This window comes from Actinomadura sp. K4S16 (assembly GCF_008327685.1).
Taxonomy (GTDB): domain Bacteria; phylum Actinomycetota; class Actinomycetes; order Streptosporangiales; family Streptosporangiaceae; genus Spirillospora.
Genome location: NZ_BDDE01000013.1, coordinates 284149 through 396948 on the forward strand (window position 1 = coordinate 284149; position 112800 = coordinate 396948).

The following is a 112800-nucleotide window of genomic DNA, read 5'->3' on the forward strand; positions in this document are numbered from 1 at the left end:
AGTGCGCCCGTCAGTAGTGCCCTTGCGCGGGCAGAGCCTGCACGCGTACGGATCAGCGATCGCCGTTCACCTGGGGGAGGTCCGGCGGTGCCCTCGCCTGGGTTGGGGTTGCGGGGCTGGGCGAGGTCGCAGGGGTGTGGGTCAGGGGGTGTTGTTCTCCTGCGGGAGGCCGGAGGGTGGGGCTCCGCCTGGGCCATTGCGTCGTTGGGGGGCTAGGGAGGCGCAGGTCTGCATGGCTTTTTGTTCTGCTGCGGATCTCGTGGGGCGTTGGGTTGGGGCGTTGGTGGGGCGGCCGGGTCCGGGGGCGCCTGGGTGGGTCGTTGGGGCGTCGGTGGGGTGGGTTGATGGGGCGTCGGTTGGGCGGGTGGGTGGGGCGGAGGGGGGTGTGCCGCCGGCGGCGGGGCCGCCGTTCGGGAGGGTGACGCCCTGCTTTTCAAGGCATGCTCGGAATGAGGCCATCGGATCGGCGGCGGCGGACTTGTCAGGGCCCGCGGTCGTCGTGTCGCCGTTTCCGCATGCCGTGCTCAGCAGGAGCACACCGCCGACGGCCAGGACGCCGAGGATTCGGCGTGAGCCTGTGCTGCCCATCGAGATCATCCTTCCCATGTGATTTGTCGGTCTGCTCGGGTGCGTCCATCCGCGGCGATCAACGGCCGGAGCCTTCGTTCACGGTGGTCGCGGTGAGGGAGCCGTCCTCACCCGTGGAGCCGCGGACGACGACGGTCGTGCCCGCGCCGAGGTCGCGCAGCGCGCCGTCCTCGACAATGCGGATCTTGGTCGTGCCGGTCGTCCTGACCTTGATGGTCTTGCCGGACGAGGTGCGCAGGTACAGGGTGTCGCCGACGACCTTGGTCACCGTCCCCACGGTTCCCGGCGTTCCGTTCGCGCCGCTCCCCGGTCCGTTCGCCGGCCCGTTGCCTGGTGCGCCGTATTGGCCGGGGCCGTCGCCGGAAGCGGGTGGGCCGCCGTAGCCCCCGGTCCGTGCGCGTCCGGCTTCCGGGCCCCCGGCCGCGCCGCCGGCGGACGGGCCGGTTGACCCGTCCGACGACCACTTGTGCGCTTGGACGCCGCAGAGGAAACCGGCCACCAGGATGACCCCGGCCGCGAGGTAGAGCGTCGGCCCTGGCAAAGACCTCTGCGACGGCCCTTCCGTCAACTCGGCGCCGAGATCGTCTTCGAACGGCGAACTCGCCAGGAGTTCCGCGTCCCCCATCGGCTCGTCAGGCATTTCCCGCCCCCCGGTCACAGCGCACCCGCGTGCGCTCGGGCGTGTTCTGAGGGGGCATGTGGCGTTCAGTGGTCCTGGGGCGCTTTCGGTGACTGCTGTGGGCGTGTTTCGGTGGGTGATGGCCTGGATGGCGCATAGGAGTCCTTCAGTCAGTCGTGGCGTAGGGCGTCTATGGGACGGAGCTTGGCGGCGCGGTTGGCCGGGTAGCTGCCGAAGAACAGGCCGATCGCCACGGAGACGGCCAGAGCCAGGACGATCGATGAGGGCACCAGGACGGGTTCCACACCCGCGATCGTGAAGAGGCTGCCGATGACGCCCGCGAGGACGCCGAGCAGGCCGCCGACGAGGCTGAGGACGGTGGCCTCCGCGACGAACTGGCCGAGGATCGCGCCGCGCGGAGCGCCGATGGCCTTGCGGATGCCGATCTCGCGGGTCCGTTCGGTGACGGTGACCAGCATGATGTTGGTGATGCCGATGCCGCCGACCAGGAGGCTGATCGCCGCGACGGCGCCGAGCAGGACGGTGAAGGTCCGGCTCGACTCGCTGACCGCCGACTGGACGCTCGCCTGGCTGGAGACCGTGAAGTCGGCGGTACCGGAGGAGCCCGTGCCGTGCCGCTGGCCGAGGATGCCGGTGACCTCGGCCTCGGCGGCGTCGACGGCGCCGGTGTCCTTGGCCTGGACGATGATCTGGTCGAGCGCGCCGTAGCCGGTGAGGGTCTCCTGGACGGCGGGAAGCGGCGCGACGGCGATGCCGTCCGGGTCGGAGAAGGTGGACGAGGAGGAGCCGGTCGCCTTGAGGACGCCCGTGACGGTGAAGCGGATCCCGCCCACGTCGATCTTCTTGCCGATCGGGTCCACGCGTCCGAACAGGTCGGTGGCCACCGTGCTGCCGAGCACGACCGTCTTGCTCGCGGCGGTGACGTCATCGGCGGTGAACGCCGCGCCGGACGCGAGGGTCTTGTTCGCGGCCGCGAAGTAGGACGGCGTCGTCCCGACGAACCGGTCGATGGTCGTGCTCGTGCCCGCGTACCCGGCGGTGACGGACTGGCCGGTCACGACGGGCGACGCGCTCCTGACCGACGGGGCCTGGCCGGCGGCGGTGAGCGCTTCGGCGTCCTGCACGGTGAGGTCCCGGGCCTGGGTGCGCGGGCCGGAGGCCTGGTCCTGCGTCCCGAAGCCGCCCGGGCCGCCGCGGCCCGTCGTGGACGGCGTGACGGTGAGGGAGGCGGCGCCGAGGCGCTGGATGCTCTTCTTGATCTGCTCCGAGGAGCCGTTGCCGACCGCGACGAGCAGGATGACCGCGCCGACGCCGATCATGATGCCCAGCGTGGTGAGGGAGCTGCGCAGCTTGTTGGCCGACAGCCCGCGCACGGCGAAGCGCAGGATCTCGAAGGCGCTCACCTTGCGACCTCCCGGCGGACGTCCGCCACGACGCGGCCGTCCACGAGCCGGACGGTCCGCTTGGCGTGTGCGGCGACGTCGTCCTCGTGAGTGATCACGACGATGGTGCGGCCGGTGCGGCTGAGCCGGTCGAAGACGCCGAGGACGTCGGCGGTGGAGGCGCTGTCCAGCGCGCCGGTCGGCTCGTCCGCGAGCAGCAGGGTCGGTGCGGTGACCAGGGCGCGGGCGACGGCGACGCGCTGCTGCTGGCCGCCCGACAGCTCGTTCGGCTCGTGCCGGGTGCGGTCGGCGAGGCCGACCTCGCGCAGGGCGGCGAGAGCGCGGCGCCGCCGTTCGGCCCCCTTGAGCCCGCCGTAGGCGAGGGGCAGTTCCACGTTGGCCTGCGCCGACATCCTCGGGATCAGGTTGAACGACTGGAAGACGAACCCGATGCGGCGGTTGCGCAGGATCGCGAGGTTCCGCTCGGCCAGGCCGGCGACGTCGATGCCGTCGAGGAGGCAGCGGCCGGCGCTCGGCACGTCCAGGCAGCCGATGATGTTCATCAGCGTCGACTTGCCCGAGCCCGACGCGCCCATGATCGCCACGTAGTCGCCGCGCTCCACGGTGAGCGAGACGCCGCGCAGGGCGTGGACGGCGGTGTCGCCCGTCCCGTACACCTTCGTCACGCCGCGCATGTCGAGCGCCGGCGGCGCCCCCGCAGCGGGCGGCCTCGGCGCGGTCATCGACGGCCTCCGCCGCCCGGCGCTCCACCCGGCGCTCCGCCGAGCCCGGGGCCGCCACCGCCGCCGGGGAAGCCGCGTTCGCTCGTGTTCCCGCTGCCGGACGTGGAGGTCACGGCGACCTGGTCGCCTTCGTTCAGGCCCGACTTGATCTCGGTTCCCTGGTCGCCCTTGACGCCGGTCTCGACCGTCGTCGGGATCTGCCTGCCGTTGCGGACGACCGTGACCGTGCTCTGCCCGCCGGCCGTCCTGACCGCCGCACTCGGCACATGGAGGACGTCCTCCGCCCGCGCCACGGTGATCTCCACCGTGGCGGTCTGGCCGAGCCGGACCCCGGACGGGACGTCCTCCAACGCGATCGTGGCGGGGAACTTCACGACGTTGTCGGTGGTCGTCGGCGCCGCGCCGATCGCGGTGATCTTGCCGGTGGCGGTCGTTCCGGTGAGCGCGTCGAAGGTGACCGCGGCGGCCTGACCCGCTTTCAGCTTGGTGGTGTCCGCCTCCGTGAACTCCCCCTCGACCTGGAGGTGCGCGGTGTCGGCGAGTTCGACGAAGCCCGAGCCCGACGAGGAGGAGGCGGATGACGAGGAGGGCGAGGACGACCCGGAGCCGGACCCGGAACCCGACCCCGAGGAGGACGAGGATGAACCACTGGAGCCGCCGCCCACCGTCCCGTTGACGGCGGTGACCGTCCCGGCGAACGGGGCCTTCAGGACGGTCCCCTGGTATGCGCGCAAGGCCGAGTTGTAGGAGTTCTTCGCCTGGACGTAACCGGCGTAGCCCTTCTCGGAAGAGGTGTCCCCGTCGGCGGCGACGGCCAGGTTCGCCTTGGCGGCGTTGACGTTCTCGATCGCCTCGGTCTGGTCGAGGCGGGCCAGGACGTCGCCCGTCTTCACCTTCTGCCCCGCCCTGACGTAGATCTTGGCGACCGTCCCGGAGGCGCCGAAGGACAGCGAACGGCTCCGGGCGCTCCCCACCGAGCCGGACGCCGACACCGACGAGATCACCGTCCCGCGCGAGACGCGGGAGAGGCGGGTGGACGCGGCGGCGCCGTCGTCTCCGTCGCCGAGTGCGAAGTACGCGGTTCCGGCCCCGGCGGCGAGCAGCACGCCCAACGCGCCGTTGACCAGGAGTCTCCGATTCATGCGGATGAGGCTCTTGACCGCTCCTGTGGCGTTCGTGAGGCACGGGTGAGAAATAGATGAAATAGCGGCCGGAGCAGCTGCGACACCTCGCGGAGGACCCGCTTCCGGATCGAGAGGAGCCGCAGCGCGCCAAGGCATACCTCAATGGCGGCTCGACACCGGCGGTGGACGGGGCGAAGCCGCCCAAGGAGCGGCCGAACGCCGCGTGCAGTGCTCTCCGGGCGGGCACGGGGCTTCTTGCTCGGCCGACAAATCGTGGATCGTCTTTTATCAGCGGGCATTACATCCGTGGATGGAACATCGATTGATGGTGTGATGCCTGTCGCTTTGGCCGCCGAAGCCTTGAATCTTCCCCGATTCCTACGCGACCGTAGGTTACGCGAACGTAAGTTAGCGCCCCCGGGGAGGAAACCTTGACCATCGCACCGCGACGTCCAGGCCGCTCCAGCGCGGGACGGCGGATCGCGGCGGCCGCCCGGCTTCTCACGACGCCGCTCCTGCCGGAGGATTACCTCGGCCTGGTCAACCCTCTGTGGTCCACGGCCGAGCTGCGCGGACGGATCGAGTCCGTCCGGCGCGAGGCCCCCTCCACCGCGACCCTGGTGATCAAACCGGGGCCTGCCTGGCGTGCCCATCGGCCCGGCCAGTGGGTCAAGATCGGCGTGGACGTCGGCGGCGTCCGGCACTGGCGGACGTTCTCGCTGTCGTCGCCGCCGCGCCGCGACGGCCGCATCACGATCACCGTCAAGGCGGCCCGCGACGGGTTCGTCTCCGCGCACCTGGTCAGCGGGATCAGGCCCGGAACGATCGTCCGCCTGTCGCAGCCGGAGGGCGAGTTCACCCTCCCCTCACCCGTGCCCGGCAAGCTGCTGTTCGTGACGGCCGGCAGCGGGATCACGCCGGTCATGGCCATGCTGCGGCATCTCGGCGGCGCGGCCGACGCGGTGCTCGTCCACTCGGACCGGACGGCCGGGGACGTCATCTTCGGCGACGAGATCCGCCGGATGCCCGGAGTGCGCCTGCACGAGCGCCACACGACCACCGAAGGCCGCCTCAAGCCGGCCGAACTGCCCGACGTCTGCCCCGACTGGGCGGAGCGCGAGGCGTGGGCGTGCGGTCCGGGAGACATGCTCGACGACCTCTCCGCGCACTGGCGGGCCGCCGGGATCGAGGAGAGGCTGCGCGTCGAGCGGTTCCAGGTCGTCCTGGACGGCGGCGGGGGCGAGGGCGGGCGCGTCACGTTCACCAGGAGCGGCGTCACGGCCGACGCGGACGGGGGCACGCCCCTCCTGGTGGCCGGCGAGGACGCCGGGGCGCTGCTGCCGAGCGGATGCCGGATGGGCATCTGCCGCGGCTGCGTCGGGCGGCTCGCGTCCGGCAAGGTCCGCGACCTGCGCACCGGCGAGGTGCACGGCGACGAGGGCGAGATCGTCCAGACCTGCGTCTCGGCGGCCGCCGGGCCCGTGGAGATCGAACTGTGAAGGGAGCAGCATGACCGAGCACCTGACGGCCGAGGACTACGAGACCATCGCCGCCGAACTGGACGCGCTGCGCGAGGAGATCATGTCCGATCTCGGCGAGCGCGACGCGTCCTACATCCGCCGGGTGATCCGCTGGCAGCGCGGCCTGGAGATCGGCGGCCGGGCGCTGCTGCTCGCCTCCTCGCTGCCGCCCGCCTGGATCGCCGGGACCGCGACGCTGGCCGTCGCGAAGATCCTGGAGAACATGGAGATCGGGCACAACGTCATGCACGGCCAGTGGGACTGGATGCGCGACCCGAAGATCCATTCCACGACCTGGGAGTGGGACAACGTCTCACCGGCCGAGCAGTGGAAGCACTCGCACAACTTCGTCCACCACACGTTCACGAACATCCTCGGCAAGGACAACGACGTCGGCTACGGCATCCTGCGCGTCGCGCCCGAGCAGCCGTGGTCCCCGGCGCACCTCGCGCAGCCGCTCTACAACCTGCTGCTGGCGATGTTCTTCGAGTACGGGGTGGCGCTGCACGACCTGGAGATCGACAAGATCCGGGCCGGGACGGCCGACGAGGCGGTGACCAGGGAGAAGCTGCGCGCCATCGGCCGCAAGATCCGCCGCCAGTGGGGCAAGGACTACCTGGCGTTCCCGCTGCTCAGCGGCCCGCAGTTCCTGTCCACGCTGACCGCGAACGCCACCGCGAACGTGCTCCGCAACGTCTGGGCCCACATGATCATCTTTTGCGGCCACTTCCCCGGCGACGTGGAGGTGTTCGAGGAGGAGCGGCTGGACGGCGAGACGCAGGGCGAGTGGTACGTCCGGCAGCTGTGCGGCTCGGCCAACATCACGGGCGGCGAGCTGTTCCACCTGATGACGGGCAACCTCAGCCACCAGATCGAGCACCACCTGTTCCCCGACATGCCGAGCAACCGGTACGCCGAGATCGCTCCGCGCATCCGCGCCCTGTGCGACAAGTACGACATCCCTTATCACACGGGCTCGCTGTCGAAGCAGGTCACGGGCACGTGGAAGAAGATCGTCCGCTATGCGCTGCCCGGCGGAAGCCCGTCCCCCGCGAAGGGATAGGTCCGCCGAGGCCCTGGATCACGGGAAAGCGCAGGTCAGCCGAGCGCTTGGGCCACGGGGAGGAAGAGGCGCGCCGGGTCGTTCGCGATGGGCGCGCCGTACTCCATGACCGTGGTGGTGAACGCCGGGCGCAGGCCGTGCCCCCGCGCCCATTCGACCAGCTCGGGATGCCGGTGGTCGATGTCCAGTCGGATCGGCCCGGCCGGGACGATCTCTTCGACGAGCGCGAGCGCGGTCTCGGCGTCCTGGGCGGTGACGGGGCCGACCACGGCCCGGTCGTCGTTCCACCACACGCCGCCGAACCCCTTGATGCCGGTCTCGTCCCGGACGACGCGGAAGGTCTCGCAGAACGACGGCAGTCCTTCGACCAGCCGTGAGCGGTCGGCGCCGAAGACCTCGATGTCCAGCGCATGGACGGCGGGCATGTCCGCCGCCTCCGCCGGCACGGATACGCCCCGCTTGTACGGCCCCTCCCCTGTGCCCTTGTACGTCGTGCAGAGCCCGACGGAGCGGAACCCCAGACGCTCATACAGCGGACGCCCGTATTCGGTGGCCGTCAGGCAGAAGCTCTTCGTGTCGGTGTTGTCCATCGCGTGCCGCATGATGCGACCGCCCAGGCCACGCCGCTCGTAGCGCTTGGCCACGAGCACCATGCTGATGGCCGCGACGTCCCCGCCGTATGGGGTCGACACCAATGCGGCGGCGAGTTCGCCGTTCCCGTCGTCGATCCCGTAGACGTCGCCGACCGAGAACAGGAACCGCCACTTGCGGTCTTCGCGGCCCCACTCGCGGTCTTCGGCGAGCCGCTGGCAGGCGGCCAGGTCGTCTTGCCCGAGCCGTCGTGCGGGCCTGTCCAAGTCCATGCGACGGACGCTAGGGCGGCCGCCCTGGCACCACAACCCAATTACGCGGCATTACCTCACGCGTCATCGCCTTCACGACCTCCCCGGCGAGATCGTCTAGGTGCGGACAACAACGACCTGAGGAGAACCATGTCGCACACGGCGACTCCAGTGGCGGGACGGCACCCGCGCGAGGCCGCGCCTCCGCCGGCCGCGTCCGTCGGCGCCCTGCTCGTCCTGCTCACCGGCATCTTCATCACCACCCTCGACTTCTTCATCGTGAACGTGGCGATCCCCGACATCCAGGCCGACCTCGGCGCCGGTGCGACGGCGATCCAGTGGGTCGTCGCCGGGTTCGGGCTGGCGCTCGGCAGCGGGCTGATCACCGGTGGCCGCCTCGGCGACCTGGCCGGACGCCGCCGGATGTACGCGCTCGGCCTCGCGGTGTTCACGGCCGCCTCGCTCGCGTGCGGGCTCGCCCCGTCCCCCGGCACGCTGATCGCCGCCAGGGTCGTGCAGGGGATCGCGGCCGCGCTGCTGATGCCGCAGGTCCTCGGGATCATCAACGGCGTGTACACCGGGGAGGCGCGCGCCAGGGCGTTCACCGCCTACGGCCTCGCGATGGGCCTGGGCGGCGTGTTCGGGCAGCTCATCGGGGGTGTGCTGATCCAGGCGGACCTGTTCGGCACCGGCTGGCGCAGCATCTTCCTGATCAACGTCCCGGTCGGGCTCGTCACGCTCGCGCTGATCCGCCGGACCGTCCCGTCCCAGCCGCGCTCCGCCGGGACCCGGCTGGACGTCCCGGGGACGATCCTGGTCACCCTCGGGCTCGTCGCGCTCGTCCTGCCCCTGATCGAGGGACGCCGCCTGGGCTGGCCCGCCTGGACGTGGGCGTCGCTCGCCGCTTCGGTCGTCCTGCTCGCCGCGTTCGCCCTGTCCCAGCGCCGCAGCAGCGCGCCCCTCGTGGCGCCCGCGCTGTTCCGCGAGCCCGCGTTCCGCGTCGGCAGCGGCCTGGCGCTCGTCTACACCCTGGCGATGGCGTCCTTCTTCCTCTACCTCGCTCTGTACCTCCAGCAGGGGCGCGGCCTCAGCGCCCTGGAGTCAGGACTGCTCTTCGTCGCCTTGGGCGCGGGCTACTTCGCCGCGTCCACCCGCGCCACGGCCGTCGCCGCCCGTCTGGGGCGGCAGGCCCTCGCGCTGGGCGCCGCGGTGCAGGCCGCCGGGTGCCTGCTCCTGCTCGCCGAGACCGGGCAGGCCATCGGCTGGCTCATCCCGGGCCTGGCCCTCGTCGGGGCGGGCATGGGCTTCGTCCTGGCGCCGCTGTCGGAGCTCGTCCTGTCCGGCGTGACCGACCGGCACGCCGCCTCGGCCGCGGGGGTCCTGTCCACCGCGCAGCAGGTCGGCAACGCCCTCGGCGTCGCGCTGGTCGGGATCGTCTTCTACGGCGCGCTGGGCGAGGTCGAGGACGCCTTCCAGGCATCCCTCTTCCCCGTCATGGCCTTCTGCGGCGTCACCGCGGCCCTCGCCCAGTTCCTCCCCAAGCGCTAGTACACGCTGACACCGAAGGCGCTGAGCACCGGAGAGATCGGCAGGAAGTAGGACGTTCCGCCGCTGGTGCAGTTGCCCGAGCCGCCGATCCCCAGCCCGACCGCTGTGCTGCCCGAGAAGTACGGAGCCCCGGGACCGTCCCCGGGCTCCGTGCATATGTTCGTCATCGCCACCCCGGTGACGGTCCCGTCGGGGAAGTTCACGGTCACGTTGACCGCCGTCACGCTGCCGCAGCGCAGGCCCGTGGTGGGCCCGCTGCGGCAGACGCGCTGCCCGACGACCGGCCTGCCCGCCGTCGTGATGTCCTGGGACCCGGGGTAGAGGTACACGCTCCCGGGCCTCTCCACGGAGGGCTCCACATACCGGACGAGCGCGACGCCGCCGGTCGTGGCCGAGACGACCGTCCCGAGCTGGACGGTCAGCCCCGGATCGGCGTAGACCGCCATGCCGACCTGTGCGCAACCGCCCGCGGTGAGGAAGTAGTACGTCCCGTTCTGCCGCACGTTGAACCCGAGGACGCAGCGCGTTCCCCCGGCGTAGACCGCCTGGCCCCCTTCCGCACCCGGCGCCGCGACGGGACGCACGTCCCGCCCGGCCCCCGGCGAGGCGGACGCCGCGGGACTGACGGCGGCCAGGACGGCGGCGATGCCCGCGAGCAAGGTCGCGACGCGCAGTCTCACGGAGTACCTCCTGCGGGAAATGGCGCCTTGCCCGGAATGGTGCGAAAACCAGAGAGCCGCGACAAGGGGAGGAAGGTGCCAAGGTTGCCCGCGACCGTATATCAACCCTTGAGGTTCGATGCGGCGAAGCCCCGTCCGGCCCGGCGTGTGCGGCACCAGGCGATGAGGTACCAGCGGCCGTTGGCGGTCAGCAGTCCGGCCGGTTCCACGACGCGCCCGCTCTCGCGTCGTCCGGCGTCGGTTCAACGGAAGGCTGTAGCACCACGACGGCACCGGCTGGCGACCCGCCCACGTCTGCTTGTCGGCGGTGGGACGTCGGTCAGGTGGGGTCGTCGGGGGTGGGGTTGTAGTGGGCGTCGTGTTGTTGGCGGGGGGAGCAGACCGAGGCGGAGGGGCAGGAGCAGCGGCGGGAGCCCACCTTCACCGTGACGCGGTCGCCGGGAACGTTGTAGCCGATGACCTGGCCCTCGCCCTCCGGTGTGCTGACGCGCGAGCCCAGGCGGGGCGCCTTCTCCTTGAACTCCATGTAGAGGGGGTGCTCGTACTTGAGGCAGCACATCAGGCGGCCGCAGGCGCCGGCTATGCGGAGCGGGTTGACCGGGAGGTCCTGGTCCTTCGCCATGCGGACGGAGACTGGTTCGAAGTCCTTGAGGAAGGTGGCGCAGCACAGGTCGCGGCCGCAGGGGCCGATGCCGCCCTGGAGGCGGGCCTCGTCGCGGGGGCCTACCTGGCGCAGTTCGACGCGGGCCTTGATGCCGCGGGCCAGGTCGCGGACGAGGGCGCGGAAGTCGACGCGGTGCGGGGCGGTGAAGTAGATCTTGAAGACGTTGTCGGCGTCGAGGTAGTCGACGCCGATGACCTTCATCGGAAGGTCGTGCTTGCGGATGAGGCGCTTGGCGATCGAGCGGCCCTCGGCGCGGCGGCGGCGGTTGGCCTCGTCGCGGGCCAGGTGCTCGTCGGTGGCGGGGCCCGCGCACTCGGGGAGGCCGTCGATGTCCTCGGAGACCCACTGGGGCGCCCACACGCACTCGGCGACCTCGGGGCCGGAGTCGGTGGGGACGAGGACCTTGTCGCCGACCCTGGGGCTGTGCGGGCCCGGGTCGAGGTAGAACAGCCGGCCGTAACGGGTGAAGCTGACTGCCATCACCATGCCCACGGTTTCGCTCCGTTCGCCCGGTTTTGCGACCCACTCTAGGTCTCACCAGGCCGCGTCGGCGAGATCCTCTCCCGGGACGGTCGGGACGCCCTGCGCGTAGAGGTCGCCCGCGGTCGCCATGACGCCGTGGCCGGTGTGGGCGATGTCGAGGGCGGTGGGCTCGGCCTTCACCTTCTGCGTCCACAGGGTCTTGGTGGGGGCTCCCTGCAGCGTGAATGTCTGGAGGGTCAGTTCGGAGTTCTTCGCCACGGCCGCGATGAGGGAGTTGCCGTCCCGGCTCAGGACGGCGTTGGAGCTGCCCTTGGGCAGGGGCATGACGGCCTTGCTGGTCTTGAGGTCTCCGGCGGCGCCGTTGGTGTCGATGCTGCGGACCTGGTGCTTCGCCGAGCCGACCGGGCTCCACACGAAGGACAGCGTGGTGCCGGACCAGGAGAGGCTTCCGACGCGGGCGCGCAGTTTGGTCGTCCACACCTTGTGGACACCGGTCTCCGGCGACACGACGTCCACGCGGGCGCGCGCTCCCTTGTAGATGACGTAGGCGATGCTCGCGCCGTCCGGGCTCACGGCGAGGTCCGACCAGGCGGTGGAGACGCCGGGGACGGTGGCCTTGGGGATGGGCTTGAGGTCCTTCGGGCGCCCGTCGTCCAGGCGGAGGCGCTGGAAGGTGACGTCACGGTCTCCCGGGGACGCGACGATGTACGAGCCGTCCTTCAGGGCGGCGACGCGGTGGAAGCGGCGGCCCTCTGGAGCAGCGACGGGGAGCCCCACGTTCGCCCCGGTCTGCACGTCTCGGACGAGGAGCGACGTGCCCTGCTTGGCCACGCCGACGACGACGGACGGTTCGGTCTTCTCGGCCTTGGCGGCGGGCTTCGCCTCGTGCTCCTTCTCGGCGGCGCGCTGGTGGCGGTGCACCGTGTCCACGCCGCCGCCGATCAGCAGCGCGGCGGCCGCGGCCACGCCGAGCGGGACGAGGCCCTTCCAAGAGCCGAGACGGGTACCCGGGTCCTCGCGCCTGCCGTCGTCCATGGGGTTGCCAACCTGCCCTTCCTGCCGGATCGCCCGTCGTTTCTACCGCATATGCAACGCGACAAAAACCCATGGAGGCGGAGTTACCAAGTCGTGAGCCGCGTCAGCCGAGGGACGCGCGGGCCGCCTCGACCAGAGACCCCCGGTACGACCCGCCGAACAGCGCCACATGGACGAGCAGCGGGTGCAGTTGGTGCAACGGGACGCGGGAGCGCCATCCGCCCGCCAGGGGCGCGGCCTCATCGTAGGCGCCGAGGACGGTGTCGAGGTGCGGTGTCCCGAAGAGCGCCATCATCGCGAGGTCGGTCTCGCGGTGCCCGCCATGCGCGGCCGGGTCGATGAGCAGCGCCCGCTCGCCGGTCCACAGGATGTTCCCCGACCACAGGTCGCCATGGATGCGGGACGGCGGCTCCGGCGGCCCCGCGAGCGTCTCGATGTCGGCCATGACGCGCTCGACGAGGCGGACGTCCTCGGGCGAGAGGTGCTGCGCGCCGAGGCGGAGGAACGGTTCGAGGCGGCGTTCGGCGTACCAGGCGGGCCAGGGGCGGTCGTCCGGCGTGTTGTCCAAGGGGAGGTCGGCGATGAAGCCGTCCCAGGGCGCGCCGTAGACGTCGGGCCGGTTCCCGGTATGGAGGGCGGCCAGTTCCCGTCCGAGGCGTTCGGCCGCCTCGCGGGACGGTGCCGACGTCGGGAGCCACGGCAGCACCAGCATGTGGTCGTCGGTCGCCACGACCTCGGGGACGGGAGTCCCGGGGCCCGCCTCCCCCAGCCAGCGCAGCCCGGCCGCCTCCGCCGCGAACACGCCGTCCTGGTCCTGGGCCGCCTTCACGAACACCTCGCGGCCGTCGGCCAGGGAGGCCCGGTGCAGCGTCCAGGAATGGCTGGAGCCGAGGTCGTGCACCTTCTCGACCCCGGTTCCGAGCAGCCGCTCCAGCCGCACTCCGGTCAGGCCTCCTTGAGCGCCGCGCGGATCTCCTCGAGCAGTCCGGGCATCGCCGCCTCCACCTGCTCCAGGACGAGGTCGAAGTCGGCGCGGCCCCCGTAGTAGGGGTCGGGGACGTCGAGATCGCCGGCCGCCCCGGGGTCGAACTCGCGCAGCAGCCGGATCTTGCCGTGCGCCTCCCCGTCCGGCGCCATCGAGCGCAGCGCCCGCAGGTGGCCCTCGTCCAGGGCGAGGATGAGGTCGTACCGGTCGAACCAGTGGTCCTCGAACTGCCGGGCGACGTGCGCCGACCGGTAGCCGGCCCGCGTCAGCGCCGCGACCGTCCGGTCGTCGGCCCCGTCGCCCACGTGCCAGCCGCCGGTGCCCGAACTGTCCACCTCGACGTCCAGGCCCTCCTCCTCGACGTGGTGGCGCAGGACCCATTCGGCCATCGGGGATCGGCAGATGTTGCCCGTGCAGACGAACGTGACTCGGTACGGCATCCCTCCATGATGCACGAGGCGCCGGAGGGCGGAAGACCAGGGAACGGCCGGGCGGCCCCGGAAAAGAACGCGACCCCCGACCGGAGCCGGGGGTCGCGTCCTGGGGTGGTCCAGGCGGGGGGTCAGCGCGAGACGGCGTGCAGCGCGTCCACGATGCCGTTGCCGAAGAACCCGTTCTGCTCCTTCGAACCCTCACAGGTCTGGGTCGAGGTGTGCTTCACCCACTGGCCGTTCGACTGGGTGTACCAGACGTACTCGACCGTCCGCGGGCTCGGGCATTCCTTGGGGGTCGCGGTGCCGCGCAGGACCTGCTCGACGAGGCGCGGGTCCATGGTCAGGCCGCCGGCGCGGTCCCTGTGCCCGTACTTGCTGATGATGAGCGCCGCGACGCCCACCGCGTGCGGCGAGGCCATCGAGGTGCCCTGCAGCGACTGGTAGTAGGCGCACTTGTCGCCCTTGCAGCTGCGGATGATGGACGCCAGCTTCGGCGTGCCGTCGTCGTTCAGCTCGCCGCGCTCCTTCGCGAGCCGCTCGGGGTAGGCCGCCCAGATGCCGCCGTTGTTGTCCGGACGCTGGTCGGCGTTGTCGACCTTGTCGCCGCCGGGCGCCGCGACAGCGACGTAGCCGTTGCCGAAGCTGCTGTAGTACGACTTGCGGCCGCTCGGGCCGGTGGCCGAGATCGGGATGACGTGCTCGCCCTCGGACGGCATCGACACGCAGCTCGCCGGGACGGTGCGCTCGCGCGGCTCCTCGCCCGGGGTGGACGGGAAGTCGGGGCTGCTGTCGTCGACGTTCGTCTTGGTGTAGTCGACGAAGTCGTTGCCGGCCGCGGAGATCAGGGTGACGCCGCGGTTGTGCGCGAAGTCCAGGGCGCGCTGCGCCGCCTTGATGATCGTCCGCTGCTCCAGCTGGTCCTCGGGGCTGTCGGCGGGGTTGTCGCCGCAGTTCCACAGCCACGGGTCGATGTAGTACGACATGTTGACCACGTCGATGCCGTTCTTGGCCGCGTAGGTCAGGCCGTCGACGGTCGGCTGGAGGAAGAAGTAGCCGGAGTCCTGGCCGACGCGCAGGTTGACGATCGACACGTTCGGCGCGACGCCCGCCATGCCGAGGCCGTTGCGGGGCGAGGCGATCGTGGACGCGACGTGCGTGCCGTGGTCGTTGTCGTCCCAGTCGTTGGGGTCGACGCACGACGTGAACTCGCAGGGCCCGTCGACCTCGTTGCCGTTGGCGTCGGTCGGGATGTCGTGGGTGAAGTTGCGGCTGAGCTTGCGGTTGAAGTTCGGCGCGATGTCCGGGTGGTCGCCGTCCACACCGGTGTCGAGGACGCCGACCAGCACGCGCCTGTCACCCGGCTCCTTCTTGTAGGAGCCGTCGGCGGTGGCGTGCATCTGCTTCATGTCCCACTGCAGGTCCGCCAGGGGCTCGGCGTCCTTGGACGGCTTGCCCGCGGGGCTGGTCCTGGTCGCGGCGCCGTGGCCCGTGCCGTTGAGCTTCTCGACCTTCTCGGCCTTCTTCTTGGTCTTCGGCGCCTCACCGATGACCCGGTTGTGCGCGACGCCCTCCAGCGCCCGCTGGTTCATCACGGCGTGGATGAACTCCGGGTTCTGGGACTTGACGGTCGCGACGCCCACGTCGCGGTTCTCGTGCACGACCTTGCCGCCCGCGGCCGAGACGGCCCGGTGGGCCTGGCCGAGGGAGACGCCCTCCTTGTAGAGGACGACGTACTCCGAGACCTCACCCTTGGTTTCGGTGGGGCCCGGAGCTGCTGACGCTGGGAACGCGAGAGCCGTCACGGTGGTGACGGCGCACGCGGCGGAAATCAAGGCTCGCCGCAAGGCAGACCTCCTGGCTTGGGGGTAATCAACCGGTTTTCGGTTGATCAGCCAGCGAACGTTACGTGTGCGCTAGTTGAGAGTTGCGTACGGAAATGTAACGAATGAGGGCAGCTCTTGTAAGCCCCCATCGACTTATCCGTGACGCAACGCCAAGGTCAGCGCCTCGAAAGCCAGCTGCGGATTGACGTTCGCGGCCAACCGCTCCCTGCAGTCCATGATCGCATCGAGCCGGCGGAGGGTGTCCTCAGGGCGGCCGTCCGCCGCGGCCGACCGCAGCTCGGGGCCGAGCTCGATGTTGACCAGCTCGCTGCCCGCCCCCAGCTGAAGGGTCAGCACGTCCCGGTAGTAGGACGCGAGGTCGAGCAGCGTCCGGTCGAGGGCGTCGCGCAGCAGCCGCGTCGCCCGCGACTTCTGCCGGTCCTCCAGCTCCTTGAGGGCGCCCGCCGTCCCGCGCGGCATCCGCCCCTTCTCGCTCTCGCCGAGCGCCTTGCGCAGGGCGGAGGTCTCGGTCTCGTTCAGCTCGGCCGTCTGCGCGTCGCGCTCGGCCTTCGCCGCGTTCACGAGGGTCTCCGCCGCCGCCACCGCCGCGCTCACCCCGGTCAGCCGGCGCGGAACCGCCACCACCTGATCGCGCACCTGCCGCATCCGCGGCTCGGCGGCGAGCCGGCGCGCCCGGCTGATGTGGCCCTGCGCCGCCCGCGCCGCGACCTCGGCGGTCTCGCGCGGGACGCCGTCGCGCTGGACGAGGAAGTCGGCGATCGCCGCGATCGGCGGGGTCTGCAGGGTCACCAGCCGGCAGCGCGACCTGATCGTGACGAGCAGGTCCTCCGGCGACGGCGTGCACAGCAGCCACACCGTGCGCGGCGGCGGCTCCTCGATCGCCTTCAGCAGCGCGTTGGCGGCGCCCTCGGTGGCCCGGTCGGCGTCCTCGAACAGCACGATCTGCCGGCCGCTCCCGCTCGGCGAGGACGAGGCCCGCAGCACCAGCGCGCGGGCGTCCCTGATGCCGAACGACAGGCCCTGCGGGCGGACGACCTCGACGTCCGCGTGCGTCCCCTGGAGGACCTGGTGGCAGGACGCGCAGTGCCCGCACCCGCGCGGCGTCTCCGTGCACTGCAGCGCGGCGGCGAACGCCCGCGCGGCGGTGACGCGCCCGGACCCGGGCGGCCCGGTGAACAGCCACGCGTGCGCCGGCCCGCCCTCCCGCTCCGCGGCCGCGGACAGCTGCGCGATCACGGGCTCCTGCCCCACCAGGTCGTCCCACACGCTCATGGAACAGAGGCTAGCGGGCTCAGAAGTCGGTGATGACCGGGAACGTGCTCGTGGCGTCCTCGGTGCCGAGCGGAACGGGGTCGGGCAGGATCTCCCGGATGCGGTACTGGATCTCCCGGCTCAGCTCGCCCTGGGGGCGGCTCGCGTCCAGGATGAGGTAGCGCTCGGGGTCGGCCTCGGCGAGCGCGTGGAAGCCCGCACGGACCCGCTCGTGGAACTCCTGCGACTCCGACTCCATGCGGTCGGCGGGGGCCGACAGCCGGCCGAGGCCCGCCTGCGGCGGGATCTCCAGCAGGACGGTCAGGTCCGGGACGAGGCCGCCGGTCGCCCACGCGTTGACGCGGGCGATGTCCTCGACCGGCAGCTGCCGCCCGAAGCCCTGGTAGGCCAGGGACGAGTCGACGTAGCGGTCGCTGACCACGATCGCGCCGCGCTCCACCGCCGGCCTGATCACGTTGGCGACGTGGTCGGCGCGGTCGGCCGCGTACAGCAGCGTCTCGGCGCGGTCGGACAGGCCGGTGGTGTCGCGGTCCAGCAGCATCGCGCGCAGCCGCATCCCGATCTTGGTGGCGCCGGGCTCGTGCGTGGTGACCACGTCGTAGCCGTGGTCGCGCAGCCAGATCGCGGCGAGCCGCGCCTGCGTCGTCTTGCCCGCGCCCTCGCCGCCCTCGAACGCGATGAACACGCCGCGGTTGCGGTGGACTGGCTGGGGCGCCGCCGCGGCCTGCTCCGGCGGTGTGTAGATCTCGCCGTGCAGGGCGGCGCGCAGGTCGGGGAAGAGCGGGATGCCGCGCCGGTCGTCCAGCCGCCGGTAGGCGACCAGCCCGGCCAGCAGGGCGACGACGGCCGCGGCCAGCATCGCGACCCCGGAGCCGTAGGCGTCGTAGACGCCGCCGCCGAGGTCGAGGCGGTGCGATCCGACCAGCGCCGCGATCAGCGGGACGGCGGCGAACGTGATCAGCACGGCGATGAGCGCGACCGACCGCAGGAAGGCCGCCGGGCGCGCGTCCTCCGGCGCGTCGGGGTCGCGCGCGGCGTCGGCCTCGCGCAGCGCGGCGGTCGCGGTCGACCAGGCCGCCCCGGCGAAGACCCCGAGGAACGCCGTCGTGAACACCACGACGACGAGGTTCTGGACGAGGGCGAGCACGACCAGCGCGAGCGCGGCGGCGATCACCGCGAGGCCGAGAAGCCGGCGGCGGCTGAACGGGACGAGCACGCGCGGCCCGAGGAACAGCCCGAACCCGAGCCCCACCGTGAGCGCGGTCAGGACGGAGCCGTACCCGGCGTCGCCGCCGCCGAGTTCGCCCGCGTGGACGCGGGCCACCGAGACGACCGCACCCGCCGTGACGGACGCGGCCGCGATCGCGAGGCCGAGGCCCCGCGCGGCGGCCGACCCCGGGCCCTGGAAGATCAGTTTCAGCGGCGACGGCGCCGCGACCGGCTCGGTCGCCGGGATCTCGCCGGCCGTCGCGACGACGGCGGCCGCGACCAGGAACAGGCCCGCCGTCACGTACAGGGCGAGGTCGGCGCGGGAACCGGCGCCGAGCGTCCCGCTCGCGACGAGGGCGAGGACGGCGAACAGCAGCGCGGCGGCCGGCGCGGGGCCGTAGAGGACGCGGGACGCGGCGCGGCGGGCGGCGGGCCGCGACTCCTCGTCCGGGACCAGGCCGGGCAGGGACGAGCGCGCCGCCGGGATCCACAGCAGGCTCAGGCACGAGACGAGGAACGCGGCGGCGAACGTCCACGGCAGCGCGTCCACGAGCGGGACCGTCACGACGACCACCAGACGCAGCACGTCCGCGATGATCAGCATCAGCCGGCGGTCGACGCGGGCGGCGAGCAGCCCGGCGACCGGCGGGAGCACCACCGCGGGCAGCAGCAGCAGCGCCAGCGTGCCCCCGATCGCCTGCGCCCGCGCGGCGGGATCGTCGCCGCGGGCCAGCACCGCGGCCATGGCGGTCAGCGCGGGGACGCCGAGCCACTGGGCGGCGCTGGACAGCGACAGCGCGATCCGGAGCCGGCGGAACGGCCCGATCGACGAAAGCGACGAAACGCCCGGCGGCGGTGGCGCTGCGGGGTGCGGCCGGGGTGCGCCCGTTCTGGTCATGTCGGTCAGGGTATCGGCGTAGATGTCCCTATGAACCGGACTTTGCGGAGGTTCGACGGCGCGTCGTCGTCTTCTTCTTCCCGCCGCCCGCGGCCACCTTCTCACGACGCTCCGCGAGCAGTTCCGCGGCGCGCTGGATGGTGATCGACTCGACCTCGTCGCCCTTGCGCAGGCTGGCGTTCGTCTCGCCGTCGGTGACGTACGGGCCGAACCGGCCCTCCTTCACCACGACCGGCTCCCCGCTAGCCGGGTCCTTGCCCAGCTCGCGCAGCGGCGCGGCCGCCGCGGCCCGGCGGCCGCGCTGCTTGGGCTGCGCGAGCAGCTCCTTCGCGCGCTCCAGCGTGACCGTGAACAGCTCCTCCTCCGAGCCGAGCGACCGGCTGTCGGAGCCCCTCTTGATGTAAGGGCCGAACCGCCCGTTCTGCGCGGTGACCGGCTCGCCGTCCAGCTCGCCCAGCGTGCGGGGCAGCGACAGCAGCTTCAGCGCGTCGTCCAGTGTGATCGTGTCGAGCGACATCGACTTGAACAGCGACGACGTGCGCGGCTTCGGGGTGTCGGCCTTCTTCGTCCGCTTCTTGCCGTCGGCGGGCGGCGGCTGCTGCTCGGGCAGGATCTCGGTGACGTAGGGGCCGAACCGCCCCGACTTGGCCACGATCGTGTGGCCGGTCTCGGGGTCGGTGCCGAGCTCCCGGTCGCCGGACGGCTGCGCGAACAGCTCCTCGGCCTTCTCGGCGGTCAGCTCGTCCGGCGCGATGTCCTCGGGGATGTTGACGCGCTCGCCGTCCCGGTCGAGGTACGGCCCGTACCGGCCGACCCGCACCATGATGTCGGTGCCCTTGATCGGGAACGAGCTGATCCCCTTGGCGTCGATGTCGCCGATGTCGCCGACCAGCTCCTTCAGGCCCTCCTCGCCATTGTCGCCGAAGTAGAACCGGGACAGCCAGCGGACGCGCTCGGCCTCGCCGCGGGCGATCTCGTCGAGACCGTCCTCCATGTGGGCGGTGAAGTCGTAGTCGACGAGGTTGCCGAAGTGCTGCTCCAGCAGGTTGACCACGGCGAACGCCAGGAACGACGGGACCAGCGCCGTGCCCTTCTTGAACACGTACTCGCGCGCCAGGATCGTCCCGATGATCGAGGCGTACGTCGACGGCCGCCCGATCTCGCGCTCCTCCAGCTCCTTCACCAGGCTGGCCTCGGTATAGCGGGCCGGCGGGCGGGTCGAGTGGCCCTCCGCGTCCACCGCGCTCGCGGTCAGCGGGTCGCCCTCGGCCAGGTTCGGCAGGCGCCGCTCCTGGTCGTCCCGGTCGGTGGACGGGTCGTCGGCGCTCTCCACGTAGGCCTTGAGGAACCCGTGGAACGTGATCGTCTTACCGGTCGCCCCGAACTCGGCCCGCTCGTTCCGCGTCGACACTCCGGTGACCCGGATCGACACCGACTGGCCCACGGCGTCCTTCATCTGGGACGCGATCGTCCGCTTCCAGATCAGCTCGTACAGCCGGAACTGGTCGCCGGACAGGCCCGTCTCCGCGGGCGTCCGGAACGTGTCGCCCGCCGGGCGGATCGCCTCGTGCGCCTCCTGCGCGTTCTTCACCTTGGAGGCGTAGACGCGCGGCTTGTCCGGGACGTACTCGCCGCCGAACAGCGACGCCGCCTGCCGCCGCGCCGCCGTGATCGCCGTCTCCGACAGCGTGATCGAGTCGGTTCGCATGTAGGTGATGAAGCCGTTCTCGTACAGCTTCTGGGCGACCGACATCGTGTACTTCGCGGAGAAGTTCAGCTTGCGGCTGGCCTCCTGCTGGAGGGTCGTCGTCCGGAACGGGGGGTACGGGCGGCGCGTGTACGGCTTGCGCTCGACCGACTTGACCTCGTACGGACGGCCGCGGAGCCGCTCGGCGAGGGCCGTCGCGGCGGCCTCGTCCAGGTGCAGCGCGTCCCGCGTCTTCAGGGTGCCGTCGGAGGCGAAGTCGCGGCCCTGCGCGACGCGCTTGCCGTCGACCGAGACGAGCCCGGCCTTGAACGCCGTCGGCTCCTCGTCCTTGCCGGTGTCGAACTGGGCCGCGATGTCCCAGTAGTGGGCGGGGACGAACGCGATCCGCTCCCGCTCCCGCTCGACGACCAGCCGTGTCGCCACCGACTGCACGCGGCCCGCCGACAGCTTCGGCATGACCTTCTTCCACAGGACGGGGCTGACCTCGTACCCGTAGAGGCGGTCCAGGATGCGGCGCGTCTCCTGCGCGTCCACCAGGCGCATGTTCAGCTGGCGCGGGTTCGCGGCGGCGCGCTGGATCGCGTCCTTGGTGATCTCGTTGAAGACCATCCGGTGCACGGGGACCTTGGGCTTGAGGACGTCCTGGAGGTGCCAGGCGATCGCCTCGCCCTCCCGGTCCTCGTCCGTCGCGAGGAAGAGCTCGTCGGCCTCGGCCAGCAGCTTCTTGAGCTTCTGCACCTGCTGGCGCTTGTCCGCGTTGACCACGTACAGCGGCTCGAACTCGCGCTCGACGTTCACGCCGAGCTTGGCCCACGGCTCGCCCTTGTACTTGGCCGGCACCTCCGAGGCGCTTCCGGGCAGGTCCCGGATATGGCCGATACTGGACTCCACGATGTAGCCGCGGCCCAGGTAGCCCGCGATCGTCTTCGCCTTCGCGGGCGATTCGACGATCACCAGGCGCGTCCCCACGCCGTTGCCGCGGCCACTGTTCGCGGTGCCGTTCTTGGCTGGCACAGTCGCTCCAACCTCGCTGTCTCGGTCCTCTGGTTCAGGCTCTTCCTACCGGCTTCGTACAACGTCGCGTGACGGCGTGTTTGTGCCCGCGCCCTCCGCCACCGTCTCGCGATCATCGCTGCCGCCCCCGCCGGGAGGCGGGATTCTCACCGCCGCGCGCCCCCGACAGGATTGCATGCCGCCGGACGGCGCGCGGACCGGGACGCCACGGTACGGTGCCGCACGGCCGGTAGACCAAGTAATAATGGTCGCAATGGCGGAGTACACCTACCTCGTCCTGTCACTGCCGCGCGGCACCACCCGTGACACCGCCCGGCAGATCATGACCGAGCACGCGGAGCACGGTGGCTGGGAACTCGATCGCTTGCGCCTGTACCCGGACGGCCGCCGTCGTATTCAACTGCGCCGCAAGGTCATCCGAGCCGTCCGTACGTTCTGACCGTTCCCAGCGGCCTGTCGGGAGCGTAGCACTGCGTACGGATTCCTTGACGTGACGTTACTGTGCCCACCCCCGCCACGCCCCCCACCCCAGCCACGAGCCCGCCACCCCCTGCGGACACGGGCTTCGCCCCGCCTCCAGCCACGAGCCCGCCTGCGCGAGGACCAGCACCGCCGCCTGCCGTCCCCGCTCACCCGCCTCGGACACAGAACGCCCAGCTCGGGTTCGGCCCCGCCTTTGGCGGCCGGGACCTGCCTGTGTGCGGACGCGGCTTCGCCCGCCCCGGTCCGCGCCTCCGGGACGGGCGAAGGTCTTCCGCTGCCGGCCGTGCGGCCGACTCACCCGCGTTCTGACGGATCTAGCGGCGACCCACCCGGATGCGCCGCGCCAGCACCGTGATCCCGGCCGCCGCGGCCAGCAGCCCGGAGACCGCCGTCAGCAGCGCCGCGCCGGTCTTGGACTCCGGCCTGATCGTCTCCGTGGCCGCGACGTGCCGGGCCGGGCCGATCTCGCCGGGCACGTCCGCCGCCTTGGGGGCGGGCACGCCGTGGACGTCGGCCGGGACGACCGGCTTCACGGGCACCGGGAGCGTGACCGGCGTCCCGCCGTCCTGCCGGACGCGCTGGGCGGCCCCGGTCTTCGGCAGCAGGGCCGTCGCGCCCGTCTGGGACACGGCGTTCAGCACCGGCGACAGGGGCGCCGGCGCGACGTCACCGCCGAGGGACGGGGCCGCGGTGCGCTGGTTCGGCGCGGCGACGGGGAGACTCGGGGCCCCGAGGCCGCCGACCAGCCCGCCGGCGAGGCCGCCGACCAGGGGCACGTCGATCGACGAACCGGGGCGCGGGGCGGTGCCCGCCATCCGTGAGGGGGAGGGCTCGTACCCGCCGTTGTCGCCGGGGTCGTCGCACTGGGGGGCGGGGGAGGCCAGGCCGATCACGGCGGCGCCGTTGCCGCACACGTCCACCGGGGCCTCGACCGGCACGTCCGCCTGGTTCCCGGAGCCGACGCCGCCGGTGCCGGACGTCGTGCCGCCGGAGCCGCTCGACCCCTTGACGGCCGCCTTGCCGGTGCATGCGCCCGTCGCCTGGCCGACGACCGCGACGGCGTTGCCGCACACGTTGACGGGGATGGAGATCGGGGCCAGCACCTGGTTCCCGCCCAGGACGCTGCCCTCACCGGAGGTGGTCTGCTGCGCGCCGCCGGTGCCGTTCTGCTTGACCGTCGCGCCACCCTCACAGGCGGCACCGGCCTCCCCGATGACCGCCGCGGCGTTGCCGCACACGTTGACCGGGATGGAGATCGGCACGTTGGCCTGGTTGCCGGACAGGACCCCGCCCGCGCCCGAGGTGGTCTGCTGCGCGCCGCCGGTGCCGCCGTTCTGCTTGACCGTCGCGCCGCCCTCGCAGGCCGCCACCGCGTTGCCGATCGCGTTGCCGCAGACGTTCACGGGCACGCTGATCGGGACGTCGGCCTGGTTCCCGGACAGGACGCCGCCCTTGCCGGACGTCTCCTGCCTCGATCCGGTGGATCCGGTGGTGCCGCCGTCCGTGACCTTGGCACCCCCCTCGCAGCCCGCGACCGCCTGGCCGATGACCGCGACGGCGTTGCCGCACACGTCGACGGGGGCGGAGATCGGGGCCTTCACCTGGTTGCCGGACAGGACGCCGCCCTTGCCGTCCGTGACCTGGCCGCCCGTGCCGGTGTCCTGGCCACCGGCGTTCTTGACCTTGGCGCCGCCCGTGCAGCCCGCCTGCGCGATGCCGAGGACGGCGACCCCGTTGCCGCAGGCGTTCACCGGGACGGAGATGGGGGCGTCGACCTGGTTCCCGGACCCGACGCCGCCGGTGCCCGAGGTGGTCTGCTGCGCGGCGCCGCCGCCGTTCTGCACGACCTTCGCGCCGCCCTTGGACGTCGCCTGGGCGATGCCGAGCACCGCGACGGCGTTGCCGCTCACGTTGACGGGGGCGGAGATCGGCGCCTTCACCTGGTTGCCGGACAGGACGCCGCCGTCGCCGTTGGTGACGTCGGCGAAGGCGTTGGCGGGGACGGCGCTGACACCGAGGGCGACGAAGCCCGCGGTGAGCATGGCACGTGATGTGCGTCGCATGATGCTCCTTAGGGGAGTTTGGTGGAGATGAGACACGTGTGTCTCGGGGGAAGGCCGTGCATGAGGGCACGGCAGGAGACCGGATCGGCGCGCCCGAGCCGCACGGGCACACGTCCGGAGAGTGGGATCAGGGACTAGTCGGGCGCGAAGGACGGCTCGTCCGCAGCGGTGCGGACGGCCGGCAGCACGGCGCCGAAGACCTGGCGCAGCGATGCCTGCCGGGGCGCGGGGACCCACGTCCCGGCCGCCGGGAACCCGACGGCGATGCCGGTCGCGATGAAGCCGCCAGTCACCGAATGCGTGCCGGGCCTTTCGGGGGCCGGCATCGGCTCGGGCCGGTGCTGGACGGCGACATGGCGGACCTCATGACCGGCGCTCGGGCGAAGCCGGGAAACGCTGCGGGACACGTGCGGCCGGCGGTGCGTCCCAGGCGCGGCCGCGACCTTGGTCACGTGCGGCCTGGGCTTGCGCTTGACCACGGGCTCGACCCGTACGTCCGCCTTGGGCGGCGACACGTCCCGCGGGGCGTTCTCTTCACGCGGCGGCGCCTGCGTCACCGCGCGCACGACCTCGACCAGCTCGGTGACGCCGCTCGCCTCCCGCACCGGTGGACGCTCCTGGACGGTCTGGACCGCGTCTCCCAGCACAGGCGTCTTCGCGACGACCCCCGTCACGAGCTCGGGCGGCTGTTCGTCGGCGTGCGCGGACTGCGCCGCGCACCCGAGGAGCCAACCGGCGATCAGCAGCCCGCCGAGGACCAGCAGGCGCCGGACGCAGGGGCCGACGGCGACGCGGCGCGGCAGGGCGGAAACCGCCCCTACCCGCGCCGCGCCACCTGCCACCGGACACCCTCCGTTGCGACTGCTCCGTCCTCAACGAATGGTGACGATAGCACCACGGAAAGCTCCGGGGATGGCAAATTCAAGAGCGATCAAGGAATTTGTCGAGAACCCTGACTCCGAAGCGCAGTCCGTCCACGGGAACGCGCTCGTCCACCCCATGGAACATTCCGGAAAAGTCCAACTCTGGAGGCAATTTAAGCGGCGCGAAACCGAAGCACCGCATGCCCAGCGTGGAGAACGCCTTGGCGTCCGTCCCGCCGCTCAGGCAGTACGGCACCGGCAGGGCGCCCTCGTCCTCCGAGGTCAGCGCCGCCTCCATCGCCGCGACGAGCGCGCCCTCGTAGTCCGTCTCGACCGCGCGGTCATGGTGGATGAAATCCCGCTGAACGTCCGGACCGAGAAGTTCGTCCACCACCGCGAAGAATTCCGACTCATGTCCGGGAAGGAATCGTCCGTCCACCTGAGCCGTGGCGGTCTGCGGAATGACATTCGCCTTATAACCGGCATCCAGCCGCGTCGGATTGAGCGTGTTCCGCAGCGTCGCCCCGATCATTCGCGCCAGCGGCCCGATCTCCTCAAGGCACTTTTCCGGACGTTCCGGGTCGAATTCGACGCCGTACGCCATGCACGCCCGCTCCAGGAACGCCCGCACCGACTTGGTCAGCCGCACCGGGAACTCGTGCGCCCCGAGCCGCGCGACCGCCGCCGCCAGGGCGGTGACGGCGTTGTCCGGATGCACCATCGACCCGTGCCCGGCCGTCCCCTTGGCGGTCAGGTTCATCCACGCGATGCCCTTCTCCGCCGTCTCGATGAGGTACATCCGCCGGTCCCCGGGCACCGTCAGGCTGAACCCGCCGACCTCCCCCACCGCCTCGGTGCACCCCTCGAACAGCTCCGGATGCTCCCGCACCAGCCAGTGGGCGCCCCACTTCCCTCCGGCCTCCTCATCGGCCAGGAAGGCGAGCACCACGTCCCGCGGCGGCCTGCGCCCCTCCCGCAGCCGCTGCCGCACCACCGCGAGGATCATCGCGTCCATGTCCTTCATGTCCACGGCCCCGCGCCCCCAGACGCACCCGTCGGCGATCTCCCCGCCGAACGGATCGCGCGTCCAGTCCTCCTTGCGCGCCGGCACCACGTCGAGATGCCCGTGCAGCAGGAGCGCGTCCCGGCCCGGATCCTCCCCCTCGATCCGCGCGACCAGGCTGGCCCGCCCCGGATGCGATTCGAAGATCCGCGTCTCGAGCCCGACCTCCTCGAGCTTCTCCGCGACGTACTCCGCGGCCGCCCGCTCCCCCGGCCCCGAGTGATCACCCGGGTTGCTGGTGTCGATCCGGATCAGCTCCTGGCAGAGCCGGACGACCTCGTCCTCGGCGGTCGGCTGGTCGACCACAATGATCACCTCGCGTCCTCGGGTACCGTCCCATGGTGCCCCGCCGATCGACTTCGCCGCGACTCGCCACCTTTGGTATGGTGAACTCCGCCGCCGCAGCCGCGCTGCGGCCTGCGACCGGTCCGGGTGGCGGAATAGGCAGACGCGCTAGCTTGAGGTGCTAGTGCCCTTTACGGGGCATGGGGGTTCAAGTCCCCCCTCGGACACATCGCAACAAAGTGGGACAGACAGCAGTCTGTCCCACTTTTGCTTTTGAGGTGAGGTGGGCCGACCGGATGCCGGCCCCTCACGGACCGCCTGGCCCGCGCGGGTCGGCGGCATCTGTTCCGAGCTGCCGGGGTGCTTCTCGTCCTGGTCGGTCTCGCGCGATGCGGTCGCGCAGGCTCGGTGGCTTCATGCCGAGCGGGCCGGGCTCCGGCGAAGCGATGGGGAGGCGTTCCGAACCCACCACACCCCTCCCGAAAGGCTTCCTGGGCAATGGCGGGTTCTGGTCCGGGCCCGACGCGGAGGGCGCGGTCCAGACGCCGGATGTGCGCCGGGACGGCCGAGTGGACCTGGTCCGCTCGTGACGGGGGAGGAACCAGATGGCCGCGAGATTCAACAGCAGACCGCCCGTCAGGCTTGCCACGGGCTCGGCTCGTGGCTCCCATCCGTGCCCGTACAGTGCCGTCGAAACGAGCAGCATTTGCGGGTTGGCCGTCATGATGACGAGGAATCCGACGATGAGCAGGCGGCAGTGCTGGAGGGCGATCTGTATCTGCCCCGCGGCCAGCGCGGTCGCGGCGATGAACAGGTAGGGGTCGAGAGAGGCGGCGAGGTCGTCGAGCGGGGCCTTGACCGTCGCCATGCCCGTGAGCGCGACCTCGCCCGCGCCGATCAGCATCCCGGCGCTGATCCCGTAGGTGATGCCGCTGAGCGGCCGCCCGTGCGCGCCCTTGCGCCTCAGGTCGCTGACCAGGAACAGGACGGCGGGGAGGGCGAGCGAGGGGGAGATCGCGGCCACCAGCACCGGATCCGCCGGCACCCGGTCGAAGGAGTCCGCGCCGTCGGCGGCGTCGGCGTAAAGGACGATGGCCGCGGCGGCGAACGCCATGCATACCGCTTCACGGAGGCCGAGCCGTTCGCCCAGCCCGATGCCCGCGATGAGGGGCAGGAGCGCCAGCCCGGCGAGCATCGCAGGCTGGACGGCGGACAGCGGGAGCGCCGTCAGTGCGGTGTACTGCAGCGCGAATCCCACGCCGACGACGGTGAAGCCGATCGCCCAGGTCCGGCTGGAGAGCATCGCGGCGGCGAGCGCGAAGGGCCGAGCGCCGTACAGCGAAGGCATCCGGTTTGTGGCGGTCTTGAGGAATGCCATGCCGACGAAACAGGCGCCGGTCGACAGGAACGCGACGATCGTCGCCCAGTGCCCCAGTTCCATGCTGCGCGTCCCCTCGCCATTGAGGTTCCGGGAGCGGGCACCGGGCCGGGGACCCGGTAACGGAGCCCCTGCCCTTGATCACGCCGCGGAGGCCGGTCGCGGCGTGACGCGGCGCGATCGCGGCAATGCTCGAGGATCGAACCTGGACGATCATCTAAGGGGATCCAGCCCTCACCGGTCGGTGGTGAAGATCAGGGCCGGCGGAGCGAGTGGTGGCGGTGGGCAGCGGCGCCTGCCTGCTCAGTTCGCAGGACGGGCCGGGACCTTGGGGCCGCCGCTTTCCCTAAGGCGATCAAGACGGGCCATCCGTTGCTCCCACTTCGGCGTGTACAGCCGTTGGGGATCAAGGTATTTGAACGGAGTCCTGCGATGGAGTTCAAGGGACGCGTCGATGACGGCCCAGCCGAACGCCTCCACCGTCGCACGATCCACGGCATACACGAACCGTCGATGCACTTGGGCTGTGACGAGCAATGAGAAGGCCGGGGATACGACGAGCGGTACGGGTTCGGCCCATCCCGAAAGCGAAGCCGACACCCCGCCCATGATCAATGCCATGAGCAGGAGAAGGAAGCCCGTCCAACCCATGTGCCGCCAGTAGCGAGGAGAGGTGGCGGCGCCGACCAAGGCACCGGCGATCGCCGCCTCCTTCTCGGCGGTCTCAAGCCCGTCGAACCTGGTGTCGACGATCAGGACCGGCCTTCTCCGGGACATTCGCGGACGCAGTCCCGTAGGCGCCCAGGATGAGAACCGCGCTTGTCTCACCGCAGGCTCGCCCACATTGAGCTTCGCGGCGTAATCACAGGCGAGGGCGCGGATGTGGTCGATCTCCACGGAACACATGATCGCAGAGTGCGGGCCCAGAATTCCGAGAACGACTGCCACGTCGACGCGCGCTCGCCGCCCGTTCGGTCGGGAGAACGGGCGGCGATGCGCGGGTGGTTCAGCTCCCCCACTCCTGGAATGCGGCCAGGTGCCGCTCCGAGGTGGCGATCAGCCGGTCGTAGAGCCGCTTGACGTCCGCCGCCTTGGCGTCCTGGGCGGCCTTCCGCATCGTCGGGAGCTGCGTCTTCTCGGCCGTCGCGCCGACCTGGAGGGCGGCCTGCTCGTTCGCCGACCCCTGGGCCAGCAGCCGGTCGTACTCGGCCTTGACGTCCGCCGAGGCGAACTGCCCGGAGCTCCTGCCCTCGGTGGGATCGCTGATCCCGTACCGGTCGAGCAGCGTGCGGACCGCGCTCAGGTGGTTACTCTCGGCCTTGGCGATCCGGTCGAAGACGCGCGCGTCGTAGCGGGCGGCGAACGCCGTGTACAGGTCGTGCGAGAGCTTCTCCTCCTCCGCCTGCGCGGCCAGAGCCGTCTTCTGCTCGGCGGTCACGGTACCGCTGGGCGCCGTCAGGCAGGTCCCGTCACCGGGGCCGCGCTCGGACCGCCCCATCCCGTCGCCGTGCTGGAACCGCCCCATCCCGTCGTCGGCTCCCCGCGGGCGGGGGTCGGCGGCCTGGCTCGCCGCGGGCGGTCCGCCGGGTCCGCCCGGCCCGGCCCCGGCCAGGACGGGCGCCGCGACGGCGATCCCGCCCAGCGCCAGCGCACCGCCGGTGGTGAGCGCGATGGCCGTCTTTCCGATGCGCTTCATGGCCTCTCTCTCCTGTCTTCAGTCGGTCCCTTTCGCCGTCGTCTTCAACCTGCTCCTGCGCTCTGCAGCCGGGATGTGGGACATGTGGAGACCGTATGGAGCTGCGGGAACACCCTCTGGTCCCTGGCAGGGAACGGGCGCCGCGGGGTATCCAGGAGGTGTGAGAGGCGTGCGGCGGAACGGCGGCGGGAGCCTGAGGCGGCGCCTGTTCGCGGCCTTTCTTCTGGTGGCGCTGACCTCACTCGCCGTCCTGACGGCGGCGGCTCTGATCGGCACCGACCGGGGGCTCGGCGCCGCCCGCCAGTCCGAGCGGGAGCGGACGGCCGAAAAGGCCGCCGCGGCGGCCGCCGCCTCCTACACGGCGGCGGGCGGCTGGGCGGGAGCCGACCTGCGGGAGGCGCGCGCCATCGCCGCGGGAGCCGGCGCCGGCCTTTTCGTCCGGGACGCCGAGGGAAACATCATCGCCTCGCCGGAGAATCCGGGTCCTGCCACGCGGCCTGGTGGACGACCGGGGGGTGGTCACGGCCCGGGCCTCGGCGCCGGCCAGGGCACGGTGGCGAAGCCCGTACGGACCGCCGGCAGGACGGTCGGCTCCGTGCGGCTGGCGTTCGGCGCCCCTGCGGCCTCGTCCGGGCGGGACGTCGCCTGGGCATGGATCCTGCCGGCCGCCGCCGCGGCGGTGGCGGCCGCGGCGGCGGCGAGCTGGTACGTGAGCCGCCGGCTCACCCGGCCGCTGGCGCGCCTGGCAACCGCGGCGCGGGCGCTCGCCGCGGGCGACCGCTCGGCCCGCGCCGGGGCGAGCGCGCCCGGTGAGCTGGGCGAACTGGTCACGGCCTTCGACCGCATGGCCGACGAGCTGAACCGGGCCGAGCTCGGCAGGCGGCGGCTGGCCGCCGACGTCGCCCACGAGCTGCGCACACCCCTGGCGGGCCTGCAGGCGGGGCTGGAGGAGCTGCGGGACGGGTTCACCGAACCGGATCCGGCGCGCCTGGCCGCCCTGCACGACCAGTCCCTGCGGCTCGGCCGGATCGTCGGCGACCTCGCCGAGCTGTCCGCGGCGGAGTCGGCCGCCCTGTCACTGCGGCCGGCGGACGTCGACATCGGCGCCGTGGCGCGCGAGGCGGTCGCCGCCCGCCGCGCCCAACTGGACGCGGCGGGTCTCACCGTGCACACCGGCATCGCCGACGGCGTCGTGATCCGCGCGGACGCCGACCGGATCCACCAGGCGCTCGGCAACCTGCTGTCCAACGCGGCCCGCTACTGCCGTCCCGGCGACTCGGTGACGGTGCGGGTCCGGGCGCAGGGAGACGAAGCCGTCATCGAGGTGGCCGACACCGGTCCCGGCATCCCCGCCGCCGAGCGCGCCCACGTCTTCGAACGGCTCTGGCGGGGGTCGTCCGGGCGCCGGGTCGCCGGCTCGGGCATCGGCCTGGCCGTGGTGCGCGAACTGGTCGCCGCGCACGGCGGCACGGTCACCGCCTCGTCACCGGACGCGGGCGGCGCGACCTTCACCATCCGCCTGCCCGTGCGCCGGTGAGCCGCCCACACGTTGAGCCCGTGCCGGGCCGTGCTACGTGTCGCGCTTGAGCCCGAGGCGGTAGCCGACACCGAGCACGGTCTCGACGACGCCGGCGCCGGCCGGACCGAGCTTGCGGCGCAGGTTCTTCACATGCGAGTCGATGGTCCGCTCGTAGCCGGCGAACTCGTATCCGCGGACACGGTTGACCAGCTCGTACCGCGAGTACGCCCGTCCCGGGACGGCCGCGAGCGCGGTGAGCAGGCTCCATTCGGTCGGAGTGAGGTCGAGCGCCGCACCGTCCAGGGCGGCCTCGTGCCGCTCCTCGTCCAGCAGCAGCCGCCCGTCGCCGTAGCTCGCCGCCTTCGGCGCGACGGTGCCCCGGGCCGCGCGGTTCAGCACCGCCTGGACCCGCAGCACCACCTCGGTCGGGCTGAACGGCTTGGTCACGTAGTCGTCGGCGCCCGACTCCAGGCCCCGGATGCGGTCCTCGACGGCGCTGCGGGCGGTCAGCACGACCACCGGGACCTCGCCGTCAGCGCGGGCCGCGCGCAGCACGTCCAGTCCGTTGACGTCGGGCAGCCCGAGGTCCAGCACCATCAGCCGGACGGAGCGCTCGGACACCAGCCGTATCGCCTCCGCACCCGATCCGGTCGTGACGACCGCGTATCCGGCACGTTCCAGATAGCGGCGCAGGAGCTCACGGATCTCCCTCTCGTCCTCCACGACGAGCACGCTGGCGGTCATGCCTCCTGACTAGCTCGGGCCGGGCGGTCCCGCGAGAGACGAAGGGCTCGCTCCGGACGGGACGTTCGCCTCCTGCGGGCCCGGCGCCCGCACAGCGAGCACAATGATGCCGGTCACTAGCGTGCTCCGGCCGTTTCCCGGCCATGGCTATGGCGCACGCCCCGGCGCGAGCCCGGCGAGACTCACGGCGCGTTCGCCGCGGCCCGCGAGGACCATGGCCACCGTGAGACGCACACTCCCCCGGTTGTTGCCGCTGGACCCCCAGGCGTCGTTGGCGAACGTGTAGAGGTAGCCGCCCTTGCGCACCCGGCACCGCGTCCCCGCGCCGATCGGTATGCGTTCATGGTCGGTGATCTCGCCCTTGACGCTCACCGCGTCGTTGGCGACGACTCCCACGAGCGACATCCACGGAAGGCTCACCTCGCGGCGTGCCCCGATCGAGTGGGCCGCCCGGTTCCCGGTCGCCGCACGGAAGAGCCGCTCGACCCCGCCGAGGAGGGTTCTCGCGAGGCGGAGGCGCTCGGTCAGCGGGTTGAAGCGGCGCAATCCGCCGGTGCCGGCGGGACTCGACACGATGCCGCCGTCCAGCCACGTGCCCTCGGCGGTGAAGTCGTACTCACCGGCCTCCAGATAGAGCCCGGTCTCGTTCCACGGCTCGCCGGCGAACACCTCGACGGTCTCCGGGCGCCCTGGGGTGAGAACCCTGGTGGGCCGGTAGGGCCCCGTCGTGATGTGCGGCGTCCGCTGCCGGTCGTACACCGACCGGTGGACGTCCGGGTCACGCGTGCTCGGGTCGATCTTGGGAACCGCGCGCGGCCGCGGCTGAAGCGCGATCTCGAGCAGCGGCCGGAGTCTGAGGTCGGCCAAGGGCTGGGCGACCGCGATCATGCCGCGGTCGTCGTCGTGCAGAAGGTCGAGGGGATCGGGCCGGATCTGGTCCAGCATCGTCCTGCGGAAGCCGAGCGGGAGCTCACCGCCGCGGACCTCGTCGATCATCCACTGGAGCGCACCGTCGCTCAGGCCCGTGCGAGGGTGGCCGCCGCCCACGTCCTTGTGGCTGCCCGGGAACCACACCTGCTTGACGTCCTGCCCGCTGGTGAACGGCTCGGCCCACAGTGTCGGGACGTAGGGGCCTCGGCGCTCGTCCATCGCCACCGCGTGCCGCGCGTGCTTGATGTACGGGTTGAGCTTCAGGTCGTGAAAGTCATGACCTCGGGACGGGTCGAGCAGGTTGAGCCAGCCGAGGTAGTCGGGGACGCCGAGCGAGCCGACGGTGTCCCACACTCCGACGAAGTGCACCGGGATCCGTTCCCGGTCGTCCGGGTCGTACTGGAAGGCCAGGCCCTGCCGCCATCGCCGGCCGGTACCGCGCCTCCGGTAGCCGTGATCGTAGATGTGCTGGATCCTCCCGCGGACTGCCGCCTCGTCCAGCGCGGTGGGGTCGATCAGCCCGCAGGCCGAGATCATGCCGGCGAGGCTGCGGGCCGTGTACGCGCCGCGGCTGAAGCCGAACAGCCAGATGCGGTCGTCCGGGCGGTATTCGCCGACCAGCCAGCGGTACGCCTCCAGCACGTTGTCCGACAGCCCCAGCCCGAACGCGCCTCCCAGCAGCCTGTTCCGCAACGTGCCCACACCCGGCTGATAGCAGGACAACTGCCGGTGACCATCCTCGTCCGTGCGGTCGAGGGCGTTGTACAGCCGTCGCACGTTGGTGACGGAATCCATCTCCGGCGTGTTCCATGTGCCGTCGCAGCACACGATGAGATGACGCATACCGTCCTCCGTAAATGGCATCATCGGTCGCGGAAGCGTTTCTCGAAGAGCTCGACCATTCCGGCGATCACGCCCTCGGGCGAAGGGCTGTAATGCGGAACGGCCCACCGGGTGATGGCGGCGTCGATGACCGTGGGGCGGCCCGAGGCCAGCGCCGCGCTGAACGCTTCCTCGAACTCCTCCAGCGTCTCCACGCGGTATCCGTCGGCGCCGCATGCCCGGGCGTACGCGGCGAAGTCCGGATTCTCGAATTCGACGAGCCCGGACTCGCCGTAGGTGGCGACCTGGAAGATCTTGATCAGCTTGAACTCCCGGTCGTCGAAGATGATCCAGATCACGGGGACGTCCTGTTCGACCGCGGTCATCAGCTCGAAGCCGGACAGCGAGTAGCAGCCGTCGCCGCAGCCGACGACGACGGTCCGGTCCGGCTGCGCCAGCTTCGCCCCGATGGCCCCGTTGACGTGCCCGGCCATCGGTCCGAACGAGCCGGCCTTGCGGAAGTTCTGGCCGTCCTCGAGCTCCACGTAGTAGCCGAGCCAGGCCAGGTGCGCGCCGGCGTCGGCGAGCAGGATCGCGCGCGGTGGCAGCATCCGGCCGATCGCCTGCGCGAGCTCCCCGGGATGGATCTTCCCGGTCAGGTGGACGATGTGCCGCGCCTCCCAGTCCCTGCCGTCGACTTCGGCGGCCGGCACCTCGCCCACCTTCTCCTCCAGGGCGTCGGTCAGGGCCGCCACCGCCGGCCGGGCGTCGGACAGGAGTTCGTGGTCGGGCCTGAACGCCTTGCGGAACTCGACGTCACTGATGTTCACGTGGATGAGCGTCTTGCCGTCGAACAGGTCCGGGCGGTAGTTGAACGTGGCGTGCTGGTTGAGGGAGTTGCCGATGCACAGCACGACGTCGGCCTCCCGGAACGCCTTCCAGGCGCTCGCATGGCCGCTGTCGGCGAAGACGCCCACCGAGAGCGGGTGCCCCTCGGACACGATGCCCTTGCCGTCGAGCGTGGTCAGCAGCGGGATCTGGAACCGCTCGATGAGCCGCCTGACCTCCTTCCCCGCCCCGCTCCGCACGGCGCCGAACCCCACCAGCGCCACGATGCGCCTGCGGTCCGCGATCGCGTCCGCCAGGACGGTTGCGATCTCCTCCACGCGGGACGGGTCGGGAAGCACGGGCGCGACGTCGAGCCGGACGGGCCGGGTCTTCTCGACCTCCACCCCCCGATCGGTCAGATCCTCGGGCACGTGGATGTGCACTGGACCCGGCCGCCCGGCGAACGCGGTGTTCACCGCCTCCTCGACCACGTCGCAGGTATCGGCGGCATCGGTGAGCAGGAACGACTTCTTGGTGGTGGCCGCGAACATGGCCTGCGAGTCCGGCGTCCCGTTCAGGCCGGAGGTCTCGTTGAGCGACCCCCATCCCTGCCAGTGCCGGGAGGCGTATCCCGAGACGGCGAGGACGGGGTAGGAGTCGGACAGCGCCACGGCCAGGCCGGAGAACAGGTTGAAGGCCCCGGGCCCGGCGGTGGCGAAGCAGAAGCCCAGCCTGCCGGTGTACATCGCGTACCCGCACGCCATGAAGGACGCGGCCTGCTCGTGCCGTGCGATGACCGGCCTGATCCGATCCGAGTGCTTCAGCGCCAGCATGAGACCGGCGGCGTTCTCCCCGGCACCGCCGAAAGCGGCGCCGACGCCGATGTCCTCCAGGCATTCGACGATGGCCTCGTAGACCCGCATCGTCCCCGTCCCCCTTCCGTCAGCCGGCCGCGACCGCGGGCCGCCCGCGCCGATTCACGCGGGCCGCCCGTCACCTGGCGTGCCGTGCCACCGCTCCGCATGCCGGGCGTGCGCGTCGGTCGTCCCGTTCCTGAAGAAGCGTTCGTAGTATTCGGCCTCGATATGGTGCGTTTGCAGCCATACGCCGGGCACGTAAATGGCGTCAGCATGTGCCGGGAACCGCCCGTGCGTGTCGTGTATGTACGTACAGACGTCGCGCGCGCAGTCGATCACCCGCTGGTCGTACGCGCTCGCCTCGGCCAGGTACCGCTGCCCGTAGTCGCCCTTGTAGATGCGGGCGAAGAGGTCCTTGTCGGCGTAGACGCCGTCCGGTCCGAACTTCGCCGCGACGACGGCGTCGACCGCCTTCCGCATCGACGGGTAGTTGGGCGGGCAGGCGGCCTTGATGAGGTGCTCTCCGCCGACCCTCAGCCCGATCGGATGGGAACGCGCTGAGGCGTACTTCGGCAGGGGAATGTGCCAGCGCAGGACATCGGCCGGACGGAAGCGCGGCGTGACGAAGTCGAATCCCAGCATCCGGCCGTAGGTGCGGGAGAACTTCGGATCGCCCAGCGCGATGAGCGGGTGGATCGTGGCGTGGATCCAGGCGCCGAGGCCCATCGCGTCCGAGACCAGCATCATGTTCTGCAGGAGCAGGTCGGCCTCGATCTGGGTGCGCATCGGCCCCAGAGCGCCGAGCGTCAGTTTGATGTCGGGGTTCAGGAAGCCGTTCCGCACCCATTTCCGCACGCCCGCCGGGCGGTGGAAATTGCGGTCGTCGAGGATGACGGGCCTGGCCCCGTCCGGCTGGGTGAGCAGATACATCAGCGCGTTGATGTACTGGTGGGAGAGGTCGACGACCGGCAGGAAGACCGTGGTTCCCGGAATGTTGGACAGGAAGCGGTTGGAATCCAGATAGGCCGGGAAGTCGCGCTTGCCCTCCGCGACGTCCAGCCGGTGGTCCAGGACCTTCACCTTGGCCTCGCGCGCCCGCTCGACCAGCGCGGCGGCGTCGAACGGCCGGTCCGGGGCGGGCGGCAGCTTCCGCAGGTAGTAGGTGCCGGTGTCGTTGATCATGAAGAAGTGGGTGCCCTGCGCGTTGTCGGGGCTGCCCGCCGTCCGCCCGGCCATGGTGAGGTTCGGCTTGGCCATGATCGACGTCCCGTCCCGCGGGTCCTCGAACAGGCGGTCCGGCATGGTCAGGCCGGAGCAGCCGGTGAGCGCGATCAGCACCGCCTCCTCCAGTTCCTCCAGCGGCATCGGCCGGTGCGGGGAGCGGTAGCTCATCGAACCGGCGGGGACGTCGGCGCCCCGGCTGACCCGGTGGGTCCGCCGCCTCCAGATGGTCTCCAGCACCGGCTGGGATCGGAGGGCCTCCAGGCCCCGGTGACCGGTCAGGTGATCCACGGACATGTCGCTCTCCCTCTCAGCCGTGCCGGACGCCGGGCGCGGACCCGTCCGCGGCGGCCCGCCGCCAGGGCGCGAACGCGCTGGCGGTCCTGGGCAGGACGGCGGCCAGTTCGGGGCAGTGGCGCAGGATGACGCTCGTCATGCCGTTGCGTTCGATCCAGTCCATGCCGAGCGGCGTGTAGATCTCAGGCCGGAAGTCGACGGTGAGGAACCGGTCGCTCTGCAGCCGGCGGCTTGCCATGAGGATGAAGACGCGGAAGGCCGTGTCGCTGAAGCCGAAGCCCTCGGGCGGATTCTCGGCGAAGAGGCCGACCATGGTGTCGATCTCGTCGACCGTCCGGTACAGGTCCCGGAGCCGGGCCACCGTCTCCGGGTCGGTGCTCACGTCCTCGAAGCGCCGGACGCGGGGCTTGTGCAGGCCGGTCCGGAAGTCGTTGTAGCGGGGGACCCCGCGCCGGCGGGTGCGCACGAGGTCGACGACCGACAGGTCGATCACCTCGCCGTCCCGTTCGAACGCCTGCAGTGCGCGCGGGTAGTTGTACAGGGTGATGGCACCCGGGTTGGCGATGCCGAGCGAGTAGAGAGAGTCCGTCAGCCCGACGTCGCGCATGACACCCTCGGTGGCGCTGCCCTGGAGATCGGTGAAGCCCAGGGTGCGGAGCGTCCGGCCGGATCCGTGCCCGGCCAGCTCGAAGTCGTCCGGGATCAGCGGGTGCATCCGGTAGACGGTGACGAAGTCCTCGGTGAGCGAGTAGGGCGTGCCGTGGTGGTCCGGCAGCGTCTCGGGGATGCCGGTGAGCGCGTGCTCGTCGACCAGCCACAGCCCCAGCCGGGTCAGCCAGTTCCGCGGCGGGCCCGACCAGTTGGCCGTCAGCCCGATCTCGATCAGGTCGGTGGCGAGGATGGCCGGGGTCCACTCGATGGTGTGGATCTTGGCGATGAGGGCGGAGACGATGAGCCGCGCGGTGTGGTAAACGCTCTCCTCGTCCATGCGGGGGTACTCGCTCCGCAGGGCGTCGCACACGGTGTTGTGCTCGCGGGCGAAGAGGGTGTGCATGGCGCTGAGGCCGAGCCACCAGTTCTCCCTGAAGCCGGTGAGCGGGATGCCGTCCGCGCCGCTCGGCAGATGGCCGTTCTCCAGGCGCAGGGCGGCGCCCCCGTCCGGCTCTCGGAGGGACCGCGCCATGGTCTCGTCGCCGCCGTAGACCTCCGAGCCGTCCCACCAGTGGGAGGCGGTGTTGGAGAACAGGATCGGCGGCTGCCCGGCCGTCGGTCCGCCGGGCTGGACGCCCTCGTTGTCCGCGAAGCGCATCACGTTCTCCGCCTCTCCGCCCGGGGTGTTGCGCCATGTCATGCCGGGCGGCAGCGGCACCTCTACGTTCTTCGTCCCGGTCGCGTACCGCTTGTGCGCGACCCAGTCGTGCACCTGGAACTGGATCCACGCGGCGGCGATGATGTTCAGCGACCGTGCCGGGATGAAGGACCTGCGGTGGAGCAGTTCCCTGCTGACGGCCACCGGGTTGGGCTCGTCGAAGAGATGCGGCTGGTAGACGGGGGCGAGGTTGCGGCCGAAGGGTGAGCCGACGGCGCCCATCGTCGGCGCCGAAAGGTCGTTGCAGCTGCCGTCGTAGCTGCGCCTGACCCGCATTCGCTCATCGACGGGCGGGGGCACGGGGTGAGCGTCCGGAGGGGCCTCGCGGGCCTCGACGTCGATGAGGTTGCGGCGGCGCAACTCCTGCCGGACGGCTTCGAGGTTGAGGAGGCCCGCCGGCGTGGGCAGCCTGTGCCAGGGAACGCGCTTGTTGAGCACGCGGAAGCCGGCCTGGAGGAGCCCCGCGGCGACGGCGTTGCGCTTCGGGGTCGGCGTGCTGAACCGAAGCCCCCGGCGATGGGCGCTGGACGCCTCGTACACGGCCTTGCGGGCACGGTTCATGTTGCCGAGCGGCCGGAACTCGTCCGTGGTGTTCCAGGGGTCGAACGCGAGCTCGTCGACCCGGGCCGCGATGGTGCGCGCGTCCGCAGTGTCGAGGTCCTGCCTCGGGATCGTCAGCGTCCCCACCACGACGGGCGGTGCGTCTTCGTCCGCCCAGTCGGCGGCGCCGTCCTCGATGGGCGTCCGCCGGGGGTCCACGTAACGCTGCACGGCCAGTTCGAAGCTGATGTCCGCCCCGGCCAGCCGTGCCGAGATCTCGCGCGTCAGGTAGTCGGGATCGGTCTGCGACGGTGGAGGCGCCGGCGCCGCTCCCGCGGAGGGCCGGAGCCGGTAGCGCACCGGTCCGGCGTCGCCCCACAGGATCGCACCGCGGCTCCAGTACGTCTCCATCGCGAGGCTCCGCACCCTGTGCCGGACGCCCGCGGTCACGTTCCGCCGCATGCGCGTGGCGGTGGACCATCCCACCGCCACGGGCAACTTCACGAACAGCGCCACACCCTTGCGCAGACGGGTGTTCGCGCCCGCCATCGCCTGCGCGAACGCGACGAACTCGCGCGCGTTCCGCGCGTGCGAGACCGGGTAGTTCGTCATGAGGAGGTCATGGGCCTCGTCGGGGCCCGCCTGGATCCGCAGTGCCGCACCGCGCAGGTCCGGCGCGAAGTCCGGTCGCCGCGCGCCGCCCGCGTTGGACAGCCGGACGACGACCGGGTAGGAGGCGCCGGGCCGCGCGAAGCCGGCGCACAGGTCGTCGGGAAGATCGGGACGGAACGTCAGCCTGGCGTTCTCGACACCGAGGACCGCCTTGGCGTGGAAGGCGCGCTCGATCCCCGCCGCGCCGCCGCGCTTCTTGATCTTCAACTGGACCCGCATGATGTCGCGGGCGAGCTTCTCGAAGAGCACCCGCTCGACCTCGGGGCCCCCTCCCACGTAGCGCTCGTACCCGCCCGCCGGGGGAGCCTTTCCCACAGTGCGCTCGTGCCGCTCGGTCTCGTACATCCGCCCGCCGCCGATCATCTCATCGAGCCGAAATTTCCCCTTTTCGTCAACGCCGATCCTCACATGCGGCGAAACGGATTCGAATAACACTACGGCAAGATCCTGGAAATCATCCTTTAAATGCACATTTAAACTAAAGACCTCCACCGCATTACCCAAAGGCCGGCATACGCCAGCAACTGGGCACGGGGTTCGACGGCGCCAGAACGCCCGCGCACACGAACTCGTCGGTCGGCGGAACTGCGGGCAGCCGCCGTACGTCCCAACTGGGAGACTCCTGATGTCCTGGAGTGGAATACATGGCAAAAGACCGGATATCTCTCGGCCTTGCACTCTTCGGGCTGGCCGGGCTCTGTGCCCTGGTGGCCTGGTTCTGGTGGCCGGATCTGTTGGGGAAACTGGCTCTGTGGTTCGGCGCGGCGTCCTTCACCTGGAAGGGCTTCCGCGCCTTGCTGGGTAAGGCCAGTCCCTCGCGGGTACCGGCCGCTGCCCAGCCGGACCCGCCTGCTCGGCCTGCGCTCGACACTCCGGGCCCCGACGAATCCCTGCGTCCGCAGGGGCTGCCCGAGGCCCCTGCGCCTCCGTCCGCTCCCCGGGACGGCGGGATGCGATACCCCGACGCGTCCCCGCCCTCCGCGCATGCGGATCACGCAGTCAGACAGGCGGTGCGGGGCGCCGCCGAAGACACCCTGCACAGCATGCGGCGGTTCGGGGCCGTGCTCGCCTTGGTCCTCTTGGTGCCAATGACGCTGGCCATGGCCATCGGGGGGATCGTCCTGCTCAGCAAAGGCGACGTGCCGATGGCCGGTGTCATGTGCGCGGTGGCCGGCTTCCTGGTGTGGTACTGCTGCGGACCGCTGCGGCGCTTCTGGAAGTCAGGTGAGACCGAGGTGGATGACTTGAACGCTGTTGTCGACGGTTCGGACGAGTGACGCCGGCCATTCGCCGTCGCCGCGCCGAGCGGCACCCCGTTCAACTGGTGGGACGCCAGTCCAGGACGGGGGCGAGGGAGCGGAGCATCGCACTCGGTGGGGTCAGGCCCATGACCCGGTTGCGCAGGGCGACCGCGGGGCGGCGGCTCCATTGGGCGACGGCGCCGACGCGGCGCGAGCGTCGGGCGATCATCTGGCTGCGCGGGCGGCGTTCCCGGTCGTAGGCGTCCAGCGCGGCCTCGACCGTCGGGTGGCGGTCCAGGAGGGCCGCGAGTGTGACGGCGTCCTCGAGTGCCTGGCAGGCGCCCTGTCCGAGGTCGGGGGTCATCGCGTGGGCGGCGTCGCCGAGCAGGGCGGTCCGGCCGGAGACGAAGGTCTTCAAGGGCGGCAGTTCGTACAGATCGTTTCGCATCACGGCGTCCTCGTCCGCCTGGTCCAGCAGCGCCGGGATCGGATCGTGCCAGCCCGCGAAGCGGCGCCGCAGCTCGGCCAGCTCCCCGTCCGGGCTGCGCTCGCCCGCCGGCGTGCCGGCGACGCCGAACATGTAGATCCGCCCGTCGGGCAGCGGGGCCAGCCCCATCCGTTCGCCGCGGCCCCAGCTCTCGCCACCCGCGCGCAGCCGTGCGCCGGGGTCGACGAGCAGCCGCCAGGCGGTGTAGCCGGCGTAGCGCGGTTCGGGGGCCTGCGGCCACAGTGAACGGCGGACGGCGCTGCGGATGCCGTCGGCTCCGACGACCAGGTCGGCGCGGGCGACGCCGGTGTCGTGCGCGACCTCGACGTGCCGCCCGGCGGCCCGTACTCCCCTGACCGTGACCCCGGTTCGCAGGGCGGCGCCGGACGCCGCTTCGTGCAACAGCGCCAGGAGGTCGGCGCGGTGGATCATGACGAGCGGGCCGTAGCGGCGGGTCATCTCCTCGGTGTCGGTGCGCGACAGCCACTTGCCCGACGAATCGCGGATGCCCGCCTGCGTCTCGCTCATGGCCCGCGTCCTGACCTGCTCACCGACGCCGAGCGCGGCCAGGGCGCGCACGCCGTTGGACCACACCGACAACCCGGCGCCGACCTCGCGGAACTCAGGCGCCCGCTCCAGGATTTCGACGCGCCAACCCCGGCCGGACAGGGCGACGGCCGCCGCCAGCCCGCCGATGCCGCCGCCGACGACGATCGCCGTGCGCTGCTCACCCATCGCCTACCCCTCTCTCTACACCTGTAGCGGACATCAGCTACTCTACATTTGTAGAGAGGAACGGGAGAGACAGTGACGGAGAACACATCGCCCCCCTCCAGGCGCGAGGAGCTCGCGGACGCGGCCATCACGACCCTGGCCGAGGCCGGCATGCGGGGCCTCACCCACCGGGCGGTCGACAAGGCGGCGGGCCTGCCCGAAGGCTCCTGCTCCTACTACTTCAGAACCCGCCAGGCGCTGCTACAGGCGGCGGTCGAGCGGCTCGAACAGGTGGACACCGCCGAGCTCACCGCCCGGCCCGCACTGTCAGGCGCGGACGCGCCGGGGCACGAAGGGGTGGCCGGGGCGGCGGCCCACCTGGTCGAGCACTGGACCACGGCCGGACGCGAGCGGATGCTGGCCCGCTACGAACTCGCCCTGGAGGCCACCCGCAGGCCCGAGCTCCGCACCGTGCTCGTCAGGGCGGGAGCACGGTCCCGACAACTGGCCGAAGCGATGCTCACCGCCATCGGCGCCCCCGCCCCGGCACTCCAGGCCCCGCTGCTGGTGGCCTACCTCGACGGCCTGATCTTCGACCATCTCGCCGGCGCGGGCGCCCTGGCCCTCACCCACGCCGAACTCAAGGCCGCACTCCTCGACCTCCTGCACGCCTTCACCACGCCCGGCCCGTCCGGCTCAACCGCCGCCACCGGGCGCGCGGAACGCGGCGCAGGATGATCCGCCGGCGACCGGTGGGCGCCGGCACCGGCACGGTGGGCGCCTGCCTTGCGGCCCCCGCCTGTGATCGGGATCACTCTCTCGACTGTCACGCCGAGGCAGGCCGGCCCGTCTGTTCGCCGTGAGTACGGCAGCCCGGCGTCCGCCGGGACGGACAAGGGAGTGATCATGCGGGTTCTCATCGCGGGAGCCACCGGGGTGATCGGCAGCCGGTTGGTTCCGCTGCTGACCGCCGTGGGGCACGAGGTGCTGGGTCTGGCCCGGCCGGGAAGCGACACCGCCGCCCTGGAGGCGGCGGGTGCACGGGTGGTGGTCGCCGATGCGCTGGACCGGGACCGGATGCGGCGGGCGGTCCGGCGAGCGGCGCCGGAGGCGGTGGTGAACCTGCTCACCGCGATCCCGGCCGAGATCGATCCCAGGCACCTGGCGCGGGACTTCGGCCCCACAAACCGGCTGCGCATCGAGGGCACCCGGAACCTGATCGAGGCGGCTCCCGGAGCCCGGATCATCAGCCAGGGGTTGGCCTACGGCTACCAGCCCGGCGAGGGCCCGGCCGACGAGGACGCCCCGCTGTGGCGGACGGGCACTCCCAAGCAGTTCGTGCCGGTACTGGATGCGCTGGACGAGCTGGAACTCCAGACCACTCGGGCGGACGGGCTGGTGCTGCGGCTGGGACACCTGTACGGGCCCGGCTCCATCTACGCCGCGGACGGATCGTTCGTCCGGCAGGTGCGGGCCGGGAAGGTGCCGCTGGTCGGCGGCGGGAACGCGGTGTTCTCCTTCATCCACGCCGACGACGTGGCGACCGCCGTGGCCGCCGCGTTGGACAAGCCCGAGGTCGCCGGCGTGGTGAACATCGTCGACGACCAGCCCGTGCCGTTGCACCGATGGCTGCCCGAGATGGCCGCCGTCCTCGGCGCCCCGGCACCGAAGAAGGCGCCCGCCGCCCTGGCCCGGCTGGCGGTCGGGACCTGGGGCGTGGCGTTCATGAACCGGCTGCGCGGCGCCGCCAACACCCGGGCCCGGCTGCGCCTGGACTGGCGCCCTCGTCATCCGTCGGTGACCGAGGGGTTCGCCGCCGAACACGGCGGCGGAACGGCCCGGGCGTCCGCCTCGACGTCGATCCGAGGAAACCGGTGATGAAGGCTGTGCCGAGTGCGCTGCTCGTCCCCCTGGCCGCCCTCGCGTCGGCGGCCGCGATCGTCACCCCGGTCCACGCCGACGCGGTCTGTGACGACTGGTGCCAGGCCGCCTGGGTGCAGCAGCGCGCCAACGCCCTACCTCGAACCGCCTTCTACGACGTGCCCAGCCCGCTGCCGCAGGCACCGGCCGGAACCATCATCCGGCGACAGGTCACAACCGGCTACACCGTGCCCGCCGGGACCCGCGCCACCCGTCTGCTGTACCACTCTCGCACCTCCAGAGGCCGGGACGTCGCCGCGGCCGCCGTCGTGCTGACCCCGTCCGGCACTTCCCCGCAAGGCGGCTGGCCGGTCGTACTGGACGCCCACGGCACCAGCGGTATGGCCCGTGACTGCGCCCCGACCTTGATGAGGGACCTCTACCACGGCGACCAGATGGCGCGTTTCCTGGCGCGGGGCTATGCCGTCGTCGCACCCGACTATGCCGGGCTTGGAACCGACGGCGCGCACGCACTCGGCGACAAGACGGCCGCCGCCAACGACGTCGTGTACGCACTGCGGGCCGCCCGCGCCGCCGTGCCGGCACTTTCACGCGGTTGGGTCCTCTGGGGGCACTCCCAGGGCGGCGCCGCCGCGCTCGCCGTCGCCGAACGCCAGATGTGGCGCCCCGTGGGGGGCTACCGCGGCGCGGTGGTGACCTCACCCGCCGCGAACCTGAGCAGGATCGCCGGGCATGCCGCCGCCCGGCCCGGGCTGGGCGGCTTCATCGCCCTGATCGCCTCCGGCGCGTCCGTGAACGATCCCATGATCCAACCCCGGCGGCTGCTCACCGCCGAGGCGCTCGATCGCCTCGAGGCCACCCGTTCCGGCTGCCTGGGCGTAGTGAGCGCCGTCTTCCGCGACTTGACCGGGCCGGAGCTGGTGCGTCCCGGCGCGTTGACCGAGCCGCGCTTCGCCCGCTTCCTGAAGGCCAACAGCACCGGCACCCGGCGCGTGGCCGGGCCGGTCCTGCTGCTCCAAGGCCGAGCCGACAGCGTCGTACCCGCATGGATGACCGACGACGTCGCCGCGGCGCTCCGCCATACCGGCTCCAGGGTCGACTACCGCACCTACCCCGGGCTGGAGCACGACACCTACCCCGGTCAGACCGTCGGTATCGACGACGGCGCCATGCCCGACATCCTCACCTGGATCGCCGGCCGATTCGCCGGCGGAACGGGCGCGTCGCGGTGACCGTCGCGGCGGCTCCATCGCCGGCCCGTGAAAGCCCTCGACGGCCGAGCCGCCGACCAAGGAGGGAGTACGAGGTGGATGAGACCTTCGAAGAACACCGGCGGCTGCTGCTGGGCCTGGCGTACCGGCTGCTGGGCAGCATGTGGGATGCCGAGGACGTGGTGCAGGAGGCCTTTCTGCGCTGGCTGCGAACCGACCGTTCCCAGATCCGCGAGCCACGCTCGTACCTGGTGACGGTGGTGTCCCGCCTCGCCCTCGACCAGCTGCGTTCGGCGCGGGCGACCCGCGAGGCCTACACCGGACCATGGCTCCCCGAACCGGTGGACGGCCAGGCGTTCGGACCGCTGGAGACCGCCGAAATGCGTGACACGCTCTCCTACGCGACGCTGCACATGATGGAACGGCTGTCACCGCCCGAACGGGCGGTGTTCGTACTGCGCGAGGCCTTCGACCTGCCCTATGACCAGGTCGCCGAGATCCTCGGCAGTCCCGCCGCGACCTGCAGGCAGTGGCACCACCGCGCGGTCGCCTACCTGGCCAGGGATTCCGAACGGTTCACCGCCGAACCCTCCGATCACGCCGAACTCCTCACCCGGTTCCTGGCCGCGGCGGCGGACGGCGATCTGGCCGCCCTAACGGAGCTGCTGGCCGAGGACGCGATCGCCTACAACGACGGCGGCGGAAAGGTCCGCGCCGCTCTGCGCCCGATCACCGGACGCGACGACGTGCTGGCGTTCGTGACCGGGCTGCTGTCCCGCTATCCACTGCAGGAGGTCCACCTGACCCAGGCCAACGGCGAACCGGCGATCTGGACCGTGATCGGCGGGCAGCGGCAGCTGGCGGCCTTCGACGTCCGTGCCGGACGCATCCACGCCATCTTCGGTGTCCTCAACCCCGACAAGCTCACCCGTATTCGGACCACTGCCTGTTCATCACCGCGACCACGCCACCGCACTCCCTGGTGATGCCGGCAACCGGTGCCCCTCGGCTCTGAACGACGCCGCAGGACGGGGACGCAACGACAGCGACCAGAGAGGTCAAGATCATGGAAGCCAGGATGTTGGGGCGCACCGGGAGGCGGGTCGGCGTGATCGGGCTCGGAGCCTGGCAGCTCGGAGCCGACTGGGGGCGGTTGGAGGAGTCCGAGGCCCTCGGCACGCTGCACTCGGCGCTGGAGTCGGGAGTGGACTTCGTCGACACCGCCGACGAGTACGGGGACGGGCGCAGCGAGCAGATCATCGGCGAGTTCCTGCGGTGGTGCGCGCGGACGGGAGCCCGGAAACCGACCGTGGCCACGAAGATGGGCCGAAGGCTGCCCCAGGAACCTGAGAACTACAACGCCGCCAACTTCCGCGCATGGACCGACCGCTCGCGCCGCAACCTCGGGGTCGAACGGCTCGACCTGGTCCAACTGCACTGCCCCCCAGATCCCGTGTACGCCTGCGACGAGGTGTTCGACGCCCTCGACGCCCTGGTCGCCGACCAGGCCATCGCGGCCTATGGAGTCAGCGTCCGCACCTGCGAGCAGGCGCTGGCCGCCATCGCCCGCCCCGGTCTGGCCACGGTCCAGATCGTCCTGAACGCCTTCCGCATGAAACCGCTGGAGCGGGTGCTGCCGACCGCAGCCAGGGCAGGGGTCGGCGTCATCGCGCGCGTCCCGCTCGCCAGCGGGCTGCTCTCGGGGCGGTACACCGCCGCGACGGTCTTCGGCGCCGACGACCACCGCTCCTACAACCGGCACGGCGAGGTCTTCGACGCCGGTGAAACCTTCTCCGGCGTGGATTTCACCACCGGTCTGGAAGCGGTGGAGCGCCTGCGTCCGCTGGTGCCCCAGGGGACGTCTCTGGCTCAGTTCGCGCTGCGCTGGATCATCGACCAGGAAGCGGTCAGCGTCGTCATCCCGGGTGCCCGCAACGCCCGGCAGGCGCACGGCAACGCCGCCGCGGCGGCACTGGCCCCACTGGATCAGGACACGCACAGGGCCGTACAGGAGGTCTACGACCAACTGATCCGCCCACAAATCCACCACCGATGGTGAATGCCGGCAACGATTCATTCGCCGGTGCGGCCCGGGCTGGTGAACGCGAAGACGGACAGCGGGTCGTAGCCGGAGAAGAGCAGGCGGATGACGACGATCGCCATGGCCTCCAGGTGGCGCGCCTGCCTGATGTCGCCGGCGTCCAGCGGCTCCGCGCCGAGGTCCGTGATCAGGGCACGTGCCGTGGCCTTGCCGTTCTCGTCACCGGCGAAGGGGACGGCCAGAGGCCGGTCGTCGAAGACCGGCGGCCGCATCCGCCATACGGCGGCATGCGCCTGGTTGAATGCCTTGATGACGTGGGCGCCGGGGGACAGCCGGGCCACCTCCTCGGCCATCGAGGCACCGCCCTCGTAGGTGACCTGCGAGAAGTCGGAGACGTCGACCGCGTTACCGCAGTCGATCACCGTCTTGCCGGCGAGTGAGCCTTCGGGGGCGCCGGCCGCGCGCAGGGTCTCCTCCACCCCGGCGAGGCGGACGGCGATCAGGACGGCGTCGCCGAACTCGGCGGCCTCGCGCAGCGTTCCGGCGCGGGCGCCGATACGTTCTGCGAGGTCGGCGGCCTTCTCGGGCGTGCGGCCGCCGATGAGCACGTCGTGTCCGGCCGACACCCAGCCGGCCGCCAGCGCTTCGGTCATCATCCCGGCCCCGAGCACACCGATCTTCATGACAGTCCTCCTGTGAGGTTCGAGGTTCTGTCCGAAGACGCTAGAAGGCCGTGGGGAACCAGCTGGTTCCCTACGCGGAGGCGGCTGCGCGGGCCTCGAGCAGGGCACCGGTGTTGTCCTCGGCCCACCGGGACAGCGCAGCCAGCGGTTCGAGAAGGCTGCGGCCCAGCTCGGTGAGGCGGTACTCGGTGCCGGGCGGAGCCGTCCGCAGGGCGCGCCGCTCGACGAGGCCGTTTTCGCCGAGTCGACGCAGCGTCTGAGTCAGCATCTTCTTGCTGATGCCGCCGACGTTCTCACGCAGTTCGGTGTAGCGGGCCGGGCCGCGGCCCAAAGCGACCACGACGACCACCGACCAGGTATCGGCGATCAGGTCGAGCGTGGTGCGGGCCGGGCAGTCGGCGAGGAAGACGTCATAGGCGACCACTCCGGAATCGTAGGCACGGCCCGCCCACCGGTCCAAAAGTCCATCAACACGAGGTCGGAGGCGCGGGCGCGGACGTCGGCCCGGGTGCGGCCGGGGTGGTCGGCGGCGAGGAACCGGCTGCCTATGGCCAGACAGAAGGCCAGGAGGCTGCGGGCCTCGATCTCGTCGGGGTCCGAGCAGAAGGTGCCGATCAACTCGCGTGCCAGGGCGATGCGCTGGTTGTCGACGCGGCGCAAGCGTTCGGAGACCGCCTCGTCACGTCGCGCCCAGTCCCTGACGGCCAGGTCGATCGGCAGCAGGCGGTCGCCTGAAAGCGTCAACCGGCCGGCGAGTCTGATCTTGGCCCGTGCATCGCCGTCCTCGTGTGCCACGCGTGCCAGGACGTCGTCGACGCTCTCACGCTCCCAGACGTCCAGCATCGCCTCCAACAGCGCGTTCCTGTCGGCGAAGTACCCGTAGAACCCGCCCTTGGTCACGCCGAGCCTCTTGGCGATGGCCTCGACGCGCACGGCGTCGGGCCCGCCGGCGGCCAGCGCCCGCAACCCTTCCTCGATCCACGCGCCCCGTGGCGTGCGAACGGTTCCCATATGTGATCCACTTCATTCGAGGATGATCTATACGCCACCGTATAAATCAACTTAGGCTCGTTTTATACGCCAGCGTATACTTGGCCTCGAGGAGGAGACCATGTCGCCACGACTCCCGCACACCGAGCACACCTCACGCCCGTGGCGGATCCACGAACTCACCCCCGGTTTCCGGGTGGAGGACGTGTGGCGGTATCGCACTCCAGGCGCCGGCCCGGACGACTTCCCCGTGATGCTCGACGCGCTCGAGGCGCTCGCCGGACCCGCGAACTCTGGTCTCGCCGTGCGGGCCCTGTTCGCGGCCCGCTGGAAGCTCGGCGCCCTGCTCGGCTGGGACAAGCCCAAGCAGAGCCTGGGTACGCGGGTCCGCTCGCTGCGGGAGGTCCTCCCGCCCGACCTTCCCGCCGCCGGGGACGGCCACGCCGTCCCCGGCACTCCTTTCAAACGGCTGTACATCCTCGACGACGAGTACGCCATGGAGTTGGCGAACAAGACCGTGCATACGGTCTGCCACCTCGGATGGGTGCAGGCCGACAACGGCGACTACGAGTTGCGCATGGCCGCACTCGTCAAGCCCAACGGAACGTTCGGGCGCTTGTACATGGCCTGCATCAAGCCGTTCCGGTACCTCATCGTCTACCCCCAGATGACCCGGCAATGGGAACGCGCGTGGCGCGACCGCCACCGCCTCGTCCCGAACGCCGGCAACCGCACGGCCCGACACTGAGGGGAACGGCAGTGCCCCACGTGCGCATCACACGCGGCGGCGTCGATGTCGCCGGGCGCCGCCGCAGTTACACGCTGGTCGCGCCTCCCGACGCGATCCCCGGCGGCCCACTCGTCCTCGTCTTCCATGGCTCCGGGCAGAGCGGCGGCAAGTTCCGCGCCTTCTCCGGCGGTTCCTTCGACTCACTGGTCACCGCGGCAGGGGCCGTGGTCGCCTACCTCGACGGTTACAAGGGCCAATGGAACGACGCGTGCGCCGACAGCAGTGTCAGCGCACGCGTCGAGGACGTCGACGACGTGGCCTTCGCCACGGCCATGGTCGGCGCGCTGGAAGGCAGTCACCGCATCGACCGCTCGAAGGTCCAGGCGGTCGGGTTCTCCAACGGGGGCGGGATGGTGATCCGGCTCGTCCACCAAGAGCCCGGCCTGCTGGCCGGCGCGACCGTCATCGCTGCCACCCAGCCGGCGCCGGAGAACTTCCTGCTCGGCGCCGTGCCCGCCGCCCCGCTCCCGATGCTGCTGATCCACGGGACGGACGACCGGCTCGTTCCCTACGGCGGCGGAATGATCGGTGGAAGGATGCACCGATTGGCCCGGTGGATGTTCCACACCGGCGGGCGGTTCCTGTCGGCACCGCAGACCGCGGCCTACTTCGCGGCCCGCAACTCGATCGACCGGCCGCCCGGGACGCGGAAGCTGCCGCACAGTGTCCGATCCCATACCGGATCGCGAACCACCTCGGTCACCGCCACGGACTACCGGCAAGCCGGCACGCCACCGGTCTCGCTCTACACGGTGCACGCCGGGGGCCACACGGTCCCCGGCGTGCGGCCCGCCCCACGCGTCATGGGCCGAACCTCCAGCCTGAACACCGCCGAGGCGGTCGCGGAGTTCTTCGGCCTCGTACGCCGCTGAAACCACTCGCGCCGGTGATCCCGACTAACATTCTCTACCGTACGGAAGTTCACGGTATGGGCCGGACGGATCGGCGGGCATCCGGCGACTCTGCGGGTTCGCGTCTCAGAGGGCGAATGGCAGGTGCTGTTCAATGCACACGACAGAGCTGACAGAGGCCTGCATCGATGATGCGAGCAACGTTCTGGTCGCACCTTCGACGCTTCAAGGCAATGGCTCGATCAGGGATTTCTTCGGGTCCCCGATCACACCGGAGGACCTCGATTCCGGTTCGCCCGACCTCGCTCAGAAGACGGTCTACTTGTGCGGCGACGTGTCAGGGATCAGCGCCCGCCGACTGCGTGCGGCGGCCCGGGTGTTCGTCATCCGGGAGCTGTCGCGCGGTTGCGATGAGGGCATCGACGACCTCTGGACCGTCATCGACCTCGGCCGAGTTCCCATCCGCGTGCATGGCGCCGGCGTTTACTACCGCCGCTTCTTCGACCCCGGAGCCGATCACTTCGGGCGGATCTCCACGGAGCACGCGTTCCAGTCGCTGACGGAGTCCACCAAGCCCGGGACAGCCCGTCGCAGCGGAATCTATCTGACGCCCGTCACCCGTGAAGGCGACGAGCTGCATTTCCGCCTGCTCCGGTGCTCCACCAATCTCTCGGGGCCGACCGAGGGCTTTCGCCCGACCGACACGCACATCGTCGAGGCTCTGAACCGGGAGGCGGCCGCCGTCTTCCGGAACCAGGCGCCGCTGAATCACGTCCTCGCTCAGATCTACCACAACACCCCCGCCACGACCGAGCGCAAGCAATCCAAGGCCAAGATCTCGGCGCATGCCGACAAGACCAAGGACATGCCGGTCAACGGCATCATGGCCTTCTGCACGTTCTATGACCGGCTGGACGAGCTGCACCCCCTGCCCGAAGACGCCTTCGACTACGGCGTGAAGGGTGCCAGTGGGCTGACCAGGCTCAACTTCCGCCTCAAAGAGCCGACCGAAGGACGCGACGAGGCCGCGCTCCCCTCGCAGTTCAGCCTGACGCTCTATCCCGGCTCCGTGTTCCTCATGCCGCTGTCCACCAATCGCCTGTACACGCACGAGGTCCGCCCCTCGGGATTGGACGCCGAACTGCTCCCGACCCGCCTTGGATACGTGGTGCGCTGTTCGAGCGCCGAAGCCGTCCACAAGAACGGCCAAACGTTCCTCAAAGCGGGCGAAGGGCTGGTGAAGCTGGAGCCGCCCACACCGGCGGGCATGGACGAGCTGCGCAGGCTTTACGCCGAGGAGAACAGGACCTCGTCCTTCATCGATTACGGCGACGAGTTCCTCTTCAGCATGAACCAGGGAGACTACGTTGCCCCCCGGATCTAGGATCTCGGACGAGATCCTCTCGTACACCTTGGCGACCGAGGATGATCTCTTCGCGGAGCTGTCCGCGTCGGCACGCCTGGAAGATGTCGGAAAAGGCCGGCGCGGCGCGACGCTCACCAAGGTGGACGAGGCGGAGGGCGTGCCTCTCGTACGCACCACCACTCGATACGGCAACCCGACACAGCGTTTCCGGGCGGTGCACGAACGGCTGGCGCAACGAATCCGAGAACGCGCGGCACTTCCGGTCGGCTTCAACAACGCTCTCATCGAGAGCTACACGAACGCGTACAAGACCATGGGCGGCCATTCCGACCAGGCCCTCGATCTGGCCGACGGATCGTTCATCGCCGTCTTCTCCTGCTACGAACGTCCCGAAGCGGACCCGCCGAGGAAGCTGATCTTCGAATCGAAGGAGTCCGACGGCGAGAAGTTCGAGATCCCCCTCGGCCACAACAGCGTCGTCGCGTTCTCTGTCGGTTCGAACCGGCGGCTCAAGCACAAGATCGTGCTGAACACGCCTGCCCAGGCGACGGACAACCAATGGTTGGGCGTAACCTTTCGCACGTCGAAGACCTTCGTCCGGTTCCGCGACGGACACGCGTTCCTCCCGCAGGGTGCGCGCCTCACGTTGGCCGACGACGAGCAGAGGCGCGAGTTCTACCGGCTACGGCGCCGCGAGAACAACGAAACGGACTTCGTCTATCCCCCGCTGACGTACACCGTCAGCGAGAGCGACCTGATGCCGCCCGCCTGACCCCTCCATGTCCGGGTGCGCGGTGGCCCGCCGTCGGCCACCGATCGGAGGACGCCGCCCAATCCGGGTCGAGATGAACCTCGACCCGGATTGCTGCTTCCGGCCCCGCGGTCGCTCAGGCCGCGCCCTCGGCGTGCGCGATCAGCAGCCGGGCGACCTCGTCGGGCTTCTCCAGCGCCACCGAGTGCCCCGCGGCTCGGACCGTCTCGTCCCGGCCGCCGGCCGCCTCGGCGATGTTGCGGCCGGAGATCGGCTGCGGGTAGGCGTGGTCCTCCTCGCCCGCGATCGCCAGGACCGGCACCCGGCACCCGGCGAGCTCCTCGACGAGGCGGCCGCGGTGGACGACCTGCCACGCGCAGTCACGGATCGTCGGCTTGAGGGCCGCCATCGACGCCCGCCACCGCTCGATCAGCGGACCGCCCGCGGCCAGGCTGGCATCGCCGAACATGATGTAGAGGAGCGTGTCGATCGCCCGGGCCGCCCCGCCCTCCTCTCCGAGGCTCTCGACGAGGGGGGCGAACTCGGCGAGCTTGTACTCCTCCTCGCACGAGGAGCCGAGCGCGGCCACCGTGCGCACCAGTTGGGGATGGCGCGCGGCCAGCCGGAGCGTGACGAACCCGCCCATCGAGTTGCCCACGGCGTGCACCGGGCCGACGCCGAGCGCACGGATCAGCGCGGCGGCGTCCTCGGCCAGCGCGTCCATCGACAGTTCGCCGATCGAGGCCGCGGGGGAGCTGGCGCCCTGGCCGCGGTGGTCGAAGGCGATGGTGCGGTAGCCCGCACCGGTGAGCATCCGCACCAGCGGCTCGAACATCGCGCTGTCGAAGAACAGCGAGTGGCTGAGCAGGAAGACCTCGCCATCGGCGGGGCCGTTGTCGTCGTAGGCGAGCCGGGCGCCGTCGGCCTCGACGTACCGCATGTGGATCAACTCCCGTCCAGTGGGGCGGTGGGACCGTCCCCGGCCTTGTCGCCGAGGTACCGCCATGCGTTGGACGTTAGTAATGTGGCCCTGAGCAGGTCTTACGGCTCCGCGCAACCGGCTGACGGCAGCGCGCAGGCCGCGGGCCGGGAGGTAGCGATGGGCCCGCCGGGATACGTCACAGCGGAAGCGGACACCGACGCCGTCCCGCGCGCGAGCCGCGTCGCGTTCTGGCGTGACCACGTGACGCAGAACCACGGGCGGCTGGACTTCGGTTTCCGGGACGCCGACCGCTTCGCGGGCGGCACCCGCGTGCAGCGCCAGGGGGACCTGCAACTCGTCGACTTCTGGTCGACGGCGATCGCGTACGAGCGCCTGCCCAGCGGATACGACGGCGACGGCGCCGACAGCCTGCGGATCGTGCTGCCGACGTCCGGTTCGATCAGCGTCGTCGGCCGCGAGGGCCATACCCGGATCGGGCCCGGGACCGCCGCCGCGGTCTCGATGAGGCTGGGCTTCCGGCTCGAACAGGACGGGTACGCGCGCGCCCTGATCCTGTCCTGCCCTGTCCGTCTCTGGACCGCGCCCGTCTCGGCGGGCCTGGTCCTGTGGGAGCTCGGCCACGGCGCGGGCGCGGTCTTCCGCACGATGCTGCGGGAAGCCTCCACCCAGGCGTCGACGCTGGACCGGTCGTCGTTCGCGTCCATCGTGGAGTCCGCCGTCGGGCTGCTGTCCCGCGGCACGGCGAGCACGGAGGACGACGTGCTCCTCCAGGCGCGCGCGGTCGCCCGCCAGTACTGCGACGACGCCGCCTTCGGCCCGGGCGAGCTGGCCCTGCGGCTGGGCCGGTCACTGCGTTCGGTCCAGTACGGGCTGCGACGCGCCTCGACCAGTCCCGCCTCCGTCATCAGGGAGGCCCGCCTCGAACGAGCGGCGAGCAGACTGCGGCACCCCGCCTGGGCGGCCCGCACCGTCAGCTCCGTCGCGCACGCTTCGGGCTTCGGGTCGCTCAGTGCCTTCAACGCGGCGTTCCGTGCGCGGTACGGCCTCACCCCGGTCGAGTACCGGGGCGAGGCCTGATCCCGTCGAACGTCGCGGTTCCGCGGGCGGCAGCCGAGTGGATCGGGGAACCGCCCCCGGCCAAACCCACTGGAACCTATCCGACATTTCGGTCATCTCACTCACTGACCAGGCAAGATTCACGTGGGGGACCCGAAGATGACGCACAGTACAAGCCGCCGATCTCTCGTCGCGCTGGCAGGGGCCGGGCTGATGCTCGCCCTCTCCGCCACCGGGTGCCGCATCGACGTCAACGCGGGCGGCCTGGAACCGAGCCCGGGCGAGACCGGGCAGGCGGTCCCCCGCTCCGCGTCCTCCCCCGGCGACGGCGGCGAGAAGCCCGCGTCGCCGCAGGCGGGCGGCGGCGACCCGGCCGTCTGCACGCCGCGGCAGCTGATCGCCGAGGTGCACGAGCAGCCGTCCGACTCCGAGGAGAAGGTGCTGGCGATCCTGACGCTGTCCAACAAGTCGGACCAGCGCTGCCTGCTCCCCAGGGGCTGGGCGCCGCTCGGGCAGGGCGGCGCGGGCGGCGCGTACTACGCGCCTGTGGAGGGCGCCCGCGAGGCCCACCCGGACGCCGGCATGAGGATCATCGTGCGCCCTGGAGCGACGGCCTACGCCGGGCTGAAGTGGGGCACGAGCCCGGACTGCCCGTCCGCCGGCGGCTGGGCGGTCTCGTGGGCCGGCACCTGGCTCCCCGCCGAGGTGACCTGGCAGAACGGACCGCGCGACATCTGCCCCGGCACCTTCACCCAGGGCACCCTCCAGCCCAGCCCGAACAACGTCAGCTACAGCTGATCCATGGCCCGACGGCCACCGCGCATGTGACCCAGGTCATATCCGCGGTCTTCAACACCTCTTCTAGGGTCCGCGTATCCCCCGTGACATATCGGCCGGTGCGGCGAAGGGGTGTTCCTCAATGGCGGAGTGCAGCCGGCAGGCGGCATGCGGCGGGCGGGTGTAAGGGTGGCCCAGCTCTGGAGGCTGGGCCGCCGGCCCGCCGCCCGGCAGGAGGCTCCTCCCTCCCTGCGCAGCGAGCAGGACGTACGGCTCGCCTATGACCGGCACGGCCAGGAACTGCTGGGTTTCGCGTGCAACGCCCTCGCCGACCGCCAGCTCGCCGAAGACGTCGTCCAGGAGACGTTCGTCAGGGCATGGCGGTCCGCCGCCTCCTTCGACCACCGCCGCGCGAGCCTGCGGACGTGGCTGTTCGCGATCGCCCGCAACGTCGTGATCGATGTCGGGCGGAACAAGGCCGCGCGCGTGCCGCTCGCCGCACCGGCGGACGCGGGCGAGCAGCAGCGCGACCCGCGCGACCCGTTCGACCAGCTGCTGACGCGCATCGAGCTCGACGAGGCGCTGCGCCGCCTGTCACCCGAGCACCGCCAGGTCGTCCTGGAGGTGTACCTCCTCGGACGCACGTGCGCTGATCTCGCCGATGACCTCGGCATCCCGGCGTCCACGGTGCGCAGCCGCCTCTACTACGGAGTGCGCGCCCTGCGCGGGATCCTGGACGAGAAAGGATGGCTGGCTCCGTGAGTCCCTCCTGCCACGCGATCCGCGTCGAACTCACCGAACTCCTCCTGCTGGACCGGCCGCTGCCCGCCCCGCTGGCCCGCCATCTCGGGTGGTGCGCCGGCTGCTCCGCCGAGGCGGAAGGGGTGCGCCGGCTGATCAGGACCTTCGAACGCGCCGAGCCCGTCGTCCTCGACGTCGACGTCCGGGAGCCGCAGCCAGGGGCGCCGAGGCGCGTGCGGCGGCGGGTCGCGGCCGCGGCCGCCGGGCTGGTCCTCGCCGCCTGCGCGGTGCTGACGACCGTGCTCCCCGGTGACGGCCACGGCAGGCCGCCCGCCGCGGCGGTCACCCTGTCCCGGCCGGAGCCGATGGTCGAGCACAGCTGGGGTACGGAGGTCCCGGTGTCCCTGTCCGGGCTCCGACCCGGACAGACCTACCACCTGCTGACCGGTGACGCCCAAGGCAGGCGCCAGTCGGCCGGAACCGTGCGGGCGGGCAGCGGCGGCACGCCCATGCGCACCCGCATGGTGACGGCGATGCTCCGGTCGCAGATCACCACACTGCTCGTCCAGGACGAGAGCGGACGCATGGTCGCACGGCTGCCCGTGACGTCTCCGTCGCGCACGCCCGACTGACCGGACTCCCCGGAGACCCGCGACCGAGTCAGCGGGTCTGCTCCGGCCTGCCCATCATCTTCCGCGCACGGCGCCCCGCCGTGTGCTGCCCCGCCCTGCCATCCGGCACAGATCCCTTTCATGGAGGTTCATCCGTGTTCTCAGTCAGACACGCCATCGGCGCGGCCACGGTGCTGGCGACCGCGGGAGCCGCCGTCTTCGGCGTCACCGCCGCGGCCGGCGGATCGCCCGCCGCATCGCCGCACGGGGCCCGTCCGGTAGCGGCCGTCAAGGCGGCGGACCCGGCGCCGCTCTCGGGCCGGGACCGGGTCTACACGGCCGACCAGAGTTCCAACACGGTCACGGTCATCGACCCGGCCGCCGGCAGGACGCTGGGCACCATCCGTCTCGGCGACCAGCGGCTGGGCGCGACGCTCAGCCCGCAGTACCTGTCCAACGCGGGCGTCCACGGGCTCGGGTACTCCCCGGACCGCCGGCGCCTGGGCGTCGTCAGCGTGGCCAGCAACACCGTCGACATCATCGACACCGCCACGAACAAGGTGCTCAGCCACACCGACGCCGGCCGCGCCGCGCACGAGGGCGCGTTCACCGCCGACGGCGGCGAGTTCTGGGTCGCCGACCGCGGCCGGGACACCGTGACCATCGTCGACGCCGACCGCGGTGGTGTCGCCGGACGCGTCACCGTCGGCGCCGGCCCGTCGAAGGTCCTGATGAGCCCCGACGGCGAGCTCGCCTACGTCAACCACATCAGCGCACCCGAGATCACCGTCGTCGATGTGAAGTCCCGCAAGGTGACCGGCCGCATCACGGGACTAGCCGACGTCTTCTCCTCCGACGCCGCCATCTCCCCCGACGGCAAGGAGATCTGGGCGGCGCACAAGCGCGCCGGCAAGGTCAGCGTGATCGACGTGGCCGCACGGAAGGTCAAGGCCGTGCTGGACACCGGCCCGGACACCAACCACCCCAACTTCGCGACCAACGCGCTCGGCTCGTTCGCCTACCTCACCGTCGGCGGCCTCGACCAGACGCTCGTCTACGAGCGCACGGCGTCGGGGGCGCCCAAGTTGATCACTCGGGTGCGCAACCACGGGCATGCTCCGCACGGGTCCTGGCCCAGCGGCGACGGGACGCGCATGTACGTCGGCCTGGAGAAGTCCGACGCGGTCGACGTCATCGACACCACGACCAACAGGGTGATCGACACGATCAGCACCGGCCAGGAGCCCCAGGCCGTCCTCTACGCCCCCGGGGCGGTGCCCAGCGCGGACTCCGCCCCTGGACTCGGACGCCAGGGACTCGGGGAGCGGGTCCGGAACGTGCCGACCGTCCTTCCCGACGGCTCGGCCGGGGACGCGATGCGGCCGGGCGGCAAGGGCCGTGTGCTGGAGGCGACCGTCCGGCCGGTCGGCGGGCTCGACATGGTCCAGTTGCAGGCCCGCGACCTCAGGCCCGCCACGACGTACCAGGCGTACGCCGTCGGGGCGTCCGGGCGCGAGACTCCGCTGGTCTCCTTCACCACCGACGAAGGCGGCAAGGCGCCGCAGGTGCTGTCCTTCTCCGCGTTCACCGGGAAGCGGATCGCGATCAAGCCGAAGGGAAGGGCCTCGGCTCAGACCCTGGCGTCGTTGAAGCGGATCAGCACCGGCCACGAGCACAACGCCGCAGGCGGCCGCGACGCCGACCCGGCGTCCCTCGTGTTCTGCTGCTGCTGAGACGAAGGTGAGCGCCCGTGGAACGCACACGCCCCACCGCACGCCGGAACCGGCTGCCCGGCCTGGCGACCGCCGCGGCCATCGGCGCCGGGATGGTGATGCTGCTGTCGGCCCCGGCCTCCGCCCACGTACGCGTGCTGTCCGAGGGAGCCGAGGCGGGAAAGCCCGCGACGCTGCAGTTCCGCGTCCCGAGCGAGAAGGAGTTCAGCACCACGGTCCGGGTCGACGTCACGCTGCCCGAAGGGGTGACCGCCGGCTCCGTCCCGGTCGACGACGGCTGGACGATCAACCGGACGGGCGGCGGGAAGGGCGGTCCGCACGTCGTATGGACGGCCCGGGCCGGCCACGAGATCAAGCCCGCCGATACCCATACCTTCACCGTGCGCGTGAATCCGCTGCCGGACGAGGCCGTCCTGCGCTTCGACACGGCGCAGACGTACTCCGACGGATCGGTCGTGAACTGGAACCAGCCGGCGACCGGCGGGCAGGAGCCCGACTTCCCCGTCCCTGAGCTGGTGCTCGACCCGGCGGCGGTGAGCGAACCGCCGTCATCGGGAAGCGGGCCGGAGGGCGGGCCGCACCCGGCGGTGAGCGAGGGGTCGGGTCCCTCGGCGGCACCCCAGGTGAAGACGGCTGCGGACACGTCCGATGGGCAGGACATCTCCCTCGTCGTCTGGGCGGTCGCGGGCACGCTCGCCGCCGTCGGTCTCATCGCCCTAGTCCGGCGGCTGAAGCGACCGTCCACCGGCCGGCACGGCTGACGACCACCGAAGATCCCCCCACGCGTTGAGCCCGGCCACCCCCCAGGTGCCCGGGCTCAACCGCGCGGAGCGCCGCGACCCGGTCAGGTCAACCACTGCTCGGGCAAGGTGGGTACCAGGGCATGGAGCGACTCCGCGGTGCGTCCGCGAAAGGTGATCTTGGCGGCGGTCCCGGGGCGCCGCCTCGGCCACGGATCCTTCTCCGACTCCTCCTCGGTCAGGACCATGGTGTGTTCGAGATGCACGAGGACGTCCGGGGCCAGGAACCAGCGATCGGGCGCCATGGGGACGATCCAGTCGTAGCAGGGCACGGCCGAGGACAACGCCAGCTCCTCGAAGCGCCCGGCCAGCTCGGCGATCTGCTCTTCCCGGAGCTCCCCGTGAACGATCAAGCGCTCGTCGTGCCACCAGTGCTCGCGCAGCACCAGGTCCATCAGCGCCACCGACAGGCGGTCGGTGAACGGCAGCAGCCGAGAGTAGTCGGCCCAATGCGTCTGGAAGGTCGGCGGGTCGTCCAGATGCATGTCTTCGAGGCGCACGTAGCGTTCCCAGACCCCCTGGTTCTCCGCCTGGTACATCAGCGCCCGCGTGTCCGCGTAGATGGAGAAGGCCTCAACACCTTTCAGGCGGTGCATGAGGCTGCGGTCCTGGTCGAGGAGGCCGACGTACCGCCTGCTGAAGAGCTGCAACGCCTCCCTCAACGCCGCCGGGAAGGTGATCCCCAACCGCCGCTCGGCTTCCTGCACCTCCGCCGGGGTGTACGCGTCGCGCGCGGACAGCGGAGTCGTCCACGCGGCGCAGTACCGGGAGATGAACCGGAACGCGGCCTCCGCGCTCCGCATGCCCGCGGCGAGTTCCTCAGCAAGATCGAACTGAATCGGCATGACGGGGATCCTAGGCACGGCGCATCCGCCGAGAGCGGCTGTCGCCGCGATTCAGGCGGAACCACGCCGGCCGCCGTCGTCCGAATCCCGGCGAGAGGTCACCTATAGTGACCCACGAATCTTCATCGTGAGCAGGAAGGTCGCCCGGCATGCCGTCTCCGGTCCGTACGAGATCCGCGTGGTCTCGGCCGTTCCTGGTGCCGGCGGTTCTGGTCGTTCTCCTGATGGTCGGCTGCCTCATGCAGCTCGGCAAGGGCGCCGCCGTCTTCCGGTCCCCCTCCGCCTCGCCCGTATCGGCCGAGGCTGTGGTCACCGGATACGCGGCCTCTGGCGCGCTGGGGCTTCCCGGCGACGCGGTCACCACCGAGCATGCGGCGCCCGAGTCAAAGGATTCCGGGACGGAGCCGGGCACCGGCCAGTGCGGCAAGAAGACGGTGGCCGAGGCACCCTCGCTTGCGCCCGCCGCCCAGCCCTTGCCGGTCCCGGCCGTCATGGTCCCGGCCTCGCTCGCCGAGACGGCGGCACCGCCGGGCGCGGCCCTTGCGGGAGCGCCCCCAGGGCCTGCGCCGTCCCCTCCCGACCCCGCCGGGCTCTGCGTTCTGCGGATCTAGAGGCCCCGTTCACCCGGGCCTTCAGATCCGACCGAACGGAGTCCATCCGATGATCTCTGCTCGCCCGCCCGTGCGGGCGTCCGCCGGCATGTGCGCCAAAGCCGGTCGTGCGCTGGCCTTCTGGCCGGTACGCCGCTGGGCAGTGGCCGCCGCCGGAGCCGCCGGGACCGCGCTCGTGGTGGGAGCGCCCACCGACGTGATCCCCAACCCGCTGTTCGGCCGGTCCGTGCCGGTGCAGTGGTGGAACTACCCCGTACTCGGCATCACCGCCCTGCTGGCCGGGCTGGTCCTGGCCACGTACATCGGCCGGCCGGCCGCCGCGGATTCCAGCGCGGCCAGGCGTCTGGGGCCTCTCGGCAGCGTCCTGTCGTTCTTCGCGATCGGGTGCCCCGTGTGCAACAAGGCGGTGCTCCTGCTGCTGGGCACTTCCGGCGCCCTGACGATCTGGGCCCCGCTCCAGCCGGTCGTGGCCCTGCTGTCGATCGCGTTGCTGGCCGCGGCCGCCGTGAAGCGCCTCGCCGGCGAGATCGACTGCCCCGCCGGAACGCCCGGCCCGGCCTGATCCCCTACACGTCCATCCGCGCCGCGCGGTCGATCCGCCTGCGCTGACCACGGGCCAGGCCCACGCCTGTCGTTCGGTCAGCGGCGCGCGCTCTTCGAAAGGTTCTGTCCGCCATGTCGGCGTCACATGCCAAAGCCCGCTCCCGCCGGTCTCTCACCATCGCGGGCGTGCTGCTCGCAGCCGCCCTGCTCCTCGGCCTGGCCGCCATCGGCGGCCGGGGCGGAAAGGAAGCCGAAACCGCCGGATCACCGTCGGCGTCGGCCTCACCCTCACGCTCCCGGGCCGGTGGTCCCGACCTGGCCCGGCGCAAGAACGGCGACCCCTTCGCCCTCGGCCGCACCGACGCCCCGGTCGTCATGATCGAGTACAGCGACTTCCAGTGCCCGTTCTGCGGCCGGTTCGCCCGCGAGACCGAGCCCCGGCTGATCCAGAAGTACGTCGACACCGGCGTGCTGCGGATCGAGTGGCGCAACTTCCCGATCTTCGGGGACGAGTCGAAGGCCGCGGCGCAGGCGTCCTACGCCGCGGGGCGGCAGGGCCGGTTCTGGGCCTTCCACGACCGGGTGTACGCCGAGCCCCGGCGCCGCAACTCCGGCGACCTCGCCGACAAGCACCTGGTCGCCTGGGCGCGCGAGGCGGGCGTGCCCGGCCTGGCCCGCTTCCGCGCCGACATGAAGAGCGGCGAGGCCGAGGACGCCATGATCGCCGACCAGGTCGAGGGCTACCGGGCCGGCGCCGCCAGCACCCCCACGTTCCTGGTCAACGGACGGCCGATCCTCGGCGCCCAGCCGTTCGAGGTGTTCGCCCGGGCCATCGAGGAGGCCCGCGGCCGATGAGCATCGGTTACCTGGCCGCCTTCCTCGGCGGCGTCCTCACCCTGTTCAGTCCTTGCAGCGCACTGCTGCTCCCGGCGTTCTTCGCCTACTCCTTCACCGGACGCACCCGGCTCGTGTCCCGCACGGCGGTCTTCTACCTCGGGCTCTGCACGACGCTGGTCCCGCTCGGCGCCGCCGGAGCCATGGCGGGCCGGCTCTTCTACGGGCACCGCGACCTGCTGGTCGCCCTCGGCGGTTGGACGATCATCGCGCTCGGCGCCGCCCAGATCGCCGGTCTCGGCTTCGGCTCGGCCCGGCTCCAAGGACTCGCCACCAGGCGCGGCCACGCGGGTTCTGCCTTGTCGGTCGGGCTGCTGGGCTCCGTCTACGGGCTGTCGGGGTTCTGCGCCGGCCCCCTGCTCGGCGGCATCCTCACCGTCTCCGCGGTCGGCGGGAACGCGCTGTACGGAGCGTCGCTGCTGGCGCTGTACGCGCTCGGCATGGCCGTCCCGCTGTTCGTGCTGGCCCTGCTGTGGGACCGCTTCGACCTGGGGCGGCGCCGCGGGCTGCGCGGCCGGCCGGTCAGGCTCGGGCCGCTGCGGGTGCATTCCACGTCGCTCGTCGGCGGGCTCTTCTTCATCGTCCTGGGAACGGTGTTCCTGGTCTTCGACGGCACCTCGGCCCTCCCCGGCTTCGTGGACCCCGACACCGAGTTCGCCATGGAGGAGTCGGTGGCCCGCATCGGCGCCGCGGTGCCCGACGGCCTGCTCCTCGGCGTCCTGGCAGCCGTGGCCGCCGCCGCGGCAGGCGCGTTCCTGTGGCGCGGCCTGCGGGGCGGCCGCCGCCAACGGACCGGCGAACGGGCCGACCCCGGCACCCCGGACAGGTCACCGAGCGCGCGTTGACGGCCGGCGCCGCCGTGGCGCCCGCGTGCGCGGCGGCCCTGGCCTGCTCGGTCGCCAGCGGGGACCCGGGCGAACGCGAGAGTACGGGCCCCGAGTCAGGCCGAGGGGATTCGCAGGTTCGAGTAGTGGGGGTGGGTGAAGGGGTAGTCCCTGGTGGTCCAGTGTTGTAGGGCCTGGTGGAGCTTGGTGTAGTAGCCCGCCTCGTACGCGTCGGGGGTCACCCACCAGCTGACGTCGACGTCGTGTGCTGCCAGGTCTTCGGTCAGCGGTTGCCGGACGCCCATCGGATAGAGGTAGGCGCAGCCGATGTAGCCGCGGCCTTCGGCCTCGACGCAGAAGGCGAACGACTTGCCGTCCCGGAACTCGCACTCGTGCCAGACGAGGTCGACGTAGTTCTCGTCCTCGGTGACCGGGCCGGTCGGCCAGTCGCCGCCGCGGGTCTCGCGGATCAGGTCGAGGCTCGCGTTGACACCGCGCACGTCGGCGACCAGGTCGTCGCGGGTGAGCGCGTGAGCGGTGACGTCGTCGTACCGCAGCAGGCGGGGCGCGTCGAAACCCTCCGGCAGCGCCAGCTTCTTTGTGTATCCGTTCAGGTCGGTCATCGGCGCAAGGTAGCGCAGATGGAGCCCCCGGTGGCCCGCGAACTCCCGCGCCCCGGCCGGAGGCGAACCGCCTGCGCGACAGATACCCCTGGGGGTATTTGCCACATCGTCCACCCGTCGCCTACTCTCTGAGATATACCCCCTGGGGTATCACTCGGTTCGTCGGAACCCACCAGCTCCCGGACCCGCAACCCGCGAAAGGAACCGCAGCAATGGAGAGTCGGCTGTACATCGCCCAGCACTATCTGGAGTGCCTGTCGCAGGCCTCCTACCTGATCGGCGACAAGGAGACCGGACGCGCCGTCATCGTCGATCCGCGCCGGGACATCTCCGAATACCTGGACGACGCCGCGGCCAACGGCCTCGACATCGAAGGCGTCATCAACACCCACTTCCACGCCGACTTCCTCTCCGGCCACCTGGAACTGGCCGCCCGCACCGGAGCGTGGATCGGCTACGGCGCGCGGGCCGAGGCCGAGTTCCCGATCCGGAAGCTGCACGACCACGAGCGCATCAGCCTCGGCGACGTCACCCTGGAGATCCTCGAGACCCCCGGCCACACGCCCGAGTCGATCAGCGTCCTCGTGTACGAGCGCTCCGGCGACACCGTCCCCTACGGCGTGCTGACGGGGGACGCGCTGTTCATCGGCGACGTCGGCCGCCCGGACCTGCTGGCCTCGATCGGCGTCACCGCCGACGAGCTCGGCAGGATGCTCTACGACACCGTCCAGCACAAGCTGATGGCCCTGCCGGACCAGACCCGCCTCTTCCCCGCGCACGGCGCCGGTTCGGCCTGCGGCAAGAACCTCTCGGCCGAACTCCAGTCGACCATCGGCGCGCAGCGGCTGAGCAACTACGCCTGCCGCCCCATGAGCGAGCGGGAGTTCGTCGACATCGTCACCGAGGGCCAGCCCCCGGCGCCGAAGTACTTCGTCTACGACGCGATCCTCAACCGCAAGGAGCGGGAGCTGCTCCAGGTCGACGAGCACCTGAAGGCGCTGTCCTTCACGGACGTCCTCGCGCGGCGCGACGCCGGTGCGGTGGTCGTGGACGCCCGGGACCCGCGGGAGTTCGCCGCCGGCCACCTCGCCGGCTCGATCAACATCCCCGCCGACGGCCGGTTCGCCGAGCAGGCCGGCATGCTCGTCGAGCCCGGGCAGGAGATCATCGTGATCGCGCCCGAGGGCCGCGAGGAGGAGCTGGTCATCCGCCTCGCCCGGATCGGCCTGGACACGGCCGCCGGCTACCTGGCCGACGCCGAGGAGGCCTTCACGCAGGCACCCGAGCAGATCGTCCAGGCGGAACGGCTCACCTTCGCCGACCTGCGCGCGGAGCTCGACGGCGCGGAGCCGCCCCTCGTGGTCGACGTCCGCAACGCCGGCGAGCTGGCGAACGGCCGCATCGAGGGCTCGGTCAACATCCCGCTGGCCCAGCTGCCCGGACGCATGGACGAGGTCCCCGCCGACCGGCGGATCGTCGTCAACTGCGCCGGCGGCGCACGCTCCTCGGCCGCCGCGAGCCTGCTCCGCAGGGCCGGCCGCGCCGACGTGGCCGACCTGCTCGGCGGCTACGGCGCCTGGGCCGCGGCGTACGCCCCGGCCGAAGCCTGATCCATCCCGGCGCGCCCTGCCTGGAACCGGTTCCAGGCAGGTGCCAGGCAGGGCGCGCCGCACCCACCCGGAGGGAGCAACCTCATGTCCACCACCCCGCACCGGCACCCCGTCCTGATCATCGGTGGCGGTACCGCCGGGATCACCGTCGCCGCCAGGCTGCGCCGCAAGGGCGTCCGCGGCATCGCGATCCTGGAGCCGTCCGACACCCACTGGTACCAGCCGCTGTGGACCCTGGTCGGCGGCGGCCGGGCGACCGCCGAGCTCACCCGCAGGCCCGAGCGGTCCGTCATCCCGCCCGGCGTGGAATGGATCCGCGACGCCGCCACCGCCGTCGATCCCGACGCCGAAACGGTCACCACCGCGAGCGGCGCCGAACTCCGCTACGAGCACCTGGTGCTGGCCCCCGGCCTGCAACTCGACTGGAGCGCCGTCCCGGGCCTCGCCGAATCGGTCGGACGCGACGGCGTGTCCAGCAACTACTCCCCCGAGTACGCCCCCAAGACCTGGGAGTTCATCCGGAACCTCACGTCCGGCACGGCCGTCTTCACCCACCCCGCCGGGCCGATCAAGTGCGGCGGCGCCCCTCAGAAGATCGCCTATCTGGCCGCCGACCACTGGCGCCGGGAGGGCACGCTGAAGGACATCCGCGTCGTCCTCGCCCTCCCCGAACCGGCGATCTTCAAGGTCGAGACCTACGCCCGCGAACTGGAGAAGGTCGCGGCCCGCTACGGCATCGAGGTCCGCCTGCAGTCGGAGCTCCTCTCGGTCGACCCCGAGCGCCGTGAACTGACCCTCGCCGACCGCGCCGCGGGTGACACGGAGAGGATCTCCTACGACTTCCTCCACGCGACGCCGCCGCAGAGCGCCCCGGACTGGCTGAAGACGAGCCCTCTCGCCGACCCGGCGAGCCCTTACGGCTACGTCGAGGCCGACGCCCACACCCTCGTCCACCCGCGTTACCCGAACGTCTACGCTCTCGGGGACGTCGCCAACCTGCCGACGTCCAAGACGGGCGCGGCCGTCCGCAAGCAGGCCCCCGTCGTCGTCGAGAACCTCATCGCCGGCATGGCGGGCCGCTCCGGCACCGGTCGTTACGACGGCTACACCTCCTGCCCCCTCGTCACGGCCCGCGACAAGATGCTCCTCGCCGAATTCGACTACGACCTCGCTCTCGCCCCCTCCTTCCCCGTCATCAATCTGAAGAAGGAGCGCCGCGACATGTGGTATCTCAAGCGCTACGGCCTGCCCGCCCTCTACTGGCACGGCATGCTCAAGGGCCGCGCCTGAGCAGCGAATCAACGAGGGAAGACGGCTTTTTCGGCCCCGCGAACAACAAAATAGGATTCGGTGTTGGGAATGGCGTCAGAGGCGCACTGCGGTGACCGAGCCTCCGCCGGAGGCCTGCGGCAGTGCTCGCCCGTAGGAGGCGGCGATCTCTTCGAGGGTGCGGAACTCGGTCCGCCAGCCGTGCCGCTCCAGCCACTCCGGCGCGTCCGGGCCGAGTCCGCGCTCGCCGTCGACGGAGCGCGCCGTCATGCCCGGCATGACGCGGTCGGCGCCGGGCACCGTCCGGATCCGTTCGGCCATGGCCTGCAGCGGGATGTGCCCGAACCCGAAGCGGCTGCCGGACATCGAGAGCTCACCGATCGTCGTCGCGATCCGCCGGGCGTCCCGCCTCGGCAGGAAGCCGAGAACGCCCGCGTCCACCCAGTGGGTGGGAAGCGCGGCCCGGAAGCCCGCCTCCAGCAGGGCTTCCGACCAGTTCTGACGCAGGTCGGCCGCGACGACGCTGCGCTCACATGACGGCACGGCCCCGAGCGCGTCCAGGATCGGCTCCTTGAAGGCGAACATCTCCGGGAGGTCGATCTCGAACAGGTGCACCGATCGCGGCAGGCCGAGCCTGAAGGCGTAGGTGTCCAGGCCTGCACCGAGCAGGACGATCTGCCGGCGGCCGGCGGCGACCGCGTCGCGGAGCCCGTCGTCGCCCATCCGCACTCCGATGGTGCGTCCCGGGTAGAAGGTCTCGACCAGTTCCTGCACACCGGCCCAGGTGCCGGCGGCGCCGGCCGGCGCCGAGGGCGCGAGGAACTCCCGTTCGGCCGCGTCGGCGAACGCCTGCGCGTACGGGTCCTCGTACAACCGGTCGGCGCGCGCGGTCTCCCGCGCCCTGATGAGGGCGACCCCGATCGCCGTCACCCCGACGCCCGCCAACGACTCCGGCAACGTCACGGCCGCCATCCGCCGCCTCCCTCGCAGTCGGCACGGCGCTCCGTGCGCCGGTCAGTCAGACACTACCGTCTGCATGAGGACGGCGATCGTCCAGGCCTCGCCACCGCCCGCACATCGTGGCCGTTGTCGCCTGTGTTCACGAGAGAAATCCGTCCGGCGCCCCGTCCCTGGAGGGCGTGCCTGGCGATCCCGCAGGTCAAGGTGACTTTTGGGGCGTTTCCGGCGGGATGGAACGGAAACGCTGCGGCGTGTGGGGCGAACCCATGGGGAGGGAACATGCTGATCAGCAACGTGTACCGGCCGGGCGTCCTCGGCTGCCAGGCGGAGGACCGGCTGGACCAGGTGGCGCGGAGAATGGTGGAGGACGACGTCGGCGCGCTGGCCGTGCTCGACGGGGAGCGGGTCGTCGGGATCATCACCGAGCGGGACCTCGTCGGCGCGCTGGCCCTTACGGCGGATCCGGCGTCCCGGGCCACGGCGTACGCATCGACCAGGCTCAAGACCGCCGCGCTCGACGAGGACTCGCGGGAGGTCGCCCGCCGGATGCTGGAGGAGGGCATCCGCCACCTCCCGGTCGCCGACCGCGGACGCCTGGTCGGCATGGTGTCGATGCGGGACCTGCTCGCCCTGGAGACCTGGGCCCTGTGACGGGCGTGGGCCTTCGGTTCCGGGGTCAGTGCCTCGGGGCCAGGCCTGTGTAGATCGACTTCACGTAGTCCGGGGCCTTGGCGCCCCGGCGGGGGCGGAAGTCGAACGCCGAGCCGTCGGTGAAGTCGATCCGGATGAACCACTCCGGCCGCGGGGTGCGGCCGAGCGGCACCGCCCGCATGCCCCGGACCGCCGCGGACGGGATCTCCCAGCAGGTCGCCAGGGGCCCGGCGGGGTCCTGCGAGTCGCCGAAGGCGCCGCGGACGCGACCGCGCAGCCCGCCCGGCCTTTCGGCGGGACGCGCGAAACGCGACTCCACTGACACCGCGAGCCGCCGGTCCGTGAGCAGCAGCCACGCCTCGTCGGCGTACCCGGCCATGTGGGCGGCGACCGCGGCCGCCGCCGCGTCCGGTCCGGGCGCGTGCGCCCACCCCCACACCACCGGGTCCTCGGCCCATTCGTCGTACCAGAACCGGCCCGTCCGGACCGGGTCGGTCGGGAGGGGCCAGGACGGGTCGGGCACCTGCGAGCCGCCCGGGACGGCGGGCGGGTGCGGGGCCGCGCTCACCCCCCGGACGGTCGCGCCGATGTGGCCGGCGGCGTGGTCGCCCATGACCAGCCTCTCGCCCGGCGCACACCAGTGCGCGCGGGCGATCTCGTACAGTTTCTGCTCGTTGCGCGGCACGTGCTCACCCGTCAGGAGCGTTGCGCGGCGAGGTGGGCGAGCCGTCCCGCCGCCTCGTCGTCTGATGCGGTGATGTCGAAGCCGGAACCGTCGTGAAGCCCGATCCGCAGGACCGGGACCTTGCGGGGACGGTACCCGGAGGGCAGCTTGCGCCGGTCCAGACCGATGTGCGCGATCTGCGCCGCCGGGATCTCGGCGAGGCCCGCGACGCGTGACAGCGGCACCGGTTCGCCCGGTGGATAGGGATGGTCGCGGGCGAGCGCGCGCCCGATCTCCGCCGCCCCGGCGGCGATCCTGCGGGCCCGCGAGAGGACGCCCCCCTGCGGTTCGTCCGGCGCTCCGGATTCGGCGGCCTCGGCCTGCAGCATCGCGACGACGCCGATCCGGTGCGGGGTGAGGACCCAGTAGCGGGTCTCCTGGGAATCGGGAAGCGCCACCCGCGCGGCCAGGCCGCTGCTCGGCCCGTGGACCACCATCGCCGGCGGGTTGAGGCCGTCTTCGCGGAACGCCGAATCCATTCCTGCTCCGACGGCGTTCAGCACGGCGCGTCCGGCCCCGCCCGGGATGCCCCGCCAGTCGTGGCCGTCCACGTCGAAGCGCAGGGCGGTGCCGTGGCAGTACAGGCACAGCAGGACGGGCTCGTCCGGACGGCACCAGTGCCGCCGCAGCGCCAGCGTCCCGCCGAGCTCCCGCCCGCTCATCGGTGCGCCTTCCCGATCACCATGGCGAGATCATAGTGAGGGAGGCGTGCGCCGCCTTCCGAAACTCGTCGACGGCCCGCCCCGTTCGACCGCATCCGGGTCGCCGTGAGGGGCGGCCTCTCACCGAAGCCGCCCCTCACGCTTTCTCCGCTACCTGCGGCGCGCCACGTCGTAGAGGGCGCAGCCGATCAGTTCGAGGGACACTTGCAGCCGCTCCAGGCTGACGTTCTGGGCGATCGTGTCCTCGGGGGTGTGGTAGAGGGGCTCCAGCTGGCTGGGCGCCTCACCGCCGCGCCAGCTGAAGTTGCCCGCCGGGATGCCGCGCTCGTAGAAGGCCTCGTGGTCGCTGGAGCCCCGGGCCGTGGGGCCCTTGGTCTGGTCGGCGTAGCCGAGCCGCTGCGCGGCGGCGTTCACGGCGGCCGTGGTGGTGTTGTCCGCGCCGTCCACCGACAGCAGCCAGTACGTGCCCGCGGGCGGATGGCTGGTGGCGACCATGTCGTTCTGGAAGCAGCCGGTGATCTGGCCGACGCCCGCCTCGTCGAGCTGCTTCACGTAGTACCGGGCGCCGACCAGGCCGTTCTCCTCCGCGCCCCACAGGCAGACGCGGACCGCCTGCTGGGTGGGGAGCCGCTTCAGGACGCGCGCCAGTTCCAGGCACAGGACGGTGCCGCTGCCGTCGTCGTTGGCGCCGGGCGAGCCGGGGACGCTGTCGTAGTGCGCGCTGACGATGACGGCCTTGCCCGCGGGGTTGGGCAGCGACGCCTTCCGCTCGGCCAGGACGTTGTACGAGGTCAGGCCCGTGTGGTGGGTGATCTTGAAGGACAGCCGCCGGGCGCCCGCGCGGATCCGCTCGCCGTGGTACTCGGCCAGGCCCAGCACCGGGATCGCGACCGTCTCCTTCAGGTTCGGGACGAACGTGCCGGCCTTGCGCTCCGGATAGGTCGTCGAGCGCGCGTTGACGATGAGCGCCGCCGCGGCGCCCGCGGCGGCGGCGGCCTTGGCCTGCTCGGTCTCCATGCCGGGGACGCGGTCGAACAGCACGAGTCGGCCGCGCACGTCGCCGGTCACCTCGGTGGCATTGCCCATGTCCGCCACCGTGCCGTCCACGGACGCGACGGCGCCCTGCGGGGAGGCACTGCACTGCCAGTCCCGCTCGCCCCGGGAGCGGATCTCCGCCAGGTACTTGTCGGCGATGGGGAAGGGCTGCAGTTCGACCGTGTAGCCGAGTTCGCGCAGATAGCCGGCGATGTAGCGGGCGGCGCGGTGCTCGGCCGGGGTGCCGGAGACGCGCCAGCCGATCTCGTCGCTGAGCACCTTCAGGTGCCGCAGCGCGCGGCGGGCGTCGACCCGGGCGACCACGGCCTTGTCGCCGGCGGTGAGGGAGGGCGAGCGGAGGGCACCGGGGCGCTGCCGGGTCGCGGCGGCGGCGGTGCCGGGGAGCAGGCCGACGGTCGCGAACCCGGTGAGGGCGGCGACCCCGGCCAGCAGATCACGGCGTTTGACCTCGGACATGGCGTCTCCTCAAGGAGGTCGAGGCCACCGCCCGCCGGCCTCGGATCTCGAGCCGGTCGCGGACGGCGGCGGGACAACGGATCATCCCCCGATTGGGGCGAACCTACGAAATCGCCACTAAAACGACAAGTCTCGGACCGTCCGCACACCAAACCGTGATCAAGATCGCAAAATGTCCACAGACCGATGGACCACCGCTTTCCAAGGCACCGGCCGACCGGCGGAAGGCCAATAGATGACCTGATTCGCGATTTTCACCCGCATTACGAACAGGTAGATACCTCGACCCCGGCAAAGGCCAGCGCGGCATTCGGCAAAATGCGGCCGGAACCTTCGGGCACGCCGGGCGGCGTTCGTCTCAGGCGGGCAGTCCTTCGTTTTCGGAGAGCACGTCCAGTGCGTCGTGCAGTGCGGCGCGCTGGCGCGGGGTGAGCGGGGCGGCGAGTTCCTCGTCCACCTCTTGCGCCGCCGCCGCGCACTTGGCGAGCAGTTCGCGGCCCTGGTCGGTGAGCGTGAGCACCTGCCGGCGCCGGTCGGCCGGATCGCGCCGCCGCTCGATCGCGCCCAGGTCCACCAGGTGGTCGGCCAGCGCGACGACCAGGCTCGGCGCGACCCCCATCCGGGCGGCGAGGTCCTGCTGCGAGGCCGCGACGCCCGCCTCCAGCGCCGCCATCAGCCCGGCGTGCTTGGGCTTGACGCCGTAGCCGGCGATCTTGCGGGCCAGCCGGTCCCCGACGATCGCACCGAGGGTCCCCAGCCGGAAGGCCACCGTCCCCGGCAGCGGCTTGACGTCACGCATGGCTCGAATCATACTCACACTCAATCATTCAAAGCATGAATCATTTTAGAGGTGAAGAGATGGGCGCCATGGAGGTCACACTCGTCACGGTCAACGCGGTCGCGGCACTGGTGTCGGGCGGGTCGAGCGTGCTCGGCGCCGCCCGCCCGAGCCTGGCGCTTCCCTCGGGTGAGGCGGTCACCGCCGGGGTCGACTTCTACGCCCGCGTCTATGCCGTCCGCGCGATCCCGCTGAGTCTCGCCGTCATCGCGGCGCTCGTCACCGCCGACGCCGCCGCGATCGTGCCGCTGCTGATCGTCGCCGGCGCCGTCCAGGCAGGGGACGCGGCACTCGGCATCATGCGCCGCGTGCCCGGAATGGCCGTCGGCGGCGGCGTCCTCATGCTCGTCCACCTGCTGTCGGCCCTCTGGTACGCCACCCACTGAACAGCGGACGCGGACTGGTGCCGCGTGCGCGGATCTCCAGGATCAGCGAACCGTCCGGGTCCATGCCCTTCGGGCCGCTGAGCCCCGCAGGTCAGCGCTGGGAGGCGGGGAAGTCGGTCGAGCTGCTCACGCCGGCCCACTGCTCGGTCTCCGCGGCGCGGGCCTCCGCGGACCTGCGGGCGGAGACGAGGGCGTCGCTGCCGAGAAGGAGGCGGCGGGGCGGGTCGTCGGCGCCGACCACGTCGATGACGGCCTGGGCCGCGCGGGCCGGGTCGCCCGGCTGGGTGCCGTCGTTGGCCTGGCGGTAGCGGTTGATGGCGCCGACGGTCTCCTCGTAGTCGGGGCCGACCGGGTGCAGCCGCATGGACGAGCCCTGCCAGTCGGTGCGGAAGGCGCCCGGCTCCACGATGACGACCTTCACCCCGAAGGGCGCCGCCTCGTTGGCGAGCACCTCCGAGAAGCCCTCCACCGCGAACTTCGCGGTCTGGTAGGCGCCCATGCCGGGGGTGCCCCCCACGCGTCCGCCGATGGACGAGACCTGAACGAACACCCCCGAGCGCTGCTCGCGCAGGACGGGCAGCGCCGCCCGCGTCACGTTCACCACCCCGAACAGGTTGGTCTCGACCTGGGCACGGAAGTCCTCCTCGGCCATCTCCTCGATCGGGGCGCTGTTCGCGTACCCGGCATTGTTGACGACCACGTCCAGGCGGCCGAAGGCACCGGTGGCCTCCTTCACCGCGCCGACGGCCGCGGCGGGGTCGGTGACGTCCAGCGCGACCGCCCGCACCCGCTCGCCGAACCGGGCCACCACATCGTCCAGCTGCTCCGGACGCCGGGCGGTCGCGACGACCTGGTCACCGGCCGCCAGGACCGCCTCGGTGAGATGGCGTCCCAGACCCCGCGACGCCCCCGTGATCAACCATGTCCTCGCCATGAGCCCCTCTCCCCCTTCGGACGTCGGCAGTCGGCCGCCGCTCGCTCTCGTCCCGTCCACCGAGACGGAGCCGACCTTAACTGCCCCATACTTGTGACATTTAAGCTAGCATTCTCGACAGCTCTGTGTCGATAGACCAACCATGTGCCCTGGTGATGGGTATCTTTGGGCGGGTGAGATCAGACGCGGCGCGCAACCTGGAACTCGTCCTGCACACGGGCGCACGCCTGCTGGCCGACGACCCCTCGGTGAGCATCGCCGCCATCGCCGCCGCGGCCGGAGTGGACCGGCGCACCGTCTACCGCCGTTTCGCCTCCCGCGAGGAGCTGCTGCTCGCCGTGTACGGCGCCCGGTACGACGCGGTGGAGAAGGCCATCGCCGCCGCCAGGCTCCGCGAGGCCCCGGTGGAGGTCGCGCTCCACCGCCTCGTCGAGGGGATCGTCGCGGTGAACCGCGAATGGCCGGTCGAGACGAGCCGCATGCTCCGCGACGAGACCCTTCGGGAGCGCCGCCGGCCCCTCATCGACGCGGTCGACGCCTTCCTCCGGCGCGCTGCCGACGAGGGCCTGGTGCGAGGGGACCTGCCGTCCGGCTGGGTGGCGTCGCTCCTGCCGCCGCTGATGCTGCACGCCGCGGAGGAACTGCCCGAGCTGAGCCCCGCACAGGCCGCCGACGTGGTGGTCGAGACGCTGCTGCGCGGCGTCGGTGCCCGCTGAGGCGCACGTCGGCGGCGGGGCGACGGTCCTGGTCCGGCGGTTTCGGCGGCGGGGCCGGGTTCGGGGAACGTTCATGGCCCCATCACGCCACGTCAATCAAGGGTGCCGGCCCTCGCTCTAGCGTCGCGGGGGTTGATCGGAGCATGACCGAGCGGAGGACTCCATGTCCGTGCGCCTTGTCCTGACGAGTCTGGCCCTCGCGGCCACGGTGGCCGCGCCGGCGGCCGCCAACGCGTCGACCACCGGGAGTCCCGGCGTACTGCCACAGAAGACCCAGTTCGACCTGCAGGCCCACCGCGGCGGCATCGGCATGACGACCGAGGAGTCGCTGGAAGGCTTCGGCAAGGCCATGCGTCTGGGCGTCACCACCCTGGAGCTGGACACGCACGTCACCAAGGACAAGAAGGTCGTCGTCAACCACGACCGGCAGATCAGCGCGCAGAAGTGCCGCGACACCGCGCCGGCCACGCCGGGCGACCCGATGTACCCCTACGTCGGCAAGTACATCAAGGACCTGACCCTGGCCCAGATCAAGACCATGGACTGCGGCTACCAGCAGCTGCCCGGCTTCCCCGAGCAGGAGGTCGTCCACGGTTTCCGGATGGTGGAGCTCAAGGACGTCCTGGGCCTGGTGAAGCGCTACCGCGCCAAGCAGGTCAAGCTCAACATCGAGACCAAGGTCGAGGCGGGCGCGCCCGAGCAGACCGCGCCGCGCGAGCTGTTCGTCCGCCGGGTCTTCGAGGAGATCCGCGCGTCGGGGATCGAACGGCAGGTCACCATCCAGTCCTTCGACTGGGGCGCGCTGAAGGTCATGCACCGGTTCGCGCCCAGGTGGCCGCTCGTGGCGCTGACGAACTACGACTTCCTCCAGGTCGGACGCCCCGGCGCCTCCCCCTGGCTGGGCGGCCTGGACGTCGACGACTACGACGGCGACTTCGTGAAGGCGGCCGCCGCCATCAAGGGCGTCACGGCCCTGTCGCCCAACTACGGCTTCCCGCAGAACGGCAAGGTCGGCGAGCCGGGCTTCCGCTTCTACCCCGACCGGGCGATGGTCACGCAGGCCCACGCCCGCGGTCTGAAGGTCGTCCCGTGGACCTGCGACGACCCCGCCACCGTCGAGGCGCTCATGGACATGGGGGTCGACGGGATCATCACCAACTACCCGAACCGCGTCCGCAAGATCATGGCCGACCGCGGCATGCGGCTGCCCAAGGCCTACCAGCCGCGCTGACCGGCCCAAAGGGCGCGGCCACTTAGATCACGGCACGGAACGGCCATCGGATCGACATCGTCGGTGCGGTGGCCGCTTCCGTGCCGGAGCAGGTTCACGGGACGGCCAGGTACTTCACCTCCAGGTACTCGTCGATGCCCTCCAGACCGCCCTCCCGGCCGAGGCCCGACTGCTTGACGCCGCCGAACGGCGCGGCCGCGTTGGAGACCAGGCCGCGGTTGACGCCCACCATGCCCGCCTCCAGCGCCGCCCCGACGCGCATGGCGCGGCCGAGGTCGCGGGTGAAGAGGAAGGCGACCAGACCCGCCGGGGCGGCGTTGGCCGCCGCCACCATGCTCGGCTCGTCGGGGTAGGCGGCGACCGCGGCGACCGGTCCGAAGATCTCCTGCCGCGTGATCGCGGCGTCTTCGGGGACGCCGGTGAGGAGGGTGGGCGGGTAGAACCAGCCCGGCCCCGCATGCGGGGCGCCGCCCAGCCGGATCTCGGCGCCGCGCCGCTTCGCGTCGCCGACCAGCCCGTCGACCCGCTCCACGGCGTCCCCGTCGATCAGGGGGCCGACCTCCCGGCCCACCTCCAGTGCGGCGAGGCGTTCGCGCAGCGCGCCGGTGAACTCCTCGGCGACGGCCTCGTGGACGAGGAAGCGGTTCGCCGCCACGCACGACTGCCCCGAATTGCGCATCTTGGCCGTCACGGCGCCCTCGACGGCCGCCGCGACGTCGGCGTCGTCGAAGACCAGGAACGGCGCGTTGCCGCCCAGTTCCATGGAGGCCCGCAGGACGCCCCCGGCGCTCTGGGCCAGCAGGAGCCGGCCGACCTCCGTGGAGCCGGTGAAGGACAGTTTGCGCAGCCGCCCGTCACCGAGCAGCGCACCGGTGACCTCGGCCGGCGCCGTCGTGGGGACGACGTTCACCACCCCGTCGGGCACGCCGGCCTCGGCGAGCAGTTCCGCCAGGGCGAGGGCGGACAGCGGGGTGGCCTCGGCCGGTTTGAGGATCACCGTGCAGCCGGCCGCCAGGGCGGGCGCGACCTTGCGGGTCACCATGGCCAGCGGGAAGTTCCACGGCGTGATCAGGTAGCACGGCCCGACCGGGACGCGCGCCGTGACGATCCGGTAGTCCCCGGACGGCGCGGTGCGGTGCTCGCCGCCCACGCGCACCGCCTCTTCGGAGAACCAGCGCAGGAAGTCGGCGGCATAGGCCACCTCGGCGCGCGACTCGGCGAGGGGACGGCCCAGTTCCCGGGTCGCCAGCCGGGCGAGCGCCTCCGCGCGCTCGGTCACCAGTTCGTAGGCCCGGCGCAGGATCTCGGCCCGTGCCCGGGGAGCGGTGGCAGCCCAGGACGGCTGCGCGTCCGCGGCGGCGTCCAGCGCCTGGAGCGCGTCCCGCGCGGTCGCGTCGGCCACCCGGGCCGCCACCCGGCCGGTCGCCGGGTCGAGCACCTCGAACGCGGAGGCCGCCTGCCGCCACGCGCCGCCGATGAACAGGCCGTCCGGTGCCATGTCGCCGCTCATCCGGCCGCGGCCAGGATCGCGGTGATCTCGTCGGCGGACGGGAACCGCGGCGTGTTCACCGTGACCTCGTCCTCCAGCGCGTCCCTGGCCAGCAGGTCGTGGTCCTCGCCGGTGACGCCGTGCTCGGCCAGCCCGCCGGTCAGACCCACCCGGGCCCCCAGGGCGCGGACGGCCTCGATCGCGGCGTCGGCGTTCCACGCGTCGGGTTTGGCGGTGTCGCCGACGCCCATGGCGAAGCCCACCTGAGCCGTCCGCTCCAGCCGTACCGGCAGGTTGAAGCGCAGGACGTGCGGGAGCAGCGCGGTCAGCGCGACGCCATGGACGATGTCGAACCGTCCGCCGAGCGGGTGCGCGATCCCGTGGCACAGGCCCAGCCCCGTGGCCGCCATGCCGACCCCCGCCATGTGGGCCGCCAGCAGCATCTGCGAGCGGGCCTCCAGGTCCTTCCCGTCGTCGTAGGCGTGCGGCAGGTGCGTCGAGACCATCCGGACGACCTGCAGCGCGAGCCCGTCCGACCAGGGGTTGGCCCGTACGGAGGAGAACGATTCCAGCGCGTGGGTGAGGGCGTCCATGCCGGTGGCCGCGGTGGGGCCGGGCGGCAGTCCCACGGTGAGCTCCGGGTCGAGCACGGCGGCCTCGGGCAGCGTGCTCGCATGTCCGACGTAGAACTTGCGGTGGGTCTCGACGTCGGTGATCACGCCGAAGGCGTTGGTCTCGGCGCCGGTGCCCGCCGTGGTCGGCACGGCGATGATCGGCAGGCCGGCGCGGCGGAACTCGCCGCGGTAGTCCAGGTCGCGTCCGCGCTGCGGGTTGACCGCGGCCAGCGCGATGCCCTTGGCGGCGTCCATGGCCGATCCGCCGCCCAGCGCCACCAGCAGCTCGGCCCGCGCGTTCTCGGCGGCGACCGCGCCCGCGCCGATGTCATCGGTGGTCGGGTTGGAGTGCACGCCGGCGAAGACCGCGACGTCCCCGTCCGGGAGCGCGTTCCGTACGGCGTCGAGCACGGGGGTGGCGGCGATGCCGGCGTCGGTCACCACGAGGACTCGGCGCGACCCGGCGAGTTCGCCGAGGGCGCGGACCTTGCCGGGCCCCAGGTGGGCCGCGGGCATCGGAGTGAGGGCGAGTTCGTTCATGGTCATGCTCCCTGGGGTGCGAGCCGCAGGGGGACCTCCATCAGGTCCTCCCAGAGCTTGACGGGCGTCATCTCGCCGGCGAGGTCGCCGTAGCTGCGGCGCGCCCGCCGGTAGACCTGCTCGACGAGGGCCGCCAGCTCGGCCGGGACCTTCACCTCGCGCGCCAGGTCGTTGGCGAGACCGAGGTCCTTGCAGGCCAGCGCGATGGCGAAGGAGTCGTCGTAGTCGCCGTCGCGCAGCACCGACAGCATGTCGCGGTCCAGGAAGTTGCTGGCGGCGGGGCTGGCGAGCAGCGCGTCGCGCAGCACGCCGACCTCGACGCCGGCGCTGGTGCCGATGGACAGCACCTCGCTGGTGGCGACGAGATGCGCGAACCACAGCAGGTTGATCATCAGCTTGACGGTGTAGCCGGCGCCGTGGCCGCCCACCCGCATGACGCGTTCGGGGTCGCCGAGGACGTCGAACACGGGCCGGACCCGCTCGTACACCTCGCGGTCGCCGCCCACGAAGATCTGGAGCGTTCCGGTGCGGGCCCCGGCCGCCATCCCGGAGACGGGGGCGTCGAGCACGTGCACTCCGCGCCCCGCGGCGGCCTTGCGGACCCGGTCGGCCACCTCGGGCACCGAGGTGGACATGTCCACCCACACAGCGCCCTCGCCGAGGGCGCCGAGCAGTCCGCCGGGGCCCAGCAGCACGGACTCGACGTGCCGGGGCGTGGGCAGCATCGTGATCACCACGTCGCGGCCCGCGCCCGCCTCGGCGGGGGCGGCCGTCCAGACGGCGCCCATCCGCTCGGCCTCGGCGGCGGCCTCGCGCCGCGCGTCGTGCACCGCCACGTCGTATCCGGCGGCCAGGAGGTTGCGGCACATGGGGCCGCCCATGTTCCCCAGGCCGATGAATCCCAGTCTCATGCGTCCCCCGCGGGCTGCTCGTTCATGTTGATCCAGGTGGTCTTGAGGGCGGAGTAGGCGTCCAGCGCATGCAGGGACTTGTCCCGGCCGCTGCCGGAGTCCTTGAACCCGCCGAACGGCGTGATCACGTCGCTCGCGTCGAAGGTGTTGACCCACACGGTCCCGGCGCGCAGGGCGCGGGCGACCCGGTGCGCCGTGGACAGGCGGCCGGTCCACACGCTCGCGGCCAGCCCGTAGCGGGTCCGGTTCGCCAGCCGGACGGCCTCCTCCGCCGAGCCGATCTCCGTGGCCGTCAGCACCGGTCCGAAGATCTCCTCCTGCGCGACGCGGCAGTCGTTGTCGACATCGCGCAGCACGGTCGGGGCGACGAAGTAGCCCCCGGACTCCGCACGGACGCGGTCGCCGCCGGTGACGAGCCGGCCGCCCTCCTCCCGGCCGAGCGCGACGTACCCGACGACCTTGTCCAGCTGCGCCCGGTCGACCATCGCGCCCATCTGCGTGGCCGGGTCGAGCGGGTCGCCGACCCGGATCCCCTCGGCAATCTTGGTGACGCGGGCCAGCAGGTCGTCCATGATCCGGGTGTCGGCCAGCAGCCTCGACCCGGCGTTGCAGGTCTGCCCGGCGTTGTAGAAGATCCCCCAGGCGACGGCGGAGGCCGCCGCGTCCAGGTCCTCGGCGTCGGCGAGGACGATCTGCGGCGACTTGCCGCCCATCTCCAGCGCCACCTGCTTGCCGTTGGAGTGCGCCGCGTACTCCAGGAACCGGTGCCCGGTCGCCGTGGAGCCGGTGAAGGCGATCTTGTCCACCTCCGGATGGCGGCCGAGCGCCGCCCCCGCCACCGGTCCGAGCCCCGGGACGACGTTGAGGACGCCGTCGGGCACCCCCGCCTCGGCCGCGAGCTCGGCCAGCGCCAGCGCGGTCTGGCTGGACTGCTCGGCCGGCTTGAGCACCACCGAGTTGCCCATCGCGAGCGCCGGGGCGATCTTCCAGGAGGTGATGAGCAGCGGGTAGTTCCAGGGGACGACCGCACCGACCACCCCGAGCGGCTCCCGCGTGATCAGCGCGAGGGCGTCGGCGCCGGTCGGGGCGATCTCGCCGTAGCGCTTGTCGATCGCCTCGGCGTACCACTGGACGCAGGCGGCGGCGCCCGGCACGTCCACCCGCAGGGACTCGCCGATGGGCTTGCCCACGTCGAGGGTCTCCAGCAGGGCCAGCTCCTCCAGGTTCGCGCGGATCAGCTCGGCGAACCGCAGCAGGACCTCCTTGCGGTGGCGCGGGCTCGCGCCCGCCCAGCGGCCGTCCTCGAACGCGCGCCGGGCGGCCCGCACCGCGCGGTCCACGTCCTCCTCGCCCGCGGCGGCGATCCGCGCGAGCTCGCGCCCGTCGCGGGGACCCGTCTTGGTGAAGGTCCCGCCGTCGGCGGCCGGCGTGAACGCGCCGTCGATGAACAGCTCCCGCCGCAGGGGCGGGTTCGCCGCCCGCTCCTGCCAGGTCCCGTACGTGTGCTCGTGCGCTGTCACGGTCGTTCCCCTCTCAGCCGCGGGCCAGCCGGCGCACCGCGGCGTGGTCGATCTCGGCCCCGAGCCCGGGCGCGCCGGGGACCCTCATGCGGCCGTCGCCGTCGACGCCGACCGGTTCGGTCAGGAAGAAGTCCCGCCGCTCGGGCGTCCAGCCCGGCGGGTCATAGGGGAACTCGACGAACGGCCCGCCGCCGACACCGGCCACGACGTGCAGGTTCGCCAGGACCCCCAGCCCGTTGCTCCAGGTGTGGGGGGTGAACCAGCGGTGCCGCGCGAAGGCCAGTTCGGCGAGGGTGCGGGCGCGCAGCATCCCGACCGACAGGACGACGTCGGGCTGGTAGACGTCCAGCGCGTCGGCCTCCAGCAGGTGCAGCAGCTCCGGCATGGTGCGCACCATCTCGCCGCCGGCGACGCGGACGCCCGTCTGCGCCCGCACGGTCCGCACGCCCTCGATGTCGTACTGCGGCAGCGGCTCCTCCAGCCACTGCACGTCCAGCTCCGCCAGCTCGGCGGCCACCCGGCGCACCGACGCCAGGTCGAGCGCCGGTGCGATGTCGCCGGACATCCGCCACGACTGGTTGAGGTCCACCATGAGCGCGATCTCGTCCCCGACCGCCTCGCGGGCGGCGCGGACGGCGGCGATCCCCTCCGCCAGGCGCTCCCGGGCCACCCTGATCTTCATGGCGCGGAAACCGGCCTCCTTGGCCGCCAGCGCGGCCTCGGCGCGTGCGGCCGGGGGGCGCAGCTCGCCGAACGAGGCGTACGCGGGCAGCCGGTCCGTGGCCCCGCCGAAGAGCGCTGCCACCGGAAGGCCGCTGACCTTGCCGATCACGTCCCACAGCGCGGCCTCCACCGGCCAGTAGCGGCCCGCGTGGAAGTTGATCGTCTCCAGCGTCTTGACGTGGTTGACGATGGCCAGCGGGTCCCGGCCGACGAACAGGTGCTCGTGGCCTTCGAAGCCGTCCATCGTGTCGCCGGAGCCGTAGCCCACCACGCCCTCGTCGGTCTCGACGGTGACCAGGGTGGCGTCGAAATGACCGCGCGGGACGGGGTCCCAGGCCGCGTAGAACGGCGGGTCCAGCGGCAGTCGCATCCGGTCGAGCCGGATACCGGTGATCTTCACTCGTCCCCCGAGGGTGTGTAGAACGGGTTGGCGGGCGAGTGCCGGGCTTCGAGGGCCTCCTCGACGCCCGGCAGCCCGGCCGCTCCCGCGCGCAGCGCCGCCCCGGTGGCGGCGCGGTTGTTGGCGTAGACCAGGTCGGCGTCGGCGGCCTCCGGGTTGACCCAGACGGCGGCGACCAGCACCAGGTCGTCGACCGCCTCGGCGGGGACGACCTGCTCGGCCACCGCGTCCATGACCCCCGCCGCCACGCCCGCCTGGGCCGCTCCCCACGTCAACTCGGCGTGGGCGACGGTGTCGGTGGCGGCCTTGTTCACGAACAGCGTCATGGGCTTGGCCGGCACCCCGGGCTTCAGCACGGCGACAAAGGGGACGTGGCCGGCGCGGGGGGTGGCGAGGGCCGTGGCCCAGGCGGTTCCCGCCGGTCCGGAGCGATGCCCGAGGACGGTGTTGATGTGGGCGGCCTCGGCGCCCTCCCCGACGAAGCTCTCGCCGATCTGCACGGCCGTCGCCGGGCGGGGCGCGCGGTCGGGGGCGCGGTCGGGGGCGTCCGTGCTCGTCACTTGAGGAACCCCTGCTCGTCGAGCCAGTCGTTGGCGGCCTTCTCGGGCTCCAGCCCCTCCGCGTCGACCTGGGCGTTGAGCTTGCGCATCACGTCGTCGGTGAGCTTGGCGGCGACCGGGTCGAGGTACTGCTGGATCTGCGGGTACTTGGCGGCGGTCTCCTTCCGCAGGGTCAGCGCCGCGTTGTAGACGGGGAAGAAGCGCTTGTCGTCCTGGAGGACGGTCAGGCCCATGGAGGCGATCCGGCCGTCGGTGGCGAAGACCTCGCCGAAGGTGCAGGTCTTCCCCTTCTTGGTCTCGCTGTAGATCACTCCGGTGTCGACCGACTTGACGCCGCCCTTCGGCACGTCGAGGCCGTAGGCCTTGGACATGCCGGGCCATCCGTCGTCGCGGGTGGAGAACTCGCTCTCGATGCAGAAGGTGGCGTCGGCCGGCTTCGACCGGGCCAGGGCCGCCAGGTCGGAGAGCTTCGTGACGCCGAGCGCCGCGGCCTTGTCCTTCTGGACGGCGAAGGCGTAGGTGTTGTTGAGCGGCGCGGGCTTCGTCCAGACGATCCCGTTCTTCTCCAGGTCCTCGCGGGCGACCGCCTCGTACTGGCGGCCGGAGTCGGGGATCGGTTCGGTGTGCTTGAGGTAGGTCACCCAGCCGGTGCCGGTGTACTCCCAGTACATGTCGATGTTCTTGGAGGTCAGCGCGGTACGGGTGTTGGTCGAGCCCTTGATGTTGGTCTTGTCGTTGACGGTGGCGCCGTGGGCGCGCAGCAGCGCGATGGTGATCTTGCCGAGCACGATCGACTCGGAGAAGTCCTTGGAGCCGACCGTGAAGGTCGCGCCCTTGAGCTCCTGCCCGAGGCTGCCCTGCTCGACCTCCGCCGACGAGCCGCAGCCGGCCAGCGCGGTGACCGCGAGCGCGGCCGCGGCCGCGGGGACGGTGAGGCCCCGCATCCTGCTGATTTTGGACATCACGAACTCCCGAGGGGTGATGGGGGGGTGGGGTGAAGGGTGGAAGTTCCGGGCGCCGCGTCCGGGCGCCCCTCGCGGTGCGGGGTCTCAGACGCCTCCGGGACGCAGCAGGTCCTCGGCGACGCCGCCGGCCCAGTCGACCAGGAACGCGATGGCGGCGGTCAGGATGCTGCCGGTGACGAGGACGGGCGTCCGGTCCAGCTTGATGCCGTTGACGATGATGTCGCCGAGGCCGCCCGCGTTGACGAAGGTGGCCAGCGTCGCCACGCCCACGGCCATCACCAGCGAGGTGCGCAGGCCGGCCAGGATCACCGGGATCGCGAGCTTGAGCTCGACCCGGCGGAGGACCTGGGCGCGGGTCATGCCCATCCCGCGGGCGGCCTCGATCAGGGTCTGGTCGACCTGCTGGACGCCCACGATCGTGTTGCGGAGCACCGGCAGCACGGCGTAGGCCACCAGGCCGATCAGCGCGATCCGGAACCCCACCCCGAACTTGATGGTCAGCAGGACCAGCAGGCCGATCGCGGGGGTGGCCTGCCCGAGATTGGCCAGGCCGAGCACGAGCGGGCTCAGCCAGCGCGCCGCCGGGCGGGACAGGGCGATCCCCAGCGGGATCGCGATCAGTACGACCAGCAGCACCGCCATGCCGGTGAGACGCAGATGCTCGCCGACCCGGGCGGCGATGTAGCCGGCGTTCAGCGTGCGCCGCTCGATCGAGTCCAGGGAGAGGTTCGACACCCACAGGTAGAGGACTCCGAGCACCGCCGCCAGCAGGAGCGGGGTGAGCAGGAACCGCGGCGCGGCCCTCCGCACCCCGGCGCCCCGCCGCGGGGCGCGGGCGACGGCGGCCGTGCCGGCCGACTCAGCGAGCACCGGGCACCGCCTCGTCCTCGCGTGCCGGTGCGACCGCCGCGCAGATCTCCTCGTACGACAGGACGCGGCCCGCGCAGGCCACCTGCCGCGTACCGTTCGCGATCATGATGTCGAGCGCCTCGCGGAGCGTCGCGGTGGCACCGACCTCGGGAAGCGCTCCGGCCGGGTTCTCGGACGGGGTCCCGGCCGGCGGGAGAGCGGCGCCGTTCCCGGCGAACTCGCCGACGCTGACCAGCGCGAGCCGCTTGAGCGTGGTGTCGCCGCCGATGAAGCCGGCCACGTAGTCGTCGGCGGGGTCGGCCAGGATGCGCGCCGGGGTGTCGTACTGCGCGATGCGGGAGCGCTCGCGGAACACCGCGATCCGGTCGCCGAGCTTCACGGCCTCGTCGAAGTCGTGCGTCACGAAGATGATCGTCTTGCGCAGTTCGCGCTGCAGCCGCAGGAACTCGTTCTGCAGCCGCTCGCGGGTGATCGGGTCGGTGGCGCCGAACGGCTCGTCCATGAGCATGACCGGCGGGTCGGCGGCCAGCGCCCGCGCGACGCCGACGCGCTGCTGCTGGCCGCCCGACAGCTCGCGCGGGTACCGGCGGGCGTACCGGGCGGGGTCCAGACCGACCAGGTCCAGCAGTTCCTCCACCCGTGCCCGCACCTTGGGCTTCGACCAGCCCAGGAGGCCGGGCACCAGCGCCACGTTGTCCGCGATGGTCAGATGCGGGAACAGGCCGATCTGCTGGATGACGTACCCGATCCGGCGGCGCAGCCGGTCGGGCGGCATCCCCAGCACGTCCTCGCCGCCGATCCGGACCGAGCCGGAGGTCGGCTCGATCAGCCGGTTGATCATCTTCATGGTGGTGGTCTTGCCGCAGCCGGACGGGCCGACGAAGGCGACCAGCTCGCCCGCCGGGACGACCATCGTGACGTTGTCGACCGCTGGATCGTCCTGGCCGGGGTACCGCTTGGTGAGCCCGTCCAGTTCGATGCGGGCGCCACCGTTGCCGCTGTCAAGCACGAAGCCCCCTCGGGGTGGTGAGTAGGCGTACGACGAGGTAGAAGAGGTCGAAGGCGAGGGCCAGGACGACCACGCCCAGGGTTCCCGCGAGCGCGGCGTTCAGCGAGTTCACCGAGCCGAGCCGGGCGAGCCCGTCGAAGATCTGGTTGCCGAGCCCGGGGCCGGCGACGTAGGCGGCGATCGCGGCGATACCGAGGATCATCTGGGTGGACACGCGGATCCCGGCCAGGACGACCGGCCAGGCCAGCGGCAACTGGACCTTGGCCATCACCCGGGCCGCGCTCATCCCCATCCCTCGGCCCGCCTCCACCACGGCCGGGTCGACCGAGCGCAGCCCGACGATCGTGTTGCGCACGATCGGGAGCAGCGAGTACAGCACCAGCGCCACCAGGGTCGGCTTCCAGCCCAGTCCCAGGAACGGGATGAGCAGGCCGAGCAGCGCGAACGAGGGGATCGTCAGGAAGCCGCCCGCGGTGCCGACCGACAGCGCGGCCAGCCGGGGCCGGCGGTAGGTCAGCACGCCGATTCCGACGCCGATCACGGTGGCGACGAGGATCGACGTCGCGACGACGAGCGCGTGCTGGCCGGCCGCCCGGGCCAGCTCGTCCCCGCGGGACGACACGTATTCGCCGAACGTCATGCGCTACCTCCTGTCCTTCCGAGGGAGGTTTCGGCCGGGTCTCTCCGGCTCGCTGGCATGACCGTAGGACGGTGTTCATTTTGCTGCAATACTTGTTGCGCCAGCCGCAACAAAGATCTCGATCGGAGAACCCCCTTGGCCCTCCCCCCGCACACGACGCCCTCTCGGGACCCGGCCCCGTCCACCGGACTCCGGCGTGACCTGGAGATACTCGACCTGCTCGCCCAACCCGAGCACGCCGCGCGCGGTCTCGGCGTCAGCCGGATCGCCCGGCTGCTGGACCGGGAGAAGAGCCAGGTCTCGCGCGCCCTCAAGGTCATGGAGGCCGAGGCCCTGGTCGACCGCGACCCCGACTCGCTGGAGTTCCGCCTCGGCTGGCGGCTGTACTCACTCGCGGCCCGCACCACCGAGGCGCGTCTGACGCGTACGGCCGGGCCCTACCTTCGCCGCCTGGTCGCGGGCCTCAACGAGACCACCCACCTGTGCGTGCTGCGCGGCTCCGCGGTCCTGACGCTGCTGTCGGTGTCGCCGTCCCACGCCTTCCGGGGGCTGGGCTGGGAGGGCGTGACGGTACCGGTGCTCATGACCTCGGCCGGGCGCGTCCTGGTCTCCGACTGGGCGCCCGACACGCTGCGCTCCTGGGCGGCCTCCTGGCTCGACGAGCCTGGCCATGCGCAGGCCAGGCTGCGGATCCAGGCCGCCGACGACCTGCTGCGCGAGGTCGCGGCCATCCGCAGGCGCGGCTACGCGTCCGTGGACGAGGAGTTCGAGGCGGGGCTCGTCGGCGTCTCCGCCCCCGTGCGGGACTTCCGCGGCACCATCGTGGCCGCGATCAACGTGTCGGCGCCCAAGGCGCGCCTTGGCCCCCATCTCGACGAGGCCGGACGCCGCACGCTGGCGGTCGCCCGCGAGCTGTCCGCCGAGCTGGGCCACGAGCACGCTCCGGGAGTCGTCTAGCGCTAAGACGGACCGCCCCGGCGGTTTTCACTCCAGGTCGTCGAACTGGTCGAGGATGCCGCTGAAGTCGGCGCCGGTGAGGGGCTGCTCGGTCCAGATGGTCTTGCCGCGGGGGGTCTGGCGGGTTCCCCAGCGCTGGGTGAGCTGGGCGACGAGCAGGAGGCCGCGTCCTCCCTCGTCGAGGAGGCGGGCGCGGCGCAGGTGCGGGGCGGTGCTGCTGCCGTCGGAGACCTCGCAGATGAGCGTCCGGTCCCGGATGAGGCGCAGCTGGATCGGGCCGCTGGCATAACGGATCGCGTTGGTCACGAGCTCGCTGACGATGAGCTCGGTGACGTAGGCGGCCTCGTCGAGGCCCCAGCGCGCGAGCCGCTCGCTCACCTGGTCGCGGGTCTCGGCGACGACTGCCGGGGTGGCCGGCAGCTCCCAGGAGGCGTACTGGTCCTCGCTCAGGGCGTTGGTGCGGGCGATGAGCAGCGCGGCGTCGTCCACGGGGAAGTCCGGCAGGGCGGCCTTGAAGACGCCGTCGCATGTCTCGTCCAGGGACGCGGACCGGCGGCTCAGCGCCTGCCGCAGGCGTTCGAGCCCGGTGTCGGGGTCGTGGTCGCGGGACTCGACGAGGCCGTCGGTGTAGAAGGCGAGGATGCTGCCCTCGGGCAGTTCGACCTCCGTGCTCTCGTAGGGCAGGGCGCCGACGCCGAGGGGCAGGCCGACGGGCAGGTCGAGGAAGTCGACCGAGCCCTCCGGGGTGAGGAGCGCGGGCGGCGGGTGCCCGGCGCGCGCGAGCGTGCACCGGCGGGAGATCGGGTCGTAGACGGCGTAGAGGCAGGTGGCGCCGACCTGGTCCTCCGCCTCATCGTGATCGCCGGTGGCCTCCTCGGCGGAGAACCGGCTGACGAGGTCGTCGAGCCGGGTGAGGAGCTCGTCGGGGGACGGGTCGACGTCGACGAGGGTGCGCACGGCGGTCCGCAGCCGGCCCATGGTGGCGGAGGCGCGGATGCCGTGGCCGACGACGTCGCCGACGACGAGGGCCACCCGCGCGCTGGACAGCGGGATGACGTCGAACCAGTCCCCGCCCACGCCGAGGTTCGACCTGGCGGGCAGGTAGCGGGTGGCGGCCTCCACGGCCGACTGCTCGGGAAGGCCGTGCGGGAGCAGGCTGCGCTGGAGTGCCAGGGCGGTGGTGCGTTCGCGGGTGTAGCGGCGGGCGTTGTCGATGGACACGGCCGCCCGGGCGGTGAGTTCCTCGCCCAGCAGCACGTCGTCCTGCTCGAAGGGCTCCGCGGCCTCGCCGCGGACGAACGCGGCGACGCCGAGCGTGACGCCGCGGGCGCGTATCGGGACGGACAGGACCGAGCGGAGCCGGTACCTGTCGATGGCCTCCGCCCACGCGGGGTTGCGGGAAGTCGCCTCGACGACCTCGGGATCGTCGACGCTCATCAGGACCGCCTTGCCGGTGGCCAGGCACCGCGCCGGCGGCCACGGTTCGGGACGCAGGTCGAGGCCGCCCGGCCTCGCCTCGGGTTCGGTGCCGAAGGCGGCCCGGTACGCCACGCTGCGCAACGCGATCCGGCCGGTCAGCGGCCCCGGGCCCGGTTCGTCGCCGACGAGGACCCCTTCGAGCATGTCGACGAGGATGAGATCGGCGAAACGGGGCACCACCAGGTCGGCCAGCTCCTGGGCGGTCCTGGTGACGTCCAGGGTGGTGCCGATACGGGCGCTGGCCTCGCTCAGCATGGTCAGCCGCTGCCGCGCGCGGTACTGCTCGGTCCTGTCGAGCAGGCCCACCCCCACGGCCTGAGTCCGGCCCTCCTCGTCCTTCAGGGGGAACAGGAAGACCGACCAGTTGCGCTCGCGGGTCTGGCTGGGAACCCGCCGGTAGTACTCCTCGTGCACGGACTCTCCCGTGTCGAGGACGTGGCGGACGTGCTGCTCCATCAGCCTCCAGAAGGGCCCGGGCAGGACGTCGGTGAGGAGGCGGCCGCGCAGTTCGTCTTCCGAGACGTTGATCCTCCGGCACATGAGGTCGTTGACCCTGACGATCCGCAGATCGCTGTCGTGGATCGACATGGCGAAGCCCGACTGGGTGAACGCCAGGTCGAGGAAGCCCGCGTCATCGGCCGCACCGGCCATGGCGACGGGAGGGTCCGTCTCCTCTTCGCCGCCTCCTGAGCTGGTGTGCGCGTCCATAGTTTCGCGTCCGAGTTCGCGGGAGGTCTTCCTAGGGTGCCGCGGCCCCACGTCCAGCACTCCTTCCCGGGCAGACGGATTGCAACGGGTGCCGCATGGAAATTGGGGTTCCGTTTGCGATCCCCTTGCCGACCTCGCCGATCCGCCGAGCCCTACCCGGCCGGACGGATCGTCGCCCGGTCGATGACCTCGCCGTCGGCGGCCACGGCGGTGAGCTGGAGGGCGCCGGCGCGGAGTTCGACCGCGGTGAAGTGGTAGCGCTTGGCGGCGGCGACCCGCGGGGGCGTGGCGCAGCCGGTGCGCAGGTCGTAGAGGTGCTGCCCGCCGCCACCGGTCACCACGTAGGTGACCCCCTTGGCGGAGACGAACCTCTGGTAGTTGTGGTCGTGGCCGTTGAGCACCAGCGCCACCCGGTGGCGCTCCAGGATCGGCACCCACCGCTCGTCGACCGCGGGGGTCGACCCGTGCTGGGAGCACGACCAGGCCGGCTGGTGGAAGACCACGACGCGGAACCGCGGGCCGGGCTCGGCCAGACGCGATTCGAGCCAGGCGCTCTGGGACGCGTCGGGGTGGTCGGCGTCCATGAAGAGGAACTGGAGGCCCGGCAGCCTCCTCTCGTACGGCAGGGCGGGCAGTCCGAGATGGCGGAGCTGGTCGGCGCCGCGGCCGTCGCGGACATCGTGGTTGCCGAGCGTGATCCACATCGGGCGGGTCGCGCGGAGCGCCGCGTAGGGCGCGTCGAGCCTCGTCCGGAACAGGGCGGGGTCGCCGTCGGGGTAGACGTTGTCCCCGGTGCCCACCAGCGCGTCGATGCGGTGGCCGGCCGCCGCCCACCGCAGCATGGCGTCCGCGACCTCGCGCTGCCGCGCGCCCCCCGTCCCGAAGTCGCCGAAGGCCGCGAAGCCCGCCGCCGCGCCCCCGGACGGCGCCGGCGTGATGCTCCGCGACCGGCCCGGCGTCCCCGCGCCGGGTGCGTGCCCGTTCCCGCCGCAGGCGCCCGCCAGCAGGACCGCGGCGGCCAGGCCGGCGGCCGCGGACGGGACCCTGCGCGGGCGGGCGGTCACGGCGTCTAGTCTCCGTCGGAGTCCTTGCTCCCGGTGCCCGCATCGTGCCAGACCGCCTTGGCGCCGCTGTGCCCGATCCGGGCCACCTGGACGCCCGTCGCGACCGACGTGCCCACCGTGAGGACGATGGCCACCACCGTCACCGCCCCGGTCCAGCGCGGCGGCCGGTCCGCGTTCCGCCGGGCGTAGAGGCCGACGCCGATGAGGAGGGCGAGGGCCACCCAGAGCCCGGCCGCCAGGGGGAGCAGGGTGTCGCCCAGTTCCGCGTGCTTTTCCACGAGGGAGGATCGGCCGACCTGGTCTTCCAGGTGCTCGCCGCTTTCGGTGGCCACGGGGATCGTCAGGACGGCGATCGTCGCGACGCCGAGAATCCACGGCCCCAGCAGCCGCCGCACCTTCGGCCAGAGGGCCGCCAGCATGGCGGCCAGCACGGTCAGCGGAACCAGAAAGACCACGATATGGACGACGAACGGGTGGAGGGGCAGACCCAGGAGGGTGTTCGGCATGGTGGGCCTTCCGGGAGATCGTTGATCAGCACAAGCTAGCGGGGGGCCGGGTGCGCCACTACCTTCGCCGAGCGTTTCAGAGGGTTTTCATAGGGACCCTCCTCGACGTGTCCCAAGGCCGGGGTATCGGTCAATGTGAGGTGGTTCTCTCCAAGGCAAAAGAAATAAAGGAGCAGGTCGGCGAGACACTTCACCATGCACGGTTTGGAAACGGACCGCAAATTCCTGATTCAGCTCGGGTGTCCTGCCGCCGGCCTCTCAGGTGCCCGCCTCGTCCTCCCTCTCGTCGAAGGCGTCGCGGGCGCGTTCGATCTCGGCCATGTGCTCCGAGGCCCACGCCAGCAGCACGTCGACGGGATGCCGGAGGGTCTTGCCGAGCGGCGTGATCCGGTACCTGACCGCCACCGGGCGCGTGGAGAGGACCTCGCGTTCGACCACCCCGTTGCGCTCCAGCCGCCGGAGGGTCGCGGTCAGCGACTTCTGGGTGACCGCGGGGACGGCCCGGCGCAGCTCGTTGAAGCGGCAGGGGCGCTCGCAGAGCTCGTTGAGGACGCTGAGCGACCACTTGTCGAGCACCTGGTCGAGCAGCTCGCGGTGCGGCGCGTCGATGCGCAGTTCGTCGTCGGTATCCATGCCGAAACCTGGTCTCGTTGAAGTGCCTTTTGGTTACTAAGTAGCTTACAGATACCTGAAACGACGAAGGAGAGAACCATGACCGTCCAGTACCTCTCGCCCGAGGGCATGATGCGGCCGACCCCGTACCACCACGTGGCCGTCGGGACGGGGGCGAGGCATGTGCACGTCAGCGGGCAGATCGCGCGCCTGGCCGACGGGACGCCGGTGGCGCCCGGCGACCTCGCCGGGCAGGTCGCCCAGGCCCTGCGGAACACCGCCCTCGGGCTGGCGGGAGCGGGCGCGTCGTTCGCGGACGTGCTGCGCCTGACGTTCTACGTGACCCGCTGGAGCCCGGAGAAGATCGGTGACTTCATGGCCGGCGTGGAGGGCGTCGCCGAGGAGATCGGGCTCCGGCTGCCCATGCCGCCGGCGTCCCTCATCGGCGTCGAGCACCTCTTCGAGGACGACGTGCTCGTCGAGGTCGAGGCCACCGCGATTCTCGACTGATCCCGGGCGGTCGGCGCACGCGGCGGAGCGCGAGCACGCGCTTGCACTGGGGGACGGGGGCCTGCTCTACTGGCGGTGTCATGGGGACGGCCCACTCAACTCAGCGTTCGCGTGGCCCGGAGCAGACCCGGAGGGCGATCACCGAGGCCCTCCTCGATCTTCTGCGCGAGTCCGGCCGGGTGCCGACCGCTGCCAGCATCGCCACCCGGGCCGGAGTGTCCCGCCGCAGCGTCTTCGTTCACTTCTCCGATCTGGACGAGCTGTACGTGGAGGCCGGGCAGCGGCAGGCCGAACGGCTGCTCGCCACGGTCGAGCCGATCAGCCCCGACCTCCCGCTCCCCGAGCGCATCGAGCGGTTCGCCGGCCGGCTCGAACGGATCTACGAGACCATGACGCCGGTCCGGCGCGTCTCCATCGCGGCCTCCACCTCGGGGGTGGTGGCCGGGCTGATCAACGAGGGCGACGAGTGGCTGCGGGGAATGCTCCGCGAGCTGTTCGCGGCCGAGTTCGCCGGACGCGACCCGCTGCTTCCCGACATCGTGGACGCCGCCGTCAGCTGGGGCGCCTGGTACCACCTGCGGCGGCTGAGCCTGGAGGACAGGCGCCGCTGCTTCCGCGAGCTGCTCACCACACTGATCCCCGCCTGACCTCCGCCCCCCGGCCTGACCTCCGCCCCGGGCCGTCAACTCGCTCCTCGGGTTCCCTCCGCCTGCGCGTACGCGTTCCGGCGCTTTTCCGTGCGCGCACTGGCAACTTTGCACTCTGAGTGCAATAGTGGGTCCATGCTGATGCGATATGCGGAGCGGATGTGGCACGGCGAGGTCGGGATGGAAGGGTTCTTCAACGGCGACGTCCCCACGGGAGTGGCCTTTGAAATCGCCGGCGGGGTCGCCGTGGTGCCCGCGTTCGCGAACGTCACCGCCTTTCGGACGAGCGAAGGGCTGGTGCTCTTCGACACCGGGGCGCCGAACACGGCCAGGAGCAACTATCAGGCCATTCGGGACTGGTGCCCCGACCCGGTCCGCTATGCCGTCTACTCGCACGGCCACATCGACCATGTCTTCGGCGTCGGCCCCTTCGACGAGGAGGCCGACCGCGGCGACGGGGAGCGTCCCGTCGTCATCGCGCACGAGGCCGTCAAGGCCAGGTTCGAACGCTACGCGCTGACCAGGGACTACAACCGGGCGGTCAACGCGCGGCAGTTCGCGAACCCGAGATTCCGCTGGCCGGAGGATTTCCGCTACCCCGAGATCACCTATCGGGACGAACACCTGCTGCGCGTCGGCGACCTCACCTTCGAGTTGCGCCACGCGCGCGGCGAGACCGACGACCACACCTGGGCGTACGTCCCCGAGCGGAACATCATCCTGGCCGGCGACCTGTTCATCTGGAACTCCCCCAACTGCGGCAATCCGCAGAAGGTCCAGCGGTATCCGGCCGAGTGGGCGGCCGCGCTGCGGGCCATGGCCGAACTGGACGCGTCGCTGCTGATCCCGGGACACGGCGCCCCCGTCGCCGGGAAGGACCGCGTACGCACGGCGCTGACCGATGTGGCGGAGTACCTGGAGTCGCTGGTCTCCCAGACCCTGGAGCTCATGAACGGCGGCGCGCGCCTGGACGAGATCATCCATGCCGTGCGGGTTCCGGAGAAGCTGGCCGCCAAGCCCTACCTGCGCGCCGCGTACGACGAGCCGGAGTTCATCGTCCGCAACATCTGGCGCCTCTACGGAGGCTGGTGGGACGGGGACCCGGCCGCGCTCAAGCCGCCGCGGGCGGACCGGCTCGCCTCGGTGCTGGCGGAGCTCGCGGGCGGTCCGCACGGCCTCGCCGCCCGGGCCCGCCGCGCGCTGGACGACGCCGAGCCGCGCATCGCGGCGCGCCTCATCGAACTGGCGCGCCAGGCCGCCCCGGAGGACGGAGAGGTCGCGGACGCGTACCGCCAGATCTTCACCGCGCTCGCCGACTCGGCCACGTCGCTGATGACGCGCGGTATCTATCTCGCGGCCGCCAAGAGCTGAACGCCGCCCCCCGCAGCGCGAAGGCGCCGCCCCCAGGTCACGGGGGCGGCGCCTTCCGCCATCGGGGCCGCAGGCTCGCCGCCGGGCCTGCCGGCCGGCCGCCGCGGCCGCCGACTCGCCACCGCGGCTACCGGATCACGGCGTCGGTGACGACCTTGGACGCCTCGGCGGGGCCGAACGTCGGCGGCTTGGGCCGCGGTTCGGTCTTCCCGAGGCGCACCACGACGGTCCTGGTTCCCGGATCGATCTGGATGAGCTGGTTGCCGAGCCCGAGGGCCCAGTACATCCGGGGCGGAGCGCCCGGCACCATGGGGCCGCGCGCGGCCTCCGGCGCCCGCGCTCCCCCGAGGTCGGTCGCCGCGACCGGGCCCCGGATGGTTCCGGGCCGGTTGAGCCACCAGAGGTATCCGTAGGCCGCGTTCAGCTTCGTCGACGGGCGGCCGGTGGCCGCTTCGACATAGGCGGCGGAGACGATCTGCCGGCCCTGCCATTTCCCGTTCTGGAGCATCAGCTGCCCGAACCGGGCCATGTCACGGCAGGTGGAGGTGATCCCCATGAAGGTCTGCGTGTTGCCGGCGCGGTCGGTGCCCATGGCGGTGCGGCTCATGCCCAGCGGGTCGAACAGTCGCTCCTCGGCGAAGCGGGTGACGTCCTTGCCGGTGGCCTCTTGCAGGACGCGCTGCAACGTCTGGATCGCGGAGTTGTTGTACACCCAGACCTCGCCGGGCTCGTGCTGCTGTTTCAGGCCGATGGCGAACTTCGTGCGGTCCCGGGACCGGAGCAGGCGCCGGTAGTCGGTCTGGAAGCTCCATTCCCGGCCGGAGACGTTGCTGAGGAGGTCGCGGACCGTCACCTCCTCCGCGGGGGTCCCCTTCCACTCGTCGATCCATTTCGACGCCTTGTCGTCCAGGCTCAGGGCGCCGTCGTCCTGGGCGATCCCGACGAGGACGCTGGTGAACGACTTGGTGGCGGACCATACCGGCTGCGCCTTCTCCCGCCGTCCCTCGGCGAAATACCACTCGCCGGCCAGCTTTCCGTCGCGCGCGACGGCCAGGCAGTCCGACTTTCCCTTCTTGGCCACCGCCGCCACGTTCTCCAGCTTCGCCGCGTCCAGGCCGGCGGCCGCGGGCGCCGTCGTCTCCCATGGAGACGGATCGGCCCCCCTGGTCGCCGGATCGGCAGGTGTTCCCGCGTCGCCGCCGCCGAGTCCGGTCGAGCACGCGCCGGTGAGGAGCGCGGCGGTGAGGGCTGCCCCGAAGAGGCGGTTCGTTCTTCCCGACATCTGGATCATCCCGCGCTCCCGGTGTGCTGCACGGCGCCCCGGACGTCCCGCAAGGCGGCGAGCCCGACTCGTTCGGCGGTGGGCATGACCGGGGCGTCCGCGAGCAGCCAGCGGAACAGGACCCATCCCTCGGAATGTCCGGCGGTGTCCAGCCAGTTCGGCACGCCGGGATCGGTTCCGGAAACGACGACTCGGACGTTCCCCTCCGGCCCGGACGCCGCGGTGCGGGCGTTCAGCGACGTCCGCCGCGTCCGGTGGTCCAGGGACTGTCCCCATCGGTTCGCCAAGTGGACCCCCCAGTAGCGGCATTCCGGAGGCCGCACGTCGATGACGAGCGCCTCCCCTTCGTCGAGCGAGTACCAGCAGACCACGTAGTCGTTGTCCGGCGTGCGGTAGGGACCGTGCTCGCCGGTCGCGACGAAGCGGTTCGGCGTCGCGCTCATCCCGTCCGCCCGCTGCGCCGCCAGCGACGCCGCCGCCTTGACGAACGTCGCCGTCGTGCGCGCGGCGCGGGCGAAGCCGTGATCGTCCAGCGGCGGATCCGGGGCCGGCTCGTCCAGTGCCTCGATCCGGTACCGCGCGGGCACCTCCGCGTCCCGGTCGAGGAAGTACTGCCGGGCGATCACCGCCCGGGACCCGGCGTCGGCGCGGAGCCAGTCGCCCGGCGCCTCCTCGGGCGAGAGGATCACCTCGAAGTCGCCGCCGGGCGAGAAGCGGATGTCCCGGTCGGACAGGTTGACCAGCCGGGTCGTCCCGTCCCGGCCCATCGCGGAGTACACGCAGAACGCGAGGTAGGCGGACGTCCCGCGGTTCCCTCGGATGCGGTACCGCGAGGCGCCGCCGAGCACCGCGATGTCGTAGTCGGTGTCGGGGTTGTCGAAGAAGAACTTGCGCACGGGTGTGACGCCCGGGAGGAAGACCGGATGCCGGGAGCGCCGCAGCGACGCCCGTTCGAACTGGTCGGTCAGGACGTTGAGGAGGTAGCCGAATCCCTCCGCCACGTCGACGGCCGGCATGCCGTCCGCCGGTCCCGCCACCATCTCGCCCGCTTCGGCGAGCGTGTCCAGGAGCTCCCGCCAGGCCGCGATGCTCTCGATGGGACGGGAACCGTCCGTCGTGGGAGGTGGTTCGGTCACTGGTGTGCTCTCTTTCGTACGGGCAACGGTGCGGTGCGCGTCGTCATGCGTGCTTCCCGGGCTCGGGTGCGGGCTCGCGCGGGAGCGGAGGTGCGGCGTCCGGGCGGGGGCGCCGCGCGGCTCGGGCCATGAAGCAGGCCGCCGCCAGGAGCGCCGCGCCGAGGCCGGCCGAGGCGAGCGGCAGCACGACCCGGAGCAGCACGATCGTGCGGGCCGTCCGGTCCGCCCGGATCGCCCGGTCCCGCCGGTCGGCGTCGGACAGCCTCAGGACGAGGTCGGCGACGACCAGCCGATCGACCCCGTCCTTGGTGCGGAGCAGCGTCCGGCTCTCCTGCCGCTGGTCGATGCGGGTTCCGGTACGCGGGTCGACCCAGGCCGTGACCGTCCCCTCGTAGACCTTGTCCACCGCGACGTCGCCGCGTTCGGCGTCATAGCCGGGGAATCCGGGGCGGGGCTTGTCCAGGTCGAGCAGCGACGCTGGGACCCGGGTGGGGGACGGGCCGACCACCGTCGGTTCGGTGCGCTGGACGAACTTGTAGACCCTGACGCCCTGGACGCGCTCGACGCCGGCGAAGACCATCGCCCGGCGCGTCCGGGTCTTGGTGTCGAAGACGTGGTAGGTGCGCTTACGCACGCCGATCGGCCAGAAGGGCCCGATTCCCGACTGCCGGACGCGCGTGTCGCCGTCCACCGCGGCGCCGCGCGCGTTGACCAGCCGCGCCGTCCGGCGGTCGAAGGCCACCCGCTGCGACTGGATGTCGATCTCGGTTCCGGTGTCGGCGTCCCCGATCCAGGTGAAGGAGTCCCAGACGGCGGTCCTCCCGTCGCTCGCGCGCACGTCGCCGCGGAGCGTGTTGACGGCCGTGATCCGGGCGCCGCGCCTGACGGTGCCGGTCCTGCCGTCCAGGTACGTGGCGTCCTCGGCGTGCAGCGTCGTCCGCTGGTAGACGTCCGCGGGCGCGACGATGATCCGCGGCGCCACCTGGAGGCGCAGGAGCGGCGCGAGGGTGAGCAGGAACGCTCCGGACGCGACGGCCGCCGGGCCGAGGGCGCGGGGCGGCCTCATCCCGCCGCCCCCCGTCCGGGGCGCGCGGCCCGCCCCGTGGTCATGAGCTCGCATCTCGACATGGAACCGACTATTGCACTCCCAGTGCAAATGCGCCACTATTCATCGCAAGGACCTCACCGAAACGGCTGCCGAGCGCGGACCGGCCCGGCTCGAAGGCGGGGGCGGAGGGTGCCTGATCGCCATGCCCGCGGAGTATGGGAAAGGCAAATGATCAAGGACTACTTCGACATCCGCCGAGCGGGGAGCCCGGTGCCGAATCGGCGTTCACCCCGTCCGCCGGACGGCCGCGCGCCCTACGGCTGGAAACCCCTGGCGGTCATCGCGACGGCCGGGTTCATCGACCGTTTCGAGCATCAATTGCTCCCCGGCGTGCTCCCTTTCATCCAGGACGAGTGGGGCCTCAGCGACACCACCGCGGGGCTGCTGCCGCTGGGCGGGGCGCTGGCCGCGATCACCCTGACACCGCTGGCCGGATACCTCACCGACCGGTACCGCCGCACCCGCATCCTCACCGTCATCGTGCTGTGCTGGGCGGTCGCCACGCTCGCCTCCAGCCTTGCGACCGGGTTCGGGATGTTCTTTCTGATCCGGTTGCTGCTGGCGAGTTCGGAAGGCTTCTACGGCCCTCTCTCCGGCAGCCTCCTGGCCGATTTCTATCCTCCCCAGAGCCGGGCGAAGGTCTATGGCTGGAGAGGGCTGACCCCCTATCTCGCGGGCGTCGGTGTGGTGGTGGGCGGGGTGCTGGCCCAGCATTTCGGCTGGCGCGCCGCCTTCGTCATCGCCGCCATTCCGGGCCTGGTCGTCGCGGCGCTATGCGCGCGTTTGACGGAACCCCCGCGCGGCCTGCTCGACCGGACGGCCGGCACCGTCCCGCGCCCGCTCGACGGGGCGCCCGGCACCGCGCCGGACCCGCTCGACGCGATCGCGGGCGAGGACGATCGGCCCCCTGCCCCGGAGGGCGGTTCGGACGCCGCCCCCACCGGACGGCGCGAGCATCCGCGCTTCCGCCGGCAGCTCCGGCAGGTGCTGGGGACCCCGACGATCGCGCTGCTCTCGGCCGCTCTGGCGGCCCTGGCGTTCGGGCTCTCCGGCATCTCCTACTGGACGCCCAGCCTGATCCACCGCGACCACGGCGTCGCCGAGGGCCTCGCGGCATCGGTGAGCGGCGCGGTGACCGTCGTCGGAGTCGTGGCGGGCGTGACGGCCGGAACCTGGCTCGGCCGCCGCTGGAACGACCGGCGCGGCGGCGGCCGGCTGCTGGCCGGAGGCACCGGGATCGTGGTCGGGGGCGGCTTCCTCGTCGCGGCGATCTCGATGCCCTCGGTCTGGGCGCTCGCGGTGCTCCTCCTGCTGTCGAAGGCGGCCATGGCGATGGCGATCCCCAACCTCACCGCCTCCATCGCCGACGTGCTGGCCGCGACCTCGCGCGGTCTCGGCTTCGCCGTCGTGCACGTGTTCGGCGCGTTCGGCGTCGCCTTCGGACCGCTCGTGGTCGGGGTGGTCTCGGACGCGACCGGCTCCATGGTCTCGGCCATGTACGGGCTGGCCGTCCCGCTGCTGCTGGGGGGCCTGCTGACGATCAGCGCGCGGCTGACCTTCGAACGCGACCGGGGCCGCGCCCCCGCACTCTGACCCCGCCCACTGCGACCACGCCCAATCCGGCATCCCACGCCCGATTCCCCTCCGAGCGCTCGCACGCCGTACGGCGCGCCGAGCCCATCTCGTCCTGCCTGGAAGGCCCCGGCCTCCAGGCGGGCCCACCCCCGAGGAGGCAGTCAGATGGAGAATCCGCTACGAGGAACCAACCCGAAGACGGCGGCGATCAGAGGTTCGATCCTCGTCCTGATCACCGCGGTCGCCATGCTCGTCGGGCCGACTCCCGGCGCGCTCGCGGCGGCGCCCACGCCGCCCCCGCAGCCCGCGTCCGGCCCAGGGGGCGCGGACTACCGGTGGTCGGCCACCACCGTCCGCAGCGTCACCTTCACCGACCACACCAAGGACTACTGGGTCTTCGGCCCCTCAGGCTGGCAGGGCGGCGGAACCGCGCCCTCGGCCGCGCCGCTGGTCGCCTTCCTGCACGGATGGACCGCCGACGACCCGAAGTACTACCAGGACTGGATCGACCACCTCACCCGCAAGGGCAACGTGGTCGTCTTCCCGCGCTTCCAGACGAGCGCGCTGACCCCGCCGAAGGAGTTCGCGGCCAACGCCATCTACTCCATCAAGGACGCGCTGGCCAGGTTCCCCGCCGACGCGCCCGTCAAGCCCGACACCTCCGGGGGCATGACGCTCGTCGCCCACTCCTACGGCGGGCCGACCGCCGCCAACATCGCCGCCCGCTGGTCGGCGGAGGCGCTCCCCCGCCCTAGCTCGATCATGTTCGCCATGCCCTACGACAGGTCCATCGACGCGTCCCTGGCGGGCATCCCGTCCACGACCAGGATCGACTGCGTCGTCGCGGACGAGGACACGACGGTCGGCCGCACCGGCTGCGACGCGATCTGGGACCTGACCGGGCACGTGCCGGCGAGCAACCGCAACTACCTGTGGATGTTCAGCGACGCCCACGGGTCCCCGGCGCTCACCGCCGACCACCGGGTGCCGAGCAGCAACAACAGCGCGTCCGTCCTCGACGCGCTCGACTGGAACGGCCTCTGGAAGCTGGGTGACGCCCTGCGCGACTGCGGACTGTCCGGCACCTACTGCGACTACGCGCTGGGCGGCACGGCGCGCCAGACCTCGCTCGGGACGTGGAGCGACGGCGTCCCGGTCCGCCCGCTCGCGGTCTCCACCACCAAGCCCGCCTGCCCGGCCGGCAGTGGCGCCAAGGGCTGCTGACATGCCGGCCAAGCATGTCGGCGGGGCGGCTCTGGCGGTCCTGCTGCTGGCCTCCGTGGCCGCGTCATCGCCACCTGCTCCGCCTCTCCGGATGGACCGGCTCGCCTCGGTTTACGGGGCGGGCTGGTCCACCGCCCACGCGGACGCGGGGAACACCGACTACTCGCCGGTGGTCGGCGCGCGGAACCTGACCCCGGCGTGGCAGCGCGGCTTCTCGGGCAGCATCTATCTGGGCGCGACGAACGATGCCGCCGGCCGGGTCTACGTGACGACGAACGGCACGGGATGCCACCTGCACGCGCTCGACACGGCGACCGGAAAGACGGCCTGGTGCTCCGGTGAGGTCGATCGCGAGGCCATCGCGTCGTCCGCCCTCCTCGACCGGGACGGGCGGATCTACCTGGCTGACGGCAAGGCGATGCACTCCTTCGACGCCGACGGGAACCTCCGCTGGGAGACGCCCATCGTCGGAACGCCGCTCTCCGCGCAGTTCACCCCCGCGGGCAACCTCGTCTTCATCACCCACATCGGACGCGTCTACGTACTGGATCGGGAGACCGGCGAGCCCGTCCTCCCGCCCGTGGAGCTCATCCCAGGCGCGCCCGACACCGACGACACACGGGCCTGCATGCGGGGCACGGCGGAATGCCCGTCCTCCAACACGCTCGCGGTCGATCTCGCCACCGGACGCATCTTCTTCACCTTCTGGGACAAGGGCGCCCCGGCCGCCGACATACGGGCGATGCAGCTGACCGAGGGAGACGACCCGTCGATCCGGCCGTTGTGGAGGAACGAGTCGCTGCCCGGCGGGAGCGCGACGAGCCCGGACCTGTCCGCGGACGGATCGCGCCTCTACGTCGGCGACAACGAGGGCGGAATCCACGCGCTGGACACCGCGACCGGCGACACGATCTGGAGCCATGACACCGGCTACGCGGCCGGCGGCAGCTCGTCGCTGTCCCCCGACGGCCTCATCATGCCGGCGGGCGGCGGGGACGGCGCCCTGATGGCGATCAGGGACGCCGGGGACCGGGCCGAGCGGGTCTGGACGAAGGAGGGCCTGGTGAACCGCGGCATCCCCGTCCAGGCCGCGGGAGGGGTCGCCTACGCGACGGTCTCGGCGGCGCTCGGCAACGACCTCGTCGTGGTCGACACCGCGACCGGCGCCGAACTCGACCGGGAGCGGCTGCCCGGGGCGACCCTCTTCTCCGTCGGCACGACCGTCGCCCCCGACGGGACCGTCCTGGTACCGACCATCACGGGAGAGCTGTTCGCGTTCCGGCCCGGCTGATGCCGGGACGCCGCCGTCCTCGGGCCCGTCCGCGCCATGCCGCGCGGGGGCCCGAGGGCGCGGCTGCTACGCCTGGTCCTGGGGCGGGGGTTGGGCGGCGCGTTCCCGGCGCAGGCGGGCGTTGATGCGCTGGGCCTCGGCCAGCTGGTCTTCCAGGATGATGATGCGGCAGGCCGCCTCCAGCGGGGTGCCCTGGTCGACCAGGTCGCGGGCGCGCTGTGCCAGGCGCAACTGGTAGCGGGAGTAGCGGCGGTGGCCGCCGGACGAGCGCTGCGGGACGATCAGCCGGGCGGTGTCCAGGCTGCGGAGGAACGCCGGGGTGACGCCCAGCATCTCGGCGGCGCGGCCCATGCTGTAGGCCGGGTAGTCCTCGTCGTCGAACTTGTCTTCGAGCCCGCCGGACTCTAACGGCGTGGACGCCTGCGGTCCGAGCGGGTCTGGCTGGTCGCCGGTCCGGGCCGGCTGGGGTGCTTTCACAGAACCTTCCGTACTGCCGTGGGATCGGCAGGCGGCGACGCGACAGGGGCCCCGGCGCCAGACTGCGGCGCCGGGGCCCAGAGGTACAACACCATCCACCGGCGCTAGTGAGCCGGTCTTCCGCGTCGGCCGACCACATGCCCGTCGGGACGCGGGGATCGCGAATGCGTGACCGTAGACCACCGTCCAATCTGTGGAACTCCGGTACCCGCGCGGCGTGACTGGAGCCTGCTGCGGGCGATCCTGATGGCGCCGAAACCTCCCTTCCTCGACATCACTACCTGTACTGCGTGCACTACCTGTACTGCGTGTACTGCGTGTTTTCCGTGTTCTTCTGCTTCCGGCGGCTCTGCGGCCACCGGCCCGACCGGCTGCCAGGGCCCCTTTCACTGCGTCGGCCCCGGCACGTCCGGTCGGCGTCATCCACACCTTCCGGCAGTTCGTCCTCTGCCGGTTCTCATGGACCCGTCTCTCTTCGATGACAGGAACACTACCCCACGTCGGTTCGAAAATCTACATCGGCCACTACAGAGTTTCGTAGATCACAACTTGCCGGTTCCTGTCGCCCATGGAGACGCCTTCGGCTAGCGGAGGGGCGGAGACCAGGCGGGAGCGGCCTCGGCCTCGGGCGGCCCCCGGAGACGCGGAGCGGGGTGCGGCCGTCGCCGGTGAGGGGACTAGAGGTCTTCGCTCGTCCAGCTCCAGACGCCGTTCTCGTGCTGGGCGCGGACCAGGCGCGCGCCGCTGGAGTCCGCGAGCTCGGCGATCAGCCGGACCAGCCGGCGGTGGAAGTCGGCGGGCGGGCGGCCGCCGCCCGAGGAGCCCTCCAGCAGCGTCACGTTGACCTTCGCCTCGTCGCGGAGCTGCACGGTCAGCCGGCCCGTCCTGTCCATCCGGAGTATCACGATGGCGTCGGCACGGATCATGTCGCCGCCGTCGGCCGCCGAGATCCACACTTCGCTCATGAGCGTTCACTGCCCGGATCGGGGGCCCGTACGCTCCACGGCGCACGTCTTCACGGAAAGGCGTAGACTCCTGGTGGACGAGGGGTTCTCGATGCGGGCGGCCAAGCCGGCGTCCCCCTGTCTCCCCGCTACTCGGTCTCCTTCGAGGCCAGACAGGTCGGCGCCCATGACGCCGTTCCATCGTCCGACCCGAACACGGACGCCCGTTCTCAGCGCCGAGCCCGCCGAGGCCCCCGAGCCCGCCGCGGTCACGCGCCCGCCGCGGCCCCGGCCGAGCCCGTCCGGCTCCCGCCGCCGCCGGCCCGTCCATGGCCTGCGCGCCACGCACACTCCTGATCGGAGCCCCAGCATGCAGACCGCAGACACCGCCTCCCCCGAGGCCGGGCTGCACCGCGAGCAGTTCGCGGAGCACACCGTCATCGCCATCACCGGCGATCTCGACATCTCCTCCGCGCCGGCCCTGCGCGGCCGTCTGGACGTCGCCCTGCGGGACGCGGGCCCCCACGTGGTCATCGACCTGTCCGGGGTGACGTTCTGCGACGCGTCCGGGCTGGCCCTGCTCACCGGAGCCCGCCGCAGCGCGGAGCCTGCGGGCACGGCGATCGTCCTCGCCGGTCCGCGCCCGCACATGGTCAGGCTCCTGCGCGTCAGCGGGCTGTCCCGGGTGTTCGCCGTCCACCCCTCCGTCGACGCCGCGCGCGCCTCCGGGGCGGGCCCCCGATCGGCCGCGGCCTGACCGGCCGGGGCGGAGAGCGAGGACGGGATGGCGACATGACGGCCGAGGACCCGATCGGCTGGGGCGCCGCCGGAACCGCGCCGAGCGAGGCGGACCGGCGGCGGCTCGCCGCCACGTTCGACCTGATGAACGCGGTGGTCCTGGAGGGGACCGGCCCGGCCGGCATGCTCGCCCTCGTGGCGGCGCGCGCCCGTGAGCTCGCGCACGTCCCGCTGGCGTTCATCGCCCTGCCCGGTGAGGACGGCAACACGCTGCGGATCGAGGTGGCGGACGGCCCCGGCGGCGACCGGGTACGCGGGCTGACCGTGCGGCGGGGACGGTCGATGCTCGGCCGCGCGTTCACGTCCCGGCGGGCCGTGTCCGCGCGGATCGCCGCCGACCAGACGCTCACCGGCCTCCCAGCCGGTCCCATCCTGATCCTGCCGCTCGACACGGGCGAGGCCACCCGGGGAGTGCTCGCCGTCCTCGGGCGGGTCGGCGCGGAGCCCTTCAGCCCGGCGACCGCGCGCCAGATGCTGCTGTTCTCCGATATGGCCGCCCGGCTGATCGAGGTGGCCGGGGCACCCCGTCCGAGCGCCCCACCGGGGGCCGCCGGGGAGGTAACCGCCGTACCCTCCGCCCGGCCGGCCTCGTCCGCCTGAGGGCGGTTCGGGGGGCGGGCCTCACCCGCCCGGAAAACCGGCGCCCGCTCGCGAAGAGCGGCCCTGCGGGCCTATCGGGGGCCGGACGGCGACGCTCGCCGATTCCCTGGATTCGGGCTGTGCCGCGCCGCGCGCGCGGCGGTTTCTCAGAGCCTGAAAAGCTTGGTGAACGGTGAGAGAATCTTCACTTTCTGGTTGCCGAAGTCGACCAGGACGGCATTCCCGGGCTCGACCTCCAGGACGCGGCCGAGGCCGTACTTGTCGTGCGTGACCTGGTCGTCGAGGGTGAACTCCTTGGCCGGCGGAGCGGCGGCCGGAGGTGCGAAGGGGCTGGTGGGCAGGTGTCGCCGTCTGGCGGAGCCGGTGCGTTTCACCTCCTCATTATGCGCGTACCGGACGGTAGACCGGAAGGCTTCCCGAAGGTCGGCCAGGTAAATCCTTACGCGGGGGCGCCCTGCACGGGATTCCGGTCGGCCCGGCGAATCCTGTGGTAGCGTGGTGGGCAGTTGCGGTTCCCATAGACATGTGCGTGCGCCTGTTGGATCTGACCTCAGGCGCACTTTTGTTTTTTCTGGATCTTCCGGATGGGCCATCGCGGCGTCCGTCCGCGCACGGTGTGCGGACGGGAACCGACCCCCTGAGGGAGACATCATGGCCACCGGCACCGTCAAGTGGTTCAACGCTGAAAAGGGCTTCGGCTTCATCGAGCAGGACGGCGGCGGCGCCGACGTCTTCGCCCACTACTCCAACATCGCGGCCCAGGGCTTCCGTGAGCTCCAGGAGGGCCAGAAGGTGTCGTTCGACGTCACGCAGGGCCAGAAGGGCCTGCAGGCGGAGAACATCGTCCCCGCCTGATCGCCGCGTAGGCGGTGCGCGGTCCCGAGGGCCGCGCACCGCGTCGCTTTTTCGGGGCGCCTGATCCGCGCCCACCTCTCCTGCGGTCCGCGGAAGAACCTCCGCCGGGCCGCTTTTCGGTTCGTTCTTGAGAATCCTCCGCCCGGGCTCCCGCCGAGCCCGCGGTCCAGCATGACGGAGCACTTCCTCGACACGACCGTCCCGAAGGAAGGCTTCACCATGCCCCGCGCCCCCCGAGGCTCCCGGCCTCGCCCCGCACGCCGTCCGGCGAACCGCCGGCGTCCCACCGCCGAGGCCGCGCCTCCGGCCCCGGCTCCCGAGTCGGCGCCCGGCACCGCTCCCGTGGAGTCGTTCGCCGAAATGCCGATGCCGGCGCCGATCCAGAAGACGCTGGCCGGCCAGGGCGTGACCGCCCCGTTCCCGATCCAGGCCGCGGCCCTCCCGAACGCCCTCGCGGGCCGGGACGTCCTCGGCCGGGGACGCACCGGGTCCGGCAAGACGCTCGCGTTCGGGCTGGCGCTGCTCACCCGCACCGCCGGGCACCGCGCCCAGCCCCGCCGTCCCCTCGCCCTGGTCCTGGTCCCCACGCGGGAACTCGCGCAGCAGGTCACCGGCGCGCTCGAGCCGTACGCGGAGGCCGTGGGCCTGCGGATGACCACCGTCGTCGGCGGCCTCGGCATCACGCGCCAGGCGAACGCGCTCGCCCGCGGCGCGGACGTCCTCATCGCCACCCCCGGGCGGCTCGCCGACCTGATCGAGCGCGGCGACTGCCGGCTCAGCGACGTGCGCATCACGGTGCTGGACGAGGCCGACCAGATGACCGACCTGGGCTTCCTGCCGCAGGTCACCCGGCTCATGGAGCAGACCCCGCCGGACGGGCAGCGGATGCTGTTCTCCGCCACGCTCGACGGCGGCGTCGACCGGCTCGTCCGCCGGTTCCTCAGCGACCCGGTCACCCACTCGGTCGACCCCCCGGCCGGCGCGGTCACCGCCATGGAGCACCACCTGCTGCACGTCAGCGAGGACGACAAGCACGAGACGACCGTGCACATCGCGTCCCGCGAGAGCCGCGTCATCATGTTCGTCGGCAAGAAGCACGTCGCGGACCGCCTCGTCCGCAAGCTCACGGCCCGCGGGATCAGCGCCGCCGCGATGCACGGGGGCAAGTCGCAGTCGCAGCGCAACCGGGCGCTGGACGGCTTCCACCGGCAGGACGTCACCGTGCTGGTCGCGACCAACGTCGCCGCCCGCGGCATCCACATCGACGAACTCGACCTCGTCGTCAACGTCGACCCGCCCGCCGACCACAAGGACTACCTCCACCGCGGCGGCCGCACCGCCCGCGCCGGAAAGGCGGGGACCGTGGTCACGCTCGTCCTCCCCGACCAGCGCCGCGAGATGGACGACCTGATGGCCAAGGCCGGGATCACCCCGAACACCGCCCGGGTGCGCCCCGGCGACGCCGACCTGGCGCGCATCACCGGCGCCCGCCCGCCGGCCCGCGCCGCCGCGGCCCCGCCCGCAGCCGCACCCCGGAAGCCGCGTCCCGCCGCCTCCGGCTCCCAGCGCGGGCGCGAGCACGCCCCCACCGGATCCCGCAGGCCGCGCCGCCGCCCGTCCTCCCTCAACACCTGACGCGGACACTCGCGCTTCGTTCGGCGACCACCAGAGCCGTTCGTCCGTGAGAGCCCGCCGGGACCTGGTCCCGGCGGGCGCCACCGCCGGGACCAGGGGTTCACAGGGCGGGCGGACCCTGCTCGTCGGCGGGCCGGGGCCCGGGGGTCCAGGCGAACGCGAGGGAGCCGCCGGTGAGGGCGAGCAGCATGCCGATAAGGAAGCCGCCGAAGTTGGTGTAGAGGAACGAGGCCAGGGCGGCGAGCGTGATGACGACGGCGAGCAGGGCGTGGTGGCGCGGCCGGCACCACAGCAGCAGGCCGGCGGCGGTGATGATGCCGCCGAGCAGGAACCCGGCCAGTCCCGCGGTGCCGGGCAGGGACAGCACGGTGTACAGGTCGGCGGGCAGCAGCAGGATGGCCGCGCCTCCGGCGGTGGCCAGCAGGCCGCCCCAGAACGGCCTCTCGCGGCGCCAGTCTCTCCAGCGCCGCCGGTGGACCCGCAGGCTTCTGTAGAGGCTGAGCGGGGTGGCGGTCTTCAGAAGCACTCCTTGACCTCCCGTCCCATGGTCATGGTGATCCCGGCGAGTTGCAGGCCGCTGGCGGTGACCCAGCGGACCTGTCCGTGGATGCGGAGCCTGAGGTCGGTGGCGGTGATGGGCAGGGTGCCGGGCGGCCCGGTCTGGACCGGGATGTCACCCAGCCCCCTGACCTTCGTGGTGCCGCCGCGGCCCAGAGCGATCGCGCCGCCGGCGACCTCGACATCGTCGATGGATTCCAGGGCCAGCTGGAGTTCGCTGAGCCGCAGCCGCTGACCAGGCTCGGTGGTGATGCGCATCGTCCGGGGCCCCAGGGGGCTGGAGACCTTGCCCGAGGCGCAGATGCCCTCGCCCCAGGTGTCGCGCAGCGCCACCGCGACCACGGTGCGCCGGTCGCCGTCGCGGGTCTGGAAGAACCTCGGGAAGGACCCGCCGGCGTTGGTGGACAGCCGCGCGATGCTCAGCTTGATGTCGGTCTTCCCGCGCAGCGCGGCCGATACCGGCAGAGCACCCGTCAGCATCCCGACGGCCATCACGGCGGCCACGGCCAGAGCGGGCACCTGGATCGCGGCGAACCGCCGCCACCGGGTCCGGCCCGCGCCCCGGGCGGCACCGGGGTTGGACGAGGCATGACGGCGCCGCCACCGCAGGTCGATGAACCACACCCCGCCACCTTGGACAAATCAAGCTCGAATGTCAAGGCCACGAACATGACTGACCAAGATGTCCGACTTTTGCGGCCGGTGTGTTCGAACGCTGGACATTCGGCTTGTAAGTGTCGTCGATGTGAACACTCCGCTCCGGGTCGACTTCCAGAGCCGCATGCGCCTCCAGCTCCGCCGCGACGCCCTGGACACCGCGTACAAGCTGATAACCGACCGTCGACGTGGACCCGGACGTCCTCTACGCCGGGGCCTCCTCCACGCCCAGGTATCCGCCCGTGTAGTCGATCAACTCTTGGACATGCGCGGCGATGCGCCGGGGACATCCTTCGCGGTCGTCCGCCCGCGCGGCGTCCGGTGTCATCGCCCGAGCGAGGCGCGGGACGTCGCGGGTCCCGATCTTGGGGTGCGGCTCCGGGTGCGGGCACGGCCGGTCGAGCGCCGAGAGGTCGAACGTCCGGAGGCTTTCGCGGTAGAGGGCGACCACGCCGGGGCGGGCGGAGCCCCAGGCGCAGTGCTGGGCCTGGTGGCTCACCGCCAGCGCAAGCGACGCCCGTTCTCCGGGACGCGCCTCGCCGAGCAGCCGGCGTGCCGCCCACAGCGCCGCCGACTCGGCCGTGGGGTCGATGGTGCTGCCCTTCTGCCGCTCGATGTCGGTGATCAACGCGTCGAGGTCGGCCCTGCCGTCCCCCGTCAGCAAGCGCTCGTCCAGGTGCTCGGTGGCCGGGGCCTCGAAGCGCTCCGCCCGCACCTGCGTGAGGTCCTCCTCCGCCTCGGCGGCCAGGCCCGCAAGGAAACCAGGGCAGGCGTAGGCATCGACGTCCTCGTCGGGCGGCTCCCAGGCCGGGTCGTCGTCGGCAGACCACGCCTCCGGATCCCCGATGCGCACGACGACGTCGCCCGCCTCTTCGGGGTCGCCGCCGATCCGCGGATGCTCGTGCCGGCCGGGCGCCGCACAGCCCGCGGCCTCCAGCACCGTCCGGGCCCGTCCGGCCGCCTTGATCAGGTCGTCGACGAGCGCGGCATCGGTGACCTGCCACTTGACGTACCAGCGGCTCGCCCAGAGCGCGACGGTCAGCGCCCGCCCGCGCCTGGACGCCGGGTCGCTCTCCACCTCGGCGGCGATCCAGCCGAGGAGCTCGAAGGGATTCCCGTAGGGATAGCCATGGAGCATGCTCGCGAGCTCGCGGCCCAGGTCGGCGTAGTCGATCGCGTCCTCGTCGGTTTCCATTGATCAAGGAAACCAGTCCGAACCGGTACACCGCGTGCGGATACCGGCAGTGGCGCGGCCTTCCGCCCTGGGAGCCAGCGGGTTCGCCCGTACGGGGGAGGCTGCGGGCCGAGAGGTTCGCGATCTTGGAGCGACACCCGAGTCGTACTCACGAGGAGACCGCCGTGGCCCTGACGACCTTCCGCACGTTGACGGCCCTGGGGGCGGTGACGGTGACCGCATGCCTGGCCGTGTCCGCTTCACCGGCTACGGCCACCACCCGGGAGGCGAGCGTGACCGGGGCGGGGCGCGTCTTCTACGCTCCGGCGCCCGACGATGACGTCCGCTTCACCTTCGACGCGCACGCCGTCTCCGCCACGGGCGGGCGGACCCCTCGACCGGTCGATGCCCGGGGCACGGTCCGCGTCTACCACCGGGTGGCCGCCCAGGGCCTCGCCGTCTGGGCCGAAGGCGAGGTGAACTGCGTGATGACCAGCGGCCGGGCCGCGACGCTGACCGCCATTGTCACCAGGACCTCGCCCGAACTCGGCGGCTGGACGGGCAAGCACCTCGGCTTCACCGTCTTCGACGGCGGAGCCGACTCCGGGCGCAGCCACGACCAGATGGGCTCGACGGGCCCGGTTGACACCCTGCCCAAGTGCATGGCCAGCGATGACCCGTACGCCCCAGTCATGGCGCCCGCCCCGTTCTTCACGCTGCAAGCCGGCGACTACCGCGTCAAGCCCGCCTGACAGTCTCCATCTCCGGCGTCGCCCGCTTCGCGGCCAAAGCCCGGGCTTCAGGCATCAGGAACGACGCCAGACGGTGCCGATCTGGGTGCCGGCCCACATCGTGGTGGTGTGCGGGACGCGGGTCATCGAGTACGCGGTCACGGTGACGGGCGGGGTGGCGCGGGTCCAGGACGCGCCGTCGAAATGCAGCAGGTGGGCGGGGTCGCGCGGGCTGGACAGCCAGACGCCGCCCTGCCCGTCGGCGGCGATCGAACCGAGGAACCCGACCGCGGACATCAGCCCCACCTCGCCGACCGGGTCGGACGGGCCGGGGATCGCGTGCACGGTGAACGCGGAGCCGTCCCAGTGGTGCAGGGTCGGCGGCGGGAACAGCGGGTTCTGTTCGAGAGCGTAGAACCAGACGTCGTCCGGAGCGACGTACTCGATCTGCAGGATCCAGTGGGGCCATTGCGAGTCCCACGGCATGCGCGTCCAGTCCGTGCCGTCGAAGTGCCACAGCGGGGTCGTCGTGGTCTGCGAATTCCCTATGCCACCGGCCCAGACGTCCGAGGCGCTTCCGGCGGCGATGGCGTTGAGCCCAGAGGACTCGGGCAGGGTGAGCGTGTTCGTCCACTGTCCGTGCCGCCGGACCGACACCGTGGCGGCGTCCCCGCTGAATCCGGTCGCCCACAGTCCGCCGGTCCGGTCCAGGTCGATGGCCTGGAGTCGCTCGCCCGCGGGACCTGCAACCGTCGTCCAGTGGCGTCCGTTCCAGTGCAGCAGGTCGGTGCGCTCCTGAGCGTTCCGGCCCGCGGCGATGGCCCAGGCGCTCGCGGCGTGCCGGGCCCGGACGTCGTTGACGACGGCGAGCCCCTCGGGCAGCACGGCCCGCGTCCAGCCGCGCGGGGTCCCGTGCAGCATGACGGCGCGCGCGTCCGGCTGGAAGGCGTTCTCGGTGCCGCCGGCGAAGACGTGCCACCGGTCCGGTGCGGCGATGCCGAACAGCTGGCTCCGTCCAGCCGGCGGCGGGACGGGCACGTCGCCCCACTCCCCCGGCGGCGGAGCGGCATGCGCGGCCCTGCCCAGCGTCCCGGTGACAGCGGCCCCGAGCAGCGCGACGCCTCCCAGCGCGAAGGCGCGACGCGGCAGAAGGGGGTTCGTCTGGGGAAGATCCACGGTGCCTCCTCGAGCGGCGGACGATTACGCCAGTATTTGGTGGCACGATTTGTGGATCCACCGTCTGTCCTCTTACGGCCACCAAATCCCGCCAGTGTCAACTGGCACACCCGCTCGCTCAGACGGGCGGGGCTACTCGCTTGGCGTAAGAGGTGATGGGGGCGGTCTCCATGCGCTCGACCCCGTCAAGGGATCCGATCCGGTCACTCAGGTACGGGTAGAGGGCGTCCTCGTCACGGCAGACGGCGATGGCCAGGAGGTTGTGCGGACCTGTGGTGGCGCCGACGAAGGCCGCTTCGGAGTCGGCGGCCAGGGCCCGCGCGGTGGAGGCGAGCCGGGACGGCGCGACCGACAGCCAGATCAGGCACTGGGTCGGGAAGCCCAGTGCCACCGGGTCGACCTCGACATCGAAGCGGAGCATGCCCGAGCGGCGCAGCTCCTCCAGCCGCCGCCGGACCGCCGACTCCGACCAGCCGACGCGGCTCGCCAGACTCGGATAGGCCGCACGCCCGTCGGCGGCCAGGACGGGAAGCAGCCGGCGGTCGAGATCGTTCAGGGCGACCGGGCCGGTGGAGCCGCCCGGCGACGGCCGGAGCGCGGAGACCTGGTCGCCGGTGAGCGCCGACGTCCGGCCGAACCAGCGGCGCTCCATCAGGTGGCGCAGCAGCCGGTGCGCCTCCACGCCGAGGATGCGCGGGTGGCGGGTCAGCCCCGCGAGCGGGGCGGCGCGTCCGGCGGGAACGCGCAGGATGAAGACGATCTCGGTGCCGCTCGACAGCACGGTCACCCAGGCGGTGTCGGGACGGCGCGCCAGCTCCCCGGCGAGCGCGGCGGCGCCGGAGGGCAGCACACGGAGCCGGACGAGCCACTCGGCGCGGCCCGCCCCGCGGCTGTCCACGACGGCCGTGACCCGGGCGGCGCCGGAGGCGCGCAGCCGCGCGAAGCGGCGGGCGGCCGTCCGGTCGGACACGCCGAGGACCTCGGCGATCCTGCTGAACGGGGCGCGCCCGTCGAGGTGGAGCGCGTGCAGCAACTGCAGGTCGAGCTGCCCGAGCGTGACCGAATCCACCGGATGATGGTAGGCCGGTGTCGGATCACGGCGTTCCGGGCGCTCTCTGGTGACCTGGCGCAGTCGGGTGCCGCAGCATCGGCGCATGACCCACGACATCCAAGGTTTCCACCACACGGGCATCGTCGTCCGCGATCTCGACGCGCTGGAGCGCACCTACGCCTCGCTCGGCTTCACCCTGAGCCCCCGGTCCCGGCACCTGCTGAACGAGCGTCCCGGGGAGCCGCCCGTCCCGGGTTGCACGGCCAACCGGTGCGCCCTCTTCGGCGGGGCCTACATCGAACTGCTGGGCATCGTGGACGACTCCGCACCCGACCCCTGGCACACCAGGGCGATGGTCGACCAGCACGAGGGGTTCCGGCTGCTCAACTTCGACACCGGCGACGCCGAGGCCGCGAACCGGCGGCTCACCGCCGCCGGTCTGCGCACTTCCGGCGTCCTGGACCTGGAGCGCGACGTCGACACCGAGGACGGGATCCGCACCATGCGCGCCCGCGCCGTCCACCTCGACCCGCGCTCGACGCCCGAGGGCTACGTGGGGATCGCCCAGCACCTCACCCGCGAGTACGTGCACCAGCCGCGCTACCTGCGCCACCCCAACGGCGCGCGAGCCCTGGAGGCGGTGCTGATCGTGGTCGACGACGCCGAGTTCGACGCGGTCGTGTCCCGGTACGCCGCCGTAGTCCAGGCCTCGCCCGCGCGGCGGGGGCATCTGACGGTGGTGGAGATGCGAGACGGCCGCCTGGAGATCATCCGTTCCTCGGACGTGGAGCGGGCACTGCCCGGGGAGCCCGTCCCGGCCGCGTCCTATCCGGCCGCCATGACCGTCGCGGTCGACGACGTCGCCGCCGCGCGCACGCTCGTCGAGGACAACGGGACCGCGACCCGCACGGTCGACGGCGGGTTCTTCGTCTCCGCCCGTGACGCCGGCGGCGCCGGCCTGACCTTCGTCGCCCGATGATCGTCGAAACGGCCGCGGGCCGGGTGCGCGGCGTCCGCGAGGGGTCGCTCACCGCCTTCCGCGGCATTCCCTACGCCTGCGCCGACCGGTTCGCCGCGCCCGAGCCGGTGCGGCCCTGGCCCGGGGTACGGGACGCCTCGACGCCGGGTCCGGCAGCCCCGCAACCCCCGTCCCGCCTCGAACGGGTGATGGGCCGCTTCGAGATGCCCCAGTCGGAGGAGGAGTGCCTGACGCTGAACGTGTGGGCGCCGCCGGGCGATGCCCGCCCGGTCCTCGTCTTCCTGCACGGCGGCGGCTTCACCAGCGGGTCGGGAGGGCTCGACTGGTACAGCGGTACCGAACTGGCCGCTCAGGGGGACCTGGTGGTCGTGACCCTCAACTACCGCCTGGGCGTGCTCGGCTTCCTGCGGTCGCCCGGGGTGAGCGACGGGAACCTGGGCCTGCTCGACCAGCTCGCCGCGCTCCACTGGGTGCGCGACAACATCGCCGCCTTCGGCGGTGATCCCGGCAACGTGACGGTGGCGGGCCAGTCGGCCGGCGCCCAGTCGATCCTGGCGCTGCTGTCCGGCGGCCGGGCCCGCGGACTGTTCCGGCGCGCGATCCTGCAGAGCACGCCCGGCGGCATGCTCCCCGCTCCGCCGGACGAAG

General features: G+C 71.9%; 108 protein-coding genes, 1 tRNA gene and 1 pseudogene (1 of these 110 only partly in view). 46 read left to right on the forward strand and 64 right to left on the reverse strand.

Translation table 11 applies throughout. The features are described 5' to 3' along the window. Positions 1–646: 646 nt before the first annotated feature. The 4 genes from K4S16_RS16455 to K4S16_RS16470 all read right to left on the reverse strand — a co-directional run bounded on the left by K4S16_RS16455 (position 647) and on the right by K4S16_RS16470 (position 4495). On the reverse strand, positions 647–856 hold the full coding sequence (locus K4S16_RS16455) for a hypothetical protein (RefSeq protein ID WP_149259818.1): 210 nt from the start codon (positions 854–856) through the stop codon (positions 647–649). Between the two features lie 521 nt (positions 857–1377). Continuing rightward, positions 1378–2631 (reverse strand): ABC transporter permease, encoded by a 1254-nt coding sequence (locus K4S16_RS16460; protein WP_149259819.1) that lies wholly within the window; start codon positions 2629–2631, stop codon positions 1378–1380. Next, entirely contained in the window at positions 2628–3353 is a 726-nt protein-coding gene (locus K4S16_RS16465; protein WP_149259820.1) for an ABC transporter ATP-binding protein, read from the reverse strand. The genes K4S16_RS16460 and K4S16_RS16465 overlap by 4 nt, the downstream gene beginning before the upstream one ends. After that, entirely contained in the window at positions 3350–4495 is a 1146-nt protein-coding gene (locus K4S16_RS16470) for an efflux RND transporter periplasmic adaptor subunit (protein ID WP_149259821.1), read from the reverse strand. Before K4S16_RS16470 ends, K4S16_RS16465 begins: the two co-directional genes overlap by 4 nt. Positions 4496–4908: 413 nt before the next feature. On the opposite strand from K4S16_RS16470, the gene K4S16_RS16475 reads away from it, so the two are divergent. Then, positions 4909–5976, forward strand: a complete 1068-nt coding sequence (locus K4S16_RS16475) for a ferredoxin reductase (RefSeq protein ID WP_235036850.1) — start codon at positions 4909–4911, stop codon at positions 5974–5976. A 10-nt stretch (positions 5977–5986) separates the two neighbouring features. Beyond that, complete coding sequence (locus tag K4S16_RS16480) at positions 5987–7060, forward strand: acyl-CoA desaturase (RefSeq protein WP_149259822.1); 1074 nt, start codon at positions 5987–5989, stop codon at positions 7058–7060. Between the two features lie 35 nt (positions 7061–7095). Here K4S16_RS16480 and K4S16_RS16485 read toward each other — a convergent pair whose 3' ends face one another. Beyond that, on the reverse strand, positions 7096–7923 hold the full coding sequence (locus K4S16_RS16485) for a GNAT family N-acetyltransferase (RefSeq protein ID WP_149259823.1): 828 nt from the start codon (positions 7921–7923) through the stop codon (positions 7096–7098). 129 nt (positions 7924–8052) lie between these two features. Between K4S16_RS16485 and K4S16_RS16490 the strand changes: the two genes are divergently transcribed. Then, positions 8053–9450 (forward strand): MFS transporter, encoded by a 1398-nt coding sequence (locus tag K4S16_RS16490; RefSeq protein WP_149259824.1) that lies wholly within the window; start codon positions 8053–8055, stop codon positions 9448–9450. Here K4S16_RS16490 and K4S16_RS16495 read toward each other — a convergent pair. From K4S16_RS16495 to topA, 10 genes and pseudogenes are all read right to left on the reverse strand, one after another. Continuing rightward, positions 9447–10130: a S1 family peptidase gene (locus K4S16_RS16495; protein WP_149259825.1), complete on the reverse strand. Its 684-nt coding sequence runs from the start codon at positions 10128–10130 to the stop codon at positions 9447–9449. The genes K4S16_RS16490 and K4S16_RS16495 overlap by 4 nt on opposite strands. 101 nt (positions 10131–10231) lie before the next feature. Then, a pseudogene (locus K4S16_RS16500) lies at positions 10232–10348 on the reverse strand (WYL domain-containing protein); the annotation flags it as partial. A 101-nt stretch (positions 10349–10449) separates the two neighbouring features. After that, the gene (locus K4S16_RS16505) at positions 10450–11280 is read right to left on the reverse strand and encodes a regulatory iron-sulfur-containing complex subunit RicT (protein WP_149260157.1); all 831 of its coding nucleotides are present in this window, start codon (positions 11278–11280) and stop codon (positions 10450–10452) included. Positions 11281–11328: 48 nt separating this feature from the next. Further along, the gene (locus K4S16_RS16510) at positions 11329–12312 is read right to left on the reverse strand and encodes a hypothetical protein (RefSeq protein WP_149259826.1); all 984 of its coding nucleotides are present in this window, start codon (positions 12310–12312) and stop codon (positions 11329–11331) included. 103 nt (positions 12313–12415) lie between these two features. After that, positions 12416–13261 carry a fructosamine kinase family protein gene (locus K4S16_RS16515; RefSeq protein WP_149260158.1) on the reverse strand — a complete coding sequence of 282 codons (846 nt, stop codon included), beginning with the start codon at positions 13259–13261 and terminating at the stop codon, positions 12416–12418. Next, complete coding sequence (locus K4S16_RS16520) at positions 13258–13737, reverse strand: low molecular weight protein-tyrosine-phosphatase (protein ID WP_149259827.1); 480 nt, start codon at positions 13735–13737, stop codon at positions 13258–13260. Before K4S16_RS16520 ends, K4S16_RS16515 begins: the two co-directional genes overlap by 4 nt. A 122-nt stretch (positions 13738–13859) precedes the next feature. Beyond that, entirely contained in the window at positions 13860–15575 is a 1716-nt protein-coding gene (locus K4S16_RS16525) for a S8 family serine peptidase (RefSeq protein WP_149259828.1), read from the reverse strand. Between the two features lie 132 nt (positions 15576–15707). Further along, positions 15708–16847, reverse strand: a complete 1140-nt coding sequence (locus K4S16_RS16530; RefSeq protein ID WP_149259829.1) for a DNA polymerase III subunit delta' — start codon at positions 16845–16847, stop codon at positions 15708–15710. Between the two features lie 19 nt (positions 16848–16866). Further along, the gene (gene tmk, locus K4S16_RS16535) at positions 16867–18954 is read right to left on the reverse strand and encodes a dTMP kinase (protein WP_149259830.1); all 2088 of its coding nucleotides are present in this window, start codon (positions 18952–18954) and stop codon (positions 16867–16869) included. A 28-nt stretch (positions 18955–18982) separates the two neighbouring features. Beyond that, positions 18983–21676, reverse strand: a complete 2694-nt coding sequence (gene topA / locus K4S16_RS16540; RefSeq protein WP_200841914.1) for a type I DNA topoisomerase — start codon at positions 21674–21676, stop codon at positions 18983–18985. 253 nt (positions 21677–21929) lie between these two features. On the opposite strand from topA, the gene K4S16_RS16545 reads away from it, so the two are divergent. Continuing rightward, positions 21930–22115 carry a DUF5703 family protein gene (locus K4S16_RS16545; protein WP_141580137.1) on the forward strand — a complete coding sequence of 62 codons (186 nt, stop codon included), beginning with the start codon at positions 21930–21932 and terminating at the stop codon, positions 22113–22115. A 358-nt stretch (positions 22116–22473) separates the two neighbouring features. On the opposite strand, the gene K4S16_RS16550 is transcribed toward K4S16_RS16545, so the two are convergent. The 3 genes from K4S16_RS16550 to K4S16_RS16560 form a co-directional block, all read right to left on the reverse strand. Beyond that, entirely contained in the window at positions 22474–24222 is a 1749-nt protein-coding gene (locus K4S16_RS16550) for a chaplin family protein (protein WP_149259831.1), read from the reverse strand. A 134-nt stretch (positions 24223–24356) separates the two neighbouring features. Further along, a complete protein-coding gene (locus tag K4S16_RS16555; RefSeq protein ID WP_149259832.1) occupies positions 24357–25064 on the reverse strand; it encodes a hypothetical protein in 708 nt (235 codons plus the stop codon). A 79-nt stretch (positions 25065–25143) separates the two neighbouring features. Beyond that, positions 25144–26463: a M20/M25/M40 family metallo-hydrolase gene (locus K4S16_RS16560; RefSeq protein ID WP_149259833.1), complete on the reverse strand. Its 1320-nt coding sequence runs from the start codon at positions 26461–26463 to the stop codon at positions 25144–25146. 111 nt (positions 26464–26574) lie between these two features. Between K4S16_RS16560 and K4S16_RS16565 the strand changes: the two genes are divergently transcribed. Next, a tRNA-Leu gene (locus tag K4S16_RS16565) sits at positions 26575–26660 on the forward strand. Between the two features lie 80 nt (positions 26661–26740). On the opposite strand, the gene K4S16_RS16570 is transcribed toward K4S16_RS16565, so the two are convergent. The 3 genes from K4S16_RS16570 to K4S16_RS16580 all read right to left on the reverse strand — a co-directional run bounded on the left by K4S16_RS16570 (position 26741) and on the right by K4S16_RS16580 (position 29507). Further along, complete coding sequence (locus tag K4S16_RS16570) at positions 26741–27874, reverse strand: hypothetical protein (protein WP_149259834.1); 1134 nt, start codon at positions 27872–27874, stop codon at positions 26741–26743. 240 nt (positions 27875–28114) lie between these two features. Beyond that, complete coding sequence (locus K4S16_RS16575; protein ID WP_149259835.1) at positions 28115–28708, reverse strand: hypothetical protein; 594 nt, start codon at positions 28706–28708, stop codon at positions 28115–28117. Positions 28709–28817: 109 nt separating this feature from the next. Next, positions 28818–29507, reverse strand: coding sequence for a DUF2202 domain-containing protein (locus K4S16_RS16580; protein WP_149259836.1), 690 nt, complete (start codon positions 29505–29507; stop codon positions 28818–28820). A gap of 169 nt (positions 29508–29676) precedes the next feature. Between K4S16_RS16580 and K4S16_RS16585 the strand changes: the two genes are divergently transcribed. Beyond that, on the forward strand, positions 29677–31044 hold the full coding sequence (locus K4S16_RS16585; RefSeq protein WP_200841915.1) for a sensor histidine kinase KdpD: 1368 nt from the start codon (positions 29677–29679) through the stop codon (positions 31042–31044). A gap of 33 nt (positions 31045–31077) precedes the next feature. On the opposite strand, the gene K4S16_RS16590 is transcribed toward K4S16_RS16585, so the two are convergent. The 5 genes from K4S16_RS16590 to K4S16_RS16610 all read right to left on the reverse strand — a co-directional run bounded on the left by K4S16_RS16590 (position 31078) and on the right by K4S16_RS16610 (position 39669). After that, on the reverse strand, positions 31078–31770 hold the full coding sequence (locus tag K4S16_RS16590) for a response regulator transcription factor (protein WP_149259838.1): 693 nt from the start codon (positions 31768–31770) through the stop codon (positions 31078–31080). A gap of 147 nt (positions 31771–31917) precedes the next feature. Then, complete coding sequence (locus K4S16_RS16595) at positions 31918–33543, reverse strand: DUF2235 domain-containing protein (protein WP_149259839.1); 1626 nt, start codon at positions 33541–33543, stop codon at positions 31918–31920. Positions 33544–33563: 20 nt separating this feature from the next. Continuing rightward, entirely contained in the window at positions 33564–35273 is a 1710-nt protein-coding gene (locus K4S16_RS16600; protein WP_149259840.1) for a thiamine pyrophosphate-binding protein, read from the reverse strand. 54 nt (positions 35274–35327) lie between these two features. Beyond that, positions 35328–36725, reverse strand: a complete 1398-nt coding sequence (locus K4S16_RS16605) for a hypothetical protein (RefSeq protein ID WP_149259841.1) — start codon at positions 36723–36725, stop codon at positions 35328–35330. A gap of 13 nt (positions 36726–36738) precedes the next feature. Then, positions 36739–39669, reverse strand: coding sequence for a peroxidase family protein (locus K4S16_RS16610; protein WP_149259842.1), 2931 nt, complete (start codon positions 39667–39669; stop codon positions 36739–36741). A gap of 272 nt (positions 39670–39941) precedes the next feature. Here K4S16_RS16610 and K4S16_RS16615 point away from each other — a divergent pair, with 272 nt between their 5' ends. Then, positions 39942–40583 carry a hypothetical protein gene (locus tag K4S16_RS16615; protein ID WP_160160932.1) on the forward strand — a complete coding sequence of 214 codons (642 nt, stop codon included), beginning with the start codon at positions 39942–39944 and terminating at the stop codon, positions 40581–40583. 40 nt (positions 40584–40623) lie between these two features. On the opposite strand, the gene K4S16_RS16620 is transcribed toward K4S16_RS16615, so the two are convergent. Beyond that, a complete protein-coding gene (locus K4S16_RS16620) occupies positions 40624–41769 on the reverse strand; it encodes an FAD-dependent monooxygenase (RefSeq protein WP_149259844.1) in 1146 nt (381 codons plus the stop codon). 72 nt (positions 41770–41841) lie between these two features. Between K4S16_RS16620 and K4S16_RS16625 the strand changes: the two genes are divergently transcribed. The 5 genes from K4S16_RS16625 (at position 41842) to K4S16_RS16645 (ending at position 46899) form a co-directional block, all read left to right on the forward strand. After that, positions 41842–42486 (forward strand): TetR/AcrR family transcriptional regulator, encoded by a 645-nt coding sequence (locus tag K4S16_RS16625; protein WP_200841916.1) that lies wholly within the window; start codon positions 41842–41844, stop codon positions 42484–42486. A 168-nt stretch (positions 42487–42654) separates the two neighbouring features. Next, positions 42655–43626: an NAD(P)-dependent oxidoreductase gene (locus K4S16_RS16630; RefSeq protein WP_149259845.1), complete on the forward strand. Its 972-nt coding sequence runs from the start codon at positions 42655–42657 to the stop codon at positions 43624–43626. Then, on the forward strand, positions 43626–44861 hold the full coding sequence (locus tag K4S16_RS16635; RefSeq protein ID WP_149259846.1) for an alpha/beta fold hydrolase: 1236 nt from the start codon (positions 43626–43628) through the stop codon (positions 44859–44861). Before K4S16_RS16630 ends, K4S16_RS16635 begins: the two co-directional genes overlap by 1 nt. Positions 44862–44935: 74 nt before the next feature. After that, entirely contained in the window at positions 44936–45826 is an 891-nt protein-coding gene (locus K4S16_RS16640; protein WP_149259847.1) for an RNA polymerase sigma-70 factor, read from the forward strand. A gap of 80 nt (positions 45827–45906) precedes the next feature. Next, on the forward strand, positions 45907–46899 hold the full coding sequence (locus tag K4S16_RS16645) for an aldo/keto reductase (RefSeq protein ID WP_149259848.1): 993 nt from the start codon (positions 45907–45909) through the stop codon (positions 46897–46899). Between the two features lie 14 nt (positions 46900–46913). Here K4S16_RS16645 and K4S16_RS16650 read toward each other — a convergent pair whose 3' ends face one another. The 3 genes from K4S16_RS16650 to K4S16_RS16660 form a co-directional block, all read right to left on the reverse strand. Next, positions 46914–47564: an NADPH-dependent F420 reductase gene (locus tag K4S16_RS16650; RefSeq protein WP_149259849.1), complete on the reverse strand. Its 651-nt coding sequence runs from the start codon at positions 47562–47564 to the stop codon at positions 46914–46916. A 70-nt stretch (positions 47565–47634) separates the two neighbouring features. Continuing rightward, complete coding sequence (locus tag K4S16_RS16655; RefSeq protein ID WP_149259850.1) at positions 47635–47988, reverse strand: helix-turn-helix domain-containing protein; 354 nt, start codon at positions 47986–47988, stop codon at positions 47635–47637. Then, a complete protein-coding gene (locus tag K4S16_RS16660) occupies positions 47931–48575 on the reverse strand; it encodes a TetR/AcrR family transcriptional regulator (RefSeq protein ID WP_149259851.1) in 645 nt (214 codons plus the stop codon). The genes K4S16_RS16655 and K4S16_RS16660 overlap by 58 nt, the downstream gene beginning before the upstream one ends. Before the next feature lie 100 nt (positions 48576–48675). Here K4S16_RS16660 and K4S16_RS16665 point away from each other — a divergent pair, with 100 nt between their 5' ends. From K4S16_RS16665 to K4S16_RS16680, 4 genes are all read left to right on the forward strand, one after another. Continuing rightward, the gene (locus K4S16_RS16665) at positions 48676–49302 is read left to right on the forward strand and encodes a DUF2867 domain-containing protein (protein WP_149259852.1); all 627 of its coding nucleotides are present in this window, start codon (positions 48676–48678) and stop codon (positions 49300–49302) included. A 20-nt stretch (positions 49303–49322) separates the two neighbouring features. Further along, a complete protein-coding gene (locus K4S16_RS16670) occupies positions 49323–50216 on the forward strand; it encodes a PHB depolymerase family esterase (protein ID WP_200841917.1) in 894 nt (297 codons plus the stop codon). 133 nt (positions 50217–50349) lie between these two features. Further along, a complete protein-coding gene (locus K4S16_RS16675; protein ID WP_149259854.1) occupies positions 50350–51579 on the forward strand; it encodes a hypothetical protein in 1230 nt (409 codons plus the stop codon). Between the two features lie 28 nt (positions 51580–51607). Next, positions 51608–52333: an alpha-ketoglutarate-dependent dioxygenase AlkB gene (locus K4S16_RS16680; RefSeq protein ID WP_235036851.1), complete on the forward strand. Its 726-nt coding sequence runs from the start codon at positions 51608–51610 to the stop codon at positions 52331–52333. Between the two features lie 115 nt (positions 52334–52448). On the opposite strand, the gene K4S16_RS16685 is transcribed toward K4S16_RS16680, so the two are convergent. Beyond that, on the reverse strand, positions 52449–53252 hold the full coding sequence (locus K4S16_RS16685) for an alpha/beta fold hydrolase (protein WP_149259856.1): 804 nt from the start codon (positions 53250–53252) through the stop codon (positions 52449–52451). Between the two features lie 159 nt (positions 53253–53411). On the opposite strand from K4S16_RS16685, the gene K4S16_RS16690 reads away from it, so the two are divergent. The 6 genes from K4S16_RS16690 to K4S16_RS16715 all read left to right on the forward strand — a co-directional run bounded on the left by K4S16_RS16690 (position 53412) and on the right by K4S16_RS16715 (position 58934). After that, positions 53412–54332 carry a helix-turn-helix transcriptional regulator gene (locus K4S16_RS16690; protein ID WP_149259857.1) on the forward strand — a complete coding sequence of 307 codons (921 nt, stop codon included), beginning with the start codon at positions 53412–53414 and terminating at the stop codon, positions 54330–54332. 138 nt (positions 54333–54470) lie between these two features. Then, positions 54471–55109, forward strand: a complete 639-nt coding sequence (locus tag K4S16_RS16695) for a DUF4232 domain-containing protein (RefSeq protein ID WP_149259858.1) — start codon at positions 54471–54473, stop codon at positions 55107–55109. A gap of 168 nt (positions 55110–55277) precedes the next feature. Further along, positions 55278–55850 (forward strand): sigma-70 family RNA polymerase sigma factor, encoded by a 573-nt coding sequence (locus tag K4S16_RS16700; RefSeq protein WP_235036852.1) that lies wholly within the window; start codon positions 55278–55280, stop codon positions 55848–55850. Next, positions 55847–56461 (forward strand): hypothetical protein, encoded by a 615-nt coding sequence (locus tag K4S16_RS16705; RefSeq protein WP_149259859.1) that lies wholly within the window; start codon positions 55847–55849, stop codon positions 56459–56461. Before K4S16_RS16700 ends, K4S16_RS16705 begins: the two co-directional genes overlap by 4 nt. Before the next feature lie 134 nt (positions 56462–56595). Then, entirely contained in the window at positions 56596–58173 is a 1578-nt protein-coding gene (locus K4S16_RS16710; protein WP_160160933.1) for a beta-propeller fold lactonase family protein, read from the forward strand. 17 nt (positions 58174–58190) lie between these two features. Then, positions 58191–58934, forward strand: coding sequence for a DUF1775 domain-containing protein (locus K4S16_RS16715; protein WP_149259861.1), 744 nt, complete (start codon positions 58191–58193; stop codon positions 58932–58934). A gap of 83 nt (positions 58935–59017) precedes the next feature. Here the strand turns inward: K4S16_RS16715 and K4S16_RS16720 are convergent, their stop codons facing one another. Further along, the gene (locus K4S16_RS16720; RefSeq protein ID WP_149259862.1) at positions 59018–59818 is read right to left on the reverse strand and encodes an SMI1/KNR4 family protein; all 801 of its coding nucleotides are present in this window, start codon (positions 59816–59818) and stop codon (positions 59018–59020) included. 197 nt (positions 59819–60015) lie between these two features. Between K4S16_RS16720 and K4S16_RS16725 the strand changes: the two genes are divergently transcribed. The 4 genes from K4S16_RS16725 (at position 60016) to K4S16_RS16740 (ending at position 62711) form a co-directional block, all read left to right on the forward strand. After that, on the forward strand, positions 60016–60429 hold the full coding sequence (locus K4S16_RS16725) for a hypothetical protein (protein ID WP_149259863.1): 414 nt from the start codon (positions 60016–60018) through the stop codon (positions 60427–60429). Positions 60430–60478: 49 nt separating this feature from the next. Continuing rightward, positions 60479–60991, forward strand: coding sequence for a hypothetical protein (locus K4S16_RS16730; protein WP_235036853.1), 513 nt, complete (start codon positions 60479–60481; stop codon positions 60989–60991). A 167-nt stretch (positions 60992–61158) separates the two neighbouring features. Further along, on the forward strand, positions 61159–61827 hold the full coding sequence (locus tag K4S16_RS16735; RefSeq protein WP_235036854.1) for a thioredoxin domain-containing protein: 669 nt from the start codon (positions 61159–61161) through the stop codon (positions 61825–61827). Then, positions 61824–62711 carry a cytochrome c biogenesis CcdA family protein gene (locus K4S16_RS16740; protein WP_149259865.1) on the forward strand — a complete coding sequence of 296 codons (888 nt, stop codon included), beginning with the start codon at positions 61824–61826 and terminating at the stop codon, positions 62709–62711. The genes K4S16_RS16735 and K4S16_RS16740 overlap by 4 nt, the downstream gene beginning before the upstream one ends. 95 nt (positions 62712–62806) lie before the next feature. Here the strand turns inward: K4S16_RS16740 and K4S16_RS16745 are convergent, their stop codons facing one another. Then, on the reverse strand, positions 62807–63313 hold the full coding sequence (locus tag K4S16_RS16745) for a GNAT family N-acetyltransferase (RefSeq protein WP_149259866.1): 507 nt from the start codon (positions 63311–63313) through the stop codon (positions 62807–62809). 224 nt (positions 63314–63537) lie between these two features. On the opposite strand from K4S16_RS16745, the gene K4S16_RS16750 reads away from it, so the two are divergent. Together K4S16_RS16750 and K4S16_RS16755 are read left to right on the forward strand one after the other, a co-directional pair. Further along, the gene (locus K4S16_RS16750) at positions 63538–64923 is read left to right on the forward strand and encodes a rhodanese-like domain-containing protein (protein ID WP_149260163.1); all 1386 of its coding nucleotides are present in this window, start codon (positions 63538–63540) and stop codon (positions 64921–64923) included. Between the two features lie 84 nt (positions 64924–65007). After that, positions 65008–66213, forward strand: a complete 1206-nt coding sequence (locus K4S16_RS16755) for an FAD/NAD(P)-binding oxidoreductase (RefSeq protein WP_149259867.1) — start codon at positions 65008–65010, stop codon at positions 66211–66213. 75 nt (positions 66214–66288) lie between these two features. Here K4S16_RS16755 and K4S16_RS16760 read toward each other — a convergent pair whose 3' ends face one another. Continuing rightward, positions 66289–67164 (reverse strand): SAM-dependent methyltransferase, encoded by an 876-nt coding sequence (locus K4S16_RS16760; RefSeq protein WP_149259868.1) that lies wholly within the window; start codon positions 67162–67164, stop codon positions 66289–66291. Positions 67165–67431: 267 nt separating this feature from the next. On the opposite strand from K4S16_RS16760, the gene K4S16_RS16765 reads away from it, so the two are divergent. Then, positions 67432–67803: a cyclic nucleotide-binding/CBS domain-containing protein gene (locus tag K4S16_RS16765; protein WP_149259869.1), complete on the forward strand. Its 372-nt coding sequence runs from the start codon at positions 67432–67434 to the stop codon at positions 67801–67803. Between the two features lie 25 nt (positions 67804–67828). Here K4S16_RS16765 and K4S16_RS16770 read toward each other — a convergent pair whose 3' ends face one another. The 4 genes from K4S16_RS16770 to K4S16_RS16785 form a co-directional block, all read right to left on the reverse strand. Further along, positions 67829–68488 carry a hypothetical protein gene (locus K4S16_RS16770; protein WP_149259870.1) on the reverse strand — a complete coding sequence of 220 codons (660 nt, stop codon included), beginning with the start codon at positions 68486–68488 and terminating at the stop codon, positions 67829–67831. Positions 68489–68499: 11 nt separating this feature from the next. After that, positions 68500–69189: a hypothetical protein gene (locus tag K4S16_RS16775; protein WP_149259871.1), complete on the reverse strand. Its 690-nt coding sequence runs from the start codon at positions 69187–69189 to the stop codon at positions 68500–68502. A gap of 150 nt (positions 69190–69339) precedes the next feature. Further along, a complete protein-coding gene (locus tag K4S16_RS16780) occupies positions 69340–70701 on the reverse strand; it encodes a M20/M25/M40 family metallo-hydrolase (protein WP_149259872.1) in 1362 nt (453 codons plus the stop codon). A gap of 358 nt (positions 70702–71059) precedes the next feature. Further along, the gene (locus tag K4S16_RS16785) at positions 71060–71500 is read right to left on the reverse strand and encodes a MarR family winged helix-turn-helix transcriptional regulator (protein ID WP_200841918.1); all 441 of its coding nucleotides are present in this window, start codon (positions 71498–71500) and stop codon (positions 71060–71062) included. A 59-nt stretch (positions 71501–71559) separates the two neighbouring features. On the opposite strand from K4S16_RS16785, the gene K4S16_RS16790 reads away from it, so the two are divergent. Next, the gene (locus K4S16_RS16790; protein WP_149259873.1) at positions 71560–71925 is read left to right on the forward strand and encodes a hypothetical protein; all 366 of its coding nucleotides are present in this window, start codon (positions 71560–71562) and stop codon (positions 71923–71925) included. 91 nt (positions 71926–72016) lie between these two features. Here the strand turns inward: K4S16_RS16790 and K4S16_RS16795 are convergent, their stop codons facing one another. After that, positions 72017–72859: an oxidoreductase gene (locus K4S16_RS16795; protein WP_149259874.1), complete on the reverse strand. Its 843-nt coding sequence runs from the start codon at positions 72857–72859 to the stop codon at positions 72017–72019. A 173-nt stretch (positions 72860–73032) separates the two neighbouring features. Here K4S16_RS16795 and K4S16_RS16800 point away from each other — a divergent pair, with 173 nt between their 5' ends. Beyond that, positions 73033–73575, forward strand: coding sequence for a TetR/AcrR family transcriptional regulator (locus K4S16_RS16800; RefSeq protein WP_149259875.1), 543 nt, complete (start codon positions 73033–73035; stop codon positions 73573–73575). 163 nt (positions 73576–73738) lie between these two features. Continuing rightward, positions 73739–74806, forward strand: coding sequence for a glycerophosphodiester phosphodiesterase family protein (locus K4S16_RS16805; protein ID WP_149259876.1), 1068 nt, complete (start codon positions 73739–73741; stop codon positions 74804–74806). A 94-nt stretch (positions 74807–74900) separates the two neighbouring features. Here the strand turns inward: K4S16_RS16805 and K4S16_RS16810 are convergent, their stop codons facing one another. The 10 genes from K4S16_RS16810 to K4S16_RS16855 all read right to left on the reverse strand — a co-directional run bounded on the left by K4S16_RS16810 (position 74901) and on the right by K4S16_RS16855 (position 85047). Beyond that, complete coding sequence (locus K4S16_RS16810) at positions 74901–76304, reverse strand: NAD-dependent succinate-semialdehyde dehydrogenase (RefSeq protein WP_235036855.1); 1404 nt, start codon at positions 76302–76304, stop codon at positions 74901–74903. An 8-nt stretch (positions 76305–76312) separates the two neighbouring features. Further along, positions 76313–77449 carry an iron-containing alcohol dehydrogenase family protein gene (locus K4S16_RS16815; RefSeq protein ID WP_200841919.1) on the reverse strand — a complete coding sequence of 379 codons (1137 nt, stop codon included), beginning with the start codon at positions 77447–77449 and terminating at the stop codon, positions 76313–76315. A 2-nt stretch (positions 77450–77451) separates the two neighbouring features. Beyond that, on the reverse strand, positions 77452–78360 hold the full coding sequence (locus K4S16_RS16820; protein ID WP_149259879.1) for an NAD(P)-dependent oxidoreductase: 909 nt from the start codon (positions 78358–78360) through the stop codon (positions 77452–77454). Beyond that, positions 78357–79880, reverse strand: a complete 1524-nt coding sequence (locus K4S16_RS16825; RefSeq protein ID WP_200841920.1) for an aldehyde dehydrogenase family protein — start codon at positions 79878–79880, stop codon at positions 78357–78359. Before K4S16_RS16825 ends, K4S16_RS16820 begins: the two co-directional genes overlap by 4 nt. Positions 79881–79893: 13 nt before the next feature. Further along, a complete protein-coding gene (locus K4S16_RS16830) occupies positions 79894–81003 on the reverse strand; it encodes a mandelate racemase/muconate lactonizing enzyme family protein (RefSeq protein WP_149259880.1) in 1110 nt (369 codons plus the stop codon). Further along, positions 81000–81563, reverse strand: coding sequence for a formaldehyde-activating enzyme (gene fae / locus K4S16_RS16835; RefSeq protein WP_200841921.1), 564 nt, complete (start codon positions 81561–81563; stop codon positions 81000–81002). The genes K4S16_RS16830 and fae overlap by 4 nt, the downstream gene beginning before the upstream one ends. Beyond that, positions 81560–82525 carry a glycine betaine ABC transporter substrate-binding protein gene (locus K4S16_RS16840; RefSeq protein WP_200841922.1) on the reverse strand — a complete coding sequence of 322 codons (966 nt, stop codon included), beginning with the start codon at positions 82523–82525 and terminating at the stop codon, positions 81560–81562. Before K4S16_RS16840 ends, fae begins: the two co-directional genes overlap by 4 nt. Positions 82526–82612: 87 nt before the next feature. Beyond that, a complete protein-coding gene (locus tag K4S16_RS16845; RefSeq protein ID WP_200841923.1) occupies positions 82613–83398 on the reverse strand; it encodes an ABC transporter permease in 786 nt (261 codons plus the stop codon). Then, entirely contained in the window at positions 83388–84407 is a 1020-nt protein-coding gene (locus tag K4S16_RS16850) for an ABC transporter ATP-binding protein (protein WP_235036856.1), read from the reverse strand. Before K4S16_RS16850 ends, K4S16_RS16845 begins: the two co-directional genes overlap by 11 nt. Beyond that, on the reverse strand, positions 84400–85047 hold the full coding sequence (locus tag K4S16_RS16855; protein ID WP_149259881.1) for an ABC transporter permease: 648 nt from the start codon (positions 85045–85047) through the stop codon (positions 84400–84402). Before K4S16_RS16855 ends, K4S16_RS16850 begins: the two co-directional genes overlap by 8 nt. 135 nt (positions 85048–85182) lie before the next feature. Between K4S16_RS16855 and K4S16_RS16860 the strand changes: the two genes are divergently transcribed. After that, positions 85183–86004, forward strand: coding sequence for an IclR family transcriptional regulator (locus K4S16_RS16860; RefSeq protein WP_235036857.1), 822 nt, complete (start codon positions 85183–85185; stop codon positions 86002–86004). 27 nt (positions 86005–86031) lie between these two features. Here the strand turns inward: K4S16_RS16860 and K4S16_RS16865 are convergent, their stop codons facing one another. The 4 genes from K4S16_RS16865 to K4S16_RS16880 form a co-directional block, all read right to left on the reverse strand. Beyond that, positions 86032–88191, reverse strand: a complete 2160-nt coding sequence (locus tag K4S16_RS16865) for a SpoIIE family protein phosphatase (RefSeq protein WP_149259883.1) — start codon at positions 88189–88191, stop codon at positions 86032–86034. 152 nt (positions 88192–88343) lie between these two features. Continuing rightward, positions 88344–89255, reverse strand: coding sequence for a metallophosphoesterase (locus K4S16_RS16870; RefSeq protein WP_160160934.1), 912 nt, complete (start codon positions 89253–89255; stop codon positions 88344–88346). Positions 89256–89260: 5 nt separating this feature from the next. After that, positions 89261–89761: a DUF2231 domain-containing protein gene (locus K4S16_RS16875; protein WP_149259884.1), complete on the reverse strand. Its 501-nt coding sequence runs from the start codon at positions 89759–89761 to the stop codon at positions 89261–89263. Positions 89762–90019: 258 nt separating this feature from the next. Then, the gene (locus tag K4S16_RS16880) at positions 90020–90394 is read right to left on the reverse strand and encodes a helix-turn-helix domain-containing protein (protein ID WP_149259885.1); all 375 of its coding nucleotides are present in this window, start codon (positions 90392–90394) and stop codon (positions 90020–90022) included. A 78-nt stretch (positions 90395–90472) separates the two neighbouring features. On the opposite strand from K4S16_RS16880, the gene K4S16_RS16885 reads away from it, so the two are divergent. The 3 genes from K4S16_RS16885 to K4S16_RS16895 all read left to right on the forward strand — a co-directional run bounded on the left by K4S16_RS16885 (position 90473) and on the right by K4S16_RS16895 (position 92901). Continuing rightward, a complete protein-coding gene (locus K4S16_RS16885; protein WP_149259886.1) occupies positions 90473–90883 on the forward strand; it encodes a RidA family protein in 411 nt (136 codons plus the stop codon). An 80-nt stretch (positions 90884–90963) separates the two neighbouring features. Next, complete coding sequence (locus K4S16_RS16890) at positions 90964–91530, forward strand: TetR/AcrR family transcriptional regulator (RefSeq protein ID WP_149259887.1); 567 nt, start codon at positions 90964–90966, stop codon at positions 91528–91530. 135 nt (positions 91531–91665) lie between these two features. Further along, positions 91666–92901 (forward strand): alkyl sulfatase dimerization domain-containing protein, encoded by a 1236-nt coding sequence (locus K4S16_RS16895; protein WP_149259888.1) that lies wholly within the window; start codon positions 91666–91668, stop codon positions 92899–92901. A gap of 127 nt (positions 92902–93028) precedes the next feature. Here K4S16_RS16895 and K4S16_RS16900 read toward each other — a convergent pair whose 3' ends face one another. Genes K4S16_RS16900 through K4S16_RS16910 form a run of 3 tightly spaced genes read right to left on the reverse strand, consistent with a single transcriptional unit; the run spans position 93029 to position 96439 of the window. Further along, positions 93029–94183 (reverse strand): serine hydrolase, encoded by a 1155-nt coding sequence (locus tag K4S16_RS16900; RefSeq protein WP_149259889.1) that lies wholly within the window; start codon positions 94181–94183, stop codon positions 93029–93031. Positions 94184–94188: 5 nt separating this feature from the next. Next, complete coding sequence (locus K4S16_RS16905; protein ID WP_149259890.1) at positions 94189–95319, reverse strand: DUF1254 domain-containing protein; 1131 nt, start codon at positions 95317–95319, stop codon at positions 94189–94191. A gap of 43 nt (positions 95320–95362) precedes the next feature. Continuing rightward, on the reverse strand, positions 95363–96439 hold the full coding sequence (locus tag K4S16_RS16910; protein WP_149259891.1) for a porin PorA family protein: 1077 nt from the start codon (positions 96437–96439) through the stop codon (positions 95363–95365). Positions 96440–96595: 156 nt separating this feature from the next. Here K4S16_RS16910 and K4S16_RS16915 point away from each other — a divergent pair, with 156 nt between their 5' ends. From K4S16_RS16915 to K4S16_RS16925, 3 genes are all read left to right on the forward strand, one after another. Then, complete coding sequence (locus K4S16_RS16915; RefSeq protein ID WP_160160935.1) at positions 96596–98020, forward strand: MFS transporter; 1425 nt, start codon at positions 96596–96598, stop codon at positions 98018–98020. Positions 98021–98167: 147 nt separating this feature from the next. Continuing rightward, positions 98168–99226, forward strand: a complete 1059-nt coding sequence (locus tag K4S16_RS16920; protein ID WP_149259893.1) for a hypothetical protein — start codon at positions 98168–98170, stop codon at positions 99224–99226. 1 nt (position 99227) lies between these two features. Beyond that, entirely contained in the window at positions 99228–100517 is a 1290-nt protein-coding gene (locus tag K4S16_RS16925) for a PQQ-binding-like beta-propeller repeat protein (RefSeq protein ID WP_149259894.1), read from the forward strand. A gap of 66 nt (positions 100518–100583) precedes the next feature. Here the strand turns inward: K4S16_RS16925 and K4S16_RS16930 are convergent, their stop codons facing one another. Further along, a complete protein-coding gene (locus tag K4S16_RS16930) occupies positions 100584–100868 on the reverse strand; it encodes a MerR family transcriptional regulator (protein ID WP_149260171.1) in 285 nt (94 codons plus the stop codon). Positions 100869–101671: 803 nt separating this feature from the next. Continuing rightward, the gene (locus K4S16_RS16935) at positions 101672–101959 is read right to left on the reverse strand and encodes a hypothetical protein (protein WP_160160936.1); all 288 of its coding nucleotides are present in this window, start codon (positions 101957–101959) and stop codon (positions 101672–101674) included. Between the two features lie 349 nt (positions 101960–102308). Between K4S16_RS16935 and K4S16_RS44385 the strand changes: the two genes are divergently transcribed. Beyond that, positions 102309–102695, forward strand: coding sequence for an STAS domain-containing protein (locus K4S16_RS44385; RefSeq protein WP_160160937.1), 387 nt, complete (start codon positions 102309–102311; stop codon positions 102693–102695). Positions 102696–102730: 35 nt separating this feature from the next. Continuing rightward, entirely contained in the window at positions 102731–103336 is a 606-nt protein-coding gene (locus K4S16_RS16945; RefSeq protein WP_149259897.1) for a GAF domain-containing protein, read from the forward strand. Positions 103337–103482: 146 nt separating this feature from the next. Here the strand turns inward: K4S16_RS16945 and K4S16_RS16950 are convergent, their stop codons facing one another. Then, positions 103483–103710 (reverse strand): hypothetical protein, encoded by a 228-nt coding sequence (locus tag K4S16_RS16950; RefSeq protein WP_149259898.1) that lies wholly within the window; start codon positions 103708–103710, stop codon positions 103483–103485. Between the two features lie 277 nt (positions 103711–103987). Here K4S16_RS16950 and K4S16_RS16955 point away from each other — a divergent pair, with 277 nt between their 5' ends. Together K4S16_RS16955 and K4S16_RS16960 are read left to right on the forward strand one after the other, a co-directional pair. Further along, a complete protein-coding gene (locus K4S16_RS16955; RefSeq protein ID WP_067460243.1) occupies positions 103988–104191 on the forward strand; it encodes a cold-shock protein in 204 nt (67 codons plus the stop codon). Positions 104192–104362: 171 nt separating this feature from the next. Then, a complete protein-coding gene (locus tag K4S16_RS16960) occupies positions 104363–105826 on the forward strand; it encodes a DEAD/DEAH box helicase (protein WP_375708334.1) in 1464 nt (487 codons plus the stop codon). A 100-nt stretch (positions 105827–105926) separates the two neighbouring features. On the opposite strand, the gene K4S16_RS16965 is transcribed toward K4S16_RS16960, so the two are convergent. From K4S16_RS16965 to K4S16_RS16975, 3 genes are all read right to left on the reverse strand, one after another. After that, positions 105927–106352, reverse strand: a complete 426-nt coding sequence (locus tag K4S16_RS16965) for a DUF6114 domain-containing protein (protein WP_149259899.1) — start codon at positions 106350–106352, stop codon at positions 105927–105929. Further along, complete coding sequence (locus tag K4S16_RS16970; RefSeq protein WP_149259900.1) at positions 106343–107008, reverse strand: DUF6230 family protein; 666 nt, start codon at positions 107006–107008, stop codon at positions 106343–106345. Before K4S16_RS16970 ends, K4S16_RS16965 begins: the two co-directional genes overlap by 10 nt. A 238-nt stretch (positions 107009–107246) precedes the next feature. Next, positions 107247–108236, reverse strand: coding sequence for a hypothetical protein (locus tag K4S16_RS16975; protein WP_149259901.1), 990 nt, complete (start codon positions 108234–108236; stop codon positions 107247–107249). 164 nt (positions 108237–108400) lie between these two features. Between K4S16_RS16975 and K4S16_RS16980 the strand changes: the two genes are divergently transcribed. After that, positions 108401–108967, forward strand: coding sequence for a hypothetical protein (locus tag K4S16_RS16980; protein ID WP_149259902.1), 567 nt, complete (start codon positions 108401–108403; stop codon positions 108965–108967). A 54-nt stretch (positions 108968–109021) separates the two neighbouring features. On the opposite strand, the gene K4S16_RS16985 is transcribed toward K4S16_RS16980, so the two are convergent. Both K4S16_RS16985 and K4S16_RS16990 read right to left on the reverse strand, forming a co-directional pair. Continuing rightward, complete coding sequence (locus K4S16_RS16985; RefSeq protein WP_149259903.1) at positions 109022–110122, reverse strand: hypothetical protein; 1101 nt, start codon at positions 110120–110122, stop codon at positions 109022–109024. Positions 110123–110240: 118 nt separating this feature from the next. After that, positions 110241–111191, reverse strand: coding sequence for an AsnC family transcriptional regulator (locus tag K4S16_RS16990; RefSeq protein ID WP_149259904.1), 951 nt, complete (start codon positions 111189–111191; stop codon positions 110241–110243). An 85-nt stretch (positions 111192–111276) separates the two neighbouring features. Here K4S16_RS16990 and K4S16_RS16995 point away from each other — a divergent pair, with 85 nt between their 5' ends. Next, on the forward strand, positions 111277–112152 hold the full coding sequence (locus K4S16_RS16995; protein WP_149259905.1) for a VOC family protein: 876 nt from the start codon (positions 111277–111279) through the stop codon (positions 112150–112152). Then, a protein-coding gene (locus K4S16_RS17000) for a carboxylesterase/lipase family protein (protein ID WP_149259906.1) crosses the window boundary here: on the forward strand, positions 112149–112800 show its 5' end (the start). 695 nt of this gene lie beyond the right edge of the window; only the first 652 of its 1347 coding nucleotides appear in the window; its start codon is at positions 112149–112151; its stop codon lies beyond the right edge, outside the window. Before K4S16_RS16995 ends, K4S16_RS17000 begins: the two co-directional genes overlap by 4 nt.

Coding starts and splice junctions, on each gene's coding strand:
- K4S16_RS16465 (WP_149259820.1), bottom strand. CDS start 3,353: ATGACCGCGCCGAGGCCGCCCGCTGCGGGGGCGCCGCCGGCGCTCGAC.
- K4S16_RS16470 (WP_149259821.1), bottom strand. CDS start 4,495: ATGAATCGGAGACTCCTGGTCAACGGCGCGTTGGGCGTGCTGCTCGCC.
- K4S16_RS16480 (WP_149259822.1), top strand. CDS start 5,987: ATGACCGAGCACCTGACGGCCGAGGACTACGAGACCATCGCCGCCGAA.
- K4S16_RS16485 (WP_149259823.1), bottom strand. CDS start 7,923: ATGGACTTGGACAGGCCCGCACGACGGCTCGGGCAAGACGACCTGGCC.
- K4S16_RS16490 (WP_149259824.1), top strand. CDS start 8,053: ATGTCGCACACGGCGACTCCAGTGGCGGGACGGCACCCGCGCGAGGCC.
- K4S16_RS16505 (WP_149260157.1), bottom strand. CDS start 11,280: ATGGTGATGGCAGTCAGCTTCACCCGTTACGGCCGGCTGTTCTACCTC.
- K4S16_RS16510 (WP_149259826.1), bottom strand. CDS start 12,312: ATGGACGACGGCAGGCGCGAGGACCCGGGTACCCGTCTCGGCTCTTGG.
- K4S16_RS16520 (WP_149259827.1), bottom strand. CDS start 13,737: ATGCCGTACCGAGTCACGTTCGTCTGCACGGGCAACATCTGCCGATCC.
- K4S16_RS16530 (WP_149259829.1), bottom strand. CDS start 16,847: ATGAGCGTGTGGGACGACCTGGTGGGGCAGGAGCCCGTGATCGCGCAG.
- tmk (WP_149259830.1), bottom strand. CDS start 18,954: ATGACCAGAACGGGCGCACCCCGGCCGCACCCCGCAGCGCCACCGCCG.
- K4S16_RS16545 (WP_141580137.1), top strand. CDS start 21,930: ATGGCGGAGTACACCTACCTCGTCCTGTCACTGCCGCGCGGCACCACC.
- K4S16_RS16550 (WP_149259831.1), bottom strand. CDS start 24,222: ATGCGACGCACATCACGTGCCATGCTCACCGCGGGCTTCGTCGCCCTC.
- K4S16_RS16570 (WP_149259834.1), bottom strand. CDS start 27,874: ATGGAACTGGGGCACTGGGCGACGATCGTCGCGTTCCTGTCGACCGGC.
- K4S16_RS16580 (WP_149259836.1), bottom strand. CDS start 29,507: ATGAAGCGCATCGGAAAGACGGCCATCGCGCTCACCACCGGCGGTGCG.
- K4S16_RS16590 (WP_149259838.1), bottom strand. CDS start 31,770: ATGACCGCCAGCGTGCTCGTCGTGGAGGACGAGAGGGAGATCCGTGAG.
- K4S16_RS16595 (WP_149259839.1), bottom strand. CDS start 33,543: ATGCGTCATCTCATCGTGTGCTGCGACGGCACATGGAACACGCCGGAG.
- K4S16_RS16600 (WP_149259840.1), bottom strand. CDS start 35,273: ATGCGGGTCTACGAGGCCATCGTCGAATGCCTGGAGGACATCGGCGTC.
- K4S16_RS16605 (WP_149259841.1), bottom strand. CDS start 36,725: ATGTCCGTGGATCACCTGACCGGTCACCGGGGCCTGGAGGCCCTCCGA.
- K4S16_RS16610 (WP_149259842.1), bottom strand. CDS start 39,669: ATGATCGGCGGCGGGCGGATGTACGAGACCGAGCGGCACGAGCGCACT.
- K4S16_RS16620 (WP_149259844.1), bottom strand. CDS start 41,769: ATGGGTGAGCAGCGCACGGCGATCGTCGTCGGCGGCGGCATCGGCGGG.
- K4S16_RS16630 (WP_149259845.1), top strand. CDS start 42,655: ATGCGGGTTCTCATCGCGGGAGCCACCGGGGTGATCGGCAGCCGGTTG.
- K4S16_RS16635 (WP_149259846.1), top strand. CDS start 43,626: ATGAAGGCTGTGCCGAGTGCGCTGCTCGTCCCCCTGGCCGCCCTCGCG.
- K4S16_RS16645 (WP_149259848.1), top strand. CDS start 45,907: ATGGAAGCCAGGATGTTGGGGCGCACCGGGAGGCGGGTCGGCGTGATC.
- K4S16_RS16650 (WP_149259849.1), bottom strand. CDS start 47,564: ATGAAGATCGGTGTGCTCGGGGCCGGGATGATGACCGAAGCGCTGGCG.
- K4S16_RS16660 (WP_149259851.1), bottom strand. CDS start 48,575: ATGGGAACCGTTCGCACGCCACGGGGCGCGTGGATCGAGGAAGGGTTG.
- K4S16_RS16665 (WP_149259852.1), top strand. CDS start 48,676: ATGTCGCCACGACTCCCGCACACCGAGCACACCTCACGCCCGTGGCGG.
- K4S16_RS16675 (WP_149259854.1), top strand. CDS start 50,350: ATGCACACGACAGAGCTGACAGAGGCCTGCATCGATGATGCGAGCAAC.
- K4S16_RS16685 (WP_149259856.1), bottom strand. CDS start 53,252: ATGCGGTACGTCGAGGCCGACGGCGCCCGGCTCGCCTACGACGACAAC.
- K4S16_RS16690 (WP_149259857.1), top strand. CDS start 53,412: ATGGGCCCGCCGGGATACGTCACAGCGGAAGCGGACACCGACGCCGTC.
- K4S16_RS16695 (WP_149259858.1), top strand. CDS start 54,471: ATGACGCACAGTACAAGCCGCCGATCTCTCGTCGCGCTGGCAGGGGCC.
- K4S16_RS16720 (WP_149259862.1), bottom strand. CDS start 59,818: ATGCCGATTCAGTTCGATCTTGCTGAGGAACTCGCCGCGGGCATGCGG.
- K4S16_RS16730 (WP_235036853.1), top strand. CDS start 60,479: ATGATCTCTGCTCGCCCGCCCGTGCGGGCGTCCGCCGGCATGTGCGCC.
- K4S16_RS16740 (WP_149259865.1), top strand. CDS start 61,824: ATGAGCATCGGTTACCTGGCCGCCTTCCTCGGCGGCGTCCTCACCCTG.
- K4S16_RS16745 (WP_149259866.1), bottom strand. CDS start 63,313: ATGACCGACCTGAACGGATACACAAAGAAGCTGGCGCTGCCGGAGGGT.
- K4S16_RS16755 (WP_149259867.1), top strand. CDS start 65,008: ATGTCCACCACCCCGCACCGGCACCCCGTCCTGATCATCGGTGGCGGT.
- K4S16_RS16760 (WP_149259868.1), bottom strand. CDS start 67,164: ATGGCGGCCGTGACGTTGCCGGAGTCGTTGGCGGGCGTCGGGGTGACG.
- K4S16_RS16765 (WP_149259869.1), top strand. CDS start 67,432: ATGCTGATCAGCAACGTGTACCGGCCGGGCGTCCTCGGCTGCCAGGCG.
- K4S16_RS16775 (WP_149259871.1), bottom strand. CDS start 69,189: ATGAGCGGGCGGGAGCTCGGCGGGACGCTGGCGCTGCGGCGGCACTGG.
- K4S16_RS16780 (WP_149259872.1), bottom strand. CDS start 70,701: ATGTCCGAGGTCAAACGCCGTGATCTGCTGGCCGGGGTCGCCGCCCTC.
- K4S16_RS16785 (WP_200841918.1), bottom strand. CDS start 71,500: ATGCGTGACGTCAAGCCGCTGCCGGGGACGGTGGCCTTCCGGCTGGGG.
- K4S16_RS16790 (WP_149259873.1), top strand. CDS start 71,560: ATGGGCGCCATGGAGGTCACACTCGTCACGGTCAACGCGGTCGCGGCA.
- K4S16_RS16795 (WP_149259874.1), bottom strand. CDS start 72,859: ATGGCGAGGACATGGTTGATCACGGGGGCGTCGCGGGGTCTGGGACGC.
- K4S16_RS16805 (WP_149259876.1), top strand. CDS start 73,739: ATGTCCGTGCGCCTTGTCCTGACGAGTCTGGCCCTCGCGGCCACGGTG.
- K4S16_RS16810 (WP_235036855.1), bottom strand. CDS start 76,304: ATGGCACCGGACGGCCTGTTCATCGGCGGCGCGTGGCGGCAGGCGGCC.
- K4S16_RS16815 (WP_200841919.1), bottom strand. CDS start 77,449: ATGAACGAACTCGCCCTCACTCCGATGCCCGCGGCCCACCTGGGGCCC.
- K4S16_RS16820 (WP_149259879.1), bottom strand. CDS start 78,360: ATGAGACTGGGATTCATCGGCCTGGGGAACATGGGCGGCCCCATGTGC.
- K4S16_RS16840 (WP_200841922.1), bottom strand. CDS start 82,525: ATGTCCAAAATCAGCAGGATGCGGGGCCTCACCGTCCCCGCGGCCGCG.
- K4S16_RS16855 (WP_149259881.1), bottom strand. CDS start 85,047: ATGACGTTCGGCGAATACGTGTCGTCCCGCGGGGACGAGCTGGCCCGG.
- K4S16_RS16865 (WP_149259883.1), bottom strand. CDS start 88,191: ATGGACGCGCACACCAGCTCAGGAGGCGGCGAAGAGGAGACGGACCCT.
- K4S16_RS16875 (WP_149259884.1), bottom strand. CDS start 89,761: ATGCCGAACACCCTCCTGGGTCTGCCCCTCCACCCGTTCGTCGTCCAT.
- K4S16_RS16880 (WP_149259885.1), bottom strand. CDS start 90,394: ATGGATACCGACGACGAACTGCGCATCGACGCGCCGCACCGCGAGCTG.
- K4S16_RS16885 (WP_149259886.1), top strand. CDS start 90,473: ATGACCGTCCAGTACCTCTCGCCCGAGGGCATGATGCGGCCGACCCCG.
- K4S16_RS16890 (WP_149259887.1), top strand. CDS start 90,964: ATGGGGACGGCCCACTCAACTCAGCGTTCGCGTGGCCCGGAGCAGACC.
- K4S16_RS16895 (WP_149259888.1), top strand. CDS start 91,666: ATGCTGATGCGATATGCGGAGCGGATGTGGCACGGCGAGGTCGGGATG.
- K4S16_RS16900 (WP_149259889.1), bottom strand. CDS start 94,183: ATGTCGGGAAGAACGAACCGCCTCTTCGGGGCAGCCCTCACCGCCGCG.
- K4S16_RS16910 (WP_149259891.1), bottom strand. CDS start 96,439: ATGCGAGCTCATGACCACGGGGCGGGCCGCGCGCCCCGGACGGGGGGC.
- K4S16_RS16915 (WP_160160935.1), top strand. CDS start 96,596: ATGATCAAGGACTACTTCGACATCCGCCGAGCGGGGAGCCCGGTGCCG.
- K4S16_RS16920 (WP_149259893.1), top strand. CDS start 98,168: ATGGAGAATCCGCTACGAGGAACCAACCCGAAGACGGCGGCGATCAGA.
- K4S16_RS16925 (WP_149259894.1), top strand. CDS start 99,228: ATGCCGGCCAAGCATGTCGGCGGGGCGGCTCTGGCGGTCCTGCTGCTG.
- K4S16_RS16930 (WP_149260171.1), bottom strand. CDS start 100,868: ATGGGCCGCGCCGCCGAGATGCTGGGCGTCACCCCGGCGTTCCTCCGC.
- K4S16_RS16935 (WP_160160936.1), bottom strand. CDS start 101,959: ATGAGCGAAGTGTGGATCTCGGCGGCCGACGGCGGCGACATGATCCGT.
- K4S16_RS44385 (WP_160160937.1), top strand. CDS start 102,309: ATGCAGACCGCAGACACCGCCTCCCCCGAGGCCGGGCTGCACCGCGAG.
- K4S16_RS16945 (WP_149259897.1), top strand. CDS start 102,731: ATGACGGCCGAGGACCCGATCGGCTGGGGCGCCGCCGGAACCGCGCCG.
- K4S16_RS16955 (WP_067460243.1), top strand. CDS start 103,988: ATGGCCACCGGCACCGTCAAGTGGTTCAACGCTGAAAAGGGCTTCGGC.
- K4S16_RS16960 (WP_375708334.1), top strand. CDS start 104,363: ATGACGGAGCACTTCCTCGACACGACCGTCCCGAAGGAAGGCTTCACC.
- K4S16_RS16975 (WP_149259901.1), bottom strand. CDS start 108,236: ATGGAAACCGACGAGGACGCGATCGACTACGCCGACCTGGGCCGCGAG.
- K4S16_RS16995 (WP_149259905.1), top strand. CDS start 111,277: ATGACCCACGACATCCAAGGTTTCCACCACACGGGCATCGTCGTCCGC.